The following is a 114,429-nucleotide window of genomic DNA, read 5'->3' on the forward strand; positions in this document are numbered from 1 at the left end:
CCCCCCCCCCCCCCCCCCGGCCGCCGAGCGGCGTCCGCGTCTGGCCGACTGAGCAACCGGCCAGTCGAGAAAATCCCGCCGCCGTCGGGGGATCTGTTCTGGTTGCGGGACGAGGCCCGGGCGCGGCGCCCGTCGCCCGACCCGGCGACCGACGCCGCGGACCCGGCCCCATTCCCCCAGGAGGAGACGAGCAATGGGACGACTGACGGGCAAGGTCGCGCTGGTGACCGGCGCCGCACGGGGCCAGGGACGGGCGCACGCGCTGCGCCTCGCGGAGGAGGGGGCCGACGTGATCGCGACCGACCTCTGCGGCCAGGTCGACACGGTGCCCTACGCGATGGGCACGCAGGCGGACCTCGACGAGACCGCGGAGCAGGTGGAGGCGGTGGACCGCCGGATCGTCACCGCGGCGGCCGACGTCCGCGACCTCGCCGCGATGCAGGCCGCGGTGGAGCGCGGCGTCGACGAGCTGGGCCCGATCGACATCGTCGTCGCCAACGCGGGCATCTTCAGTCCCGCCATGGTGATCGACATGGAGGCCCGCCAGTGGCAGGACATGATCGACATCAACCTGACGGGCGTGTTCAACACCGTGCGCGCCACCGCGCCGGGGATGGTCGGCCGCGACGCCGGGGGCTCGATCGTCCTGATCAGCTCGACCGCCGGCATCAAGGGGTTCCCGATGCTCGCCCACTACACCGCGGCGAAGCACGGCGTCGTCGGGCTGATGAAGGCGCTGGCCGGGGAGCTGGGCCCCCACCGCATCCGGGTCAACTCGATCCACCCCTCGTCGGTGAACACCGACATGATCCACAACAGCGCGATGTACGGGATGTTCATGCCGGAGAACGAGCACCCCACGCCGGAGGACTTCGGCGAGCTGTTCCGGACGACGCACCTGCTGCCCGAGCCGTGGGTGCAGCCGCGGGACATCTCCGACGCGGTGCTGTTCCTGGCGTCCGACGAGGCGAAGTTCATCACCGGCCAGCAGCTCAAGGTCGACCTCGGGTACTGCGAGAAATGACGGGCACCACCTCCGGCGGGACGGACACGCGGAACGGCGCCCTGCCGGACCGGGCGGCACGACGGGCGGCGATCGCCGCGGGGGTCGTCGGCCGAGGTCGCGAGCTCGACCTCGTGCTCGCCGCCGTCTCCGCCGGGCGCGACGTCCTGCTGGAGGGCCCACCCGGCACGGGCAAGTCGACCCTGTTGCGGGCGATCACGAAGAACTGGGGCGTCCCGTTCGTGCTCGTCGAGGGCAACGCGGAGCTCACGGCCTCGCGGCTCGTCGGCCACCACGACCCGGCGCGCGTCCTGCGGGAGGGCTACACCGCCGAGAACTTCGTTCCGGGTCCCCTGGTCGCGGCGATGGAGCAGGGCGGGTTCCTCTACATCGAGGAGTTCAACCGCGCGCCCGAGGACACGATCAACGTCCTGCTGGCCGCGATGGCCGAGCGCGAGGTCGTCGTCCCGCGGTTCCGGACGGTCGCGGCCGCGCCGACGTTCCGCGTCGTGGCGTCGATGAACCCGTTCGACGCCGTCGGGACCGCCCGGATCTCCGAGTCCGTCTACGACCGTTGGTGCCGGCTCGTCGTCGGCTTCCAGGACGCCGCCGAGGAGGAGGCGATCGTCGCCGCCCGCACCGGGTGCACCGACGCAGGGCTCGTCCAGGACGCCGTGGCGATCACCCGGGCCAGCCGGTCGCACCGGGAGCTGCGCCGCGGGGCGTCGGTCCGCGGCGCGATCGACCTGACCGCCGTCGCCGTCGAGCTCGCCGCCATGGACGACGGCCGCGAGCTGCGCGACCGCGTGCTGGACGCCGCGATGCTCGCGCTGTCGGCCCGGATCTTCCTCGACGAGGCGAGCGAGCGGACACCCGAGGACGTCATCCGGGACCTCTGGGAGGCCCACTATTTTCCGCCGCCCGGCAGGGACCGGGCGCGTTCCTGAACGACGACGACGCGCTCGCCGAGGCCGGTGACGGTGGTCCGCGGCGCGAGCTCGATCCGCTGCGCCGGAAGCCGAAGACGCTGACCGCGCCGCCGACGCTCCACGGCGGCGGCACCCCGATCGTGGTCGACCTCGGGCCGCCGCCCGACGGCGACGACGGGCCGGCCGGCGGTCAGGGGCGGCTCGTCACCGCGCAGGACGGGACCGGGCGCGGGCTCGAGGAGCTCCTCGGCGACCGCGTGCCCGACCCCGAGGCCGCCCGCATGGTCCGCCGGATCTCCCGCGGCCTGGCGCTCCACGCGGGCTGGCGGGACGCCGACCTCGTGCCGGGCGGCGGGCGCGCCGCGCCGTCCCCGTACCGCTACCGGTCCGACGACATCGACCTCGACCGGACGCTCGAGCACCTGGTCGAGCGCCCGGTGCCCGAGGAGACCGACGTGATCGTCCGCGAGCCGCTGCGCCCGAGCGTCGACGTCGTCCTGATGGTCGACGTGTCGGGCTCGATGCGGGGCGAGAAGGTGCGTGTGGCGGCCGCGACCGTCGCCGCGCTCGCCGGCGCGCTGGGTGGCCCGGGCGGGCGCCACCGGCTCGCGGTCGTCGGGTTCTGGTCCGACGCCGCGGTGCTGGAGCCGCTCGGCGGCGGGGCCTCCCCCGTCGTGCTGCTCGACCGGCTGCTCCGGGTCCCGGCGCGCGGGCTGACGAACGTGCAGTTCGGGCTCGCGACCGGCGACGCGGTGCTCCGCGGGTCGGCGGCGCGCCGGAGGGTCGGGGTCCTCCTCACCGACGCCGTGCACAACGCCGGGCCGGACCCGCGGGAGGTCGCCCGGCGGTTCGGCGAGCTGCACGTCCTGCTCGAGGTCGACGGGGAGCACGACGAGCCGCTCGGCCGCGACATCGCGCGTCTGGGGCACGGGCGGACGGCCGTCGTCCGCTCGCACCGGGACGTCGGCCCGGCCCTGAGCCGCGTGCTCGGCCGGGCCTGAGCGGCCGGACGCTCAGCCGAGCTGCATCGAGCGGCCGATGATCTCCTTCATGATCTCGGTCGTCCCGCCGTAGATCCGGCTGATCCGCGCGTCCTGGTACGACCGGGCGATCGGGTACTCCGTCATGTACCCGTAGCCGCCGAACAGCTGGAGGCAGCGGTCGAGGACCCGGCCCTGCATCTCGGTGCACCACCACTTCGCCTTCGCGGCGTCCTCGGCCGACAGGGTGCCCTCGGAGAGCTCCTCGACGCAGCGGTCCACGAACGCCTGGGCGACGTCGACCTCGGTCCGGAGCTCGGCGAGCACGAAGCGCGTGTTCTGCAGCGCACCGATCGGCTTGCCGAACGCCGTGCGCTCGCGGACGTGCTCGACCGTCCAGGCGATCGCGGCGTCGGCGGCGGCGACGCCCTGGACGGCGATCGACATGCGCTCCTGCGCGAGGTTCGCCGACAGGTAGCGGAAGCCCTGGCCCTCCTCGCCGAGCAGGTTCTCGGCCGGGACGCGCGCGTCGGTGAAGAACAGCTCGGCGGTGTCCTGCGCCGGCAGGCCGATCTTGTCGAGCTTGCGCCCCCGCTCGAAGCCGGGCGTGTCGCCCTCGATGATCAGCAGGCTGAGCCCCCGGTGACGCTCGGCCGGGTCGGTCTTGACCGCCGCGATCACGAGGTTCGTGTTGATGCCGCTGGAGATGAACGTCTTGGCGCCGTCCACCCGGTAGTCGCCGTCGTCGGCCTTCAGCGCCTTCGTGGCGATGCCGGCGAGGTCCGACCCGGTGCCGGGCTCGGTCATGGCGATCGACGGCAGCAGGTCGCCGGAGACGACGCCCGGCAGCCAACGCTGCTTCTGCTCCTCCGTCGTGTACTCGAGGAGGTACGGCAGGCAGAGGTCGTTGTGGAGGCCGAGGCCCATCCCGAAGCCCATCAGCCCGAGGCGCTGGATCTCCTCGCCCTGGACCGCGTTGAAGCGGAAGTCGTCGATGCCGGCGCCGCCGTACTCCTCGGGCACCGCCATCCCCAGGAAGCCGGCGGCGCCGGCCGCCCGGAACGCGTCGTGGGGGACGAGGCGGGCGGTGTCCCACTCCTCGCGGTGCGGGGCGATCTCCCGCTCCAGGAAGCGCCGGAACGATTCCCGGAACTCCTCGTGCTCGTCGCCGTAGATCGTGCGCTTCATCGCCCCTCACCGTACTCGCGGGGGTCCGGCGGGAGGGGCGGATCCGGTGACGCGCGAGGGGCGGGGCCGAGGGTCGGCGTCCCACCGGGCGCTGAGCACCCCGGTGGTCGCCACGACGGCGGCCCTACGGGCGGCCGGGACCGCCCGGACCCCCGGGGCCGCCCGGGCCGCCGGGACCGAAGCCGCCGGGACCGCCGAAGCCGCGACCGCCCGGTCCACCGGGACCGGTCGGCCGGGCGTCCTGCAGCGCCTTGGTCACCTTCGCCTCGTCGATGCCGAGCTCCTTGGCCAGCGCCGCCGTGAGCTCCTTCGCGCGGTCGGCGGGATCGGGCCGGGAGCCCTCCAGCGCCTTCCGGACGTCCGCCTCGGACTTGCCGGTCTTCTTCGCCAGCGCCGCGACGAGGTCGTCGCCCCGGCCGGGGCCACGCCGGGCGTCGCGCTGCGCGTCGAGGACGGACTGCACGTCGGCCGCGTCGACCCCGAGGGCCTTCGCGATCGTCGCCGCCAGCTCCTTGGCGTGGTCGCCCTTCGCCGGCCGGACCTTCTCGAACGCCGCCTGCAGCTTCGCCTCGGTCACGCCCAGCGCCTTGGCCAGCGCGGCGCCGTCGACGCCGCGTCCCGGGCCGCCGGGTCCACCGTGGCCGCGACCGCCGAAGCCACGGCCCGGGCCGCCCTCGTGCGTGTCGGTGACCTTGAAGTCCTTGTCGAGCGTGACGCCGACCTCGGTGCCGTCGGCCTTGCGCACCCGGGCCTCGAACGTGCCGTCGGGCCGGCTCTGCACCCCGACGAGCGAGCCGCCCGGGACCTTCGCCAGCGCGGCCTCGGAGACCTTGCCGAACGTGTCGGTGCTCAGCGGCGTGGGCGACCCCGAGCCGGCGGTCGCGGCGTAGGCGCCGCCGGCGACCGCGAGGACGGCGACCGTCGCCATCGCGGCGGTCTTCTTCTTGAAGGAGCGGATCATGGTCGGCCAGCTTCCCGCGCGCGCCTGAGAATCGATGAAGAGTGTCCTGGGAATCGACTGGGAATCGCGACGGCGCGGACGGCTCACCTACGATCGTCCCGTGACCGGCGACGGACCACGGGGCCTGATCGCCACCGACGTGTGGCTCGCCCGCGGCGGTCGCGACGTCCTCCGTGGCGCGACGCTCGCCGTCCCGCCCGGCGCGGTGACGGCGCTGATCGCCCCGTCGGGCGCCGGCAAGAGCACGCTCCTGCGGTGCCTGAACCGCCTGCTCGAGCCCGACCGCGGGACGATCACCCTCGACGGCGTGGACGTCCGGGAGCTGCCGCCACGGGAGCTGCGCCACCGCGTCGGACTCGTCGGGCAGGCACCCGTGATGCTCGACGGCAGCGTGCGCGACAACCTCGCCTACGGCCTGCGGTCGCCGCTGACGGACGACGCCGCGGCCGCGGCGCTGACGGCGGCGGGTCTCGACGACACGTTCGCGGCGCGCTCCGCCCAGGAGCTCTCGGGCGGGGAGCGCGCACGGGTCGCGCTGGCCCGCGCCGTCGTGCGCCGGCCGGCCGCCCTCGTGCTCGACGAGCCGACCGCGGCGCTGGACGCCGACGTCGCCCGCCAGGTCGGGGCGACCCTCCGGTCGCTCGCCGCCGAGGGCCTCGCCGTCTGCCTGGCGATCCACGACGTGCCGTTCGCGCGTGCGGTCGCCGACCGCGTGGTGGGCCTCGACGGCCTGCCGGTGCCCTCGTGAGCCAGGCCGTCGTCCAGGTCCTCGCGGCCGTCGCCTTCGCGGGGTTCGCCGCGCTGCTCGCCCGGCGGCTCCGGCTCGGCCTCGAGCGGGAGATCGTGTGGGCCGCCGCCCGCGCGCTGCTGCAGCTCGCGGTCGTCGGGGCGCTGATCGCCGCGATCTTCCGGGTCCCCGCGCTCGCGGTCCTGTTCGTCGCGGCGATGGTGCTCGCCGCGGCCCTCACCTCCGGGGGCCGGCTGCGGGCCGTCGCGGGCTCGCGGCGTCACGCGGCCGTCGCGATCGGCGTGCCCGCGCTGTCGGCGACGGGGCTCCTGCTGCTCGTGGGCGCGTTCGACACCACCCCGCGGGCGATCATCCCGACGGTCGGGATCCTGATCGGCGGCGCGATGGCCGCCACGACGCTGACCGGGCGCCGGCTCCTCGAGGGGCTGCGGGAGCAGTTCGACGCGGTCGAGACGCGGCTGTCGCTCGGGGACGACGTCCGCACGGCGGTGCGTCCCGTCGTGCGCGGCGCGATGGTCACGGGCCTCGTCCCGGCGATCGACCAGACCCGCAGCGTCGGGCTCGTGACGCTGCCGGGGACGTTCGTCGGCCTCGTCCTCGGCGGGGCGAGTCCCGCGACCGCGGCGCGCACCCAGCTCGTGGTGCTCCTGGCGCTGCTCGCCGTCGAGCTGCTCGCGGCGCTCCTGATCTCCACGGCGATCGTCGCGCGCCTGACCGCCCCGGGCGAGCGGGTCGTGCTGCCCGACCCCGCTCCGGACGAGACCGGCGATCGCCGGCCGTGGCCGTTCCCGTGGCGGCGCCGCGGCGGCCCGTCCGGCTAGAGCTCGCCCTCCAGCGCCGCCAGCGCGCGCTCGGCGAGCTCCGGGACCTGCTCCAGCGGCGGTGCCTCCTCGGGCCGCATCCGCAGGTCGCGCTCGCGGACGCCCTCCATGATGCAGGCCGTCTTCCAGTACGCGAGCGCGACGTGGAAGCCGATGTCCGAGACGTCGAAGCCCGTGCGCGCCGCGTAGCGGTCGAGGACCTGGCGGCGGTCCGGCACCCCCGGCGCGCTCGTGGGTCCCGACCCGACCGGGTGCGCCTGCGCGTCGTCGGCGGTGACCCACCACGCGAGCGTGTAGCCGAGGTCCGCCAGCGGGTCGCCGAGCGTGCAGAGCTCCCAGTCGAGGACCGCCCGCAGGTCGCCGGCGGGCCCGACGACGACGTTCCCCAGGCGGTAGTCGCCGTGGACGATCGACGCGCGCTGCTGCGCGGGGATCCTCGCGGCGAGGCGGTCGTGCACCTCGTCGACGAGCGGGACCTCGCGCAGGCGCGACGCCCGCCACTGGCGGTCCCAGCGGCGGAGCTGCCGCTCGACGTAGCCCTCGCGGCGGCCGAGGTCGCCCAGCCCGCTCTCGTCGATGTCGAGCGCGTGCAGACGCACCAGCCCGTCGACGATGCTCTCCGCGACGTGCCCGCGGTCCGCCTCGGCGAACGTGCCGCGCATCGTCGCCTCGTCGTGGAGGACGACCCCGTCGACGAGGTCCATGACGTAGAACGGCGCGCCGGTGACGTCCGGCGACTCGCAGACCCCGAGGACCTCCGGCACCGGGACGCCGCTGCCCGCGAGCGCGCCGACGATGCGGGCCTCCCGGACGACGTCGTGGGCGGTCTGGAGCACGGCGCCGGCGGGTGGGCGGCGCAGGACCGCGTCGCGCCCGTGTGCGTCGCGGACGCGGTAGGTCAGGTTCGACCGGCCGCCCGCGATCAGGTGGTACTGCAGCGGGCCGGCGTCGGCACGGACGTTCGCCCCCCACCACGACTCGATCGCCGCCACGTCGATCCCCGGCAGGGGGTCGGGGGCCACCGCGGTGCCGGTGGGGTGCGTCAGGTCCATGCGGCGATGATTCCGCGCCCGCCCGCACCAGGACGGTCGGAGATCCGCCCGGCTTGTGCGATCGGCCAAGTCGGGTGCCGCGGAGGACGCCGTCCACGTCCCCGGCCGGACCACGCTCCTCACGGTTCCCTCATGCGCGGTGAGAGGGGGGTGAGAGGCACCACACGGCCGGGCCGCCAGGCCGCATGGTGGATGCAGAGCAGTCCACCCGTCTCCCACAAGGACCACCGCCATGCCCCGCACCCTCACGAAGTCCGCCGCGTTCTCCGTCGCCGCCCTGGCCCTCCTGCCGGCCGGCGCGATGGCCGCCGCGCCGACGATCAACGCGGCGCCCGAGACGACGACCAGCGGCGACGCCGTCGTGATCTACGGCAACGCGAAGCCGGGTGCGAAGGTCGTCCTGTTCCACCGCGTCAACCCGGCGAAGCGCTTCTCGGTGATCCAGCGCACCACCGCCAACGCGGCGGGGCAGTATCAGTTCACCCGCAAGGCCGGCGTCGTCACGTCGAACCGCAACTGGTACGTCAACGCGGGCGGCGAGCGCTCCCGGGTCGTCAACCACAAGGTCTCGGCGAGCATCAGCGTCACCGGGCCTTCGACGCTGCACCTGCTGACGAAGGAGCGCTACGTCTTCAAGGGCGTCGTCGCCCCGAACCACGCCGGCGACACCGCGCTGCTGCAGCGCCAGGTCGGCACGGGCACCTCCGAGCGGTGGAAGACCATCGACAGCGACCGCATCGGTCGCGGCGGCGGCTACCGGATCACCCACGCCTTCGGTACCCCGGGCGACGCGAACCTCCGCGTCCACTTCGCCGGCGACCGCCGCAACATCGCCAGCAGCTCGGAGACCCTGAGCTACGACGTCAGCGGCCGCCAGACGAAGGCGCTCTCGATCGCGACGACGAACAACCCGCTGAAGGTCGGAGAGTCGACGACGATCAGCGGCAAGCTGCAGGGCGTCAAGGCCCCCACGACCGTCACGCTCTTCGGCCGGGTCGCCGGCCGCGCGTTCCAGCCGGTCGCCACGGTCCAGACCGACGCGAGCGGCGCCTACGCGTTCGCCGGCCAGGCCCCGATCGCGAACACCTTCTACCAGGTGCGCGGCCTCGGGAAGTCCAGCGCGATCCTCTTCGAGGGCGTCCGCAGCGTCGTCACCGCGTCCGTCGACCAGACCTCGGTGACCGCCGGAGCGACCCTGACGTTCAGCGGCTCGGTGTCGCCGGACAAGACCGGCCGCAGCATCGTGCTGGAGCGTCAGAGCCCGAACGGCAAGTCCTGGAACGCCGTCGCCGTCGGCAAGATCGGCGCGGGCTCGACGTTCTCGCTGCAGAAGCGCGTCCCGGACTCCGGCACCAAGGTCTTCCGGGTGTCGATCCCGGGCGGCGCGGTGAACCAGGCCGGCGCGTCGCAGCCGTTCACGATCAACGTCGCCCCGAACGCGAAGCCGATCTCCTGAACGTCCGCCGCACCGGGGACGGACCGCGCGTCCGTCCCCGCCCCTGAACGACCACGACCCCGCCTGAGCGGGGTCGTCGTCGTTCCCGGGGCGCTACCGCGCCCGTCCGGTCCGCTCAGCGCGAGACGCGGATCGTCGTGCAGTTCGACGAGTACCGGTTGCGCGCCGCGTACTTGCGGGTGACGCGGACGACGTCCCGGCGCGAGCCGCACTTCACGACCGACGGGGCGGTCGCCTTGCGCAGGTCGATGACGGACCGCGCCTTTGCGCCGGGCTGCGGCTTGCCGTTGACGACGAGCGCGCGGCCGGTGCCCCCGATGATCCGGTTCGTGTTGAACCCGCCGGAGAGCCGATCGCGGCCCGCGCCACCGTCGACGGTGTCGCGACCGTCGTTGCCGTACAGGCGGTCGTTGCCGGCCGCGCCCGAGAGCCGGTCGGCGCCGTCGTTGCCGCGCAGCAGGTCGTTGCCGGCCTGCCCGTAGAGCCGGTCGTTGCCGCGGTCGGCGTAGATCCGGTCGTTGCCGGTCGAGCCGTACAGGCGGTCGTTGCCGGAGTCGCCGTACAGGCGGTCGTTGCCGCTGCCACCGTCGACGCAATCACCCGCGTTGCGGCCGTGGACCTTGTCGGCGCCGCCGAGGCTGATCAGCCGGTCGCGGAACTTCGTGCCGTAGATCGTGTTGGCCTTCGAGTCACCGAGGACCACGTAGTTCAGGCCCGGGCTCGACAGGCAGAGCGACTTCGGGATCTGGCCGGCGGCCGCCAGGCGGCGGGCCTCCGGGAGCGGCACGACGCGGCCACCGGTCGGAACCTGGTCGGTGCCGAGCGCACCGATGATGATCGTGCCATAGCGGTCGGTCCCGGGGATCTGGCAGACCGCGGGCGACGTCCCGACCGCGACCGAGCCGACCGGGCAGACCGTCGCGGGGCCACCTTCGCCGCCGCCGTCGTCAGCAGGCGGGTTGCACGCGTTGCCGCGCTGGGCGACCTTCGTCTCGCCGATCGTCAGGTCGAGCACGCCGCCGGGCGACCCGGCGCCGGAGAGGACCTGGACCCGCAGCGGGGTGACGACGACGCCGTCGGCCGTCTTCGTCACCTGGTTCAGCGCCGTGATCTTCACGACCGCCGAGAGGCCGGAGCTGTCGAGCAGCTGCTGCAGCCCGGAGAGCAGGCCGTCCAGCGGGATCGGCATGCCGAGGAGCTTCACGTCGGTGACCTGCGAGGTGCCGGTGAACTCGGCCTTGCCGTTCACGCACTTCGCCGTGGCGGACGCCTGGACCGCGCCGACCTGCAGCAGCTTGCTGGGCGTCGAGCCGAGCCGCACGTCGAGGTCGGTGATCTGCGTCGTGGCCGTCGCGGTCTGCGCCTTCGACGAGCCGGTCTCGGGGACGAGCGTCGTCTTGACCTTCGCGGCGGTCAGGCCTGCGAGGCCCTGCAGCCCGACGGAGTTCGTCGTGTCGCCGGCGCCCTGCTCGTCGTTGCTGCACGCGGCCTTGTCGAACGTCCGGCCGGGCACGGAGCCCTTGACGCCGTTGGCCACGAGCGGCTCGACGTACGGCTGCTCGGAGATCGAGGCCGCCAGCGCGCTGGCGCGGCACTGGAAGCTCGGAGCCTCGGCGGCCTGGGCGCCGGAGCTCATCGCGAGGGTCGCCGCCGCGGTCGCGAGACCGAGCGCCAATGGACCGCGGATGCGGGTGCTGCTCATCGATACCACCTCGGGGGTTGCGCGGATCCCCCGTGAACGGCGGTCCGGCGAAGGGTTCTGGCCCGAGCAGCATACGCCGAAAAGCGGAAACCCCCGACCGAGCACGCATCCGTTCACCGGACTCGTACGTACGACCTAGGTTCGGGCTCCGACGGCGGGCCTCTGCGGTCCCCCGAACGTCCGGTCGGCGCCGTCGCCGCACGCCCGCGACCGCGGTCCCTGGGCGCCGCCGCGTCGGCCCGGCCGCTACCGTGCCCGCGGTGCCCTCCGCCCCCGCGCCCCGCACGCGTCCGGCCGTCGTGGTCGCGGTGGTCGCGCTCGTGCTCGTCGTCGCGGGCGCGGCGTTCGCCCTGACCCGCGACGACGGTCCCGACGCCGGGAGCCGCCTGACCGCGGTGTGCGCCGCACTTGGAGGCCGCGTGACGGGCTCCGGCCGCGCGGGCGGGACCTGCGACGTGCCCCGCGACCGGCGGACGGTCGACACCGTGGCGCTCCGCCCCGACGGCACGGCGGATCCCGCGGACCGCGCCCGACGCCGGGCCGCCTGCCGGACCGCCGCGACCGCCGCCGTCGACCGCGCCGTGGCCCTCGCGCGGCGCCGGACCGTCACGTCCTACGCGTCCGTCGCCTGGGTCGCGCCCGGCCTCTGCCGGGCCCGTACCGTCCGGGCGTCGGGCGCCGTGGCCGTCCGGCTCCGACAGGCCCGGCTGCTGGCGCTGGCCCGCGAGGCGACCGCCGACGGTCGCGCCGAGGACGCGGTGGCCGACGCCGAGCGCGCCGACGCGCAGGGCAGCACGGCGGAGACGCGGGCGGCGGTCGGTGCGGCACGCGCCGCGCTCCGGCGCACGACCCCGCGGGCGCCCGACGCCACCCAGGTCGTCTCCCCGAACGAGTACCTGGGTCTCTCCTGCGCGGCGATCGGCCACGCGTTCCGGGTCGCCCCGGGCTCCGATCCGGCGCACGACCCGGACGGCGACGGCCGCGCCTGCGAGGGCTGAGCGGCCGCGACCGCCCGCCCGGGGGCCGACCCGCCCGCGGCCTCAGGGCACGAGCACGATCTTGCCCCGGCGGCCGCGCGTCGCCGCCCGGCGGTGCGCCTCGGCGGCCTCGGCCAGCGGGAGCGTCCCGGCGACGCGGGTGCGCAGGGCACCGGAGGCCAGGGCACCCACGAGCTCGGCGAGGACCGGCCGGTCGACGCCGACGAGGACCATCCGCTGGCTGAAGGGCGCGTCGTCGGGCGGCGCGGGCGACCCACCGGTCTCGACGATCGTGCCGCCCGCCGCGACGGCCGCCCGCACCGGATCGCCGAGCGGCACCGCGTCGAGGACGTGGCGGAACGGCCCGGCGTCGCCGAGCGCCTCCTCCGGTCCCAGGACGACCTCGGCGCCCAGGTCACGGACCCACGCCTCGTCCCCGGCGCTCGCCGTCGCGGTGACGCGCACACCCGCGGCGTGCGCGAGCTGGACGGCGAAGCCACCGACCGCGCCGGACGCGCCGGTCACGAGCAGGTCCCCGCCCGTGGGCACGCCCAGCATCGCGAGCGCCTGGTGCGCCGTCAGCGCGTTCAGCGGCACCGTCGCCGCGGCGACCGGGTCGAGGCCGTCGGGACGGCGGACGAGCCACGACGCCTCGACGAGGACGAGGTCGGCGTAGGCGCCGTACCGCCCACCGGCCGCGTGCCACGGGAGCATCGCGACGATCGGGTCGCCGGGGGCGATCCCCTCGACGTCCGGACCGACCGCGACGACCTCGCCGGCGAGATCCCAGCCCGGGACGTACGGCGGGTCCCGGATGTCGAATCCCGGCGGGTGCCAGCCGGTGCGGGCCGCCAGGTCGATCGGGTTGACCGCCGCGGCCTGCATGCGGACGACCGCCTGCCCGGCCGCCGGCTCGGGGTCGGGGCGGTCGACGAGGTGCAGGACCTCGGGACCGCCGGGCTCGGACACGACGACGGTGCTCATCGGAGGCTCCTCGGGGCGGGGTGCGACGGACGGGGGCCGGGGGACGCGACGCGCGGTGCCGCGGACGACCGGGTGCGGGACGACGGGGACGGTCCGGTGCCCGACCGCCCGGCTCCCCGCGCGAGGACCGGCGGGCGCCCCGGCGAAGGACGCACCATGGAGCCCGTCCGAACGCCCGCCGCATGACCGCTGCCGACGGGAGCGGGCCGGTCGCGCGGCGCATCCGCCTGGACCCGGACCCGACGGCCGCGGCGCACTACTCGCCGGGCTTCCGGATCGGCGACCTCGTGATCGTCTCCGGGCAGGCCGCGCTCGACGAGCACGGGAACACGGTCGGCGCCGGGGACTTCGACGCGCAGGCGGCGCAGGTCTTCGCGAACCTGCGGCGGGTGCTGGAGGCCGCGGGGTCGGGCCTCGAGCAGGTCGTGAAGGTGACGATCTACCTCACCGACATGGCGCGCTTCCCGGAGATCGTCGCGCTCCGGGCCCGGCACTTCACGGAGCCGTGGCCCGCGGACACGATCGTCGAGGTCCGCGCCCTCGCCCGCCCCGAGCTGCTGCTCGAGATCGAGGCGATCGCGCTGGCCGGCGGGACGCTCGTCGGCTGACGGGCCGGGATCTGCGGCAGGTCCCCGGTCCGCACGCCGGGGCCGGACGGCGCATCCCGCGGCGCCGGCGCTCACGCCGCCGCGACCGTCCGCAGCCGCGGCAGGACCCCTTCGCCGATCGCGCGCAGCGTCGGCCACGGGTCGGGCATCGTCAGCGGTGCGATCACCTCGGTGATCCCGTGGTCGCCCAGCGCGGCGATCCGCGTGGCGACGTCCTCCGCGGTCCCGGCGATCGCGAAGTGCTCGACGATCACGTCCGGGATCAGCTGCGCGTACTCGGGGCTGTGCAGCCACTCGACGTAGCTCTGGCGCGCGCGGGCCTCCGACGACACGCGCTCGAGCTCGGCGATCGTCGCCCCCAGCTCCTCGGGCAGGTCCTCCGCGGGGATCGCCCGGACGGCGGCGCGGGCGATCGCGGCCGCGAACCCGCGGACCTCGTCCCGGGCCTTCGCGGCGTCCTCGTCGACCGCGACGGGCAGCATGGCCTGCACGTGGAAGCCGTCGAGGCCGAAGCCCCGCTCGGCCCGGCCGGCGGCGACGCAGCCGAGCGCGTAGCGCAGCACCCCGGGATGGATCCCGAGCTTCAGGTAGACCCCGTCGGCGGAGCGGCCGGCGGCCGTCAGCGACCTCGGTCCGCTCGACGCGAAGACCACCGGCACGGGCGGCGACGGCCAGTCGAGCCGCAGTTCGGCGTCCTCGTACGTCACGGTCTCCCCGGCGTGCAGCGCGCGGATCACGCGCGCCGTCTCCTCCATCCGCCGGATCGTCGCGCGCTTGCGGCCGATCGACTCGACGGCGGTCTCGCCGGTGCCGATCCCGAGCCGGACCTCGCGGCCGGCGGCGTGCTCGGCGATCGAGCCGATCGCACCGGCGATCACCGTCGGGTGCCGGGTGACGGGGTTCGTCACGCCGGTGCCCAGGCGGATCGTCGACGTGCGGTCGGCGACGAGCGTCAGCGCGGCGTAGACGTCGCGGAACAGGCTCTGCGAGTCGGCGACCCAGACGCCCGGGAAGCCGAGGCGCTCGGCCTCGACGGCGAGGTCGGCGACCTCGCCGATCGGGCGGTCGGGGTGCAGGCCGATCGAGAAGTCCGGGGCGCTCATCCGACCGGTACCTGCGCGAGCACGCCACCGTCGACGAGCAGCGACGCGCCCGTGACGAACGAGGCATCGTCGGACGCGAGGAAGGCGATCGCGGCGGCGATCTCGTCCGGCCGCCCCATGCGCCCCAGCGGGGCGGCGGCCCCGGCCGACGCGGCGGCGGCCGCGGGGTCGTCCTGCCCGTCGAAGTAGCCGCGCAGGTTCGGCGTGTCGATGTACCCGGGGCAGACCGCGTTGACGCGGATCCCGTCGGCGGCGCCGTCGAGCGCCATCGCCTTGGTCAGCGCGAGGACCGCGCCCTTGGACGCCACGTACGCGGCGTCCTGCGGGAACGCGGCGTGCGACGCGGTCGAGGCGACCGTCACCACCGAGCCGCCGCCGTGCTCCACCATCGCCGGCCACGTCGCGCGCGTCAGCAGGTGGATGCTGCGCAGGTTGACGTCCATCTGCCGGTCCCAGTCCTCGTCGCTCAGGTCGTGGAGCGCGCCGAGGACCGTCTGCCCGGCGGCGTGGACGACGACGTCCGGCGTGCCGTGCGCGGCCAGCGCCTCCGGGATCCGCGCGGCGACGTCCCCGCTGGAGGCGACGTCCAGCGGCAGCACCGCGGCGTGGCCCCCGAGCCGCACCGCGGTCTCCTCCAGCGCGAGCCCGCGACGCCCGACGAGGACGACGAACGCCCCCTCGTCGGCCAGCCGCTCGGCGACCGCGGCCCCGATCCCCGACCCCGCGCCCGTGACGAGCGCGACCTTCCCTGCGAACCGACCACTCATGCGTGCTCCTCCTCGACGACGTTCCGTGGACCCGCGGCTCACATCGGCAGGGCGGGCTCGCCCGCCGTCCAGCCGCCGTCGACCGGCAGCACCACGCCGGTGATCGCCGACGCGTCGCCCGAGGCGAGGAACGCGATCGACGCGGCGATCTCCTCCGGCTCGAAGATCCGGCCCAGCGGCACGCGGCGCGACACGGCGGCCTCGAGCTCCGGGGTCATCTGGCCCGTCGCCATCGGCGTGCGGGTGAAGCCCGGGCAGACCGCGTTGACCCGCACGCCTTCGGCAGCCCAGTCGATCGCGAGCGAGCGGGTGAGCGCGGCGACCGCGCCCTTGATCGCCGAGTACGCCGACTGGTGCGGCAGGCAGACGAGCGCCGCCTGCGACGCGACGTTGACGATCGCGCCGGAGCGCTCGGCGAGCATGTCGTGCAGCTCGCGCGTCGTGTGGACGACGCCCATCAGGTTCACGTCGAAGTTCCGCTGGTAGTCGCCGGGGTCGACGTCCTGGGCGGGGAGGTTCGGGGTGATGACGCCGGCGCAGTTGACCAGCACGTCCACACCGCCCCAGCGGTTGCCCGCGGCCGCGGCGGCCTCGCCCACGGCCTCCGCGGACGACACGTCGACCTGGCGCCGGACGACGCCCTCGTCCTCGGACGGCGCTCCGGCGTCGCGGTCCCACGCCTCGACGGAGGCGCCCTCGGCGCGGAAGCGCTCGACGCACGCGCGGCCGATGCCCGACCCCGCGCCGGTCACGACCACGATCTTGTCCTCGAACTTCATCGGTCCGTCTCCTCGACGTCGCGGAGCAGGCCCAGGGTGCTCTGGAGGGCCGACTCCATGTGGATGGTCATCGCCGCCGCTGCGGCGTGGGGGTCGCGGGCCGCGATGGCCTCGACGACCCGCTCGTGCTCGTCCAGGGCCTGCGGCGCGCGGACGGCCTGGAAGCCGGACCGGGCGCGCACGAGCTTCAGCTCCTGGTTGACGAGCTGGAGGTAGCGCTGCAGCGCGGCGTTGCGGCTGCAGAGCACGATCTGCTCGTGGAGGTCCAGGCGCTCCGGGTAGTGCGGGACCACCTCGGCCTCGACGACGCCGCGCGAGTCCACGAGCAGCGCCCGCAGCGTCGCGACCTCGTCGGTCCCGGCCCGCTCGGCGGCGAGCGCGGCGGCCCGGCACTCCAGCGCGACGCGGACCTCGAAGAGGGCCCGCACCTCGCCGGCGTCGAGCGACCGGACGAACGCGCCGCGGTGCGACTCGAGCCGCACGAGGCCGTCGCGCGCCAGGCGCTGCATCGCCTCGCGCACCGGCCCGCGGCTGACCGCGAGCTCGGCCGCGATCTCGACCTCGTTCAGGCGCGACCCCGGGACGCGCTCGCCGCTGATGATCTGCGTGCGGAGCGCGGCCTCGACCTTGTCGCTCAGCGTGTGGCCGACGCGGTCGATCGCGTCCGGGCCCGTGGGCGTGCGGGAGCTCATGCGCCCGCGGGCGACCGGACGGGCCTGCGGGCCCGCCGGCGCTTCGTGGTGTCGGACATGGCCGGGTCGGTCAGTCGCCGACCTTGATGCAGACGGTCTTCGTCTCGGTGTAGTCGTCGAGCACGACGCCGCCCATCTCCCGGCCCCAGCCGGACTCCTTGAAGCCGCCGTACGGCATCGCGGCGTCGAAGACGCCGTAGCAGTTGACCCACACCGTGCCCGCCTGCAGGGCCTCGGCTATGCGGTGCGCGGTGCCGACGTTCTCGGTCCAGACGCCGGCGGTCAGGCCGTAGGGCGTGGCGTTCGCGCGGCGGATGACCTCGTCCGTGTCGTCGAACGGCAGGACGTTCACGACCGGCCCGAAGATCTCCTCCTGCACGACCTTCGACTCGTCGCCCATGTCGGTCAGGACCGTCGGCTTGACGAACCACCCGCCCTCGCTCGAGTACGTGCCGCCCGCGGCGACCGTGCCCTGCTCGCGGCCCAGGTCGAGGTAGCCCGCGACCTTCTCGTGGTGCGCCTTGCTGACCAGCGGGCCGATGAACGACTCGGGGTCGAAGCCGTCGCCGACCTTGATCGCCTCTGCGGCCTTCGAGATGCCCTCGACGACCCGGTCGTAGACGCTGCGGTGCGCGAACAGGCGCGACGCGGCGGCGCACGCCTCGCCCTGGTTGTAGAAGACGCCGTCCGAGGAGCCGGCGATCGCGGCCTCGACGTCGGCGTCGGCCATGATGATGTTCGGCGCCTTGCCGCCGAGCTCCAGCGTGACCTTCTTCAGGTTGCCGACGGCACCGCGCACGATCGCGCGGCCCGTGGCGGTCGAGCCAGTGAACGACACCTTGGCGACGTCGGGGTGCTCGGTGAGCGCGGCGCCGGCGTCCGCGCCGAGGCCCGGGACGACGTTCAGGACGCCGGGCGGGATGCCGGCCTCGAGCGCGAGCTCGCCGAGCCGCAGGGCGGTCAGCGGCGTGACCTCGGACGGCTTCAGGACGATCGTGTTGCCGGCGGCGAGCGCCGGCGCGCACTTCCAGGCGGCGATCGTCAGCGGGAAGTTCCACGGCACGATCAGACCGACGACGCCGAGCGCCTCGCGCCGGGTGTACGTGTGGAAGCGGCCCGGGAACGAGATCGGGATCGTCGAGCCCTCGATCTTCGTCGCCCACCCCGACATGTAGTGGAAGAGGCCGGCCGCGGCCACGACGTCGCCGCCCTTGGCCTGCAGGAACGGCTTGCCGTTGTCGAGCGTCTCGAGGCCGCCGAGCTCGGCGTCGTGCTCGAGCAGCAGGTCGCCGAGCCGCCAGATCGCCTTCGCGCGCTCCGCCGGCTTCATGTCGTGCCACGGCCCCCACTCGAAGGCGCGCTTCGCGGCCTTGACGGCGCGGTCGATGTCCTCCTTGCGCCCCTCGGCGACCTGCGCCAGGACGGCGCCGGTCGACGGGTTGTAGATGTCGAACGTCGCGCCCTCGGCGGCGTCGACGCGCTCGCCGTCGATGAGGAGGCGGGTGTCGCCGATCGCCGGGGCGTCGGGGTGGGAGGAGACGACGGGGGTGCTCATGGTGCTCCTAGGCGGCGGCGTGGTCGTGGACGAGGACGCCACGGATGTTCTTGCCGGACTTCATGTCGACGAAGCCCTGGTTGATGTCGTCGAGCGCGTAGCGCGTGGTGACGAGCTCGTCGAGCTTCAGCTTCCCGGCCTTGTACTGCGCCAGGAGGCTCGGGATGTCGGCGATCGGGTTGCAGTCGCCGAACATCACGCCCTTGAGGCTGCGGGACATCGTCTGCAGCTCCTGCGGGTGGATCGGGATGATCTCGGTGTCCGGTCCGAGCGCGACGAGCACGCAGGAGCCGGACTTCGCGACGGTGCGGAACGCCTCGGCGATGATGTCGCCCATCGCGCGGTCGACGGTGATGATCGTCGCGTCGGTGCCCTGCCACTCCGTGCGCTCGTGGATGTACGGGAGCGCCTCGGCGACCGTGGCGAACGTCGCGGTGGCGCCGAACTGGCCGGCGCGCTCGCGCTTGGACTCGACGGGGTCGACGACGACGACGTGCGCCGCGCCGGCCGCGGCCGCGCCCTGCACGGCGTTGACGCCGACGCCGCCCATGCCGACGATCAGGACGACGTCGCCCGGCTTCACCTCGGCGACGTTGACCGCCGCGCCGAAGCCGGTCGCCACGCCGCAGGAGACGAGGCAGGCGACGTCGAGCGGGATGTCGTCGTCGATCTTGATCGCCTGCTGCTCGGAGCAGACGATGTGGTCGGCGAACGTGCCCAGGCGGCACAGGGCGCCGAGGCCCTCGCCGCCGTACGAGAAGCGGTAGGTCCCGTCCATCGACTTGCCCTGCTCCATCAGGTAGCCGTTCTTGCACAGGTTGGAGCGCCCGGTGGTGCACCACTTGCAGACGCCGCAGACGGGGATGAACGACGTGCAGACGTGGTCGCCGACGGCGACGCGGGTGACCTGCGCGCCGACCTTCCTGACGATGCCGGCGCCCTCGTGCCCGCCGACGAACGGCAGCTCGACCTGGAGGTCGCCGTCGGTCAGGTGGGCGTCGGAGTGGCAGAGGCCCGAGGCGTGGACCTCGATCAGCACCTCGTGGTCGTTCGGCTCGCCGAGCTCGAGGTCGACGACCTCCCAGTCCTGTCCGACGGCCTTGATGATGGCGCCACGAGTCTTCATGCGTTGCCCTTCGTGTTCGTGTTCGCGTCCGCCACGGCGGCGGCGAGCGCGGCCTGGCGGGCGTCGTTCTGCAGGCGGCGGTCGTTCCGCTGGCGCAGGATCTTGGAGAGGATCACGGCGATGATGAGCGCCGCGCCGTAGAACAGCTGCTGGACGTAGTTCTGCGCGCCGAGCAGCTGCAGGCCGGTCGTGCCGGTGACGATGAAGTAGAGCGCGATGAACGTGCCCCACGGGTTGAAGCGCCCGATCTTCAGCGTCGTCGACCCGAGGAAGCACGCGGCGAACGCGGGCAGCAGGAACGACTGGCTGGAGTTCGGGTCCGCCGAGCCGGTGGTGCCGGCCAGGATGACGCCCGCCAGCGCCGCGATCGTGCCGGAGGCGACGAGCGCCAGGAAGCGCGTGCGGCCGACGGCGATGCCGTTCAGCCGCGCCATGTCCTTGCTCTGCCCGACGAACAGCAGGCGCTGGCCGAAGGGCGTGAAGTCGAAGACGTACCAGATGACCGCGCAGAGGACGACGGCGTACCAGAAGTCCACCGGGATGCTGGCGACCGTGCTCTGGAGCACCGCGTCGGACAGTCCCGGATCGATGCCGGAGATCGTCGCCGAGTCGGACATCCAGAACAGCACGCCCTGGAGGAGCGTCGACATGCCGAGCGTCACGATGAACGGATCGATCTCGAACCGGACGACGATCGCGCCGTTGATCGCCCCGATCACCGCGCCGGCAAGGATCGCCACGATGCACGCGGGGACGATCCCCCACCCGTGGTTGACGTTCAGGAGCGCGACGAGCATCGCGGAGATGCCGAGCGTCGAGGCCACCGACAGGTCGTAGTCGCCGACCCGCAGCGGGATCAGCAGGCCGAGCGCGAGGACCAGCAGCACGGTCTGCGACCCGAGCATGCTCGAGATGTTCCCGGTGGTCAGGAAGCGGTCCGTCGTCAGTGCGAAGACGACGATGACGATCGCCCACACGCCGATCAGCGCGAACCGCTCGGGCTCGCGGCGGGTCTTGAGCTTCACGGGCTCCGGCGCCGCGGGACCCGCCTGGGGCCCCGCCGGCGCGGGCCGCGTCGTGGTCGTGGTCATGCTGCGGCTCCTGCGTAGATCGAGGTGGTGAGGGCGTCCTTCGTGATCTGGTCGCCCGAGAGCTCGTCGCGGACGCGGCCCTCGTCGAAGATCAGGACGCGGTCGGCGAGCTGCACGAGCTGCTCGTAGTCCGAGGTCGCGCAGAGCACGGAGGCCCCGGCGGCGACGGCCTCGCGGACGAGGCGGAAGATCTCCCGGCGGGCGCCGACGTCGACGCCCTGGGTGGGCTCGGCGAGCAGCATCACGGCGGGCTTCGTGTCGAGCCACTTGCCGAGCAGCGCCTTCTGCTGGTTGCCGCCCGAGAGGCTCGAGAAGAGCGCGGCCGGGTCGGCCGGCTTGACGTGGAGGCGGACGCAGGTGTCCTGCGACTGCTGCCGGAGCGCCTTCCAGTGCAGGCGGCCGCCGCGGAACTCGGTGGCGAAGAACGGCAGCGCCATGTTCTCCAGCACGGTCAGGCGCGGCGCGGCGCCGAGCGCCTTGCGGTCGGCGGGCAGGAGCACGACGTCGTGCCGGAGCATCGTCGCGGGCGACGGCCGGTCGACGGTGTCGCCCGCCACGCGGATCGTGCCCGCGGTCGCGGACTTCACGCCGTAGAGGAGGTCGGTGAGCTCCTCGATGCCGGAGCCGGCCAGCCCGGTCACGCCGACGACCTCGCCGGGGTGCAGGTCGAGGTCGACCTCGCGGACGCGCTCGCCGGACAGCCCGCGCGTCGAGAGCGCGACCTCGGGGCTGCGCCGCGTGTCGTCGGTCGGGCGCGTGACGCCGCCGATCTGCACGCCGAGGATGAGCTCGACGAGCTCATCGCGGCCGAGGCCCTGCACGTCGCGCGTGCCGACGTTCTTCCCGTCGCGCAGCACGGTGACGCGGTCGCAGATCTCGAGGACCTCGTCGAGGTCGTGCGAGACGAGCATCACGGCGTCGCCGGCCTGGCGCAGGCGGTCGATCAGCCGGAAGAGGATCTGGACGTCCGCGCTGGGCAGGAAGACCGTCGGCTCGTCGAGGATGAGGAGCTGCGGGCGCCGCTCGCCGTCGCCGGCGAGCTGCTCCTGCGACGCGACGGCGCGGACGATCGCGACCATCGCGCGCTGCACCGGGGTGAGCTGGTCGATGCGGGTGTCGGGGTCGACGGCGACCTCGAACCGGGCGAGCAGCGCCGCGGTGCGCTCGCGCTCCGCGGACCACGGGATCCGGCGCATCGACCCGCGCGCCGCGATGTGGTCCAGGGCGAAGTGCTCGAGGACGGTCGCCGGGTCCGACAGCCCGAGGTCCTGGTGCACGAAGGAGAGGCCGCGGTCCCGCAGGCCGTCCGCGCCGAAGGGCATCGGCACGTCCTGCCCGAGGATCGCGACGGTGCCCTCGTCGGCGTCGTGGACGCCGGCGAGGGTCTTGATGAGCGTGGACTTGCCACACCCGTTGGCGCCGAGGAGCCCGTGGACCTCGCCGGCGGCCACCGCGAGGTCGACGCCGCCGAGCGCGGGGACGCCGCTGAACCGCTTGACGAGTCCCGTGACGCGGAGGACGTCCGTGCCGCGGACGCGCTGGGCGTCCGCGGTCGGTGCGTGGCGGGTGGTGCTCACTTCAGGCCCCAGAGCGCGTCGTAGCCCTGATCGGCGGAATCGCCGAAGCCCTTGCCCGAGACGGGCGGCGTGCCGGCCTCGGCGACGTTCTCCGGCGTGAAGACGCGCAGCGGCGCGGCCGGCTTGTCGAGCGGCTGCTTGCCGAGCATCAGGCGGAAGGCCTGGTCCATCGTCAGCTGACCGATCCAGGTCGGGCTCTCGCCGACGTTGGCCTTCAGGTTGCTGCCGCCCTTCTGCATGAGGGCGTTGATCGACGGCGTGCCGTTGAACGAGTAGACGTTCACCGTGCGGCCGCGCGCGGCCTGGCGGATCGCCGGGTCCGTGTACTGCGCCATCGAGTCGTAGATGGGCAGGATCGTGTTGATGTCGCCGTCGCGGTTGAGCTCCGACTGGACCTGCGGCTGGATCTTCGTGGCCCAGTCCGCGACCGGGATGTTCGTCACCGTGAGCTTGCACTTGTCGCCGCAGTGCTTGGCGAGCTCGTCCTTCATCGCGGCGACCATGCCCTTGGACGGGCGCGTCTCGTCGGAGGAGATCGCCAGCGCGTTGACCGGCTTGCCGTTCTGGTCGGCGATGGCCTTGTCGACCATCAGCCGGGCGGCGTCGTAGAACTCGCCTGCCGCGACGGCGTCGACGCCGGCCGGGGTCGGGGACGTCGGGTCCTCCTCGTGCGCGGCGATGACCTTCACGCCGGCGGCCTTGGCGGCGCGCAGCTGCGGCGCGAGCGTGTCGGGCAGCGGGCCGTTCAGGATGATGACCGACGCCTTCGCGTTGATCGCATCGGAGAAGCCCTGCTGGAAGTCGGAGACCTTGCCCTGGGCCGGGAACGTCACGTACTTGACGCCGGCCTTCTTCGCGGCGGCGGACATCGCGGCCTCGCCGTCCTTGTAGAACGGGATCGACGTCGTGATCGGGATCGAGTAGACGGTCTTGCCCTTGAGGCTGGAGACGTCGAGCTGCTCGCCCTCGGGCTTGAAGGTCGGTACCGCGCTGTACTTCGCGAGCTGGTCCTTGGCGTACTGGACGTTCTCCGCCGTGACGTCGCTGCCCGCCGATCCGCCGGAGGACGAGCCGGAGCCGGAGTCCGAGCTCGAGCCGCAGCCCGTGAGCGCGGCCATGCCGACGACGGCCAGACAGCCGAAGGTGCTGATTGTGCGCATCTGTTCCCCTTGTTGGTTGTTCGGGCCTAGCGGTCCCTCAGCGAGGGATCCGTCTCCAGGTCGTCGAAGATCTGCTCGATCGATCGACGCTGGAAGTGCTCCACCAGGTCGTCCGGATAGCCGGGGTCTCCCCCGACCCCGGCGTGGATCAGGTCCTCGAACCTGATCCGGTCGCTGCAGTCCTCGCGGGTGTCCCCGCGGTCCCGAGCGTCGGCCACGCGGCCGACGATCTCCCGCCCCAGGTCCCGGTGGCGGTCCAGCAGCTCGCGGCCGCCGGGATCGCCGTGTCCGGGGACCAGGTGCTCGAAGTCGAGGGCCCGGGCCTGCTCGATCGCGTCGAAGAAGCGCTCGACGGTCGCGTCGAGGAAGGCCGGGAGCCCGAGGTTGCACACGTCGTCGCCCGTGAACAGGACGCCCTCGTCGGGGACGTGCACGAGGATCGTGTTGGCGGTGTGGCCGGGCGCGTGGTGAAGCTCCAGCCGGCGGTCGCCCACGAAGAGCTCCATCCGCTCGTCGAACGTGACGTCCGCGAGGCGCACCTCGTAGTCGTCGACGAGCGCCACCGCGGCGGGGTCGATGACCGCGAAGAGGTCGCGGAGGTACGCGCGGGTCGGGGCGGCGTCGACGAGGCGGCTCCGCGTCAGGCGGTGCGCGACGACGGTGCCCGGCAGCCAGCGGTTGCCGATCGTGTGGTCCGGGTGGTGGTCGGTGTTGACCAGGAACTCCGGCGTGCCGAGGCCCGCGACGGTCGCCGCCCACGCGATCGCGTCGGTCGGGCGGTGCGGCGCGTCGACCAGCGCGAGCCGGCCGTCGCCGCCGGAGACGATCCCGTTGTTGGAGCCGAGGTGCTCGGTCTCCACCCACACGCGGTCCGTGAGCTGCCGGAGCGCCATCAGGCGTCCTCGCCGGCGGCGGCCGGGGGCAGCGACGGGGCGCCGAGCGCGCCGATCAGGTTCTCGATCCGCAGCGGCGCGAAGACCTCGATGTAGACGGCCTCGCCCTCGATCGAGCGACCGGAGTGCGGCGTGCCCTTCGGGACGACGGCGACGTCGCCCTCACGCAGGATCATCGTCTGCCCGCCGATCGTGACCTCGATCGACCCCTGGATCACGACGTTGGCCTGCTCGTGGTCGGGGTGGCTGTGCTCCGGCAGCACCGTGGGGTGGACCCAGCGGATGCGGTTCAGCCCCATCTGCGAGCCGGCGACGGCCACGCGGAAGTTGTTCGGGAGACCCTCGACCTCGGGCTGCTCGTCCCAGGACGTCGCGTAGGTCATCGGGCGGCCTCGCCGATCTCGCGGACCTGCGCGACGACCTCGTCGGTCGACGACACGTCGGCGTACTTCTGGCCGAGGTCGAAGAGGTTCGCCTGGTGCACCGTCGGCGAGCGGTCGTAGACCGCGTCGTGCGGCACGACGCACTTGAAGTTGTAGGAGAACCCGTCGACGACGGTGCCGCGCACGCAGCCCGAGGTCGTGGCGCCGGTCGTGACGATCGTGTCGGCGCCCAGGCCGATCAGGTAGCTCGCCAGCGGCGTCGCGAAGAACGCCGAGGGGTGCTTCTTCGGCAGCAGCAGGTCGCCGGGCCGCGGCGCGACGGCGTCGGGGAAGCGGTACCCGTGGTCGGGCACGTCCATGATCCCCGGGACCTTCGCCCCGAGCACGCCGGAGCGGTCGGCGTCGGTCTTCGGCGCGACGTGCGGGTAGAGCACCGGCAGGTCGAACTCGCGGAAGACCGCCAGGAGCTTCGCGATCTGCTCGACGGCGGCCCAGCCCACGTCGCCGCAGGACGTCGTGTAGTCCTCGAGCGACGCGAAGAACGGCTTCGGGCTGTTGCCGATCGTGCGGTGCTGGACGTCGATGATGACCAGCGCGGGGCGCTTCCCGAAGCCGGACGGGCGGCCGAAGCCGGCGGCCTCGTAGCGGCGCTCGTCGTCCTCGGTGATGACGTCGGACCAGGGGCTCTTCGGGCGGGTCATGCGCGGTCTCCGGTGGTCCGGAGGACGCCGCTCTTGTGCCGCGGCAGGTACCGGCCGGCGGCCTCGCCGACGATCTCGCCGTCGGCGAAGACGGTGCGTCCGCGGACGATCGTGCGCTCTACGCGGACCCCGACCTCGACGCCCTCCCAGGGCGTGAAGCCGGCGCTCGCGAGCTCGGTCTCCGCGGCGATCGTGTTCGGCGCGTCGAGGTCGACGACCACGAGGTCGGCGTCGGCGCCGGGGCGGATCGCGCCCTTGCGGTCGCCCAGGCCGAAGATCTGCGCCGGGCGGGTCGAGACGAGGTCGACGAGGCGCTCGAGCGCGATGCCGCGCTTCAGGTGCCCCTCGGTGAGGACCAGCGGGAGCAGCTGCTGCATGCCGGGGAACCCGGGCGAGGCCTTCGCGAGGCCGCCCTCCTTGAACCGGCCGTGCCGCGGCACGTGGTCGGAGCCGATCGTGTCGATCGTGCCGTCCTCGATGGCGGCCCACAGGGCCTCGCGGTCCGTGGCCGGGCGCAGCGGCGGGTTGACCTTGCCGTGCACGCCGATCTCGGCGTCCGTGTCGAGCGTGAGGTAGTGCGTGCAGGTCTCGATCGAGATCTTCGGCTGGTGCGCGCGGACGTCGCGCAGCACGTGCAGCGACATCTCGTTCGTCACGTGCACCGCGTGGACGTCGGCCTTCGCGAGCATCGAGAGGAAGCCGATCCGCTCGAGCGCCTCGGCCTCGACGTAGTCCGGTCGGCTCGCGTTCCAGCGCTGCAGGTCGTTGCCGGGGGACTCCAGGGCGCCGCGGCGGGCGAGCAGCTTGATGAGGTCGGCGTTCTCGGCGTGCGGGTTGACGACCGCCCCGTTGGCCGCCGCGGTCTCCAGGAGCTCGAGGAGGAAGCCGTCGTCGTTGCCGGGCAGGCCGAGCCGGTGGCCCTCGTCGGTCCGGAAGTTCATGAAGAACTTGAAGGAGCTGACGCCGAGGTCCTCGACGTAGTGCGGGATCGCGGCGAGCTGCTCCGGCGTGCCGATGCAGCAGTGGAAGCCGAAGTCGACGAGCGCGTCCGCCTCCATCGCCGCGCGGGCGGGCGGCAGGACCTCGTCGTACGGGTCCGCGGACATGAGGTACGCGATCAGCGACGTGACGCCACCGGCGGCCGCGGCCGCGGTCTCGGGCCGCACGTCCTCGGGCGTCCGGGGCGTCGTGATGTCCGCGCCGAGGTGGACGTGCGCGTCGACGACGCCGGGCAGCACGTGGCGGCCCGTGACGTCGAGCGTCTCGGTCGCCGCGGCCGGCGCGTCGTACGCGACGATCCCCGCGATCCGGCCGTCCGCCACGAGGACGTCGGCCGGCTGCGCCCCGGTGCCGGGCAGCACGACGGTGCCGCCGTGCAGGCGCAGGTCGAAGGTGGGCGGGGTCGTGCTCACGAGGCGTACCGGGCCTCGAGCTCGTCGTAGTGGGGCTTGCCCACGGCCTGCTGTCGTTCGTCCCATGTCGCCATGGTGGCGAGCAGGTTGGTGCTGATGCCGGAGGTCTTCAGCTCGGCGTAGGCGAGCGTCACCGCCCGCAGCGCCGAACGGAGGGCCGCGTTGGCGTAGAGGACGACGGAGTAGCCGAGCTCGCCGAGCTCGTCCAGCGGCACGATCGGGGTCGATCCGCCCTCGACCATGTTGGCGACGAGCGGGGCGTCGACCTGCTCCGCGACGAGCCGCAGCTCGTCGATCGACCGGGGCGCCTCGACGAAGACGACGTCGGCGCCGAGCTCGCGGAAGCGGTTGGCCCGCTCGATCGCGGCCTCGATGCCGTCGGTGGCCCGGGCGTCGGTGCGGGCGATGATCAGCGTGTCGGCGGAGCGGCGGCTGTCGAGCGCGGCCTGGATCTTCCCGGCCATCTCCTCGAGCGGGATCACGGCCTTGCCGGCGAAGTGGCCGCACTTCTTCGGGAAGACCTGGTCCTCGAACTGGATGGCGTTCGCGCCGGCCCGCTCGAGCTTCCGCACGACGTGCGTGACGTTCACGGCGTTGCCGAACCCGGTGTCGCCGTCGACGACGAGCGGCACCTCGACGACGTCGCTGATCGCGGCGACGTGGTCGGCGAGCTGGTCGACGCTCGTCAGGCCGATGTCCGGGACGCCGAGCCGCGAGTTCGCGAGGCCGGCGCCGGTGACGTAGATCGACTCGAAGCCGGCGGCCGCCGCGAGGCGGGCGCTCAGGGCGTCGTAGACCCCGGGCAGGAGCAGCGGTCGGGCGGTCTCCCGGGCCGTCCCGATCTGGTCCTGCAGTGGTGCGATGCCGACTTGTCCGTGAGCCACGGCACAGACTGAACCACACGACACTGTCGATTGTCAACAGTTGATCGTCAACGTTGGACCGCGGGACAAACGGGACGGCGTACGACCCGGACGACGGGGACCAGCCGGGGCGGCGGGGTCCACACCGTCCACCGCTCGCGCTCCGGCGGGGCGAGACCGTAGGCTCCCCGCATGTCACCCCGGCCACGATCCGCCCGCTCGCACCGGACATCGCGCCGCCGGGAGCCGTCGGCGTGAGCAGCACGGAGCGGACGCCGATCGCCCGGTCGGGCAACTCGTTCAGCGACCAGGTCGAGCGGGCGCTGCGCCAGCAGATCCTCCGCGGGCGCCACGAACCCGGCGCGCGGCTCAACGAGGTCGAGATCGCCACCGAGCTCGGCGTCAGCCGCGGGCCGGTCCGCGAGGCGATGCAGCGCCTGGCCCGCGACGGGCTCGTCGAGCTGCAGGCCCACCGGGGCGCGTTCGTCCGGCGCCTCGGCCCGGGCGAGGTCCGTGACCTGTTCGAGGTCCGGGTCGCCCTCGAGCGCACCGTCGCCGGGCTCGCCGCCGAGCGCGCCACCCCGGAGCAGCGCCGGCAACTCGCCGAGCTGCGCGGCACGACGACCGCGATCGGCGATCCCGCCCCGCCGGACGTCCGCTTCCAGGGCCCGCGCGACGTCCACGCCCTGCTGGCCACGGCCGCCGGCAACGCCGCGCTCGCCTCCCACGTCGTGCTCGTGAACCAGGAGCTGCAGCTCCTGCGCGCCCAGTCGGGGCAGATCCCCGACCGCGCCGAGCACGCGATCCACGAACACGACGACCTGATCGACGCCGTGCTCGCCGGCGACGCGCCGCGGGCGGCAGCGGCGATGGAGCTCCACCTCGGCCAGGCGCTCGAGCACGCGCTGCGGTCGATGGAGCCCGCGGACTGAGCCGCCGCGGGCCGTCGGGGCCCGCACCCTGAACAGTCGATTGTTGACAGTTGGCGGTCCGCTGCCCTAGCGTGCCCCCGGACACGGAACGGTGCGCCGTCTGCGCACCGACGCCTCCGAGCGACGGACCATGCCCCGATGACCTCCAGCACGCCCTCCGCCCCGGTCGCGGCACCCACCGACGCCGCGACCGCCGGCGCCGGCCTCGACGCCCTCGTCCGCTGGGCGACCACGGTCCGCGCCTCCGACCTCCCGGACGACGTCCGCGAGCGGGCGCTGCTCGTCCTCGCCGACGACCTCGCCGCGATGATCGCCGTCCGCGACGACCCGCAGGTCCTCGCGGTCCGCGACTCGCTCGTCCACGACGGCCAGCCCGCGGAGGCCACGGTCTTCGGGACCGGCCGGCGCCGCGGGGAGCGGGCAGCGGTCGCCGGCGCCAACGGCGCGGCCGGCGACTGGGCGGAGATGGACGAGGGCTACCGGCCCGCCACCTGCCACGCCGGGCTGTACGTCCTGCCCGCCCTGCTCGCCGAGATCGAGCACGGCGACCGCACGGGCGAGGAGCTCGTCACCGCGCTGGTCTCCGGCTACGAGGTCGTCACCCGGGTCGCCCGCACGTGGCGGCACGCGGAGATGGTCATCCACCCGCACGCGCTGCTCGGGCCGATCGGCGCGGCCGCCGGCGCCGCGCTCGGATCCGGCCTGTCGCCCGACCACGCCGTCGCCGCCGTCTCCGCCGGCGCGGGCGCCGCGATGCTCGGGCCGTTCGACCACGCGCTCACGGGCGCGCTGGCGCGCAACGTGTGGCCGGGGATCGCGGCCTGGACCGGCGTGCAGGTCGCCCGCTGGGCCGTCGCCGGCATCGGCGGCGACCCGACCGCCCCGCACTCCGCGTTCTCCGGGGCGATGGGCGCGACCGCGGAGCTCGGGCTCCTGACCGCCGACCTCGGCACCACCTGGGCGATCCGCGACGGGTACCACAAGCGCTTCGCGTGCTGCCAGTACGCGCACTCGACCGTCGAGGCCCTCCTGGACGCCCGGGACGAGATCGGCTCGGACCGCGTCGACGGGATCACGTCGATCGTCGTCCGCACCCACCCGCTGGCGCTGAAGCTCCACGACGCCCGGCCCGCCACGAGCCTCGCGGCGAAGTTCTCCGTGCCGCACGCCGCGGCCGCCGCGCTCGTCCTGGGTGCCGTCGACGCCGACGCCTGCGGGCCCGCCGCGCTCGCCGACCCGCGGATCGCCGCGCTGCGCGACCGGATCGTGCTGGAGCCGTTCCTCCCCGCGCCGGCCCCGCCCCACGACCGCCCCGCGACCGTCGTCGTGACGCTGCAGGACGGCACCGTGATCGAGCGGACGTGCATGAGCGCGATCGGCTCGCCCGACCGTCCGCTGAGCCGCGAGGCGCTCATCGACGACAAGATCCTCGGCGCCGTCGGCGCCGCCCATCCCGGATTCGTGCCCACCGTCCGGCGCCTGCTCGAGCAGCCCGACCTGCTCCGGCGCCCGTGGCGCGCGATCCTCGACGACCTCCTGGAAGGCTGACCATGCCGCAGAAGAACAGCACCGGCGACTTCGACACCGAGGTCGACGTCCTCGTCGTGGGGGCCGGCGGCGCCGGCCTCGTCGCCGCGCTCGCCGCCCACGAGGCCGGCGCGACCGTCGCCGTCGTCGAGAAGCAGGATCGCGCCGGCGGCAACACCGCGCTCTCGACCGGGTCCGTCCCGGGCGGCGGCACCCGGTACCAGGCGGAGGCCGGCATCGAGGACTCGCCGGAGCGCATGGCCGAGGACCTCCTCCGCCAGAGCGGTCCGCACGACGCCGAGTGGCTGACCCGGCAGCTCGCCGTGCAGTCGGCGCCGATGGTCGAGTGGCTGCGCGAGGACGTCGGCATCGAGCTCGAGCTCATCACCGACTACAAGCACGTTGGCCACTCCGTCCCGCGCCTGCACGCGCCCAAGAGCCGCAAGGGGCAAGACCTCGTCGACGACCTCGTCCGCGCGCTCGAGGAGCGCGAGATCCCGCTCGTCCTCGGCCACCCCGTCGAGGACCTGCTGCTCGACGACGCGGGCGAGGTCTCCGGCCTGCTCGTCCGCGGCGACCGCGTCCGCGAGACCCGCCTCGGCGCGCCGAACGTCGTGCTCGCCGCCAACGGCTTCGCCGGCAACCGCGAGATGGTCCGGGAGTACTGCCCCGAGGTCGCCGACGCCGAGTACTTCGGCGCGCACGGCTCCACCGGCGAGGCCGTCGCGTGGGTCCGCGACCTCGGCGCACGGCTGCAGAACATCGGCGCCTACCAGGGCTACGCCGCGGTCGCCTACCCTCACGGGTCGATCACGAGCTGGACGACCGTCGAGATGGGCGCCGTCCTCGTGAACCCCGAGGGCCGGCGCTTCGGCGACGAGACCATCGGCTACTCCGGCTTCGCGGCCGACGTCGTGAACCACGGCGGTGCCGCGTGGGTGCTCTTCGACGAGCGGATCCGCGACTACGTCGCCGGCAACGAGCTCGAGTTCCGCGAGCTCGTCGAGCACGGCGGCGTCCGCACCGCCGAGGACCCGGCCGAGCTCGCGCGGCACTTCGAGCTCCCCGTCGACGCGCTGGTGGCGACGGTCGCCGAGGCCGCCCGCGACGCCGCGGCCGGTGGGCCCGACCGCTTCGGCCGCTCCGACTTCGGCTTCGGGCCCCTCACGGCGCCCTACGCGATGTGCCGCACGACGCCCGGCCTGTTCCACACGCAGGGCGGCGCGGCGATCGACGCGCAGGCGCGCCCGCTCCGCGCCGACGGCACCCCGATCCCGCGGATCTTCGCCACCGGTGGCGTCGCGGTCGGGATCAGCGGCCGCACCGGCGGGCGGGGCTACAGCTCGGGCAACGGCCTGCTGACGGCGATGGGTCTCGGACGCGTGGCCGGCGCCGCCGCCGCGAACGTCCCGCTGCCCCGATGAGCGCCGGCCGGCCGCTCGCGGCGGAGCTCGCCGAGCGCGCGCTCGCGCTGCGGGACGCCCCGCTGCCCGAGCCCGTCGTCCGGGCCGTCCGCGAGCACCTGCTCGACGCGATCGGCGTCGGGCTCGCCGGCTCGGCGATGGCGTCGTCGCCGCTCGGCCCGGAGCTCGGCGCGCTGGGCACCGGCGACGGGACGGTGCTCGGCCGCGCCGGGCGCCTGGCGCCCGCCGTGGCCGCCCTGGCCAACGGGACGTTCGTGCACTCCATGGAGTTCGACGACACCCACGTGCCGTCGGTCGTCCACGGCAGCGCCGTGATCGTACCCGCCGCGCTCGCGGTCGCCGAGCGCGAGGGGGCGGACGGCGACGCACTGCTCCGCGCGATCGCCGCCGGCTGGGAGACCCTCGTGCTGCTCGGCCTCGCGAGCCCTGGCGGGTTCCAGGAGGCCGGGTTCCAGACCGTCGCGGTCGCCGGCCCGTTCGGCGCCGCCGTGACCGCCGCCCTGCTCACCGCGACCGACCACGCGACGCTCGTCCGCGCGCTCGGGATCTGCGGCAGCCAGGCGTCCGGCACCTTCGCGTTCCTCTCCGACGCGTCGACCGTGAAGGCGATGCACGCCGGATGGGCGGCCCACGCCGGCGTGCTGGCCGTCGACCTCGCCCGCGCGGGCGTCACCGGTCCGGCGGCGGTCTTCGAGGACCGCTTCGGGTTCTTCGCCTCCTACACGCGGGACGCCGGCGCCGCCGGGCGGTTCGCCGGGCTCCTCCCGCGGCTGGGGGAGCGGTGGGCGCTGCCCGAGGCCGCGTTCAAGCGCTACCCGTGCTGCCACTACGTGCACCCGTTCCTCGAGGCCGCGGAGGAGCTGCGCGCCGCGGGCCTCACGGCCGACCGCATCGCCTCGGTCGTCTGCCACGTGCCGGCGGGTGCCGCCCCGATCGTGTGCGAGCCGTGGGACCAGAAGCTCGCGCCGATGAGCGACCACGAGGCGCGCTGGAGCCTGCCGGTCTGTCTCGCGCAGGTCCTGCTGCGCGGGCGGCTGTCGCCGGCGGACGTCACCGGGATCGCGACCGACGCGGACGTCCTCGCCCTCGCCGCCCGGATCCGCTGGGAGCCGTGGCCCGACGCCGGGTTCCCCGAGCGCTTCGCCGCGCGCATCGAGGTGGAGGAGACCGGCGGCGCCCGCCATGACCTGACGATCGACGACGTCCGCGGCAGCGCGTCCCGCCCGCTCCCGACCGCCGACGTCCACGCGAAGTTCCGCGCGAACGCCGAGCCGGTCGTGGGGCGCGAGCGCGCCGAGCGGATCCTGACGCTCGTCGAGGACCTCCCGGCCCTGGCCGACAGCCGCGACCTGACCGCCCTGCTCGGCGCCCCGCGCTGAGCGGGCCGGCCGGCCCGCGCCGGCCGCACAGCACCGCTCCCACCCGCCACCGAGGACGACCCACCCATGTCCGTGACCTCCCACTTCGACCTCCGGGTCGTCCCCGACCGCCTCGACGACGCGCTCGCCGTGCTCCGCCGGATCCTGTCCGACACGCGCGCGTTCCCCGGCAACCGCGGCGTCACGCTCGCGCAGGCCGACGGCGACCCGACGCACGTGATCGTCATCGCCGCGTGGGACCGGCTCGCCGACCACGACGCCTACCTCGCGTGGCGGTCGGGCGCCGGGGCCGTCCCCGAGCTCCCGGAGCTCCTGGCCGGCGACCCCGGCGGCGAGCGCTTCGTCACCGCGTCGTCCTGGTAGGCGGCACCGGAGCGCCGTGCCCGGCACGGGGCCCGGCGTGCGGCGCCCGATCACGCACGCACCGCACGGATCCCGGGCTCCGCCGCCCCGCCGAGAAAAAATCGGCAGCGCAGATTGTTTGCGCTATCCTGGGTTCGGTCACCAAACCTACGGGCGTCGGAACGGCGTCCGGATCGGAGCTTCCGCGATGAGCAACCGCACGTTCGTGATCGGCGTCGGCATGACGACGTTCGACAAGCCCGGGACCAAGGAGGGCGGCTACCCGGAGTGGGCGAAGGAGGCCGGCGAGAAGGCGCTCGCCGACGCCGGCGTCGCCTACGACGCGGTGCAGCAGGCGTTCGTCGGCTACGTCTACGGCGACTCCACCTCGGGCCAGCGCGCGATCTACACGCTCGGCCTGACGGGCATCCCGGTCGTCAACGTGAACAACAACTGCTCGACCGGGTCCTCCGCGCTGTTCCTCGCGCGCCAGGCGGTCAAGCACGGCGTGGCGGACTGTGCGATGGCGCTGGGCTTCGAGCAGATGGAGCGCGGCTCCCTGTCGATGAAGTTCCCCGACCACGCGAACCCGATGGGTCCGCACATGGAGCGCATGGCCGGCCTGCGCGCGCCGGAGGAGTCGCCGTTCGCGCCGCAGATGTTCGGCAACGCCGGACGCGACCACATGGAGCGCTACGGCTCGACGGCCGAGCACTTCGCGTGGATCGGCTGGAAGAACCACAAGCACTCCGTCAACAACCCGTACGCGCAGTTCCAGCAGGAGTACTCGCTGGACGAGGTCAAGGGCGCGCGGATGATCCACGAGCCGCTGACGAAGCTCCAGTGCTCGCCGACCTCCGACGGCGCGGCCTGCGCGATCGTCGCGTCCGAGCGCTTCGTCGACGAGCACGACCTGTGGTCCCACGCCGTCGAGATCGCCGGCCAGGCGATGACGACCGACTACGCGTCGTCCTTCGCGGACGAGACCGACTGCATGCGGATCGTCGGGTTCGACATGAGCAAGGCCGCCGCGGACCAGGCCTACGCCGAGGCCGGCATCGAGGCGTCGCAGGTCGACGTCGTCGAGCTCCACGACTGCTTCTCCGCCAACGAGCTGATCACGTACGAGGCGCTCGGCTTCGCGGAGATCGGGCACGGGCACGAGCTCGTCGAGGCGCAGGCGACGACGTACGGCGGCGCCGGTCCGCTCGTCAACCCGTCGGGCGGCCTGATCTCGAAGGGTCACCCGCTCGGCGCCACCGGGCTGGCGCAGTGCTCCGAGCTCTGCTGGCAGCTGCGCGGCCAGGCCGACGCCCGGCAGCTCGACGGGGCGAAGGTCGCGCTGCAGCACAACATCGGGCTCGGCGGCGCGGCGGTCGTGACCGTGTACCGTCCGGCCACCTGAGCGCCGAGGATCCCCCGAAGCCCAAGCAGGAGCGGAGCCTCCGTACCCGCGCAGCGCTCCTCGACGCCGCCGTCGAGGAGCTGCTCGCGCGCGGCTACGCGGACCTCTCGACCGCCGGCGTCGCCCGCCGCGCCGGCGTCTCCCGCGGGGCTCAGCAGCACCACTTCGCGTCGAAGGACGAGCTCCTGATCGAGGCGGTCCGGGAGCTCGCCGACCGCCGGATGAGCGAGCTGCGGGACGGTCTCGCGGGCGACGCGTCGCCGGAGGACCGCGTGCGACGCACCCTCGACCTCGCCGTCGAGCAGTACGCCGGGCCGCTGTTCGCCGCGACCCTGGAGCTCGGCCTCGCGGCCCGCGACAACGCCGACCTGCAGGCGGCGGTCGCCGACGGCGAGCGCACCGTCGGCCCGCAGATCCAGGCGATGGGCCGCGAGCTCCTCGCCCGGTCCGGACGAGACGCCGCGGAGCTCGACGCGCGCTGGACGATGGCGGTCTCGACCGCGCGCGGCTACGCGTCGCTGCTCCTCCTCGGCCACCCGCGGGACCGCGTGCTCGGCCAGTGGGCGTTCGCCCGCGAGCAGCTCGTGACGCTGCTGCTCGCGGGCTGACACCTCGGCGGCCGCGGAGCGCGCGCCCGGGTCGGGGACCCGGGTCCACCGGTCAGCGCTTCAGCGTCACGGTGCCGCGGAGCTTCCCCGCCTTCAGGGTGAGCTTCACGGTGCGCTTCTTCGCGAGGGTCCGCTTCGCCTTCGCGGTGAACCGCAACGTGACCGCGACCTTGCCGGTCTTCCCGACCTTCGCCTTTCGGGACGCGACGGTCCTGCCGCCGGTGGTCGCGACGACCTTCACGGTGCCGGCCTTCGCGCCCGACAGCCGCACGGTGAGACCCTTCCTGAGGGCGGTCCGCAGGCCGACCTTCTTCTTCAGGGTGATCGCCGCGCCGTCCGGGGTCGTCGTGGTGTTCTTCGTGGGCTTCGGCTTCGTGGTCTCGTCGACGGGCTTCGTGACGGTGTCCTTCGGCGGGTTCGGGCGCGCCGGCGGGACGTCGGCGGGACCCCAGTCCGGGTTCGTCGCGCCCGGGATCAGGAGCTTCTGGACGTGCGCGTCGGTCGGGGTGCCGCAGTCGGTCGCGAACGACGGCAGCGGCAGGACGTGGATCCCCTGCTCGTCTCCGTAGGCGAGCCTCGTGCCGTCGGGCGACCACGACGGGGAGTTCACGCGGCCGACCGCGTCGTTGATCCGGTAGCAGTTCTCCGGCACGTACGGGTATCCGCCCTTCGCCCGGTAGAGCCACAGCTCCTTGTGCGCGGCGCCCGTCACGTACGCGAGCTTCTCCTTGTCCCGGCTCATCTCGCCGTCGGCCATGCCGTTCGCCGACGGGTCCTTGAACCAGCGGAGGATGGAGCCGGAGATGCCGTTGAGGTCGTCGCCGGGCGTGTGCTGGACGACGTCCTCGTTGCCGACCTGGATCGGGTCGGAGATCAGGGTCGCGCCGCCGTCGCCGACCCACGAGGGGCCGACCCAGCCGGTCTGCTCCTGCCAGCCGGGCTTGTCGAACGGGCTCTTCCCGTCGGGCGAGATGTAGTTCGTGCCCTGCCGGCCGTAGACCGTCTGGCAGCCGTTGGACGGGTTGCAGTTCGGGGTCTCGCCGAGCTGCGTGTAGTACCAGGAGTACGCGATCTTCAGGCCGTCGGGCGAGATCGCCGGGTCGAACGGCCCGCGGAACTGCGTGCCGGGGTGCGTGTAGGAGTGCGGGGTCTTGATCTCGTAGCGCTTCGTGCCGTCGACGTTCACCGCGCGGTCCTGCGGGTCGAGGGTGACGATCCTGTCGTCGCGGAGCGCGACGATCTTGCCCGTGTCCGACTGCGACGCGGTCGAGTAGCCGCCGTCGAACGTCACCTGGTACTGGCGGGTGCCGTCGCTCGTCGACAGCCACACCTCACCGCCCTTGACGTAGGCGATCGAGTCGGCCGAGGCGGCGCCGGCGCCCAGGGCGAGGACGGCCGCGGAGGCCGCGAGGGTGGCGCCGAGGCGCCGGGGAAGACGTCGTTGAGTGCTCATGCAGCCATCCTGCGATCCGGGGCCCGCGCGCACGACGGGGGACCACCCCCATCCCCACCCCAGGGTTTCGGATCGGGGTGGGGGCGCCGCTCGGGGTCACCCCGCACCGGCGACGACCGCCGACGCGCCAGATCGTCCGTAGAATCCCGCGCCGTGCCACACGGTCCGCTGCTGCAACGCGACGCCGAGATCTCCGCGCTGCGGACCGTCGTGCTGGACGCCGCCGAGGGCCGCGGCGGCGTGCTGCTCTTCGAGGGGCCGGCGGGGATCGGCAAGACCGCGCTCGTGGACGCCGTGGTCCCGGTCGCGCAGGAGCACGGCGCGGCGGTGCTCGGCGCCCGGGCGTCCGAGCTCGACCGCGGGTTCGCGTTCGGTCTCGTCCACCAGCTGCTCGAGCCCGTCCTCGGGGCCCTCGACGACGACGCGCGCGGGCGAGCCTTCGCGGGTGCGGCCGGCCGCGCGGCGGGCGTGTTCGCCCCGGAGGCCGCCGCCGAGGCGGGCGACCCCGGCTACGGCGTGCTCAGCGGGCTCTACTGGCTGCTCGCGAACCTCGCCGCGGAGCGCCCCCTCGTGCTGCGGGTCGACGACCTCCACTGGGCGGACGTCGCGTCCGTCCGCTTCCTCGAGTTCGTCGGCCGCCGGATCGACGACCTGCCCGTCGCGGTCGTCGCCAGCCTGCGGCCGAACGAGCCGGGCGCCCCGGAGGCCATGCTGCTCGAGCTCGCGCACGGCCCGACCGCCCGGACGCTCCGCCCCGCGCCCCTCGGACCCGACGCGGTCGCGACGCTGCTCCAGGGCAGCCTCGCCGACGCGCCCGACGCGGCCTTCAGCGACGCTGCCGCCACCGCGACGGGGCGGCAACCCGCTGCTCGTCTCCGTGCTCGCCCGCGAGGCCGCGGCCGCCGGGCTGGCGGGCCGCGCCGAGGAGTCCGGCAGGCTCGCCGACCTCGGGAGCGACGAGGTCGGGACGATCGTCCAGCGCCGGCTCCGGGGCCTCGGCGAGCAGGCCGCGGCGGTCGCCCGGGCCGCGGCCGTCGCCGGGGAGCGCGCGGGCCCCGACGACCTGGTCGCCCTCTCCGGGCTGGGCGAGCAGGAGACCCGGACCGCCGTCGCGCTCCTCATCGACGCCGGCGTGCTCGAGCAGGGCGGCCGGTCGTTCGTGCACCCGCTCGTACGCGCGGCCGTGACCGCGACGATCCCGCGCGGCGAGCGCGCGCGGCTGCACGGCCTGACCGCCGAGCGCCTCCGGGCGCGCGGGGCCCGGGCGACGGAGGTCGCCGCCCACCGCCTGCTCGCCGAGCCCGCGGGCGATCCGGAGGCGGTCGCGGACCTGCGGGAGGCCGCCGGGGTCGCCGCGGGGGAGGGCGCGGTCGAGACCGCCGTCGAGCTGCTGCGTCGCGCCGTGCAAGAGCCGCCCGCCGCGGACGACCGCGCGGACGTCGAGATCGAGCTGGGGGAGCTCGAGCTGCGGGCCGAGCTGCCCGACGGGGTCCCGCGCCTGCGCCGGGCGCTGGAGGACGGCCCGACCGGCGACCGTGCCGCGCGGGCGCGGGCGGCGCTCGCGTTCGTGCTCGTCCACACCGATCCGCGGGCCGCGCTCGACGAGGCCGAGCGGGCCCGTGCGGAGACCACCGACCGCGGGCTGCGGCTCCGCCTGGAGGCCCTGGAGCTCGAGGCCCTGACGTTCGTCGACGCGCTGGACACCGACCGCGTGGCGCGCATGCGGGCCGGGGCGGAGGACGCGTCGCCGTCGTCGGTGATGCTCTCCTACCTGGCGCTCGAGTCCTCGTGCGCCGGCCGGACGCCGGAGGAGACGATCGGGCTCGTCGGCCGGGCGACCGCCGACGGGACGCTCGACGCGGACGTCGGTCCCGCGAGCTCGACCTGGAACCTCCTGACCCACGCGCTCCGGTTCGCCGAGGACGCGGAGGGGTGCCGCCGGCTGCTCGAGGACGGCGAGGCCCGGATGCGCCGCGACGGCCTCCGTCTCGCCGGCCTGTTCGTGAACCAGTCGTGGGGGTACTGGCACCGCGACTTCGGGTCCGTCGCGACCGGGGCCGCCCGCGCGCAGCTCGGCCTCGACGCGGTCCGGGGCCTCGGGCTCGACGTCACCGCACCGGCGCTCGCGGCGATCACGGCCGAGAACCTCGTCCTGCTCGACCGTACCGAGGACGCGGCGTCGACCGTCGACGTGCCGCTCGGCGCCGCGGAGGGCACGTACGTCGAGCCGTACGTCCTGAGCGCCCGCGCGCTCGTGCGCGCGCACCTGCGCCGCACCGCCGACGCCGAGGCCGACCTGCGCCGCGTGATCGCCGCCGGCGACGTCCGCGGCTGGACCTCGCCGCTGACGACCCGCGGGCGGCTGCGCCTGGCGGAGCTGCTCGCCACGCACGGGGACCGCGACGAGGCGCGCGAGCTCGCCGAGCACGACGTCGCCGTCGCCCGTGCGGCCGGCACCCCGGGCGCACTCGGCGCCGCGCTCCGCGTCCGCGCGCGGACCCTCGAGGGCGACGAGCGGGTCGAGGCCCTGCGCGAGTCCGTCGACGTCCTCGCGCCGGGGCCGATGGCGATGGAGCACGGCTGGGCGCTCCTCGACCTCGGGGGCGCGCTGCGCCGCCGCGGCTCCCGCTCCGACGCCCGCGACGTCCTCCGCGTCGCCCTGGACCGCGCCGCCGGCGCCGAGTCCGTGCTGCTCGCCCGCCTCGTCCGCGAGGAGCTCGAGGCCGCAGGCGCGCGTCCCCGGCGCGAACGGCTCAGCGGCGTCGAGTCGCTGACCCCGAGCGAGCGCCGGGTCGCGGAGCTCGCCGCCGAGGGCCTCAGCAACCGCGAGATCGCGGAGACCCTGTGGGTCACCCGCAAGACCGTCGAGCACCACCTGGGCCACGCCTACGGCAAGCTCGGGATCAGCTCCCGGACTGGCCTGCCGGCGGCGCTGGGACTCGTCGCGACGGGGTAGTCGCGGGGGCCGCAGCGGCGCCGCGGTCGCGGACCCCGAGGCCGTTCAGTCCCCGGTCCTGCGCCGCCACAGCGTCGTCACCGCGAAGGCGATGCAGGTCGCCGCGACCGCGAGGCCGCCGATCTGCAGCACCTCGACGTCCGCGACGATCCCGATCAGCCCGACGACGGCCGCGACGCCGAACACGAACTCGAGGGCGCGCCGCCTCGGGGGCTGCGACGCGTCGGCGGCCGCGAGGAACGCGCTGACGGCGGCGAGGAGGATGAGGACGACGGAGGTGACGTCGATGCCCCCGAGGGGGACCCCCGACGGATCCACGGCCCATGCACGCATGACGCCAGCGTACGAGCTCCCCGACCCGTCCGTGGCGGTCGGCGTTGGGGCGGCGCACAGCACCGCGGTGATCGTCGCCTCCGCTCGGACCCGCTCCCGGCGAGGATCGGACGACCGACCGCCGCGCCCGACGAGGACCCGCACCCATGAGCATCGACGTCACGACCCTGCACGGCCGCCGCGCCACCGACCGCTGGAACCGGATGGTGATCGCCGACGTGCTGGAGCGCGTCACGTGGAGCCGGCCGGACAAGGACGCGCTCGTCGGGTGGCCGGGCGCCTACGCGACCCCGGAGTTCGCGCGGGTCACGTACTCCGAGGCCGACCGCGCCTGCAACCGGATCGCGCAGGCGCTCGCGGCGGAGGGGCTGGAGCGCAGCGACCGCGTGCTCCTCTACTGCGAGAACTCGATCGAGGCGATCCTCAGCCTCATCGGGATCGCGAAGGCCGGGCTCGTCGCGGTGCCGATCAACCCGCTGCTCGCGCCCGACGTGCTCGCGTGGGTCGTCGAGCACGTCGAGCCGCGCTTCGCGATCGTCGACGGCGCGCACCGCGAGAAGGCCGACGCGGTCCTCGTGCCCGCGGGCGTCGCGTCGTCGGTGACGATCCCGATCGGCGGCGACGCGACCCCCGACGCCCCGGCGTTCGCGGACTGGATCGCGGACCGGCCGGAGGACGAGGTCGTCGTCGAGCCCGCGCTGCACGCCGACGACGTGTGGAGCCTGCTCTTCACGTCGGGCACGACGGCGATGCCGAAGGCCGTGATGGCGACGAACACCTACTCGTACGCGGCGTCCTACCCCTACACGCTGTCCCTGACCCGCGGCCTGCGGTTCGAGGACGAGCTCCGCCACCTCTGCTTCCTGCCGGTGATCTACCACTGCGGGCACCACGCGACGCTGTTCGCGTCGTGCCTGGCGGGCGGGACGATGGTGATCGGCCGGAAGCCCGTGGCGACCGAGATCGCGCAGGCGATCACGGCCGAGCGGGCGACGTCGGTCTGGGCGGGCGCGCCGCAGTTCGTGCAGGGCATCGCGGACGCCGCGCTGGCGGACCCGGACGGGATCGACATCTCGAGCCTGACCGTCGCGATGTTCTCCTGGGGCGCGATGCGGCAGGACATGAGCGAGACCGTCGCCCGCGCGGCCGGCGGCGGGCACGTCGAGCTGCTGGAGGTCTTCGGCCAGACGGAGGCGATGTCGTGCTTCCGCTTCTGGCCCGACCGGGAGCCGGAGAAGCTCGCCGAGGCTGTCCGCGGGACGAACCACGTGGGTGTCCCGACGCCGATCCTCGCCGCGACGATCATGGACGCCGAGGGCCGGCTCCTGCGCGGCGAGCCGGGCGTCGCCGGCGAGGCGGTCTACCGCTCGCCGGCCGTGACGGCGGGCTACTACAAGAACCCGGAGGCCACGGAGGAGGCGTTCGCCGGCGGCTGGTTCCACTCCGGCGACAGCTGCCGCTACGAGCCCGACGGCACCCAGGTCATGGTCGACCGCTACAAGGACATCGTGAAGTCGGGTGGCGAGAACGTCTCGAGCATCCGCGTGGAGGCCGTCGCCCAGCAGCACCCGGCCGTCGCCCGCGTCGCCGTGGTCGGCCTGCCGGACGAGAAGTGGGGCGAGGTCGTCACCGCCGTCGTCGAGGTCACGCCCGGCGCCGAGCTCGACCCGGCCGAGCTGATCGCGTTCTGCCGCGAGCGCCTCGCGGGCCACGAGAGCCCGAAGCGGGTCGAGGTCGTCGACGAGCTGCCCCTCACCGTCGGCGGCAAGGTCCTGAAGTACCGCCTGCGGCAGCGGTTCGCGGACGCGCCGGCGTAGGCGGCCGCACGGGGTCGGGACGGCACGACCGCGACCGCGGCGCACCGACCGCGACCGGTCGCGTCAGACCGCCGTGCAGGTCGCCGTGCCGATCGCGCACGGCTTGCCGTCGGCGCGCAGGACCTGGGCGCCGACCACTGCGGCGGTGCGGCCGCGGTAGCTCGTCGCCGTCCGGACGTGGACCGCGCCGTCGACCGGTCCCGGCCGCACGTAGGTCATGTGCAGCGACGCGACGCGGAGCGGGGCGACGGCCGCGGCGACCGCCTCGACGGCGAGCGCGAACTGGATCCCGCCGTGCATCGTGCCGCCAGGGTTCGCGAGTCCCGGGACGGCCTCGAGCACGACCTCCGCCTCGCCGTCGACGCCGATCACCCCGCGGGCGCCGAGCATCGTGAGCAGGTCCCCGTCGTCCGGGCCGTCCCGCGCGGGCGCGGGGACGGGCGGCAGCGGATCGCCCGGCACGAACCGCACCCGCTGGGTCGCGACCGCCAGGGTCTGCCCGCCCGCGCCCTCCACGGTGCCGGTCGCGACGGCCGCGGACGCATCGCGGTGACCCGTGGTCGCCCGCGCCGTCAGCACCCCACCGTCGCCGGGCAGCGCCGCGCAGAACGTCGCGTACAGATCGATCGTCACGCCCCAGTGACGCTCGGGACGGTGTGCCACGGCGGTGCCGCCGAGGACGACGTCGAGCAGCACCCCGAGCGCCGCGTGGCTCGGCGTCCCGTCGGCACCGAGGATCCACGGCCCCGTGCGCATCGTGCCGACGCAGTCGTACGCGTCGCCGCCGACGTCCACCACCCGGAAGGCGTGCTCGGGCCCGCTCGGGACGTACGGGACGGGTGGGCCGGGGGAGCCGGGGCCCGCGGCGTGCGCGTGGTCCATGCACCCATCCTCCCGCGCGGCGGGCCCGGGCGGGGGTCCGATCGTCGCGGACGTCGGGGTGACGGACAACGGCCCGGCGCGTCGGCCATGATGCCGCCATGCTCGCCGACACCGGTTCCTACGCCCAGTCCGTCGACGCCGCCGCGGCCGGTGCCGCGGACGCCGAGGCCCGCGGGTTCGACGGGTGGCACGCGATCGAGACGCAGTGCGACCCGTTCCTCTCGTGCGCGGTCGCCGCCGAGCGGACGGAGCGGATCGAGCTCATGACCGGCATCGCGGTCGCCTTCGCCCGCAACCCGATGAGCGTCGCGGTCCAGGCGAACGACCTGCAGGCGCTGTCGGGCGGGCGGTTCCTGCTCGGACTCGGGTCGCAGATCCGGCCGCACATCACGAAGCGCTACTCGATGCCGTGGGGCAAGCCCGCCGCGCGGATGCGGGAGTTCGTGCTGGCGATCCGCGCGATCTGGGAGGCCTGGGAGACCGGCGGCGAGCTGAACTTCCGCGGCGAGTTCTACAAGCACACGCTGATGACCCCGTTCTTCGACCCGGGCCCCAACCCGCACGGGAACCCGCCGATCCTGCTGGCGGCCGTCGGTCCCCTGATGACCCGGACCGCGGGCGAGGTCGCCGACGGGATGCTCTGCCACCACTTCTCGACCGAGCGCTACGTCCGCGAGGCGACGATCCCGAAGCTCCTCGAGGGCCGCGAGCTGGCGGGGAAGCACGACCTCGACGGGTTCCAGGTCACGGCGCCCGCGATGATCGCGGTCGGCGACACCGAGGAGGAGCTGACGAAGGCCATCGCCTCGGTGAAGGAGCGCCTCGCGTTCTACGGCTCGACCCCGGCGTACCGGCCGCCGCTGGAGCTCCACGGCTGGGGCGACCTCCAGGACGACCTCAACCTCCTCAGCAAGCGCGGCGCGTGGGACGAGATGACGGCCCTGATCAGTGACGAGGTGCTCCACGAGTTCGCGGCCGTCGGGACGCCCGAGGAGGCGATCGACGAGGTCCTCCGCCGCTACGGCGACACGTGCAGCCGGATCACCGTCCCCGTCCCCGAGGGTGCGGACCCCGAGCGTTGGCGGGGCCTGTTCGAACGGCTGCGGCAGGGGTAACGTCCCGCGTGCCGGCGGCACCGCCGCGGCGCCTTGGAGGGGGCGCCCCGGACGACCGTCGGCGCCCCGACGACCACCCGCCGCCCGCCCCGGGCGGCCCGCACCGAGGACCACCGAGATGGCCGACCGACCGCCCCTCCCCCCGTTCACCGCCGAGACCGCCGCGAAGAAGGTGCAGGCGGCCGAGGACGGCTGGAACACCCGCGATCCGCAGAAGGTCGCGCTCGCGTACACCGAGGACTCCGTCTGGCGCAACCGCGACACGTTCCTCCAGGGCCGCGCCCAGATCGTCGCCTTCCTCACCGACAAGTGGGAGCGCGAGCAGGACTACGCGCTGCGCAAGGCGCTCTGGTCGTTCACGGACGACCGGATCGCCGTGCGCTTCCAGTACGAGTGGCACGACGCCGACGGGCGGTTCTTCCGCAGCTACGGCAACGAGCTCTGGGAGTTCGACGCCCACGGCCTGATGGCGCGCCGCGAGGCCAGCATCAACGACGTTCCGATCGCGGAGTCCGACCGCAGGATCCTCGGCCCGCGCCCCGAGAGCGAGCACGGCCTCGAGCTGCCGCTGGGCTGAGCCCGGGACGTCATCCCTTCTCCGTCGCCGGTTCCTCCCTTGGGATGATGACCCCCGGGACCGGCGTCCCTACGGTGGTACCGCGACGCGCCACGGCCGCGCGTCCGCCCGTACCCCGAGGGAGCATCGATGAGAGACGCACAACCGGTCACCCGGCCACTGAACGAGACCGCCCAGGACTTCTTCACCTACGGCAGCTGGATCATCGCGATCGCGGTGCTGGCGTTCACGCTGGTGCTGTGGCGCCGGCACAAGACGCCGTTCTACTTCCTCATCGTCGCCGCATCGATGGTCGCCGCCTTCGGCGAGCCGCTGTACGACGAGATGATGAAGCTCTACTTCTACACCGTGAACCACGACGGTCAGAGCGTCATCCAGTCGCACTTCACGGCGTTCGACGTCCCCCAGCCGGTCTGGACGCACAGCGGGTACGCGATCCTCTACGGCCTGCCCGCCGTCTACATCGTGCGGATGATCCACGCCGGCACGATGACGAAGAAGAAGCTCTACATCGTCGCCTGCTTCTCGCTGCTCGAGTCCTGCGCGTTCGAGATCATCGGCACCAGCTCCGGCGCCTACACGTACTGGGGCCCGCACGTCTTCCGCATCGCGGAGTACCCGCTGGTCATCGGCATGCTCGAGATGGCCCAGGTCATGCTCTTCGCCGTCCTCGCCGCGGAGCTCTACAAGCGGATCCGCGAGCCGTGGCAGATGCTCGGCGTCTTCCTGCTGTTCCCGATCACGTTCGTCGGCGCCAACTACGGCGGCGGCATGGCGATGATCGTCGGCATCCACGCCGAGAACACGAACGAGTTCATCCGCTACACCACGACACTGCTGAGCATGGGCTGCGCCGTCCTGATCGTCCGGATGGTCGCCTCGTTCCTGCCCGACGCGGCCACGAAGACCGCCGAGTCGCCCAGCGTCGCCACCGTCGCCGGCCGGCAGCGCGAGGCCGTCGCCGCCGACTGACGTCGCCCGGCCGGTGGCCCCTCGGGGTCATCGGCCGTTCGCGCCAACCGGGCCGCCGTATAGTGCGGCCAGGATGGACGCCGAAGGCCATGCGGCCGCCACGGGCGACCGCCACGGGACCGTCGCCGGCGAGCTCGATGCGCTGCGCGGGGTCCTCGACGACGTCGAACGGACGCTCGCCGTCGCGCCGACGGACGACGCCACCGGCTACGCCTCGCTCGCGCCGTCCCTGGACGACGTCGACGCCCGCGCACGCCGGACCCTCCTCGCCGCGTCCGACCGGCCGCCCGCGGACGTCGCGGTGGCCGCCGCGGCGCTCTCCCGGAGCACCCGGCTCCGCGGCGTGCTCACCCGGCGCGAGACCGACGCCCGGCTCGCCGCGCTGCGCCGCGTGCACGACGCGCTCGGTCGCCTGGAGGACGCGGGGTCCGTCGACGAGCTGCTCCCCCGTGCCGCCGCAGAGCTCGCGACCGCCTGCGGGTTCGACCGCACCGTGATCTCGCGGCGCCGGGGCGCGACGTGGCGGGCCGAGGCCGTGTGGTTCTCGCCCGACCTCGACGCGGAGACGTCCGCCGCGACCGAGCGCTACCTCCGCGAGACCTGGATCCCGATCGGGCCGAAGGCGCTCGAGGCCGACCTCGTCCGCCGCCGCGCCCCCGACCTCGTGATGGCGGGTGATCCACGGACGACCCCGGAACTCATGAGCGTCTCCGGCAGCCCCGGCTACGTCGCAGCCCCGGTGATGCCGACCGGCACGGTCATCGGGTTCCTCCAGGCCGACCGGCTGGACCGCACGGTCACCGCGCTGGACCGCGACGTGCTGTGGACGTTCGCCGAGGGCTTCGGGTTCGTCTTCGAGCGCGTCGCGCTCGGCGAGCGGCTCGACACGCAGCTCGCCCGCGTCCGGACGGCGTTCCGCACCGCCGAGCAGGGCCTGATGGCGCTGTCGGCCGCGGAGCGCGACGTGTTCCGCCGTGCCCGGCCCCCGGCGGACAACCCGCCCGACCTCGCCGGCGCACCGCTGACCGGACGGGAGCGCGAGATCCTCGACCTGATGGTCACGGGCGCCACCAACGCCGAGATCGCAGAGCGCCTCGTCGTCGGCGAGACGACCGTGAAGTCCCACGTGCACGTCGTCCTGCGCAAGCTGGGCGCCGCGAGCCGGGCGGACGCGGTCGCCCGGCACCTGCGGACGCCCCGGACCCCGCCGGCGCCCCGGTGACGCGCTCCCTGGAACGGCGGGCGGAGGAGCTGCTCGGCCCGGACCCCGCCGGACCCGGGGCGACGGGTACCGCCTCGGCCCGGGCCGACCGGCTCGTGGCCCGGATCGCCGACGCCCTGCACGAGCGTCGCGACGTCACCGCGCTGGCCCGCCTCGCGCTCGACGCCCACGACCACGCGCTCGACGCGCACGCGCGGGAGGCCGCCACCGCGCGGGCACGCGTGGCGGCGTGCGAGCGCGGCCTGTCGCGCATGCGGACCATCGCCACGGCCGCGGAGCTCCTCGACGCGGTCTGCGACGAGGTCGCCGACGCCTGCGGGTTCGCGCGCGTGCTGCTCTCCCGTGTCGACGACGACACCTGGTCGCCCTGGATGGTGAACGCCGCGGTCCGCGACGTCGCGTGGTGGCGGGCATGGGACCAGCGTCCGATCCCGGTCGCCGAGGTGCCGTTCGAGGCCGGCCTCGTCGCCGAGCACCGTCCCGGCCTCGTCACCGACACGTCCGACGCCCGTGCGCACCGCTTCTTCCACGAGGGGCGCTCCCCCTCCTACGTCGCGGCACCGATCGCGGCGTCGGGCACCGTCGTCGGCTTCCTCCACGCCGACCACGGCACGGACGTCCTGTGCGACGCCACCGACCGCGACCTCCTGTGGATGTTCGCCGAGGGCTTCGCCCATCTGTTCGAGCGCGCGGCCCTGACGGAGAGCATGCGCCACCAGCGGGAGGAGGTCCGGGAGATCCTGGCCGTCGTCGACGCCGCGATGGCGTCCATGACGGAGACGGAGCTCCGGCTCGCCCGCCCCGGGGCGACGGACGACGAGCCCGCGGACGCCGCCCCCCCGGCGCACGACCGGGCGGACCGGCTCGCGACGCTGACGCCCCGCGAGCACGAGGTGCTCGCGATGATCGTGTCAGGCGCCCGCAACGCCGACATCGGCCGCGAGCTCGCGATCTCGGACGCGACCGTCAAGACGCACGTCCGGCGGGTGCTCGCGAAGCTCGGCGTCCGGAACCGCACGCAGGCGATCTCCTGGGCGATGCGCGGCTGAGGCAGACTGGGCGCATGCCCAAGCTCCTGCCCGCCGACGAGGCGTTCCTGACCACCGCGCCGGCCATCTACGCCGAGACGTTCGACATCGCCCTCCCGGCGTCGGAGGTCTGGGCGCAGATCACGGCGGACGATCCGCTCGCGTGGTGCAGCCTGCTGAAGGGCCGGTGGACGTCGGAGCGCCCGTTCGGCGTCGGCACCACCCGACAGATGCGGGTCGCGGGCCTCGCGAAGGTGCAGGAGCACTTCTTCGTGTGGGAGGAGGGCCGTCGGAAGGCGTTCTACCTGACCTCCGCGAACGTCCCGGTCTTCGAGCGCCTCGCGGAGGACTACGTCGTCGAGCCCGCCGGCGACGACCGCTGCACGTTCACGTGGACGATCGCGGTCGAGCCGTCGGCGATCGGGAAGGCCGGCGGTCCGCTGAACAGCTTCCTCTTCGGCCGTTGCTTCAAGGACACGCGGAAGCACTTCCCGAAGCCCTAGCGCCCCCGGACGCAGCGACGCCCGGGACGTCTCGTCCCGGGCGCAGATCCGCCGTGCGTCCTTGCCCGCCGGCGACGGTGCGCGAACGGCCCGTCACATCGGCCGGAACGGGCGCCCTACTTCACGACCTCGTTGGGCGAGTCGTCCCGCTTGACCTCCTTGTAGCCGCTGGCGGTGTTGCTCGGATCCACGAGACCACCCGGCTTGCGGTAGATGTTCTGCGTCTCCTTCGTGATCTTCGCCAGCGGGCTGTTCTCGCCGTTGAGCAGCGGCCTGAGGATGTCGGACGCACCCGTGGGCAAGGCCGTCAAGGCCGTCTGGAGGTCGAACACGCAGTTGCAGCGCGCGGTCTTCCCCAGCTTGTCGAACGTGTAGGCGGAGCTCCAGTTCTCGACGAAGCTGATGACCTCGCGATCGTACGGCTTCGCGAAGCCCGTCATCGGGCCCAGCTCGCGGAGGAAACCCTCGGCCTTGGGGACCGTCGCCGTGCCGGTGTCCGCGAACGTCGGCAGCGTGGTGAGCGCCGGATTGACGTTCTTGAACAGCGCCGGCAGCGAGTCCGTCAGGCGCCGCGCACGCGCGGCGGTCGGGCGGAGCTTCGTCAGGACCGGCTTGAGGTCCTGCAACGCGACCTTCAGGTCGGTGACCGTCGGGGTGGACTTGTTCGCGAACGTCTGCAGGTTGGACACCGTCGAGCGCGCCTGACGGAGCGTCGGCGGGATCGCGGAGAACGCCTCGTACGCCGCCTGGTCCCGTGCGGCGACGGCGTTCACGGTGGTCCGCAGGCTGCTGGCCAGCGTCCGCAGGTCGCCGGTGCGGTTGGCGATGGCACCCATGACGACGCCGGTGTTGCCGACGAGCCGGGCGATCTGGCCGCGCTGCTTGTTCAGCACGTCCAGCAGGGCGGAGCCGTCCTCGGACAGCGGGGCGACGCGGTCGAACAGCTCGTTGATGTCCTGACCTCGACCCTTGGTCGAGTCGCCGAGCGCCTGGAAGTTCTTCGACACGTTCCGCCGGGTCTTCGGGTTCAGCGTGTTGAGGACCTTGTCGATCGGCACCGACTCCTTCTGTGCCGCGACCGTCAGCGTGCCACCGTCGGCGATCTGCGACGACTTCGCCGTACCGGGCGTGAGGTCGATGTAGTTCTCGCCGACGAGGGTCTTCTGGCGGACCAGGATCTTCGCGTCGCGGTAGATCGGCGCGTACTTCTTCTTGATCTCGAGGACCATCTTCACCCGGTTGTCGGGCGTGTTCTCGATGTCACCGACCTCGCCGATCTGCACCCCCGCCGCGCGGACGTCGGCGTGCTTGAGCACCTGCTGCGAGTCCGTGAGGATCGCGGTCACCTTGTACGGCTTCTCCTCGAGCGGCAGCTTGCCGCCGGCCGTCTTGTAGAAGTAGCCGAGGATCGCGAGACCGCCGACCAGGATCAGCAGCAGCACGAACGACTTCGCCGCCAGGTTCGGGGTCTTCATTACTTCTGCTCCTGACTCACCGCATCGCTACGCGACGGGATCGGGGTGAACGTGCCGTAGTTGGCCGTCGTGATCTGCTCGGGGTTGGAGAAGCACGGCTGCACGATCCCGAACTTGTCGAAGCCGGTCTTCTCCTGACCGTTGCCGACCGTCCCGCCGAGATCCACCGTCGCCAGGGCCCGGGCGTCGGCCGAGAGGCTGCCGTTCGGATCCTGCGCCCCGCCGTTGCCCGAGTACTTGAGCAGCGACGGGTAGCGCTCGGTGATCATCCCCACGGCGGGGAGGCACGGCTTGAGCAGGTCGGTGCCGTGATTGAGCTGCTTGAACTGTCCGACGAGCGGCGTCAACGCGGCTTGGCCGTTGGACGAGGTCCTGCGCAGCTCGCGGGCGAGCGGCCGCAGGGCCGTGACCGAGGGCCGCAACGAGCGGACCGGGGGCGTGGCCTCGGTGGAGAACGCCGACAGGCTGTCGAGGCCCGAGGGCAGCTGCTTTGCGACCGGCTTCAGCGACGTCAGCGCCTTGTCCAGCGGGTCCGTCGTCGCCCGGAGGTTCGCGAACGTCGCCTGCGCGTTCTGCAACGTGCCCGGCAGCTGGGCGATGGTGGAGTTCAGCGTCGAGCTGTGCTGGGCCAGCTCGCCGAGGATCTTGCCACCGTTGGTCACGAAGCCGGAGATCTGCTGGTTGCGCGTCGCCAGGGTCGTTGTCAGGTCACCGAGATTGCTGATCAGGCGGGCGGTGTTCTTCTTGCGCTCCTGCAGGGCGTCACCCAGGTTGGCGGCGGCCCGCAGGAACGGGGCGAGCTCCTCGAAGCCCTCGCGCAACTTCTGGCCGCGATCGCGGGTGCCGGCACCGAGCTGCGTCAGCAGCTGCGAGAACCGCGCCCGCGTGTCGTCGTCCAGCACGTTCAGCACGCGGCCGGTCTCGACCTGCGACTTGGTGTTGGCCTGCGACAGGATCTGGTCCTTGCCCAGCTCCGGCTTGTCCTTGCTGCCACGGGAGAGGATGTCGACGTACTCGTCCTCGAGGGCCGTGACCGGCCGGATGACGATCTTCGCGTCCGTGTGGAGCGGGGCGTACTTCTTCTCGAGGTTGATGGTCATGACGGCGCGGCCGTCCTTGAGCTCGGTGTCCTTCACCGACCCGGCCTTCACGCCGGCGATCCGCAGCTCGACGCGGCCCGGGGTGATCCCCTTCACGCTCTCGAACCCGACCTTGTACGGCTTGTAGGAGACCCACGGCTTGTCGCCGGCCAGGTTCGTGACGACCTGGACCGCCGCGAAGATGCCCGCGAAGATCAGGAGGACGAAGAGGAGCGTCGGACCTGCAGCTCGCTTGAGCTCCAGGATGATCCGGTCGCGTCCGGCACTGCTGCTCCGGTCGGTCATCGCCCGGCCTCCGTCTTGGACTTCGCGTTCTTCTCACTCGTCTTGACGACGCTCTTCAGGAGCGAGTCGAGGTCGCCGGCGTTCTTCACGAACGCCTTCGACTTCGACTGCGCGACCGTCGGATTCTCGATGGAGACGTCCGTCGGGGCCACACCCGTGAGCAGGCCGGCGAAGATGCGCGTCAACCCGTCGCACTGGATCTTCTTGTCGAGCGGGACCGTCGGATCGGTCAGCAGCGTCGTGCACGGCGAGATGGCGGGGATCGAGCCGTCACCTGCGCCGGCCTCGAAGTTCGCCGTCGTCGTGATCGTGTCGGCCTTGCCGACCGCGCTGTTGATCGAGGCAAGCGCCGGCCCGATCATCGTGTAGTTCCTCCTGCCCGAGTCGACGCCCTTGGTCCGCAGCCACGGCAGGATCGGGTAGACGGCGTCATCGAGCACCGGGTTGGCGGTCGCCATCAGGTTGTTCCCGGAGGTGGTCAGCTTCAGCAGGTCCTGGACCGCGGGCTTCAGGGCACGAACCGTCGGCTTGGCGTCTGCCAGGAGCGGGGTCGCTGCCGTCAGGAGCGTGCGGGCGTTGTCCGCGGTGCCCGGGAGCTTCCGAACGCCGGGACGCAGTTGCTGGGCGACCGGGTCGAGCGTGTCGAGCGTCTGCCGCAGGCGCGCCATCGTCAGTCGTGTCTCGGACAGGGCGCCCGGGGCGGTGCTGAGCGTGGACTGGAGGTCCTGCGATCGCGCGGCCGTCACGCCGAGCGCGACGTTCCCGTTGTCGATCAGGTTGCCGAGCTCGACCTCGCTCTTCGCCAAGGCGCCGAAGACACGGCTGGTGCCGACGATCATCTTCTGGAGGTCGCCGTCCTGCTGTCCGCGCAGGGAGTTCAGTCCGGCGCCGAGCTTGTTGACCGCGGGACCGAGGTTCTTGACGGTCTCCTTGTAGGCCTTGGCAGAGCCGAAGCCCTTGTCGAACTCGGTGATGATCGTCTTGACGGCCTTCTGTCCGTCGGCGTCGAGCGGGTCGAGCGCCTGGTCGAGCTCGGTCTGCGTCGTGGTGCGCGACGTCGGGATGGGGTCGGACTCGGCGAGCTTCGGCGCGCTGTTCGAGCCGGGCTGGAGGTCGACGTAGAGGTTGCGTCCGAGGACCGTCCGCCAGCGGAAGTCCGCCCGGGCGTCCTGGTGGACCGTGACGCCCTTGCCCTTCTCGACGAGCATCGTCACCTTCACGCCGCGCCCGTCGGGGCCGCGCTCGATCTTCGTGACGCTCCCGACGTCGACGCCCTTCACCCGGACCGGCGTCGTGCCCTTGCGGATGTTGATGCCGTTGGTCACGTAGGCCGTGATCTTCTGCCCGGACTTGCCGAAGCCCTGGTAGGCGGGCCGCGCGTAGAGGACGACCAGCAGGATCACGACCAGCACCACGAAGATCGCGCCGTTGCGGATGTTCTTCGGCTTGTGCTGACCGGGCCGGATCTCGAACATGCCGCGTCCGCCGCGGCGCTTGTTTCCACGAGAGCTCATCGGACGAACGGGAAGGTCGGGGAGTAGGTCAGGCCCGCGGCGGACTCGGCGACCCGTGCGCCGGCCGGACCGGCCTCACCGTGCCCGTCCACGCAGGGACCGGGGTACGGGATCGAGCTGGCGCCACCGGTACGCGGCACGCCGTCGTTCGAGGCGCCGGCGATCAGGTCGAGCGGGTTCTCCGTGACGGTGAACCGCACCGTATTGGACGCGCCGTCGCGGTACTTCAGCCACTCCGACCATCCGTTGAAGGTCGCCGGGATCGCACAGGCGTGCTGTGCGAGCCTGTTGAGGATCGGCCGGACGTCGTCGATCGGCTTGTTGATCCGGGGCAGCTGGGGCTGGACCGTCTGGAGCAACGACACCGTCGGGTCGACCGCGCCCTTGGCGAGGTTCAGGGTGGTCTTGGCCTGCCGGAGCGCCGGTCGGGCGCCCTTGGCGAGACGGGTGGTCTCGCGCAGCGCGGCCGGGGCCTGCTGCAGCGCCGGCCGGCCGTCGCGGGCCAGGCCGTCGACCGCCGCGACGAGGCGGTCGATCTGCGGCAGTTGGTTGCGCAGCTGGTTCATCGTGGCCGGGGTCTCCTGGAGCGTCTCTTTGATGCCGGTGTCACCGAACGGCTTCAGCGCCTTCTGCGCGGGCTCCGCCAGGGCGGCGATGTCCTTGCTCGCCCCGTCGAAGGCCCCGACGCCACCCGCGGTGTTGCGGATGAACCTGGCGGTGATGCCCGCCCGGTCGTTCAGCGGCTTGGCCAGCGTCTGCACGTCCTTGAGGAGCGGCGTCAGCTTGCGGAGGGCGAGGTTGATGCTGTCGCCATTGCCGTCGGCGCCCTCGCCCAACTCGTTCAGGAAGGTCTGCGCCTTCGTGCGCGTCGTCGGGTCGAGCGTGCCGAGGACCTGGTCCAGCGCCACGTTCGGCGTCTGGTTGGTGGTCTTCAGGAGCCCGCCGTCGGGGAGGTCGGTGCCCTTCGTCCCCGGGATGATCTCGAGGTAGCGGACACCGACGGCGGAGCGCAGGCGGACCTGGAGCTTGGAGTCGCTCTTCAGCGGCCCGAACTTCTTGTCGATCCGGATGTCGACGAGCGCCTTGCCGTCCTTCACGCGCGGCTTGAGGATCTGGCCGGCGCGCAGGCCGCCGATCCTGACCTCGTAGTGGTTCGACAGGTTGTCGGCCTGGGTGAACTCGGCCTTCAGGTTGTAGTACTGCCGACCCGGGACGGTCTCCGCCGCCCGATAGCCGATCGCCGACGCGACCGCCAGGATCACGATCGCGATCCCGCCGATCAGCAGCGTGCTGCCGCGCCCGCGGCGCCGACCGGCGGCGCGGCGGCCCGGGGTTCTCACCGTACGAGGGCTCATGGCTTCAGGAGGTTGTTGAGGAGACCCGAGACGCCACCGGCGCCCGGCTGATCTTTCGTCCCGGCGTTGCCGCCGAGCAGACCCGAGACCCCGTCGACGAGACCGCCGAGGAGACCCTTGTCCTGGGTGGACGTGGCGGGACTACTCCCCGTCGTCGTCGGGTTCGATGTCGTCGGGGGCGGCGTCGCAGCCCGTTGCTGCGGAGCCGGGGTCTTCGTCGTCGGCGCCGACTTCGTCTGGGTCTTGCCGGACTTCGGGGTCGTGTTGTCCGTCTGCGTCCCGCCGATGTCGGGGCGGTTCAGGAGCGACTGGAAGATCGACTTGACGGTCGAGGAGTTGATCGCGAGCGCCACCTTCGCCTGACGGCCGAGACGATCGCCGGTCTTCAGCCACAACCCGAGCTGCTGCACCATCCAGAGCGCGTCCTCGAAGGACCGCTCGTCGAACTTGTCGAGCGTCGGCTTGAGGTCCGACGAGAACTGCTTGACGTTCGCCAGGGTCGGCGTCAGCGCCTGGAGCGGCGGGGTCGCCTTCTTCCCGAGCTTCGTCAGCGACGGAGCGGCGGACTTGGCGGCCTTCAGGCTCTGGCGGGCCGACTCCTCGAAGCCTGGGAGGGCCTCGAGCGTGTCCTTCAGCGGACCGGCGGTCCGCTGCAGGTCGACCGACGCCGGGCGCAGGTCCGTGGAGGCGATGCGCAGCCTGCTGAGCGTCGTGTTCAGTGCCGCGAGGCCGGCCGGCGCGGAATCCAGCGTGGCGCCGAGCTCCTCGCGACGGGTCGCGAGGCTGCCAAGGGTGTCCTGGGCCTGCGTGATGAGGTCGGCCAGCTGGTCCCGCTTCGGGCTCACGGTCGCGGTGAGCGAGTCGCCGCGGGCCAGGAGGGTCTTGAGCGACGCGTCCTCCGTGTTGATCTCGGACACGAGCTGCCGCGCGTCGTCCAGCGACGCGGGCATGGCGTCCAGCAGCTTCGCGAGGTCCTTGCCCTGGTCGCCCAGCGCGATGCCGAACTCGTTGACCAGCACCTTGATGCGGGTCCGCGTGTCGCCGTCGAACGTGTTGATCACGTCGTCGAGCTCGACCGGCAGCTTGACCTTCGACTCCGCGATCTGGAAGCCCTTGGGCGCCGGATCCTTGAGGTTGCCGACCTCGAGGGCGACGTAGCGCTCACCGAGGAGGTCGGTCGGCCGGATCTTGATCGACGCGTCCTTCCCGATCGGCCAGGCGTCCTTGTCGAGCTTCATCTTCACGATCGCGGTGTCGCGACCCGTGATCTTCAGGTCCTCGACGCTCCCGCCCGGGACGCCGCCGATCTTCACCGACGAGTGCTTGCGCAGACCGCCGGCGTTCGGCATCTCCGCGGTGATCGTCCGGTCGTCGTTGCCCTTGGTGAGCAGCAGGAACGCTGCGATCACCACGACCGCCACCAGGGCGCCCGTCACCACCTTGCGGGGGTTCACTTGATCACCTCAGAATCCTTCGACGGGTCCAGGACGTCTGGAGTGATCCCGCACTGGGGCTGCCAGATCGGCTTGCCGACGCCGTAGCCGGCGGGGCGCGGGTAGGCGTACTTCTTGCCCGTGAGAGCCACGAACGCGCCCGGATCGACCGGGTTGGAGTGCAACGAGAACGCGGACGCGTTGACGCGGGCGCGGATGCCGTGCTGACGCCAGAACCCGTTCTCGTCCTTCCGCCCGTGGTACGGGTACGGCCCGCCGACGGCCTTCGCGTCCGCGTCGTCGTTCGGGTCCACGCGGATGTACGACGATGCCCAGCTGCCGAAGCCGCCGAGTGCGCTGATGATGTCCGGGGTGTACGGCCGCACGCAGTCGAGCATCGGTGTGGCCTCCTTCGTCACGCGGCCCACCTTGTTCAGGAACGGCGTGCCATTGGTGAGGAGAGTGTTGAGCTCGGGCGCGACCTTGGTCGTCGTCCGCACGGTCGAGAGCGCCGCGGGGACGATCGAGGACAGGTTCTGCAGCGCGGGCGTCGCGGCCTTGGCGAGCGGGCGGATCTTCTTCGCGCCCGGCTTCAGGTCGTCGACGAGCTGCTGGAGGCCGCCGAGGCTGCCGTCCACGCGCCGGAGGGTCGTGCGGGTCTCGCCGAGCGCCGACGGGATGCCGTCGAGCGTCTGCTGGACCTGCGTCGACCGGGCGGCGAACGCCTGGAAGGTGCGGGAGGACACGGTGACGAGGTCCTGGACCTGCCCCGAGCGGGCGGCGAGGATCTTCGTCAGGCGGTCGGCGTTCGTGATCAGGCCGGACAGCGCGACGCTGTCGCCGCCGAGGTCCTTGAGGAACCCGTCGATCTGCTTGAGGCCCTCGGGCGTGGAGGCGAGCGAGTCGTTGGTGTCCTGCTCGGACCCCGACAGCGCCCGGTCCATCTTCTGCGTCAGGTCCGTGACGGACTGCCGCGTCTTGCCGTTGAGCGTGTTGAGCACCGCGTCGATGTCGACCGCGGGACGCGTGTCCTTCGTGGCGATGATGCCGCCCTCGGGGAGGTCCTTGCCGCCCTTCGGCCCGAGCTGCAGGTCGACGCGCCTGGTACCGGAACCGATCGTGGTGCCGTACCGGGAGGTCGCCGTCGTGCCCTGCGGGATCGGCCAGTAGTCGTCCGAGATGCCCATCTCGACGACCGCGCGGCCGTCCTTGTACTCGACGTCGGAGATCTTGCCGGCGTCACGGCCGTCGATCGCGACGTCCTGACCCGGGCGGAGGTTGAAGGCGGTCGGGAACGCCGCCTTGATGTGGTGCGGCTCTGACCGGGTCCCGATGACCCAGATCACGAACCACACGAGGACGGCAGCGCCGATGATGGACCACGGGTGGCCGACGAGCCACCGGCCGCCTCGCACCGCGGGATTTGGGCCGCGCCGGCCCGACGCCTGGGCTCGAACCTTGGTGCGGTTCGGGCCCAGCTTGCGCAGGGGCGTACGCGTGTTGTCCTGATCAGACACGACTGTTCAGCCTCCGACGGGCAGCTTGGAATCGGCGCCCCAGAAGAGGATCGTGAAGCCCTCGTTGAGCACCATCGTCAGGATCAGCGCGACGACCATCGATCTCGCGGTCGCCTCACCGACCCCCACGGGACCGCCCTTGGCGTTGATCCCGTAATACATCGCCGCGATCACGATCGCGACCCACATCACCAACGTCTTCAGATAACTGAAGATCACGCTCGGTGCGTCAGTGAACGCCCAGTGCACCGATTCCCATGCTCCTCGGGAGATCTCGCCGATCTGGAACAAGATGACGAACACCTCACCGAGGTAGAACAGCACCAGACCACTGATGAAGATCGGCAGCGACACGAGGATGTTCGCCAAGAGGCGGGTGCCGACGAGGTAGCGCATCGGGTTGATCCCCAGCGACTCCATCGCGTCGATCTCCTCGTTGATCCGCATCGATCCCAGCTCGGCGACGTAGCCGCAACCGATCTTCGCGCCGATCATGTACGCGAACATGAACGGTGTCGCCTCACGCACCGGACAGATCGCCGAGAACACCCCGGCATACGACGAGGCGCCGTAGCCGCGGAGGACGTAGACGGCTTCGTTGCCGCACGTCAGTCCGAACGTGAACTGCATCGCCCACAACACCATCGCGGACCCGGTGATGAGCAGCGCGACCTGCCGCATCATCTCCGCGGAGTACCGCAGCGTGCCGCGCAGCTCCAGGAACGACCGGCCCGCGAACGCACCGATCTGGCCGGCCTCCACGAGGATGTTGCGGACCGGATCGACGAACCCGCCGGCGAAGCGCTCCAGACCGGTCGGGGTGCCCTTGCGGCCCGCCCCTGCGGGCTGGTACGGCGCGGGAGAGTTTCCAGCTTCCATAGCTCTCAGCCCCTAACGGAGTGTCGCGGTCTCCGGGAACGCACCAAGAAGCAGCGAGTTCAGGAGATAGTTGTAGATGTAGATCGCCGAGAACGAGATCACGACGGCCTGGTTGACGGCCTTGCCGACACCAGCCGCGCCACCCTTGGCGTTCATGCCCTTGTAACAGCAGACCACGGCGATGATGAACCCGAACGTCAGGACCTTCAGCGTGTTGAACACGACCTCAGCGATCGTGAAGTTCGACGCGAACGTCGACGTGTACCCCGCGACCGTCTCGTCCCACACCAGGATGTTCGCCAACAGCTGCCCGATGATCGAAACAGCCGTGTTCCAGTAGTTGAACATCACCGTCATCACCCCGAGGGCGATGAACCGCGGGACGAGCAGGACCTTCACGAGGTCGGTACCGAGCACCGCGAGGGCGTCGAGCTCGTCACGAACCTTGCGGGCACCGAGGTCCGCGCAGATCGCCGTGCCGGCGACACCCGCGACGACCATCCCGTTGATCCACGTCGCCAGCTCACGCACCGACGCCATCACCGAGAACGCACCCAGACGATCCGTCGTCGCAAGCGTCGACAACAGCGAACCACCCGAGATACCAGGCGCGCCATACGCGAACACCAGCGTGCAGAACAAGCACGGCAAGAACGCCTTCTTCGTCACCAACCACGACTGCTCGATGAACTCGCCACCCCAGTTGTACGGCGGCGAGATCGCAGACTTCATCACCTGCAACGTCAACAACGTCATCCCGGTGAGCTGCTCCACCCAGCCAAGCGGGCCAGGCAGACCCTTCGGCGGCTTCGGCGCCTCACGCAGGCCACCTGGGAGGGTGCCGCGCTCGCGCGTCGTTCCGGGACCGATTCCGGTCGTCGTCGACATCAGATGGTCCCTCCGTTCAAGATCGTCATGCGCAGGTGAGTCCTCGTGTTCTGAAACGGGTCGTGTGACCGGTTTCGCACTGAGGGATGACCGTACGGGGACGTCCAGGGGGAAGCCATCCTCCCGAGGACCAGTCTCTCTCCTCCTCGATGCCTGGACATTCAGGAACGGCTTATGGCCGGAATTGGCCACATCGACAAAGGCAATCCCCCGACGGATATGTGTTTGTCCTCCTTCCTGCCTGAGTTTGGCCGTCTTGCTCGGAGGTCGTGTCCAGCGGCTTCGCGCTGCCTCGGCGTCCAGGAGGCCCGCCGCCTCTCCCCGTGGGACCCCCTCCTCCCCCCCTTCGACGGATCCCGTTCGCGGGACCGCGGGGGGCCCTGGGACCCGTTCCGGGACGTCCGCCCGGCCCGGACGTCGTCGGTCTCCGCCGCGCGCCGCGGGTGTCGCGACGCCGGCCGTGGCCCAGGCGACGGCCCGGACCATCGAGCACCCCGCCGCCCACCGAACTCGACGCCATCAGGCACCCTCGATCCCACCCGATCTACCCGAACGTCGACCTGAGGTTGATGGTTCTGGTGGTGGGGGGACGGAGACCGGGCGCCGCTGCACCGTGGCCCCGATCGCCGGTCACGTGTCGTCCCGCTCGAGATACCGACCGATCGCCTCGGCGCGGTTGACGGCACCCACCGCGCGGAGGATCGCGCTGACGTGACTCTTCACCGTCGGCACACCGACGACGAGGCGCTCGGCGATCTGCGCGTTCGACATGCCGAGGAGCATGAGGTCGAGCGTCTGCCGCTGGCGCGGGGTGAGCTCTGCCGGCGCCCGGGCATCCGTCCCGCTCGCGGATCTGCTCCGCACGACACCACCGCCGGCGGGCCGACCGAACGAGGCCTGCGCCGTGGACCGCTCGTCGTCGGGCCCGCGTTCGCCGACGGTCTCGCGCAGGCGTTCGACCGTGCGGTCGACGCTCAGCAGTCGCTCGTGCATCTCGAGCATCTCGAAGGCGTGCCCCAGCGCGCGGCCCATCCGCTCGACCGCCGCCACGTCCTCCGGCGTCGGCGCGGCCCCGTCGAACTCGGCGCGGAACAGCCCGCGGGCCCGTCCCCCGATGAACGTCGGGGCGATCACGCTCGCGGGGCGTGCCGCTCGGCCCTCCGCGGCCGCGATCGCCTCCACGACCGTCGGGCTGGCGGTGATGAACGCGGTCCGCTCGGCGGTGAGCTCGGCGAGGGCCGTCGGCAGGACGTCCGGCGCCGTCCGTCCGTCCCCCGACCCGCGGTCGGCCTCCCGGATCGGGGTCCACGTCCCGTCGTCGACGATGCCGACGGAGACCCGCGCCGCGCCGCACGCGTCGCACATGATCGGCGCGAGACGGTCCATGAGCTCTGCCACGCTCGCGCAGGCCCGGAGCTCCAGCAACCCGCGCTCGAACCCGTCGCGCCGGGCGACCGCCGCATCGCGGCCGGCCGCCCTGACCCGGTCGTCGAGGGCATCGGTGCGCGCCAGCAGGGACGACAGGGCGGCCCGGTCCGCCGGCGGGAGCTCCCCGCCCAGGGCCGCGGCGAGCCGCCCTCCCGCCGCGAGGAGCGCCGGCCCGCCGGACGCCGTGGCGACGTCCGGGGCGGGCAGCTCCCCCGGCTCCCCGGGGACGGCGGCCTCGACCTCGGCGAGCAGCCGGGCGACGGCCGCCCCGAGCCCGGTCGGCGCCGGGTCAGGCACCCTGCATCCCCTCCAGCCTGAGGAACCGCGCGACGGCCGCGCTCCGGCTCGTGACGTGCAGCTTGCGCAGGATGGTGCGCATGTGGCTCTTGACCGTCTCCTCGGAGACGGTCAGGCGCTGCGCGACGCCCGCGTTCGTCGCCCCGTGCGCCACGAGCTCCAGGATCTCGCGCTCGCGGGGGGTCAGCAGCGAGTCCCGCCGGGGCGCCACGGCGTTCCTCCGCGCGCCGCCGGGGTCGACGACCTCGAGCGCGACGTCGAACGCCGGGGCGCGCGTCCGGACGATCGCGGCGCGAGCGGCGTCCAGCTCGGCCTCGATGCGCCCCGTGCGGAGCGCGAGGGTCTCCTCGCTCGTCGCCCGGTCCAGGAGCCAGGCGAACAGCGTCGAGAACTCCGCGACGACCGCGCGGTCGTCGTCGTTCGCGCCCCGGCGCTGACCGATGCGGTCCGCGTGCAGGAGCCCGATCGCCTCGTTGCCGGGCACGATCGCCGCGCAGACGTACCCGGACGAGCCCGTGGCCTCGAGGATCGGCCGGAAGGTGCGCTTCTCGAGCGTCGCCCCCTCGACCAGCGCCGACGACCGCCGGCGCACCACCTCGGTCTCGGCCAGGGTGTTGCCGAGCGGGATCTCGTCGCCCTCGTCGAGGTACGCCTCGAGCCGCTGGGGGTCGGGGGCGACCGCGGGATCGGTGTGCAGGACGAGCGGGATCCATCGCGACCCGCGGACGGCCGAGGCGAGGACCCGGCTGAACCCCCCGACGACGCAGAGGAGCTCGACCGCCGCCGACACGAGGGCCGACGCCGGGCTCGTGGCGCGCAGCGTCTCCGTCGCGTCGCGCATCGCGTCGCGGACCACCGCGCGGACCTCGACGTCGGTCGCGTCCGCCGCGACGCGCTCGTCGAGCAGCCGCCCGTGGCGCGCGGACCACCGGTCCGGCCGGTCGGACGTCGCCAGCCCGGCCCGGCAGGCGGCCAGTGCCGCGTCCAGCTCCACCCGGTGCGTCGCGGGGAGGGTCCTGCGCACGGCGATGGCGTCCGCGCGCTCGCGGCGGCTCCGCACGAGCAGGTCGTCGACGGTGCGCGGGGTGTGCGCCGCGTGCGGGTCTGACGCGTCCGGGCCGGGATCCGTGGTGTCGCTGGGGGTGGTCATGCGGTGGTCCGGGCGCGGCGGGCGCTCGGCCGCCGCTCGCGGGACCGGACGTCCGCACGGTAGTCGGACGGCCGACCACCGCCGTCACCCGGCGGAGAGATCCGCCCCGCCCATGGGGGGTCAGGATGGCAGGCCGCCCGAGTGCCCGGGACGGCCTGCGGACCCGAGCCGCGTCCGGACGACACCACCCGCTCCTGCGGGAGGAGGCCCCTCCCCCCTGCAGGGCATCGATCTCCTCCCTTCGGGGGCTGCCGCAGCATCGAACCGCATGTCGCGGCGCCACGCAGCACGCGCTCCCGACCTCCGTCTCGACGCTCAGCGCGCGTGAAACTCCTGCACAACGTCGTACACTCGGCCGACGCGACGCCCCGCGCCGGCCGGAGCACAGGGAGGAGCCCGTCGCACCCCCCCTCCCCCCTGCCGATCGGCAGGCATGACTACCAAAGGGGGGTGCACACCCCTCCCCGGTCGGACGTCACGGACGCCGTGCGCCCCTAGGTTCGTGCTGACGGCACCCCGCGCCCAGGTTCGGGGGCCGCCGTGTGTGAGATCGCAACCCCTCGCGACGACCTCCGGGATCCACCTTGACCACGACCACGAAGCCCGCCTCCCTCACCGCAGGCGCCACGAAGGACCGGCAATTCGCCGTCGCGCTCCGGCAGGCGGCCGAGGACCTCCTCCGAGCCGACACCGCGGACCAGGACGCCGACCAGGCCCGGCGCCTGATCGACGCGATGGACGCCACGCTCGATCGTCTGGGGACGACGCTCCTCTCGGTCCCGCTCGCGCCGCGCGCGTCGGCCGACCTCGCCGAGGAGATGATGGCGACCGGCGAGCTCCAGTCCCGGCTGCGCCGCCACGTCTCCGACCTCCGCCTGCACGTCCTGCGCCGCACGTACGAGTCGCTCGCGCGGATCAGGTCCGCGTCGTCGGTCGCCGAGCTCACGCGGATCGTCCCCGTCGAGCTGTGCTCCGCCTGCGGGTTCGACCGCGGGGTGATCTCGAGCGTCAACGGCTCCACGTGGGTGCCGTCGTCGCTCCACATCGCGGCGGGCGGGCACACCGACGCCGCCCGTCGCCTGCAGGAGCGGATCGGCCGCCTCCAGATCCCGCTCCGGCCGCCGCTGATCGAGGCCGAGCTCGTGCGCCGCGGGACCGCGGTCCTCGTCGACGACATCGACTCCGGCGAGCGGACCTACGAGCCGCTGATGGAGCTCGCGGACACGCAGGCCTACGTCGTCGCACCGATGACGATCGGCGGCCGGGTCGTGGGGTTCCTGCACGCCGACGCCAACTGGACCCGCCGCCCCCTGACCGAGGCCGACGTCGACAACATCCGCACGTTCGCGGCCGGCGTCGCGCTGGCGATCGAGCGGGCCGTGCTCCGCGAGCGCCTGGCCACGCAGCGCCGCAGGGTCACCGAGTCCTTCGACTCGACCACCGCCTCGATCGCGGACCTCTCCGAGGCCGACATCCGGCTCACCCGCCGCCTCGAGCGGCGCGAGCCCGACTCCGCGTCCGCCGCCGGCGGCATGGCGCGGATCGCCACGATCGACGCGGACGTCGCCCGCGACTCCCAGATCCACGGCATGCTCACCCCAAGGGAGCGCGACGTCCTCGAGCGTCTCGCCCGGGGGGCGACGAACGGCCAGATCGCCGACGAGCTCGTCGTCTGCGTCAGCACCGTCAAGTCGCACGTCAAGCACATCCTGCGCAAGCTGAAGGCGACGAACCGCGCCGAGGCGGTGTCCCGGTACATGCGCCTCGCCGACGACCAGCGGGTGGCGTCGTGAGCACCGTCGCGACGACGTCCCGCAGCACCCCGGCGCCGACGAGCGCCGTCGGCTGGCGCCGGCGGGAGGTCGAGCTCGCCGCCCGCGCGACCGAGCTCCACGGCGCCGCCGTCGAGATCCTCGGCGCCGACGCCGACGGGATGCCGGCCCTCGACGAGGCGCGGCCGTGGCGGACCGCGAGCGTGGTCACCGGCATGCTGCGGAGCTGCATCGAGGCGATGCGCAGCGCGCCGCAGCCGGACGAGCCCGAGGTCCACGCCGTCTGCCTCGTCGTCCCGGACCTCCAGCGCCTGGCCTCGGAGATCATCGAGCACAACGTCCACCTCCGCGGCCGCCGCCTGGCCGAGTGCGAGGACGGGCTCTCCCGCCTGCAGTCGCTGCCGTCCTCGGGCGACCTGATCGACCAGACGTGCGAGGTCCTCGCGCGGCGCTGCGGGTTCGGCCGGGCGATGCTCTCCCGCGTCGAGGGCGACAGCTGGCGCCCCTGGACGGGCCACTTCGCCGCCGACGGGTCGGTGCCGCCGTGGTTCCACGACTGGGTCAACCGGAAGATCCCGCTGGGGACCGACTCGATCGAGTCGCAGACCGTGCGGGAGCGGACGCCCGCCATCGCGCACGCCACGGTGTCGGGCTCGGTGCTCGGCTCGCTCCTGATCGACGCGAGCGGCGCGCGGTCGTACGTGGTCGCCCCGATCCTCGAGGGCGACGAGGTCGTCGGACTGCTGCACGCCGACCACCACCCGACGGACCGCCCGGTCGACGAGACCGACCGCAGCGTGCTCGAGCGCTACGCCGAGGGGTTCGCCCAGGTGTACGAGCGCGCCGTGCTCGCCGAGCGGCTCGACGACCAGCGCGACCGCGTCCGCGAGGCCCTCACCGCGACCAAGCGGATGATGGACGAGCTCAGCGCGTCGCCGATCACCCTCGGCGCGCCCGGTCAGGACCTCGCGACCCGCCCGATCGGTCCCGGGGCGCCCGCCGCGCCCGACCCGGCCTCGTTCGACGGGCTCACGCCGCGTGAGCGGGACGTGCTCGACCTGATGCTCACCGGTGCCGGCAACCACGCGATCGCGGAGCAGCTGGTGATCGCGCCGGGGACCGTGAAGTTCCACGTGCAGAACATCCTGCGCAAGCTCGGCGCCGTGAACCGCGCGCAGGCGATCGCGTCCTGCCTGAACCTCCACCCCGCACAGCAGGGCTGAGCGGGTCGGGCCGTGAACGGGTCCCGGGACCTGCGCACCGTGCTCGACGCCAGGCACCGGTGCGTGTCGGAGACGCTCTTCGGGGAGTCCGGGGGTCCGGCCGCCGGGGACCTCCACGAGCTCGGCAGCACACTGGCCCCGGTCGTCACGGGCTCGTTCCGCGGTCAGTGGTGGTGCGCGTGCCCGCCGCCCGCGAGCGCCGCGGTCGGCAGCCGCCCGACGAGGACCGCCGCCAGCGCCGTCGACAGCGGGACCGAGAGGACGAGCGCCGCGCTGCCGACCAGGGTCGAGACGATCGGCTCGGCCAGGCTCGCGTCGTTGATCGCGTCGCCGAACGACACGCCGTTGGCGGACGCCACGAGCAGCAGCGGGAGGGTCGCCCCGGCGTACGCGAGGACGAGGGTGTGGATCGTGGCGGCCAGGTGGTCGCGGCCGACGACGAACGCCTCGCGGTAGAGGGCCCGGGGCTGCAGCGCCGCGTTCGCGCGGTGCAGCGCGGCGACCGTCGACACCTGCGAGACGACGGTGTCGGTGAGCACGCCGAGCGCGCCGATCACCATGCCGGCGAGCAGGATCCCCTGGAGCGGCAGCTGCCCGCCGTTCTGCAGCGCGAAGCCGCCGAGGTCGCCTTCCTTGCCGTCGAGCCCCGCGAGGTCCGACCAGAGCGTCCCGAGGAGCCCCGCGGCGAGCAGCGACACGCCGATGCCCGTCACCGCCGCCAGGCTCTGCGCGGTCACCCCGTAGGTCAGCCCGGTGGTCACGAACATCACCGCCAGCGCGCCGACCGTCGCCACCAGGAGCGGCGGGTGCCCGTGGAGGATCGCCGGGACGAGCCAGAGGATCACGAGCGACAGGCTGAGCGCGGTGCCGACGAGCGCCAGCAGCCCGCGACCGCGCGCGACCACCGCCCCGAGGACGCCGAAGAGGATCGCGAGCCAGAGGAGCGGCGTCCGGCGGTCGACCCCGGAGAACGCGTAGACGGGCTCGCGGGCGCCGGACGAGGCGGACGTCCCGGGATCGTCCGCCGCGGTCGTGCCGGCGTCCCCGGCGTCACCCGGCGCCCCGGACGGGGCCCGCGTCGCCGGCGCCGTCTGGTCCGCCATCCGCACCCGTTGCCCACGGTCGAGCTCCGGACTGACCTCCGCGGGGCCGAGGACGACGTCGACGACCAGCCCGTCGTCCCGGCCCTCGTCGATCCGGACCTTCGCCGTCCGGCACCGCTGGTCGGTCGGCCCGCCGCAGGAGGCGGTGGCGACGGACTCGACCGTTCCGGCGACCGTCCGGACGCCGGCGCCCTGGACCGTCGGCCGCTCCCCGGACGGCCGCAGCGCCACCAGACCGACGACGGTGAGGAGCGCGACGAGGACGACGACGCCGACGAGGACCCGGCCCGGACGCGTGGAGACGATGGTGCGGAGCGCGGCGGCGCGCGGGCGGTCGGGCATCCCCGCTGGCTACGACGCCCGCGGTCGCGACCCTTCCGAGAATGGTTCTCATTCAGTCGACTGCAGCACCGCGTCGAGGCGCAGGGCGACGAGCAGCTCGGTCCGCCGGTGCGCCAGGACCGCGGGCAGCACGGACTCGGCGCGCCGGACGTGCTGCCGGACCGTGTTCTCGTGGACCCCGAGCGCCGCGGCCGCCGCGGCCTGGCTGCCGCAGGAGAGCCACGCGAGCAGCGAGCGCCGGACGCGGACGTCGTGCGGGTCCTCGCCTGCCAGGGGGCCGAGCTCCTCCGCGACGAAGTTCCGGGCCTGCCCCTCGTCGCGCAGCAGCAGGGCCTCGAGCCGCACGTCGGCGTACCAGCACGTGCAGGTGTCCCCGGTGGCCTCGACGACGACGCGGCGGACCCGCCGCGCCAGCAGCGCCTGGACCCGCGACCGCCGGAAGCCGTCGACGCCGCCGCCCGGCTCGCCGACCGCGACCGAGCCGGCGATCGTCGCGAGGTGCGCCCGGAGGCGGCCCATCGGCTCGTCCGCGAACCCGTCCGGGCGGCCGAGCCAGAGGACCCACGCACCGTCCTCCTCGTCGCGGACCGTCGTGGCGGTGGCGCCGGCGGCCTCGGCGATGCGGGCCGCAAGAGTCTCCCGGGGCACGCGGCCCTCCGGCTCGACCAGGACGGCGAGGTGCTCGGCGCCCAGCCGGTAGCCGAGCGTGGTGTCCCACCGCGGGTCGGCGGGGCCGTCGTCGGCGAGGAGCTCGTCGAGGACCGCCCGGCGCAGGTCGTCGACGCGACGCACCATGCTCGCCCGCGTCGCCTCGTAGCACGGGACGACGACCCCGAGCACGCGGTCGACGTACGCGAACAGCAGCCGTCCGGGCTCGCCGACGAGCGCCTGGAGGTCCTCCGGCCCCGGCGCCGCGACGGTGACCTCCTCGACCCAGGCGTCCCACAGCCGTCCCGCGCCGAGCCAGTAGGTGCGCTCCAGCGCGCTCAGCGGGATCCGGGCCTCCGCGGTCGCCCGCGCGAAGCCGAGCGCGTGGTCGGGCGAGACGTCCTCCAGCGTCGTCCGGCCGGCCCAGAGGTCGAGGATGGCCTCCACGTTCTCGCGGACGCACGACTGCAGGAGCGACCGGAACGCCGGGTCCTCCCCGCGCTCGGGGTAGACCTCGCGGGCGATCCCGGCGGCGATGGCGGCCGCGAGCGTCGCGGGCCGCATGGCGACGGTGACGGTCGCGGCGGAGGTGCTCGCGGACGGGGCGCGATCCAGGAGGTCCGTTCGCGCGTGCACGAGCAGACGCTACGCCCTCGGGACCCCCCGGGGCGATCTCTGATTCCACCAACGGGCCGCCGAACCGTTCTCCGCATCCGCCAACGGCGTGGGAATCCGACATCCGGAGGCGCCCCGAACCCGGCGATCCGACACGCGGATGTCGCTGTCCGCCTGGGACGGTCGCGGCAGTCCGGAGCCCCGCGCCGCCTTCTCGCGGCCGGGTCGTCCCGGAGGAGACCGAGCCCCGGGAGGGTCCGAGCGCCGACCGCGCGGAGGCCCACCCCCACCGAGGAGGAGACCATCATGGCCAAGCACCCCGTCGTCGTCTACGGCGCCAGCGGCTACACCGGCAGGCTGATCTGCGAGTACCTGCGCGAGCTGCGGATCCCGTTCACGGCCGCCGGCCGCAACGAGGAGCGCACCAAGAACGTCGTCGACCACATCCCGGGCGTGGCCGACACCGGCGTCTACGACGTCGTCGCCGTCGAGCACACCGTCGCGGGGCTCTCCGAGCTGTTCGAGGGCTCGAAGGTCGTCCTGAACACGGTCGGCCCCTTCGCCGACCTGGGCCACGAGGTCGTCGAGGCGTGCATCGCCACCGGCTGCCACTACCTCGACACCACCGGCGAGCAGAACTGGATGCTCTCGTCGCAGGAGCGCCACGCGGCGGCGATGGAGGAGAAGGGCCTCCTGCTCGCCCCCGGCATCGCGCAGATGTACACGACGGGCGAGATCGCGGCCGAGATCGCCCTCGAGGAGCCGGGCTACGAGACGCTCGACACCGTCATCCTCTGGAAGGGCGCGCCGACGACCGCCTCCACGGAGACGATCTTCTCCAACCTGCTCTCGACGGCGTACAAGCTCGAGGGTGGCGAGTACGTGGCGTGGGACAGCACGCCGCAGCTCCACGAGGTCAGCTTCCCCGGCCAGCACGAGACCGCGCTCGCGCTCCCGTGGGGCGGCACCTCGCTGCCGGTCTGGTTCAAGGACGACCCGCGCGTCAACGACGTCACGTCGCTCGGCGGCGTCTACAACCGCGAGCTGATGAAGGTCGTGCTCTCCATCGCCGAGGCCGTCGAGCAGGCGATCCGCCCGCTGCCGGAGGCCGAGCAGCGCGCGAAGCTCGACGAGATGGCCGCCGCGAACGCCGCACCCATGCCGCCGCGCGAGATGGCCGCCTACAACCGCTCGATGGACTCGGTGCACGCCACCGGACCCCTCAAGCACGCGCACGTCGTCCTCCGCGGCAACTCGAACTACAAGCAGACCGCCCTGCTCCAGGCCTACGGCGCCCTGCACCTGCTGCGCCAGAAGCCGAACCGCGTCGGCTTCGCGTCGGGCTGCCAGGCCTTCGGCCACCGCCGCCTGCTCGACGTCCTGCAGCAGTACGGCCTGACCGGCGAGCCGATCGTCGTGCGCGACTGATGCGCCCGGCCACGTACATCGTCAGGAGGATCCCGTGATCTCCAGCCTGGAGGGCAAGCGCGCCCTCATCACCGGCGCGGCCGCCGGGCTCGGCAAGGCCACCGCCGAGCTGTTCATCGAGCAGGGCGCGAGCGTCGTCGTCACCGACGTCGACGGCGCGGGAGCCGAGGCCGTCGCCTCGGCGCTGGGCGACAGGGCCGTCGCCGCCACGCACGACGTCACCGTCGAGGCCGAGTGGGAGACCGCCGTCGGCGCCGCCCGCGACGCCTTCGGCGGCCTCGACGTCCTCGTCAACAACGCCGGCATCGAGATCGGCAAGCCGCTGACCGAGACCGGGCTCGACGAGTTCGAGCGGCTGATGAAGATCAACGTCTCCGGGACGTTCCTCGGCATCAAGGCCGCGGTCCCTGCGCTGGTCGAGGCCGGCGGCGGATCGATCGTGAACATGGCGTCGGTCGCCGGCCTGGGCGGCGCACCGCTGCTCGGCGCGTACTGCGCGTCGAAGGGCGCGGTCGTCCGGCTGACGGAGGTCGCGGCGATCGAGCTGCGCGCCGCCGGCATCCGCGTCAATGCGGTCTGCCCGGCGTTCATCGGCACCGCGATGGTCGACCGCCTGGTCAAGCCGTTCGAGGCCGCGGTCGGCCTGCCGTTCGGTGACGTCGTGAAGATCAAGCAGGGTCGTCTCGGGACGGCCGAGGAGGTCGCCGAGATGGTGGCCTTCCTGGCCTCCGACGACGCGAAGTGGACCACGGGCACGGCCAACGTGCTCGACGGCGGACTGGTGGAGGGACTCCTGTGAGTGGTGAGCTGGAGGGCCGTGTCGCCCTCGTGACCGGGGCCGGCCAGGGGGTCGGCGCCGCCATCTCCGACGCGCTGGAGCGCGAGGGTGCGACCGTCGTGCGCACCGACATCAAGGGCACCGACGTGACCCTCGACGTCCGCGACGAGGACGCGGTCGGCCGCGTCGTGGCGGACATCGTCGCCGAGCACGGCAAGCTCGACATCGCCGTGCCGAACGCCGGGGTGGCGTTCGTCAAGCCGCTCGTCGAGGTCTCCCTCGCCGAGTGGCGCGAGCTCATGGCCGTGAACCTCGACGGCGTCTTCGTGACGGCACGCGAGGCCGCGAAGGTCATGGCGCCGGCCGGGAAGGGCGCGATCGTCAACGTCGCCTCCGTCACCGGCCTGCGCAGCGCGCCGCTGATCGGGGCCTACGGGGCCTCGAAGCACGGCGTCGTCGGCCTGACGAAGACCCTCGGCGCCGAGCTGCGGGACGTCGGGGTGCGCGTCAACTGCGTGTGCCCGGGCTTCGCGGACACCGAGATGGTCTCCTCGCACGCGCAGGAGCTGACCGACGCGATCGGCGCGCCGGTCCACGACGTCATCAACGCCCGCCAGGGCCGGCTGGGCACCGTCGAGGAGATCGCGAACACGGTCCTCTTCCTCGTCTCGGACCGCGCGAGCTTCAGCACGTCGAACGCGTACGTGATGGACGGCGGCCTGTACGGGGCGCTGGTCTAGGAGGTCGCGTGGGGCCGCCCCGGCCCGATGGGGCGGGGCGGCCCCGCACAGCGGGACCGCGACCGGCCCGCCCCGGACACAGGCGGCGACCGGCCGCCGGTGGACTACCGTCCCGGCAGTGCCCTTCGCGACGACACGCACGCCGTGGGTCCAGGCGCTCGCGTGCACGATCGTCGCCCTCGCCGTGAACGGATGTGGGACCGGGACCTCCGGCACCGGCGGTGGCGCGCCGCCCGGCGGCGCGGGAGCGGACGGGGCGCCGGTCCGGGACGGCGGCCGCGTGACCCGGGTCGTCGACGGCGACACGGTCCACGTCCGGATCCGGGGCGGCGGGGACGAGACCGTCCGGCTGGCGCTCGTCGATGCACCCGAGTCGTCGACCACCCGCTACGGCCGGACCGAGTGCGGCGGCGTCGAGGCTACGACGTTCCTCCGGCGGCTCGTCGACGGCCGCGAGGTCGCGCTGCGCCGGCCGGGCGGCGAGGACCGCGACCGTTTCGGACGCACCGTCGCCGAACTGATGGCCGATGGCCGGAGCGTCGACGAGCAGGTCGTCGCGGCCGGATGGGCGAAGCCGTTCCGCGTCCCGTCGACCGCGGGCGGGTCCGCCGCGAACCGCCGGATCCGGACGGCCGCCGACGACGCGCGGACCGACCGCGTGGGCGTGTGGCGGCTCTGCGGCGGATTCGAGCGGCGGTAGCGCGGGGCGGCGCCACGTGCTCCGGGCACGGCGGCCCCCTGGAGGTGCCGGAGCGGGGGTCAGCGGGCGGCGGCGAAGACCGGCGCGTGGGCGCGGGGTCAGCGGGCGGCGGCGAAGACCGGCGTGTGGACCGCTTCGACGGCGGCGCGGTCGACGGCCTTCTGGCCGCGCTGGTTCGCCACGGCCACGGCACCGAGGAGCGTCACGTTGACGACGAGCCAGGCGGCGAGGAGGACCAGGACGATGAGCATGGACCTGATGATGCGCCCACCGCCCATCGACTCCCGGTCTCCGACCCATCAGATCCGTATCGCCGTACGAACCCGTACCCGACCGCATAGGCGGACGCCACCACCCCGCTCCGCGACCGACCGACCGACCGACCGACCGACCGCGATGGTCCCCCGGCCGTGCCCCGCGCAGGGGCGATCCGCGCCGGGTCCCCTCAGGCCGTCGCCTCGGCGTACTGCCGGCGCAGCGCCGGCTTGTCGTGCTTGCCGACCGCGGTCAGCGGGATCGCGTCGACGCGATCGACGGACTTCGGCGTCATCACGGAGCCCTTACGCTCCTTGACCCAGAGCATCAGCTCCTTGGGGTCGACCTCGCCGTCGGTGACGACGATCGCCTTGACGGCCTCGCCCCACTTCTCGTCCGGCACGCCGATCACGCAGACGTCGCGGACCTTCGGGTGCTGGAAGAGGCAGGACTCGACCTCCTTCGGGTACACGTTGAACCCGCCGGAGATCAGCATGTCCTTCTTGCGGTCCACGATCCGCAGGAAGCCGCGCGCGTCGACCGTCGCGATGTCGCCGGTGTGGAGCCAGCCGTCGATCAGGGTCTCGGCCGTCTGCTCGGGCTTGTTCCAGTACTCGAGCATCACGTGGGGCCCGCGGCAGACGATCTCGCCGCGCTCGCCGACCGGGACCTCGTTGCCCTCGTCGTCGACGACGCGCACGTCGGCGATCGTCACCGGCTTGCCGCACGACGACAGCACGTCGAGGTCGCCGCGCTCGATCGCGTCGGCGTGGTCCGCGGCGGTGAGCGCGCAGATCTGGTTCGGGGCCTCGGTCTGGCCGTAGAGCTGCACGAAGATCGGCCCGAGCCGGTCGATCGCCTGCAGGAGCCGCTCGCGGCCCATCGGCGCGGCGCCGTAGATCACGGTCTGCAGCGACGAGAGGTCGCGCGTCGCGAAGTCCGGGTGGTCGAGCAGCACGTAGAGCATCGTCGGGACGACGAGCATCGACGTGATGCGGTCCCGCTCGATCGCCGCGAGCATCTGCGCCGGGTCGAACCCGCCGAGGATCACGTTCGTGCCCCCGCGCATCCAGACGGGGATGCAGAACATGCCGCTCGAGTGGGTCAGCGGCGCGGCGTGCGCGAACACCGTGCGGTCGTAGAGGCCCATCTCGAGCGCCTCGGAGAGGAACGACGTCACGAGGCTCTGCTGGGTGTGCGCGACGCCCTTCGGCCGGCCGGTCGTCCCGCCGGTGTAGAAGATCGCCGCCAGGTCGGCGGGCTCCGGGGCACCGGCGCGCCCCTCGGCGGGCTGCGCGGCCAGGAGCGCCTGGAAGCCGTCGGGGCCGTCGTCGTCGAGGGACACCAGCCGGACACCCGTCTCGGTCGCGATCCGGCCGGCGCGCTCGGCGAACGCGCCGTCGTGGACGAGGACCTTCGCCCCGGAGTCGCCGACGATGAACACGTGGTCCTCCTCGGACATGCGCGCGTTCAGCGGCGAGACCGCGAAGCCCGCCGCGATCGTGCCGTAGAACGCGACGAGGAGGTCGGTGCGGTCGGCCGAGAGGATCGACACGCGGTCGCCCGGCTCCAGCCCGAGGGCGCGGAAGGCGTGGCCCGCGCGGCGGACGGCCTCCCCGAACGCGCCGAAGGTCAGGCGCGACTCGCCCTCGACGATCGCGTCGCGGTCGACGTACGCCCGGGTGGCCCGGTCGAGCAGGTCGCCGACGGTCTGGTGGAGCAGCGCGGAGGACACGGGCGCGAGCCTACGTCCGGACGCGCGTGTCGGCCAATGACGTCCCCCGGATCCCGGAGCCGCTCGCGTTCACGACATCCGTGAACGGCCGGCCGCCACCGGCCGGACCACCGTCCCTCGGGGCCCATGTGACACGAGCACATGCGCCCGCCCGCGTGCGCCGCCTAGGTTCGGGACGGAGGTCGGACGCGCGCGGGCGCGGGCGGTGACCTCCGGACCCCGCGGGAGCACGCGGGACCCGACCGACGAGGAGCGAGATGAGCGGGACGGCGACGACGGAGGCCCCTGACGCGGTGCGGGACGCGGCAGCGGGACTGGACCTCGACCACCTGACGCAGGAGGTGTCCGGGTCCCTCATGCGCGACGTCTTCGGCGGACGGCGGGCCGACCCGGAGTTCACGGCGCTCGTCGCGCACAGCACCCACGGCAACCTGGCCAACATCCAGGGGGTGTTCTCGGGCCGGCTGCGGGTCCGCGACACCCGGGCGAGCGACGGTGCCCTCGAGCTCGCGGGCGCGGCCGCCGAGCTGCGGCTGCCGCAGACGATGCTCGAGCGGGCGTACCGGTCGGGCCAGAACCGCTTCTGGGCCGCGTGGTTCCGCACCGCGAGCGGGCATGCACGCGCGAGCGGCACGCCGCTGGAGACGTACCTCGGGGATCCGAGCGAGCAGCTCTTCGACTACATCGGCCACGTGCTGGAGCCCGTCGGCGCCCAGTACCAGGCCGTCGCCGCCGAGCAGACGGGCGGCGGCGAGCTGCTGCGCGAGACCGTCCTGCGACGGATCGCCACCACCTGCGAGGACGTGCCGGCGGACGAGGTCGAGCGCGTCCTCGGATACCCCGTCCTCGGCCATCACGCCTACGTGATCGCCCGCATCGCCGGTCCCGCGGTGCCCGACGCGCTCCAGGCCGACCTCCGGCGCGCGGCCGGCGCCGTGGCCGTCCTGCCGTTCCGCGAGAGCCTGGGGAGCTGGGGCGTCTGGCTCGCGCTGCGCGACCCCGCCGGCCCCGCGGTCTCCGCCCGGGTGCGGCGCGCGCTCGAGGCCTCCGGCATCATCGCCGCCGTCGCGGCCGGCGGGGACGGCGTCCAGGGGATGCGGGCCGCCCGCACCGCCACCGACCGCGTCGCCCGCGTCCAGCGCGCGCTCGGCGACGTCCCCCGCGTGGTCTGCGACCAGGACGTCCGGCTCGAGACGCTGCTGCTCGACGACCCGGAGCGCGCCGACGGCTTCGTCCGGGCCGAGCTCGGTCCCCTGGCCGTGCACGACGAGCGCGCCGAGCGCCTGCGGAGCACCCTGCTGACGTGGCTCTCCACCGGGTCCCACGTCTCCGCCGCCGCGACCCTCGGGGTGCACGAGCACACCATCCGCAACCGCATCCGCGAGATCGAGGCGCTGCTGGGCCTCCCCGTGTCCGGCCGCCGCGCGGAGCTCCAGGTGGCGCTCCGGCTCCACCGCGTGTCGCCGGCGCCGGCGGGCCCCGGATCCCCCGAGGCCCCGACGGCCGCGGGCGGCTGATGGCGACCCCCGGCCCCATCGCCCACCGCCCTGCGACCGGCGCCGCGTCGTCCCCGACCGTCGTGCAGGAGCTGCTCGCCGCCCTGACGTCCGGTGGCGTCGAGCACGGGCGCCTGATGGCCACCACGGTCCACGAGCGGATCCCCGAGCTCGGGAACGTCCCCGAGCAGCGGGCGATGTTCGCCGAGACGGAGGCGAGCTGCCGGGCGAACGTCACCGAGATCCTGCGGCTCCTGGAGTCCGGGCTGCCGGTCTCCGACGTCGACGTGCCCGACGCCGCCCGCGACTACGCGGTCTCGCTCGTGCACCGGCGGATCCCGCTGGCGGTCCTGCTCCGGGCCTACCGCGTGGGTCAGAACCACCTGTGGACGACCTTCGCCGAGCGCCTGCGGACGGTCCGTGGCGACGACCCCGCCACGGTGGGGGCGATGGAGGCGATCGCCGCGCTCCTGTTCGAGTACGTCGACCGGGTCTCCGACGAGCTCGCCGAGATCTACCAGCAGGAGCGCGACCAGTGGATCCGCAGCGCCTCGGCGGTCCGCGTCGAGACCGTCCGCGAGCTCCTCGCCGGCCGGCCGGTGGACGTCGACGTCGCCTCGCAGCGCCTGGGCCACGAGCTCCGCGGACGACACCTCGCGATGATCGTGTCCGCCGCGCCGTCGCAGGACGCGCTGCCCGCCCCCGGTGCCCTCGAGCGTGCCGCGACGGCCGCGGCGCTCGCGGCCGGGTGCACGGAGCCGCTGCTCGTGCCGGCCGGCACCTCCGTCCTGTGGGCCTGGGCGACGCCGGGGGAGCTGCCCGATCCGGACGTCCTCGCGCGGCTCGAGGCGCACGGCCCGGGCGACGGCCTGCGCCTGGCGATCGGCCGGCCGGGCGTCGGGGCCGCGGGGTTCCGGGTGTCGCACGAGGAGGCCCGGCACGCGGCCGAGCTCTGCGCCGACGTCGGCCGCGCCACGGCGTCGTACCGGTCCCTCGAGCTCCTGTCGCTGCTGACCGCCGACTTCGAGCGCAGCCGCCGGTTCGTGCTGCGCGAACTGGGGCCGCTCGCCGGGGAGGACGACGCGACGGCCCGGCTGCGCGAGACCGCCCTGGCGTTCCTCGACCACAGCGGCAGCCACCTCGCCGCCGCGCGGGCGCTCCACCTGCACAAGAACACGGTCTACACGCGGGTCCGCCGGGCCGAGCGGGCCCTCGGGTCGCCGGTCGTCCCCGGCCGCGTGGCCCTGCACGCCGCGCTGGCCCTCGCGGTGGCGATGCCCGACCGGGTGATCCGCGCGGCGCCCGGCGAGGCGTGACCGCGACCCGGTGTCCTGCCGCGCCCCGGAGTCCTAGCGCGGCCCGGGGAGCAGCCGGTCCGGGAGCGCCACGGCGAGCCGCAGGGCGTCCTGCAGCGCCGCGTCGCCGACCACGACGGGCCGGCCGAGCAGCCGCTCCGCGCGTCGCACGCGGGTGTAGACGGTGTTCTTGTGGAGGTGCTTCGCACGGGCGGCGGCGGTGTGGCTGCCCCCGTGCTCGAGGAACGCGAGCGTCGTCTCGCGCAGGCCGGCGGTGCCCGCCCCCGGGTCGGCCAGCGGCCCGAGCTGGCGGAGCACGAACCGGCGGCTGCGCTCCAGGTCGGCGATCAGCAGCGAGAGGAGCTCGATCGTGCGGTAGGACGCGACCTTCCGGCACGACGGGTCCTCCACGGCGACGAGGTCGGCGGTCAGCCGGGCCTCCTCGTGCCCGGAGCGGAAGCCGTCCAGGCCGACGCCGGGATGCCCGGCGCAGAGCCGCACGCCTGCGGGCGGCACGTGGGCCTCCGCGCGCTCGAGGGCCTCGTCGTCCGTCCACTCGCCGAGGCCGATCCAGGCCCACAGCGTCGTGCGGCCGACGGGCACGAGCAGCGTGTCGCCGGCGCCGAGCGCCCCGACCAGCCCGAGCACCGCCGACGCGAGCACCTGCCCGTCGTCCGGGGTGTCCAGCGTCGCCACGACCGCGAGGTGCCGGCCGCGCAGCTCGTAGCCTGCGCGGCGCGACGCGACGCCGACGTCGACGTCCTCGCCGGCGAGGATCTCGAGCACGGTGTCGCGACGGACCGACGCCGGGCTGCGGACCCAGCGCTCGAGCTCGTCCTGGTAGATCGTGACGAGCTGGTCGCTCAGGTGGTCGACGTACTCGAAGAGCAGGTTCTCGATCGTCGCCAGCGCGACCGTCGCGGACGGGTCGTCGCCGGCCGCGTCGCGGAGCAGCACCGCGAACTCCCGCCACAGGTGATTCTGGCCCACCCGGTAGCCGCGCAGCAGCACCGCGAGCGGGAGCCGGCGGTGGACGAGGCTGAGCACGTAGTCGCGAGCGGGGTCGGAGACCTCGACGGACTCGACCGGCAGCCGGCCCGTGAGGACGCGCACGATCTCCGTGACGTTCGCGGTGCAGCTCGCCGCGGTCTCGGGCAGCAGGTCCGGCGCGGCCATGAGCTCGGGGATCCGCTGGTGCAGGGCCTCCGCCATGCGGGTGCCGTGCCCGGCGGCGTCCCCGGACGCGAGGACGGCGAGGAGCCGCGGCGGGATCGGCTCGGCCGCCGCCCCGGTCGCGTCCCGCGCGCCGACGGCGGCCAGGGGCGCCGCCGGCTCCACCGGGACGTGACGGGCGGCGGGCCTCACGACGCCGGCGCGCCGATCCGCCGCAGCGCCGACCGCGCCGCGTTGAAGCCGCACATCCCGTGCGCGCCGGCCCCGGGCGGGGTCGCCGCGGAGCAGATGAAGAGGCCGGGCGCGCCGAGCGCGTAGGGGTCGAGCGCCGCGCGTGGCCGGAAGACCATCTGGAGCGGATCGTTCGAGCCGGTGATCGTGTCGCCGCCCACGAAGTTCGCGTTGTAGTCGACGGTCTGCGCGACCGTGCGCACGGCGCGCCCCACGATGCGGTCGCGGAAGCCTGGGGCGAAGCGCTCGATCTGTGCCTCGATCGCGGCCGTCGCGTCGCCGGTCCAGCCGGAGGGCACGTGAGCGTAGCTGTAGATCGGGTGGACGTCGCCCTGGGACCGCGTCGGGTCCGCCAGGTACTGCTGGCAGAGCAGGACGAACGGCCGGTCGGGCATCCGGCCGCGGTGGAGGTCCCGCTCGGTCGCCGCGATCTCCTGCAGGTCGCCGCCGACGTGGACCGTGCCCGCGCGGCGCGTCGGCTCGTACGTCCACGGGACGCCGCCCTCCACGGCGAACTCGACCTTGAACGTGCCGGGGCCGTGCCGGTACTTCCGCAGGGCGCGCGCGACGCGGGGAGGGATCCGGGTGCCGGCGATGTCCGCCGCCGCGGCCGGCGCGACGTCGAGCATCACGATCTCCGGCCCACCGAGCTCGTCGAGCGAGCCGACGCGGACGCCGGTCTCGAACGTCGCGCCGTGGGACCGCGCGAGGGAGATCATCGCGTCGGTGATCGCCCGCGACCCGCCCTCGGCGACCGGCCAGCCGTAGCGGTGCGCGGCCGTGCCGAGCGCGACGCCGATCGCGGCGGACAGGGGGCTCGAGAGCGGGCGCAGCGCATGGGCCGCCACGCCGGCGAACAGCGCCCGGGCCTCCGGCGTCGACCAGCGGCGCGCGAGCACCGCGGCCGGCAGCCCGGAGTACGCGCCGAAGCGCGCCATCTTGATCGGGTGCGACGGCATCCGGACCATCGGCTGCGTGAAGTCCTCGACGATGTCGTCGAAGCGCTCGGTCAGGCGGCCGAAGACCTTGTCCCACGCCTTGCCGTCCTTCCCGAGCCCGGCCGCGGTCTCCGCGACCGAGCGGTACGCCGCGGCGCCGCCGCCCCCGTCCAGCGGGTGCGCGTACTCGACGTCCGCCCACTTCCACGTCAGCCCGTGGGCGCCGAGGTCGAACGCCTGCGAGAAGGCGTTGTCGACCGCCAACGGGTGCGCGGCGGAGCACTCGTCGTGGAGCACCCCCGGCACCGTGAGCTCGCTCGTGCGGGTGCCGCCCCCGAGGCGGTCGGACGCCTCGAGGACCGTGACCTCGACGCCGGCGGCGGCGAGGGTGACGGCTGCGGCGAGCCCGTTGGGCCCGCTGCCGACCACCGTCGCGCGGGTCATGCGGTGACGGGCTCCCCGCCGGCCGCCGCGCCGCCCTGTGGCGTGCTCGCCCCGGCCTGCACCTGCCCGTTCTGCGACTGGCCGGCCTCGGCCCGCCGGCGCTCGACGGCCTCGCCCGATCCGCCGCGGCCGCCGGGGTGGCTGACGCGCTCGTAGCCGTCCATCTTCCAGTCGACCTGCGTCGGGATCGGGCCGTCGGGCAGCCACGGCTGCGCCTCGACGCAGTCCTTCACCGACCAGCTGCCGCGCTCGACGACGCCGACGGCCGCGTCGATCACGCGGTACTGCTGGCGCCCGTTGCCGTACGGCTCGGACTCCACCCAGACGACGATGAACTCGCCCGGCGCGAAGTTGCAGCGCCGCTGCAACGCGGCGATCAGGCGCTCGTCGTGCAGGTGGCCCTCGCCGAAGTTCCAGCCGATGCAGGCGTTCGTGGCGAACTCGGCCTCGCGCAGGTCGTACCGGTCGATGTCGTCACCGAGGGTGTTGATCATCACCGAGTTCATGCCGCGGCCCTGGCTGTGCAGGGAGCGCCAGCCGAGCAGCTGCTGCAGGACGACGGTGCCCTCGTCCTTGCCGTACTCGGCCTCGAGCTGGTCCTGCTGCATGAGCGACGCCTTCTTGACGTGGTCGTTCAGCTTCTGCTCGGCGCCCGGCGCCAGCGCCCACATGCCCGACGCCCAGTTGCCGGCGTACTGCCGCAGCGCGGGGAGGAACGAGATCTGGTCCGGGCGGATGTTGCCCCAGATCGGGAAGAGCACCATGCCGACGACCGTGAGGATGAGGAGGCCGGTGTCCATGTCCGCCAGGCCGTATCCGACGTCGGACCCGTGCTCGAGGAACAGGTAGCCGATCAGGAACATGAACATGATGTTCCACTCGATCGGCGTCGCCAGCGGGAAGCAGCTGATGATGAAGACGCAGTAGCCGAGCATGATGATCGCCGCGATCACGGTGATCGTCTTGTTCGTCGAGAACAGCAGGATCAGCGGGACGATGATCTCGAACGCGGTGCCCGGGATCTCCGCCATGAACTTCGCCTGCTTCGAGGGCCGCAGGTCGTTCGGGAAGTCGGCGTACTGCGCGCGCTTGAACGCTCGCGAGGGGAGCCACGGCGTGTTCGAGACCATCGGCGGGATGACGAGCGGGAAGTGCTTCGTGAGCTTCGAGAAGCCCGCGCCGACCCAGACGGCGACGATGAGGATCTTGGCGGCGACGACCATGTCGACGAACGGGAAGAACGCGAAGAAGATCAGGGCCGGCAGGTACTGCTCGGAGCGCGCGGCGAGGAAGACGATCTTGTCGCGGAGGCCCATCAGGACGAGGAGGACGATGATCGGGATCACCGACGCCATCGCCATCAGGCCCTCGTTGTCCGAGCCGACCATGCGGGAGAGCTCGTCGTCGTACTGGCCGGGGATCGCGATCGCCGCGATGTAGCTGACGATCAGCAGCGTGTAGAGCCCGACGTCGACGATCGTGCGCTCGTCGCCCTTCGTGAACGGCACCCTGTCCTCCCACGGCGGGAGGCGGATCGTGCCCAGGCGGAAGTAGTGCCGGAAGCCCGCGGTGAACGGCTTGAAGTGCCCGGAGAGCGGGCCCCAGGAGCCGCCCATGCCGAGCGACTCGATGAGCAGCATCCAGACGATGAGCTTCTGCCAGACGATCGCCTGGTCGAACCACTCCGACGGCTTGAACGGGTTGAGGTCCGACGTCAGCGTCGCCGCGAGGATGCCGCACCCGACGGTGAACAGGATCATCCGGAACAGGTAGATGAACATGACCATCTTGGGCGCGCCGAAGCCGTACTCCGCCCAGTGCCGCGAGAGGACCTTCAGCCGTTCGCGGTACGGCATGTGCAGGAACGTCGGCGGATCGACGGGTGGGAAGTTCCCGGTGGTCAGGGGCATGGCGGGTGAGTCCTTGGATCGATTCGGGGAAGTCCGCGGGCCGGGGCGTGGGCCCGGCCGCGATGGCTCGCTCGGTGTGCCCAACCTCCCACCGGGCGGGGAGCCCATGCGGGTGCATCCGCCCCCTGATGCCGAACGAAGCGGTGCAGACGCCTACCGCGGCGCCCGGATCTCGGCTACCATCGCGCCGTGACCGCCCCGTTGCGCTGGGAGCCGCCGTCCCCCGAGGCCGCCCGGGAGATCGGGGCCGTGGCCCGTCGCATGCGCGCCGGGTTCGACGAGCTCGTCGACCACATGTGCGCCGCGATCCTCGAGGCGTCCCCGGTCCTCGCGGCGGATCCCGTCCTGGCCGCGTCGACCCGGGCCAGCACCGGCGCCAACATGCGCCGCTGGATCGGTTCCACGATGGCGCGACCGGACGCTCCCGTCGGGGCGGACGTGCCGCCCGAGGCGCTCGACCTCGCCCGCGAGATGACGCGGCGCGGCATCGACCGCGATAGCCTCCTGACCGCCTACCGGCAGGGGCAGAACGTCGCCTGGCGGACCTGGATGCGGTGCGCCCAGGACGAGGGCCTCGACGGCGACGCGCTCGTCGCGACGCTCGACTACGGATCGCGGTCGCTGTTCGGGTTCGTCGACGGGGTCCTGAGCGCGCTCGCCGAGCAGATGGACGCGGAGCGCGAGGAGCTGAACGGCGGGGTCCTGTCCCGCCGGCGCGAGGCCGTGCTCCTGATCCTCGACGGCGCGCCGATCAGCGAGGCGCGCGCCGGCGCACGCCTGGGCTACGAGCTCGGCGGGGACCACACCGCGCTCGTCCTCTGGGCGACCGACGGCGGCGTGGTCGCCGGGGAGCTCGAGCGGGCCGCGGGCGTCGTCTGCCACGCCATCGGCGGCGGGCGCCCGTTCACGGTCTCCGCCGGCTCGGCGCTCTGGGCGTGGACCTCGAGCGCGGCGCCAGAGCCGGAGCTCGTCCGGTCGACCGCGTCCGAGCTGCCGCCCGGGATCGCGGTGGCGGTGGGCACGTCGTCGGCCGGGATGAACGGGTTTCGCGACAGCCACCGCGAGGCCGTCGCGACCCAGCGCCTGCTGATGCGCACGCCGGGCGGCCCGAGCACGATGACCTACGCGGAGGTCCAGGTCGCGTCGCTGGCGCTGCAGGACGAGGACCGTGCGCGGGCCTTCGTCGCCGGGACGCTCGGGGCGCTGGCGACCGCGGACCCGGAGCTCCGGGAGACCGTCCGCGTCTACCTGCGCGAGGACTCGAGCGCCCCGCGCGCGGCCACGCTCCTCCACACGCACCGCAACACGGTCCTCAAGCGCCTGACCCGCGCGGACGCGCTCCTGCCCCTGCCGCTCGCGGGGCGGGGGCTGGAGGTCCGCCTGGCGCTCGAGCTCGAGCGCTGGCTGAGGCCGGCCGGGACGCTCGCCGTGGTCGCCTGAGGTCAGGACCGCGGCAGGTCCCCCGACCGCTGGGCGTGTGCGTGACGCGCGATCGCGGCCTGCTCCGCCTCGGCCGCGCGCTCGACGTCGGCGGTCGTGGTCGGGTCCTCGCCCGAGCGCCACCGGTCGACGACGTCCTGCAGCTGCTCCGCGGCGGTGAGGATCGCCTCCGGCTCGGCGGCGATCCGGACGTCCACGGACCCGACCCGTGTCGCGGCGAGACCGCTGAGCTCCTCCGCGAGCAGGTCGCCCGCAGCATCCAGTGCCGCGAGGGCGGAGCGGACGCGGCCGTGGTTGGCCTCGCGGACCGCGAAGGCCACGAGCTCCTCGCCCTCCAGCAGCGGGAGCCCGCCGGTCAGGGCCAGGCCCACGGTCTCACCCGGCTGGGCGCGTTGCGACGACGTCATCCGGCCGCGGCTCCGGGGCAGCGCGCTCAGCTGCTCCCCGGCGCCGCCGACGGCCAGGACATCCGCCGCGGCGCACCCGACGGCGGCCCAGACGACGTCGTCGAGCGTGACCTCCACGGCGTACGGGTCGCGATGGACGAGTCGCTGCGCACGGATGGCGCGGTTGACCGCGGCGAGCGCGGCACCCACCCACCGCTGGGCCTCGGCCTCGTCGCGGCGCCACCCCTCCAGCACGCTCGCGCCGGCCGACGCGTCGAGCGGCTCGCTGGCCCGCACGAGCGTGACGACGAAGCGGGTCCCGGCCGGGTCGGGGGCCCGACGCCGTCGCTTCGGCGCCGTCCGCGACACCTTCTCGGGTTCGGGCACCTCGAGGTCGAGGACGTCGGCCCCGCCCTGGTCCCGTGCCACCCCGGTCACGCGGTCGCCGCGCGCTCCGGACGGCCCTGCGGCGATGACATTCCTGCCCGGGGGGATCGGCAGCGCGCGGTCCAGCCCCAGCCGGACGTACGCGAGCGTCACGTCCCGGCCACCGTCACCGTCGCGCCGGCTCACTTCGGCCCCAGCGCGGTCGGGTCGGCGGTCAGGCGCGGCGGGGCCTTCGTCCCGGGCTTGGGCGACGTGCGGTCGCCCGGCGACGGGTAGGCGTTGTACTGCACGCCACGCGTCTTGTCGACGGCACCGGCGTTGGCCAGTGCGTCGATCGCGTCGTAGACCTCCTTCGGCAGCCCGCTCAGCGTCTCCTGGTCGACGAGCGCGTGGACCCGACCGAGGTTGCTCGAGACGTCGCGCGTGTCGGTCGCCGACCCGATGTTCGCGAACACCGTGCCGAGGTCCGTGGCGTGCGGCATGAAGTACCGCAGCATCGGGTTCGTCTCGCTCAGGAACCGGTCGACCGACGGGACGGCGTCCGTCGTCGCGCCGCTGAACGTCTTCAGCCGGCTGAGCATCGGCTCCGCCTGCTTCGACACCGACGGCAGGATGCGGAACAGCTGGCGACCCGCTTCGGTCGAGGTCTGCAGGCGCTTCGTCACCGCGGGCAACGCCGTCATGGCGACCCGCAGATCCGCGGCGACCGGTGTGCTGCGGCGCGACACCCGGCCGAGCTTGGCCGAGGTCGTGCGCAGCTGCCGGAGCGTGTCCGGGAGCGCCGCCAGCGTCGCGGCGAGCTGCTTGTCGCGCGAGGCCGCCGCCGCCGCCGTGCGCTGGGACTGGACCGACAGGTTCCGGACGTCCGCCGTCCGGTTCGCGAACGCCTGGAGCGTCTTGCCGGTCTGGTCGATCATCGACGCGAGCTGCGGCCGCTGGTCCTTCAGGAGGTCGCTGAGCTGTGCGACGCCCTTGAGGGTCCCGGGCGTGACCGCGAACAGGCGGCTGAGCTCGGGCCCGCGGTCGCCGAACCCGCCGCCGAACGCGTCGAGGTTCCGCTGGACGGCGGCGCGGGTCCTCGCGTCGAGCCCGGAGAGGATCTCGTCGAGCTGGACGGCCTCGCCGGCCTGGGCCAGCGGGATGACGCCGTCGTCGCCCAGCGGGCCGGCCTTCGGCGTGCCCGGGTCGAGGTCGACGTAGTTCTCGCCGACCAGGGTCTTCGTGCGGATCCGGACGGTGGCGTCCTTGTAGAGCGGGCCCTTGTCCTGGTCGACGTTGAACTCGACGAGGCCGAAGTCGCCGCGGTTCTTCACGTCGCGGACGTGGCCGATCGTGACGCCGGCGCGCCGGACGTCGGCGTTCTGCACGAGCTGGAAGGCCGTGGGCACGAGGGCCCGCGCCTTCAGCGGCTTCTGCCCACCGGGCAGGTCACCGCCGGCCTTGACGAAGAGCCACCCGAAGATGCCCACGCACGCCGCGATGAAGAGGGCGATCGTGAGCAGCTTGCCCACGCGGTGCTCGATCCTCATTTGGGCTTCCCCCCCTGGGTGCAGGACCAGCCTCGTCGGAGGACCGGGTCCTTGACGGTGCCGAGCGAGAACGCGGGCGCGCCGAGCACGAGCTCGCCACGCGGCCACGCGCCGTTGTCGTCGTAGAACTTGAACACGGAGAGCGTCCACTGGAAGAACTTCGTCGTGCTCAGGCGGCACGGCACGAGGTCCTGGGTGACGCGGTCCAGGCGCGGTGCGGTCGGCGCGAGCTTCGTGAACGCGTCCTTCAGCGCCGTGGACGTCGGCGACAGCGAGGTCGCCAGCGGCCGGAGGTCCTTCGCCGCCGGGCTGAGCGCCTTCAGCGACGGGGTCGCGTCGTCGCTCAGGCCCTCGAGCGACTTCAGGCCGCTCTCGAGCTTCGCGGCGACCGGGCGCAGCGACGCCAGGGCCGGATCGACCTCGGTCTCCGCGTCGCGCAGCGTGGCGAACGACGACCGCATCTGCGACATCGTCCGCGGCAGCTCGCTCAGCGTCGCGGCCAGGGTCTGGTCGTGCGCCGCCAGCTCCGCGACGGTCGTGTGCCCGTCGCGGACCAGGGCCGTGAGCTGCTTGTCGCGGGTGTTGACCGCGGCGGTCAGGCGCCCGAGGTTGTCGACGACCCGCGCGATCTCGCGCCGGCGGTCGGTCATCGCTCCGGCGAGCCGGTCCGCGGTCCGCAGGAACGGGGCCAGCGACGCGAACGCCTGCCGGAGCTCCTCGCCGTGCCCGCCGACGCCCTTGCCGAAGTCGTCGGTCAGCTGCGCCAGGCGCGAGCGGGTGTCGGTGTCGAAGGTGTTGAGGACCCGCGAGATGTCCACCGGCGAGTCGGTGCGCTGCATCCCGAGGATCTCGGACTTCCCGAGCTCGCCCGCGGACGGCGTGCCGCGCGAGTCGATCGACACGTACATGTCCTGCAACGGGGTCACCGGCCGCAGGCGCATCCGTGCGTTCTTGTAGAGCTTGCCGTACTTGTCGTCCAGCGAGAGCGTGAGGACGGCGGTCTTGCCGCTGACCTTCGCCTTGGAGATCAGGCCGACCTTCACGCCGGCGATGCGCACCTGCTGCTGCCCGGGGCGCACGCCCTTCACGTCCTGGAAGGCGACCTGGTACTTCCTCGTGGCCTGCCAGGGCCACTGGGCCTCCTGCTTGTGGAAGACGTACCAGGCCGCGACGACGGCGAAGGCCACGAGCACCAACAGGATGCCGAACGGACGCCGAGCGCGCTTGAGCTCGAGCGCGAGGCGGTCGGTGTTGATCCTCATCGGTCGCTCCTCTTGATGCTCTTGCTGTCGGGCCTCGGCGGATCTGCCGGGAAGTCGCCCGACGGCGGCAGCGGCGAGCCGCTGAGCCCGCGGACGATGTCCCCGAGCGCGTCGCAGTTGATCTTGTTCTCCGGGCTCGCGCTCGGGTCCGTCAGACGCAGGGTGCACGGGAACGACTGGAAGGTCCGCTCGTCCGGCGCCGTCTGGAAGTTCTGCATGAACCCGTTGGCGTCGAACGGCGAGGCCGACGAGTCCAGCGCCGCGAAGAACGGTCCGATGGCCTCCGACAGCTTCAGGTTCGTGCCGGGGTCCTTCGAGTTCAGCCACGGGAGCAGCGTGCTGTTCGTGCGGTCGACCGTCGGCTTCAGCGCGTTCAGCGTCGTGATGCCGGGGTTCACCGTCGTCGCCAGGCGGTTGACGGCCGGCCGCAGCGACCGGATCGTCGGCTCGGCGTCGTCGAGCACCGTGTCGAGCTGCGCGAGCGCCGGGCGGGCCGCGTCCGCGGAGCCGGGCAGCGCCCGCGCACCGGGGAGGAGGTCCTTGGCGGTCGGGTCGAGCTCGTCGAGCGTCCCGCGGAGCCGCGCCAGCGTCAGGCGCGTGTCGTCCATGGTCTGGGGCGCCTGGTCGAGCATCGATCCGAGGTCGTCGCGGCGGGCGGCCGCGACGCCGAGCGCCACACGCCCGTCGTCGACGAGCCCGGCGAGGTCCTCGTCGGACGCCGACAGCGCGCCCATCGTCCGGCTCGTCTGCCGCACGAGGTCGGTGAGCGACCCGGCGTGCGTGCCGCGGAGCGAGACGACGCCGCTGCGGATCTTCTTCAGCGCGGGGCCGGCGGCGTCGAGGGTCGCCTGGATCTCCTTCGGTGCCTTCGTCCCCTCGTCGAACGCCTCGATCGACCTCTGGATCGACTTTCGCTGGGTCGTGCCGAGCGGCTGCAGCGCTTGGTCGGCCTCGGTCTGGACCTGGGTGTGGGCGAGCGGGATCTCCTGCCCACCGATGTCCCCGCGGCCCGGGGTGCCCGGGTCGAGGTCGATGTACATGTTGCGGCCCAGGACGGTGCGCCAGAGGATCGCGGCGCGGGCGTCCGACTGGACGTCGACGCCCTTGCCGTCGTCGATGTTCATCGTGATCAGCGCGCCGCGCCGGCCGCGCTGGCGCTCGACCTTCTTGACCTTGCCGACGTCGACGCCGGCGACGCGGACGACGGTGCCGCTCTGCACCTGGGTGGCGTTCGAGAACCGCGCCTGGACCTCCGTGCCGCCCTCGGGCAGGAACGGGATGTGGCGCGTGTAGCCGGCCCACAGCAGGAGGAGGACGAGGCCGAGCAGGATCAGGCCGTTGCGCAGCGGCTTCGGCCGGTGCATGCCCGGCGCGTAGGAGAAGCGGTCGGAGAAGCGGCTCATCGGTGGGTCCTTGCGTCCTGCGTGACGGTGCACGGCGCCGGATAGGGGTTGTCGACGACCAGCGGTGAGCGGACGCGCGCACCGGTGATGCTCTCCTCGCTGCTCAGGACGTTGAGCCGGAGGCTGTTGATCGTCCCGATGTCGGGGTCGCCGCCCGGGACGCCCTGGCCCATCATGCTGCTCCAGTTCTTCGCGAACAGCGCGAAGTCGCACCCGTGGGCGCCGAGCCGGTCGACGACCGGGAGGCTCGACGCCAGGCCCTTGCGGAAGGCCGGCAGCACCGGGTCCACCTTCGCCAGGAGCCCCAGCGTCGGGTCGACGGCGTCGTCGAGCTTGCCGAGGGTCGTGCGGGCGCTCTTGAGACCCGCGGGCGAGTCCTGGATCAGGCGGCTCGTCGAGCGCAGACCCGCGGGCGCGGGCTGCAGTGCGGGCAGCGACACGCGCGAGAGCGCCCGGATCTCCCGGAGGAGCGGCTCGGCGTCGGCGAGGCCCGCACGTGCCGTCGAGAGCGAGGACGGGGCCTCGTCGAGCGAGGACGCGAGGTCGTCGCCGGAGGCCGCGATCGCGGCTAGGGCGTCGGAGCCGTCGCCGAACCCGCGACGGATGGTGTCGCGGACCGGGTCCGCGGCGGTCGACGCCCCGTCGGCGCCACGGACGAACCCGCGGACGGCGTCGGTGCGGTCGTTGATCGGCTTCGCGATCCGCTGCAGCCCGCGGAGGCCGTCGGGCCCGTCGTCGAGCAGCGTCTGGATGTCGGTGCCGCGCCCGAGGACGCCGGTGCCGAGGCCGTTCGCCAGCTCCTGCGCCTTCTTGCGGCGCCGGGCGTCGAACGTGCTGAGCGTGGTGTCCAGCTCGGTCGAGGCCGACGTCTGGTCGGTGGCGATCACGTCACCGTCGCGGAGCGGCCGACCCTTCGATCCGGGCGAGAGCTCGACGAAGCGCACGCCGATCGGCGACCGCGGCCGGACGCGGAGCGTGGAGTCCGACAGGAGCGGCTCGACCTCCGGGTTCAGCTGCAGGTCGACCACGGCCTTGCCGTTCTCGACGCGCGGGTCGAGCACCTGGCCGACGTTCCGGCCGGCGATCCGCACCTGGTAGTGGGCGGTGAGGTTGTCGGCGTTGTCGAACGCGGCCTTGACCGTCAGGTACTGCCGTCCCGGGATCGAGTTCGGTGCGTTGTACCCGACCAGGAACATCAGGACGACCGCTCCGATGCCCGCGAGGCCGATGCCCCACAGGACCGGGCGCGGGAGGCTCCGGCTCGCTGCGCGGCCGGCGAATCTGCTGCGACTGCGGCGCCTCATCGGCCCGTCACCAATCCCTTGAGTCCGTCGAGGAGCCCCGAGACGAGCCCCTCGGGCTTCGTCAGGTCGACGGCGGGCGGGGCCGTCGTGGTGGTCGGGGTCGTGGCCGTCGTGCTCGGGGCGGTGGACGCCCCGGGCGACGCGACCTTCGGCTTCGCCTTCAGCTCGCTGCCGTCGGCTCCGGGCGAGGGCCCGGTGTCCTGCGGCCGCACGGCCTTGGCCCCGTTGTTCTCGATCTTCGAGGTCAGGACCCCGAGGAGCTGCTTGTCGACGACGGCCTCCGTCCGGAACATGTGGCCGGCGTTGTCGCGGGTCTGGATGGTCCTCGTCCAGCCCTCGAGCACGCGGAGGAGCGGGTTCGTCTGCTGGTCGAGCACGCGGCTCAGCGGGTCGAAGACCGTCGAGAAGCGCTCCAGCTCGCGGGCGGGCAGGCGGAGTCGCGCGACGACCGGCGAGCCCTTCTTCCCGAGGCGCGAGAGGTCCGGCGAGACGGCCTTCACCTTGGCGAGGGTCGGCTTGGCGTTCTTCTCGAGGTCCGGCAGGCGGTCGAGCGTGTCGGTCAGCGGCGGGGCGGTGCGCTGGATCTCCGCGGCCGCGGGCTTCAGCCGCCGGCTCGCCGAGTCGAGCGTGACGAGCGTCGCCTGGAGCTGGCGCAGCGTGCTCGGCGCCTGGTCGACGGTCTGCCCGAGCTGCTGGCGCTTCGTCGCCGTCAGCGCGAGCACCTTGTGCGCGTTGTCGACGAGGTCGGCGAGCTTGTCGCGGCCGGCGGTGAACGAGCCGAGGACGCGGTCGCCGGTGGAGGCGAGGTGCTTCAGCTGCTCGGTGTCGGCGGCGAAGTCGGCCATCAGCTCCTGCCCCTCCTTCAGGGACGGGGGCATGCGGTCGAGCAGCGCGTTGAAGTCGGTGCCCCGGCCGCGGAGGCCGATGCCGGCCTCGTTGATCAGGACGCGCAGGCGACCGCGGGTCGTGGGGTCCAGCGTGTCGATGACCTGGTCGAGCTCGACCGGCGCGGACGTGCGGGCCAGCGGGATCTGGGCGCCCGAGGACGCCGGGCGCTTGACGTCGCCGATCCGCAGGTCGACGTACTTCTCGCCGAGCAGGTTGACCGGGCGGGCCTCGGCGGAGGCGCCGGTCCCGATCGGGACGGCCCCGCCCTCGAGCTTCATCGTGACCTGGGCGGTGTCGCGCGAGGTCAGGTCGATCTTCGTGATGTGCCCTGCGGGAACGCCGCCGATCTTGACGTCGGAGTTCTTGCGCAGGCCGGCCGAGTCCTTGAACTCGGCCTTCACCGTGTAGCCGTCGTCCCCGCCCGTGAGGGAGAGGACGGCGACGATGACGGCGACCAGGGCGACCGCCGCGATCGCGAGGATGCGCGGGGTCGAGTGACGGACCGTCCGATTCATGGCTTCTCCGGGTCCTTCGACGCGTCGAGGGCGTCCTTCGTGATGCCGCACTGTGGGTCGAACCACGGCGAGCCGGCGTTCAGTCCCGGAGGACGCGGCATCGCGTAGCGGTTGTCGGTGCCCGGGAGCTTGTTGATGAACTCGGAGCTCGGGAACACGCCGTTGGCGGACGTGACCCCCTCCTTGAGCTTGATCCGGGCGTAGTGCGACGTGTTGTCGTAGTTCTTGGACCACCCGCCCCAGGTCCCGGCCCAGCCGGCGATCTCGGGGGCGTAGTTCCGCACGCAGCGCACGACCGGCGAGAGGCCGTCGAGCGCGGAGCTCGCGGGCTTCATGAACGGCGTCGCGACGTCCAGCAGCGACGAGACGCGCGGCGAGACGGTGCGGACGGTCTTCAGCGTCCGCACGGCCACCGGTGCGACGTCCTGCAGGCGGACGAGCGCGGGGCCGGCGGTCTTCGCGAGCGCCGGCAGCTTCTGGGCCCCCGGCTGGACCGTCTGCATCAGCGTGTCCATCCGGTCGAGGCTCCCGTCGGCGCGGCCGAGCGTCGAGTCGACGTCCTTCAGCATCGGCGCGAAGCGGTCCAGCGACTGCTGGATCCGCTCCGTGCGCCGGCCGAACGCGTCGAACGTGCCGCTCGCGGCGGTCACGAGGTCGGAGACGACCTCCTGACGCTGCGCGAGCGTCGTGGTGACGCGGTCGCCGTTGCGCACGAGCGCCTTCAGCGCGGTCCCGTCGGCGAGCAGGTCGGCGACGACGTTCTGGGTGCCCTCGAGCGCGCCGGGGGCGTTCTTCAGCGCCTCGCGGATCTGCGCGTCGCGCTTGTCCGTCGACGCCGCCGCGCCCTGGAGCGCCTGGCGCAGTCGGGTGCGCGTCTTCGCGTCGAGGGTGTCGAAGGCCTGGTCGAACTCGACCGGGGTCGTGGTGTCCTTGCGGGCGATGATCCCGTCCTCCGGGATCGCCGGCGCGCTCTCCGGACCGGGCGTCAGCGCGACGGAGCGCGTGCCGTTGCCGATCGTGGTGCCGAAGCGGATCTCGGCCTTGGTGCCCTGACGCAGCGGCCAGGCGTCCTCGTCGGAGATCCCGAGGTCGACCAGCGCCTGGCCGTCCTCGTAACGGACCTTCTGGACCTTGCCCACGTCGACGCCGTCGATCTGGACGTCCAGACCGGGGACGACGCTGACGGCTGAGGAGAAGGCGGCCCGGACCGTGTGGTCCTGTGAGCGGCTCTGGACGGCCCAGACCCCGAACGCCACCACCAACGCGGTGACGATCAGGGCCCAGGGCCGGTCGAGGAACAGGCGCCTCACATCAGCCTCCGACCGGGGACGCGGGGTTCAGACCCCAGAACACCATCGTCAGGACCGATCCGATGACGTGGATCAGGACGAGGTTGAGGATCATCGACCGCGCGGTCGCCGATCCGACGCCGACCGGTCCACCCTTGGCGGTGTAGCCGTAGTACATCGCCACCAGGACGATCGCCATGCCCATCGCCATGATCTTGATCTCGGAGTACAGGACGTCGACGGGCCGGATGAAGGCCCAGTGGACCCCTTCCCAGCCGCCCTTGGAGACCTCGCCGATCTGGTCGACGATGATCACCTGGTTGGCGACCATGTGGAACGCCAGGCCGACGAGGTAGATCATCGGGAACGCGATGATGCAGGCCATCAGGCGCGTCGCGACGACGTAGCGCATCGGGTTGATGCCGAGCGACTCCATCGCGGAGAACTCGTTGTTGATGCGCATCGACCCGAGCTCGGCGACGAGGCCGCAGCCGACCTTCGCGGCGATGATGTAGCCCCACATGTAGGGCCCCATCTCGCGGATGCCGCACCAGGCGGTGAACACGCCGGAGTACGCCGAGGCGCCGTACCCGCGGAGCACGTAGTTCGCCTCCGTCGCGCACTGCATGCCGATGACGAACTGCATGAGGGCCACGACCACGAGCGACCCGGTGACGAGGATGCCGACCTGCCGCAGGATCTCGGCCGAGTAGCGGAAGACGCCACGGAGCTCGAGCACGGCGCGGCCCGAGAACTGCGCGAGCTCCCCGGCCTCCTTCAGGACGCCGCGGACGGGCCCGGTCAGGCCCTCGCGCAGACGAGCGGGGGCGGTGGGCCGGCGGACGACGGGGTCGCCGGCGAGCGAGGGAGCCGACATCAGTGGAGGTTCCCGGTCTCGGGGAAGGCGGCGAGCATCGTCGTCGTGAAGACGAAGTTGAACGCCCAGATGCCGACGAACGACAGGACGACGGCCTGGTTGACGGCGCGACCGACGCCCTCGGCCCCGCCCTTGACCGTCATGCCCTTGTAACAGCAGACGACCGCGACGATGAAGCCGAAGAGGCTGGTCTTGATCACGCTGCCCAGGAGGTCCGGCAACGTGAAGTTCGAGGAGAAGGTGGCGAGGTAGCCGGCCGACGTGTCGCCGAAGACGGGGACCGCGGCGATCCAGCCGCCGACGAGGCCGAAGACGATCGCGACGAGGTTCATCAGCGCGGTCACGAGGCCGAGGGCGAGGAAGCGCGGGACGACGATCGTGCGCACCGGGTCCATGCCGAGGACGGCGAGCGCGTCGAGCTCCTGGCGGACCTTGCGGGCGCCGAGGTCGGCGCAGATCGCCGTGCCGCCGACGCCGGCGATCACCATGCCGTTGATCCATGGCGCGAACTCGCGCACGGACGCCATCACGAAGAACGCGCCGAGCCGGTCGACCGTCCCGAAGATGTACGTGATGTTGCCGCCCTGGATGCCGGGGGCACCGAGGCCGAAGAACGTCGTCGAGATCACGACCGGGATGAAGCACCGGCGGATGATCAGGAACGTCTGCTCGATGAACTCGTCGCGCCAGACGAACGGGCGCGTCACCGACGCCCGCGCGGCCTGGCCGACGAGCAGGAGCATCGCGGCGATCTCTTCGAGCACGGCGGCGAGGCCGCTGCTCGACTTCTTGTCCGGCGGCGGCGTGGACGGCTCGGTGGGCGTCTGCGGCAGCGTCGGGGGTGCGAGGGTCGCGGCTTCCATCAGCCCGCCCTCCTCTCGGATCGGGGGCTATTCCATGCCAAGGGGACCACCTGGGTTTCCGGCGAGGAACTGTCGGACGAAGGGGTTGGGCGAGTCGAACATGTCGTCCCGGTCGCCCGACTGCACGATGCGGCCCTTCCACAGCACGGCGATGTACTCGCCGATGCGCCGGGCCGACGCGATGTCGTGGGTGATGACCACGTAGGTGCCGCCGTTCTCGGCGTGGACCTTCTCGATCAGCTGGCAGAGCAGCGCCGTGCGGACGGGGTCCAGACCGGAGTCGGGCTCGTCGAACAGGACGATCTGCGGCTCGAGCACGAGCGCGCGGGCGAAGCCGGCGCGCTTCTTCATGCCGCCGGAGAGCTCGGCCGGCGACCGCGTCTCGGCGCCGTTGGCGAGGCCGACCTCGTCGAGGCGGCGCATGACGACGTCCTTGATCTGCTCCTCGGACATGTCGGTGTGCTGGCGCAGCGGGAACGCGACGTTGTCGTACACGTTCATGGACCCGAAGAGGGCGCCGTCCTGGAAGAGGATCCCGAACTTGCGGCGCATCTCCAGGAGGCGCGCCTGCTTCATGCGGGGGACCGACTCGCCGTGCACGAGGATGTCGCCCTTGTCGGGGAACATCAGGCCGATCAGGTGCGACAGCAGCACCGACTTGCCGGTGCCGGACGGCCCGAGGATGACGGTGATCATGCCCTCGGGGATGCCGACGTTCAGGCCGTTCATCACCCGGTTGGAGCCGAACGACTTGTAGAGGTCGATGCACTCGATCGACCAGAAGTCGCCCGGGTTCGTCTGCGGGACCGTCATCGGCCCCTGGTGGTAGTCGTAGCCCGAGGCGCGATCCAGCAGCGCGGCGGTCTTGGCGTCGGCGGCGGTCATGCGATCTCCTCGACGAGCTCGTCGTCGGTGTTGGTGCCCATGGCCACGGGCGGGTTGACCATCGCCTGCACCAGCGGCAGGACCCGGAGGAACTGGCGGACGGGGCCGGCGTAGGTGGCACGGCCGTCCGCGATCGCCATCGCCGTGCGGAGCTTCCCGACGGCGAGCTTCTCGATCTCCGGCGTGCGCAGCGCGAGCTCGATCGTCGGCTGCTCCGACGCCCCGTCGCGGTCGACGACCTCGAGTCGACCGCCCCGACAGACGAGCAGCACGCCGGACCCGTCGAGGTCGAGGGAGCGCAGCAGGACGACCTGCTCGATCCGGCCGATCGGCTCGGCGATCCGCGGCTCGTCGCCGGCCTGCTCGAAGACGTCGATCAGGGTCTCCCACGCCTCGCGGTGGTCGGCGCGCGGCGCGGCATCCTCTGCGACCGCACCCCGGGCTCCGTGGGCGTCGACGGGGAGGCGGGTGGCGGGGTCTGGGTTCTCGGAGGAGGTGGTCACGGGAGTCGTCGGCCTCGTCGGCGGGGGCGAACCGCACGTCGTGCGGTCGTCGTCCAACAAAACCAACGGATGTGTGACCGGCGCCATACTCCGGAAGGGGCATCCTCCTACCCCCGGCCAGGTTTTCTCCACCAACGGGGATGTGACCCGTACACAGGCTGTCGCGCACGGCCCGGCCGCACGGAGGAGAGGGGGCTGGCCGCGGCGGGGGCTATCCGACGTCGTCGCCGTCGTCCACGCCGCCCAGGAACCGCGACACCGCCTCGGCGCGGTTGCCGACCTCGAGCTTTCGCAGGATGTTCTTGACGTGCGTCTTCGCGGTGCCCTCGGCGATGACCAGGGTGGCCGCGATCGCGGCGTTGGTCGCCCCGGTGGCCATCAGGCGCAGGACCTCCGCCTCACGCGCCGTGAGCAGTCCCTCGACCTCGGGTCGAGGCTGACCTTGGGCTCGCGGGGCCCGCACGGCGCCGGGGTCGAACGCGGCCTCGATCGACCGCACCGCCCGACGGACCTGGTCGCGGGCCTCTCGGCTGCGGTGCTCGGCGGCGAGGCGCTCGAAGGTCGCGCCTGCGGCGTCGGCCAGGACGCCGAGCAGGTCGGCCTCGCGTGGCCCGACCGGCGCGACCCCGCGGTCGGCATGGACGAACCCCACCACGCGGTCCCGCAGCGTCACGGGTGCCGCGACGTACGACGTCCAGCCGGTGGCGCGCGCCAGGCCCGGGTGTCCCCGCGGGTCGCCCTGGGCGTCGGCCACGACGATCGGCTGGCGGGACCGCACGAGGTCGGTCTCACGCAGCCCGCGGTCCAGGAGGACCGGTGGTTCGCTCCCCGCCCGGACGATCGCGTCCTCGCGATCGGGGTGGTCGAGATCGAGGCAGTGCTCCGTGACGAAGACGCCGTTTCGTGCGGCCGACAGGACCGCCCGCCGGAACCCGAGCCCCACGACGGCCGACGGCGCCACGTCGAGGAGCTCGTCGAGGGTGCCGACCCGGCGGACCGCCGTCACCGCGACCGCGAGGCGACCGAGGATCCCGGCCCTGCGGTCCGTGGCCTCGACCTCCACCCGCTCGGCGACGACGCGCACGTCGAGCAGCAGGTCGACGAGCTGGTCGCGGGTGGCCGTCCAGCGGCCGTCGCCCGGAGGACGACGCAGGCGCTCGGCCAGCCGGACCACCCGCACCGCGAGCTCCGCACGCGCGACCTCGGCGTCGACCAGCGCGTCGGCCGCGCCCCGATCCGTCGACGGGGTCTCGAGGGCGCGGTCGACCCGACCGACGACGTCGACCACGGCTCCGCGGAGGACCGGATCCCGGATCGGGTCGGCCGAGACGTCGCTGCGACCGCGCACCTGGGGCCGCGTCAGCACGGACGCGGCCGCGTCGTACGTGGGCCGGGGAGCGTCGTGGGAGTCATGGTCCGGGGGCGCGGGGGAGTCCGCGTTCTGGGTCCCGCTCGCCGGACGACCGGCAGGGTCGTTCGGTCGGGAGACAGCAACGTCGCACGTCGTACCCCGGGTGTCGATGGGGCCGGAACACCATCCGGGCGGCGCCGGGAGTGCCCCGGCACCCGTCGTCTCCCGGGACCGCGGATCCGCGCCGACTCCCGCGCCGCGAGTGGCATGCTGGTGGTCCGGGCCTCCACGAGGCCCCTCCGCACCGGCACCATGCCCGCCCCCAGATCCCCCGACGACCTCCAGACGCACGGCGCCCGCCCGCCGGCCGGGCCCCCGGTGGGCCACGGCTGGGTGGCGCCGGACGTCGCCGAGGAGCACCCGGGCCTCGAGCTCCTGACCTGGACCGTCGCGACCGACTGGCCACGCCGGACGCCCCCGGCCGTCCGGGACCTGCTCGCCCGTGCCTCCACGCGCGTCGACGGGCCGGCCGTCCTCCGGGCGCACGAGGACGACGCGCCCGCCGCGCACCGGCGGTTCCACCACCGGATCGGCCGCCGCGGCGACGACCTGCGCTCGCCGATCGAGCTCGCGTACCACGCGCGCATCGCCCACGGCGGCTTCGCGATCCGCGGGACGCCGCACGACGTCCTCCTCGCGGTCCTGCTGGAGACCGGCGTCCCGATCTGGGCGCTCGACGCCTCCACCTCGAGCGGGGACCTCGGGATCCGGCGGAGCCTCCTGGGCGAGCTGCGCCGTCCCGAGGACGACCCCCGGACCCCCGAGCCCGGCCCCGAGCCGGCGGTCGTCGACGCCGGCGGCCTCGTGGCACGGCTCGGCCGGGAGCCCGGCGAGCCGCGCCGCGCGACGCGCAGGACCCGCCGGACGACGTTCTTCTGCGCCCGGGTCCCGGGGCTGCCGGACCTGCGCGTCGACGAGGCCGTGTGGCTCTGCCGCTCGCTCGCGGAGTGCGGCACCACGGGGTGACGCCGACCGGGACGCGCCGTGGGCGGCGGGCGGAGCGGCGCGCCCGTGGGACGCGGCGGCCCTACCGGCCGAGCACCGGCGGCCCGGCCTGCCGTTCCCGGCCGTCGACCAGGAACGGCACGAGGTACCGCCGTGCGTAGTCCTCGGCGCCCCCGGGCTCGTCGAGCGCGAACACCTTCGACGGCGACAGCACGAGCGTGTGGATCGCCCGCACGAGGTGCTCGGCGACCTCCGCCCGGGGAGCGCGCAGCGGCAGGTCGGCGGGGAGCATCGCGAGGACGAACTCCCTCCCGGCGTCGATCGCCGTGCTCTCGCCCCACACGTACGGGAGGAGCCACTCGGGGTTCAGCGTCAGGACCGCGCGCAGCACCCGGTGGTCGCGGAGCTTGCGGTACGCCACCGCGAACAGCCGGACGAGCAGGTCCTCGGGCGTCTCGTCGACGCCGGCGAGCGCGCGGATCTCGCCGAAGAGGACGTCGAGCTCGGACTGCAGCGCGGCGTCCATCAGCGCCCGACGCCCGCGGTAGTGCGTGTACAGGGTGGCTCGGCCGATCCCGGCCCGCCGGGCGACTGCGTCCATCGAGAGCTTCCGGAGTCCGGTCTCCTCCGCGCATCCCAGGGCGGCGTCGAGGATCCTCTCGCGGGTGGCGGCTCCGGCCGGTGGTGGGTGGTGCGGCACGGCCGCAGCCTAACGCTGGACAGTTCACCCGGATATGTCTGGACACGTCCGCGGCCAGCATCTATACAACTCCTGTATGAGCTGTGCAGCCGATCACACGCCCAGGGGGCTCCCCCGAGCGGCCCGCGGTCCCCGTCCGCGTGCCGGGCGTCACGAGTCGACGGGCGCCACGTACGGCCGGACGGTGCGCTCGTGAGCGAGGAGGCGGCGGACCCCAAGGCGAACGAGAAGAACCGCTCGCGCGCCCTGAAGGACATGGAGCGCCGCGAGCGCGAGCTCCAGCGCGCACGCGACGAGGCCCCCACCACGTTCCTCGACCGGGTCCGCAAGGTCCCGGGCCTCAGCTCGATCCCGGGCGGCGACGCCCCGCTGCGGAGCGTGGCGGAGGAGGAGGCCGCGATCCGCAAGCTCGCGGTCGAGGCCGGGACCGACATCCCGGAGTGGGAGGAGGACCACTTCAGCTTCAGCGACTTCATGACGCGGGTCGTCGCGCTGTCGCTGACCACCATCGCCGCCCTGATCTTCCTCGTCGGCTCGTACTTCTGGACCGACGTCATGGTCGGCAACATCGGCCCGCTCGGGTTCGGCATGACGCCGATCGGCATGTACGGGATCCTGATCGCGTTGATCCCGGTGATGGGCATCATCCACGCGCTGTGGACGAGCAGCGACGTGAAGCGCCGGAAGGCCCAGGTCCTCGCCGCCGCACGCGACAAGCTCCGGGTCTCCCTGCTGTCCGGGCCGGAGGGCGTGCGGAACGTGCGCGCCGCCCCGATGCCCGCCAGCATGCTCTTCGGCGAGAGCGAGGAGGACCTCGTCCGCCGTCGCCGCGAGCAGCACCAGCGCCGCGGCGAGTAGGGCGGCGCGGGCGCGGCGACGCCCACGCCCGCCGTCGCCGACCACCCGCTCCGCCGCTCTCTTGCGGTGCGTCCGTCCGACGTTGCCCCCGAAGAGCGGCAACGCGCCAACTTCGGCGGAAGTGGCCCTGCGTCACGGTGCGGCGCCCCGAACTTCCACGCGCACGCGCACGTCGCGCGTAGGTTCTGGGGACGGTCGGTGACCCCGGGCTCCGGGGTCCGGCCGACGGAGCGAGGGAGGGACGGCATGAGCGCGCACACGATCGACCCCTGGGCCGCGACCGACGCGGCCGGCGATCCCGTCCGCCATGCCCTGCGCCTGGCCCGGCTGAACGAGTCCGCCCGCGGCGGTCGGCGGATGGGCACCGAGGTCCGGTCCGTGGTCGACCGCTCGTGGCAGCGCTCCGCGGCCGCCGGCGTCGACCCCGAGCTCGACCGGCCCGTGGCACCGCTCGCGGCGGAGATCCTCGAGCTGCGTCGCCGCGAGCACCCCCTCGCCGTCGTGCGGCCGACGCTCGCCCGCGTCCTCACCGACCTGACCGCGAGCGCCCCGCACGTCTTCGCGCTCAGCGACGCCCGGGGCGTCCTGCTCTGGGTCGACGGCGCCGAGGAGGTCGTCGAGCGGGCCGGCGGCGAGATGGCCTTCGAGGCCGGGGCCGACTGGTCCGAGCGGGCGGCCGGGACCAACGCGGTCGGCACCGCGCTGGTCGAGGAGCACGCCGTCCAGATCTTCTCCGCCGAGCACTTCCGTCCGGCGGTCCACGGCTGGACGTGCTCCGCCTCACCGATCCGGTGCCCGGAGACCGGTGAGATCCTCGGCGTCCTCGACGCGACCGCCGACCTGCGCACCGTCGACCCGCGGACGCTGCCGTACCTCGTCGGCGCCACCCGCGCGGCCGAACGGATGCTGCGCGGCCAGGCCGAGCGACGCACCAGCGGCTCCGCGCCCTCGTCCGCCAGCGGCCGGCCGGGGCCCCGCGCCCGGAGCTCGCGCTCAGCCCGCTCGGGCGCGTCGTCGCCATGGACCACGCCTCGCGCAGCGGGGAGGACGGCGACCCCGATCGCCGCTGGCGCCTGCCGCGGCCCGCCGCCGAGGGCGGCCCGATCCGCCTGCCGGACGGTCGGATGGGTCACGCCGAGCCCGCCGGGGACGACGGCTTCCTCGTCTATGCCGACCACGCGGTCTCCCGCCCGCGCTCCACCGTCTCGCTCGAGCTCCTGGGCACCCACAGCCCGCTGGCCCGCAAGCGCGACGGCGCGCAGCCGCTCTCGCGCGGCCACGCCGAGATCCTGGCGCTCCTGGCGCACACGCCCGCCGGGCTGACGGCCGAGCGCCTCGCCGTCCTGCTCCACGGCGACCGCGCGAACGCCGGCACCGCGCGCGCCGCGTGCTCCCGGCTGCGCACCCGGCTCCCGGGCGTCGTCTCGACCCGCCCGTACCGGCTCGCCGACGGGGTCGACAGCGATCTGCGCGAGGTCCGGCGCCACCTGCGCGCCGGCGACCTCGCCGCCGCCGTCGAGGCCTACCGCGGACCGCTCCTGCCCGACAGCCCCGCCCCCGGGATCCGCGAGATCGCGGACGACCTGCACGCCGAGCTGCGCGGCGCCCTGCTCGAGGCCGGCGACGCCGAGGCCCTCGCGTCGTGGTGCGCCACGCCGCACGGGTCCGAGGACCTGCGGGCCGCGGAGGCCCTGGTCAAGGCCCTCCCGCACGGCGACCCGCGACGCGGTGCCGCGGCCGGGCGGATCGCGTCCCTCCGCCGCCGGCTCGGCATCGGCTGGTCGCCCGCGACCGCCGAGGGCCGTCGCCCGGGTCGCTGAGCGTCGCCCCGGCGTTCGCCGCACCCCGGTCGCCCCCGGACCGCCACGTCGACCGACGGCCCGAGGAGCCGGTGCCGAGGGCCGGGGCCGAGGGCCGGTCCGGCGCGGGGCGCCGAGTCGCGTCCCGTGTGACACCGGGCGCGGTCCGGCAGGGCGCGCGGTCGTCCGCGTCCGTGGGCGTGGCGCTGCGCACACCGTCCGCGAAGTTGGCGCGCAGACGCTCTCCCGGTGTCACCCGGTTGCAACCGGGCGCTGCGTAGGTTCGTGCCTCCCCACCGGCACGCCCGTCGTGCCGCCCGCCCCGGACCGCGTACCGGGGCGGCGCGGGTGGGTCGACGGTCGGAGGAGGTTCGGGTGCGAAATCCGTGATTGGGGATCGATTGCCATGAGGACCGCGTCGGGCGCGCCCGATCGCTCGTCGCCGCCCACGAGCAGGCACTCGCGGGCGAGGATCCGGACTCCGACGTCCGCCAGGTCGTCGCGGCGTCGTGGCGCCGCGCGCAGGAGGCCGGCGTCGATCCGGAGCGTCACCACGCTCCGGTCACGCACGCGAGCGACGAGGCCGCGGAGCGCTGGCGCGAGCACCCCCTCGGTCGCTTCGGTCCGCTGATCCGCCGCACCCTCGGCGACTTCTCGCACGACGCGCAGCGCATCGTGGTGGTCGCCGACGCCGACGGCTGCATCCTCTGGTCGGCGGGCAGCAAGGGCGTGCTCGCCGCCGCGTCGGCGATCGAGTTCGAGCCCGGCCACTCCTGGGACGAGGCCACGGTCGGCACCAACGGGGTCGGCACCGCGCTGGCGGTCGGACACCCCGTGCAGATCTTCTCGGCGGAGCACTTCCGCCGCCGCGTGCACCCGTGGGTCTGCTCCGGCGCCCCGGTCCGGGACCCCGAGACGCACGACATCCTCGGCGTGATCGACGTCTCGTGCGGCATCCGCGCCGCGCACCCCGACTCGCTGTCCCTCGCGATGACGACCGCCAGCCTCGTCGAGGCGTCCCTGCGGTCGGACCTCGCCGAGCGGCGCGAACGCGCCCGGTCGCAGTTCTTCGAGCACCTCCAGCACCGCCCGTCGTCCCGGACCGCCCTGGTCGACCGTCGCGGCCGGATCCTCGCCGCCCACCCGCGCAGCTGGGTCTTCGGGCCGCTCGTGCGCGCCCCCGGCGACGGCTGGGTCTCGCCCGGCGGCGACGACGTCCTCGAGGGGCGTCCCCTCGGCGACGGCATGTGGATCGTGGAGGCCTCGGGCGCCGCCGTGCCCCGGCCGCGGGTCCGCGTGGAGGCCCTGGGCCGCACCCGCGCGCAGGTGTCGATCAACGGCGCGACCGTCGAGCTGTCGCCGCGGCGCAGCGAGATCGTGGCGCTCCTCTGCATGACGCCCGAGGGCCTCGGCGCCGGCGACATCGCGGAGGAGGTCTACGGCAGCGACGAGCGCCGCGTGACCGTGCGCGCCGAGATGTCGCGCCTGCGCCGACAGATGGCAGGCGTCCTCGCGACCCAGCCGTACCGCCTGCTCGCCGACGTCAGCGCCGATTTCCTCGACCTCGCCGCGCGGGTGCGCGGCCACGGCGACCTGACCGCCGACCTCGCCCCCGGGCCGCTGCTCCCGGAGGCCACGAGCCCGCGCCTCGTCGCCCTGCGCGAGGAGCTCCTCGCGGGGCACCGCGGCGGCGCCCCGCTGGCCGGCGTGTCCTGAGGCCGGCGGGGCGGCCCGCCGGCGCGTCCGCGCGTCGGCGGAGGCGGGACGTGGTCGGCCTTCGGCCGCTGGGAGCGCACAAGTCGCGACCACGTCCCGACGGCCGGGGGCGTGGTCGACGTTCGGCCCCTGGCAGCGCTCGGATCGCGACCACGTGCCGACGGCCGGCGACGTGGTCGACCTTCGGCCGCTGGGAGCGCACAAGTCGCGACCACGTCCGGGTGGCCGAGGACGTGGTCGACGTTCGGCCCCTGGCAGCGCCCGAACCGCGACCACGTCCCGACGGCCGACGCCGCCCTCGTCAGTCCTTGCGGTCGAGCACCAGCCAGCCGCCGCGCATCGTCGCCGTGCGGGCGTGCCAGCCGCGGAGCCCGCGCGCGAGCGCGAGGAGCCCGTCGGCGTCGAACGCCTGACGGTGGCCGTAGGCCGGGTCGGGCGTGCGCTCCAGCGGGACCGCGACGACCACCCGCCGGGCGGCCAGGCGGGTGAGCTCGTGGAGCACCAGGCGGTTCATGCGGGCGGGGAGGTGCTCGAGGACGTGCAGCATCGTGACCGTGTCGAACGCTCCGGCCCGGTGCGGGGTGCGGGTCGTGATGTCGAGCGGCTCGAAGCGCACCGACGAGCCGCGGTCCGCCGCCATGCGCGAGGCGAGCGCCGCCGTCCCCGGGAGCAGGTCGCTGCCCGTCACGCGGAGCGACGGATCACGCCCGAGCAGCAGCGGGAAGAAGCCGAAGCAGCTGCCGACGTCGAGGACGCGGTGGCCGACGACGAGGCCCGCCGCGAGCCGGTAGATCGGCGCGAACGTCGCGACCGCCCCCGTGCCCTGCCGGGTCGGCGGTCGCAGCAGCGCACGGATCGTGTTCGCGTAGAACGCGCGCCACGCGACCGCCGGGTCCTCGTGCAGGGACGCCACCACGCCGACGAACACGGCCTCGAACGCTGTGCACGGGTCGCCGGGCAGGAGGCCGGGACGGATCAGGTCGTGCGCGATCGCGTCGCCGAGGTCGTCGTCGACCTCCGTGACCCGGAACGTGTGGAGGACGACGGTCCGGCCGCCCTCGCGCCGGAGCAGGAACCGGCCGGCGTGCTGTTCGTGGGCCCCGTACGACCGGGCCGAGGCGGGGAGCCTGCGGACGACGATCTGCGCGGCGGTATCGGGGATCGGGACGCCGGCCGATCCGACCGCCCGGCGACCGCCGACAGTGCGGGTCGCCGACCTCGGGGCGAGGCCGCCCGCACCGTCGACATCTGACGACGCGTCACGGCCCTCGCCGGGGATCCCCGTCCCGCCGAGGTCGAGGTCGAGGAACTCCGGCAGCGCCCACGCGGGGCCCGCGTCCTGTCGTGTCACGGTGCTCATCCGACGAACGCCTCCCGGGCGCGCTCCTCGAGCTGGTCGAGGTCGCGCACCTGCTCGACCACGTCGCAGACGGGGGTGTAGAGGTCCATGTCGCACGAGCCGAGGCGACGGTTGCGCTCGGCCTCGGGCGTCAGCCACGTCAGCCGACGGCAGCGGCTCCCGATCTCCTCGAGCGCCTCGACGTTCGGCGGCCGGCCGTTGCCGCGCCCGTCGCCGAGGACGAGGACGATCGTGCGGCGGTCGACGGAGCGGAGGTGGTCGGTCGTGAACGTCCCGAGCGCGCGGCCGTAGTCCGACGAGGCGTCGAGGTCGAGGCCGGAGCGGGTCATCATCTGGGCCAGGGCGACGTCGGGGTCGGGGTCGCGGAGCTGCTCGGAGATGTCGACGAGCTCGTCGACGAACGCGAACGTGCGGACGCGGTCGAAGCGCTGCTGGACCCCGTGGACGAGGTGCAGGGCGAACCGCGCGGTGTTGCGGACCGACAGGCTCAGGTCGACGAGGACCACCAGGCGCGGCCGGTCGGGCTTCCTGGCGACGGTCGCCGGGCGGACCGGGACGCCGTCGTGGCGGAGCGCCGAGCGCATCGTCCGCGCGGCGTGGATCCGGCCGTGCTCGGCGGGCTGCCTGCGCGGGGACGCGGCGCCGCGCAGCTGACGGGAGAGGCGGCCGAGCAGCTCGTCCATCCGCACGCGCTCGACGTGCGTGAGGTCCAGCCGGAGGCCCATCGGCAGCTCGTCCTCCGGCGACTCCTCGGCCTCGAAGCCCTCCAGGTGCTTCCGGAGGAGCTCGGCGAGGTTGTCGATCTCGCCGCCGCGGACCTGCGCCATCCCCTTGCGCTCCTCCTCCTCGCCGTCCTGCAGCAGCGACGGGAGGACGCCGGCGGCGAGGTCGAAGCCGCCCTCGAGCGGGTCGCCGTCGTCGTCGGCCAGCCCGCCGGCCTCGCCGGCGTCGGAGACCCGGTCGAGGTTCAGGACCTGACCGAGCCCGGACGCGTCGCCCTCGAGCGCGCCGCCGAGGGTCAGCTCGTCGTCCTCGGAGGACAGGTCGAAGCCGTCGTCCTCCTTGTCGAGCCGCTCGGTCCGGACGTCGGGGTCGCTCTCGACGTCGAAGAGGTCGCCGAGCTGCGCGCCCGCGGAGCCGTCGTCCTCGACCTGCTCCTCGTCGGGGTCGGCGAGGCCCGTGATGTGCCCCTGCCGGAGGGCAGCGTCGTCCTCCGGGTCGACCGACCACGGCAGGAAGAAGCGCGCGAACAGCTCGTCGAAGACGTCCTCGTCGCGCCCCCGCTTGACCAGGGTCGTGCGCAGCGCGGCGCGCACCCCGTCGCGGCGGTCGAGCGAGACGGCGCGGACCGCCCGCAGTGCGTCGAGGGTCTCGGACGGCGAGACCCGGAGGCCGGCGGACCGCAGCGCCGTCGCGAACGCGAGCAGCACGCCGTCGAAGTCGTCGGCCGGCCGGGCGCCGTCGACGCCCGGGACGATCGTCCTGGGGCGCGCCGCCGCGCGGGCGGCGGGCGTCACCGCGGTGCCGACGCGGCCGTGCCCGTCGCGGCGGGTCTGCCAGGTCATCGCTCAGCCCGTCGACTTCACGGAGCCGTAGTACCCGCCCGACCGCGTCGCGCGGTGGTTCGCCGCGTCCTCGGGTGCGACGCGGTCGCCGGCGTACCGCGAGGAGCGGCCCTCGGCGCCGTCGAGCACCTCGCGGATCGAGCGCCGCACCGTGTCGACGTCGCGGTCGTACTTCACGAGCAGCGTCAGGGTGTCCTCGAGGATCCGGCGGTCGAGCGTGCGGGCGCCGAGGACGACGAGCGCGCGGGCCCAGTCGATGGCCTCGCTGATCGACGGCGCCTTGCGGAGCTCCAGCTCGCGGATCGCGCGGACGGCGCGGACCGCCTGGGTGCGCAGCTCGTCGTCGATGCCGGGGACGCGCAGGCGCACGATCTCGAGCTCGCGGGCCTCGTCGGGGTAGCCGAGCGAGAGGTGCAGGCAGCGGCGCTTGAAGGCCTCCGACACGTCGCGGGTCGCGTTGGACGTCGCGATCACGATCGGGGCCGTCCGGGCCGTCAGGGTGCCGATCTCGGGGACCGTCACCTGCATCTCGGCGAGGACCTCGAGCATCAGGGCCTCGAGCTGCTCGTCGGCGCGGTCGATCTCGTCGATCAGGAGCACGCAGGGCTCGGGCGAGCGGATCGCCTGGAGCAGCGGGCGCTCGACGAGGAAGCGCTCGGAGAAGAAGATCTCGCCGTGCTCGTGGAGGCGGTCGGCGGCCTCCTCGATGGTCGAGGTGTCCTCCAGCAGGCCGTCGATGCGGGACTTCAGGAGCTGCGTGTAGAGCAGCTGCTTGCCGTAGTCCCACTCGTACAGGGCCTTCGTGTCGTCCTGGCCCTCGTAGCACTGCAGGCGCACGAGCCGGCGGCCCGTGACGGTCGCCAGGGTCTTCGCGAGCTCGGTCTTGCCGACGCCGGCGGGGCCCTCGATGAGCACCGGGCGCTGCAGGCGCTCGGCGAGGAAGACGGTCGTCTCGGTCTGGCTGGTGGAGACGTAGTCGTGGTCGCGCAGGCGTTCCCGGACGTCCTCGACGGACGAGAAGCCGGCGACCCGGTCGGTCGTCGGGGCAGCCGGCTGGTCGGGCATCCGGGGGACCACCTGGTCGGTCGTGCGGTCGTGCATCGGGAAGCACCGGGACGCGTCCGCGCGCCGCTCCGGGGAGCAGCGCGCGGACGCGTCGTGCGGCGTCGCTCAGCGGCTGCCCGAGAGGGCGGCGCGGACGACCGGCTTCATGCGCTCGTACGTGACCTCCATCGGGTTGCCCGGGGTGCAGGAGTCGCCGAGGATGTGCTTCGAGATCCGCTCCACGTCGTTCTCGTCGCCCTTGATCTGGCGGCCCTTGCCCTCGTAGACGCCCTCGTTCATCCGGTTCTTGGAGTACTCGCCGACCTCCTTGAAGTTCTTCGGGATGCCGACGTCGTCCGCCAGGCGGATCGCTGCCTCGACGGCGGCCTCCGCGCGCTGGACGGTGGAGAGGCCCTTCGTCTCGACGCCCATCGCCTTGGCCAGGTGGGCGTAGCGCTCGTAGCGGGCGGAGAGGTTGTACTCCCACACGTGCGGCAGCGCGATCGCGTTGTTCAGGCCGTGGTGGCTGTCGTAGAACGCCGACACCGCGTGCGAGATCGAGTGGACGATGCCGAGGCCGCCGGAGTTGAACGCCTGCGCGGCGATGTAATGGGCCCACATGAGGCCGGTGCGGGCCTCGTAGTTGTGCGGCTCGGCGACGGCCTTGCGCAGCCACTTGTTCGTCCACTCGACGGCCGTGTAGGCCTGGCCGAGGGACGGCGGGAAGTCGAGACGCGACACGTACGGCTCGGAGCCGTGCGCGAGGATGTCGAAGCCGCAGAACGCCGTCAGGTCGGTCGGCAGGTCGTAGTAGAGGATCGGGTCGCAGATCGCGAGCGTCGCGATCGAGCGGTCGTCGAACGCGACGTACTTGTGCGGGTTCTCCGGGTCGGACGTGTCGGTGATGACGTACGCCCAGGAGGTCTCCGAGCCGGTGCCGGCCGTGGTGGAGATCGCGATGTGCGGCGGGTTGACCGGGTTCGTGGACTGGTTGAAGCCCTCGAACTCGTTGATGTTGCGGCCGTCGTGCGCCGCGACGATGCGGGCGCCCTTGCAGGCGTCGTGGGTCGAGCCGCCACCCACGGAGACGAAGCTGTCGAGCCCCTCGTCCTTGTACACCTGGTAGGCGTCCATGACGTTGTAGTCCTTGGGGTTGGACTCGACCTTGTCGAAGACGACGACGTCGATCCCCTGGTGCCGGAGCTTGCCGGCGATGTCGTCGACGATGTCCGTGCCCCGGAGACCCGAGGTCATGAGCAGCGTCTTCTTGAAGCCGAGGTTCTTGGCCTCGACCCCGACGAGCTCGTACGCACCGGCGCCGATCAGGCCTCGCGGAACGTTGTGGAACTCCTTGATGGGGAACTCGTGCAGACGATCGAACTGCATGGTGGGTGCTCTCCTCGCGCGGTCCTGGGGGGACCCGGTCGTGTTCGACCGCGGGCCATCCGGCGACCGCGGTTCCTCGACCGTCCGGTCGAGGTGGTCGCCAGTGAACCGGCCGTCTCCGGGTTGCAGAGAGGTTGCAGTTGCACCCGGTGTCGAATCGATGAGGCACCGGGTGTCGAAAACCCCCGTTCCGACGCGGGACGCGGCCGGTGTGCGGCCGCGGCGGGTCAGCCCGCGGCGGGCGGCGCGAGGCCGAGGGCCTCGTCGGAGAAGCCGGCGCCCAGGAGGTCGAGCGCCCGCTCGAGGTGCGTCAGGAGCTCCCCGCCGTGGGAGACCCAGTACCGGTAGCTGGCCATCGCGGTGCCCAGCGCGGTCGACGCGATCGTCTCCGGCAGGAGGTCGTCCGGCCCGACACCCAGCCGCTCGCCGACGTGGTCCTGGACGACGCGGCACCAGTCGGCGTAGCGGATCGCCGAGTGGGCCTGGAGCGCCGGGACGGAGGTGATGAGCTCCATCCGCGCCCGGATCGACTCGTCCCCGTCGGCCGGCCAGCTGTTGAAGGCGACGATCGCCCGGCGCACCCCGGCGAACAGCGGCTCGTCCGCCGGGGACTTCCGCAGCTCGGCCGCGAACCGCTCGAGCTCGCGGTCGAACTCGCCCCACACGATGTCGTTCTTCGACGCGAAGTAGCGGAAGAGCGTGCGGCGGGTGACGCCGACCGCGGCGGCGATGTCGTCGACCGTCGTCTCCTCGAAGCCGTCGCGGACGAAGAGCGCGAGCGCGACGTCCTGCACCTGGTCGCGGGACGTCGACCGCGGCCGGCCGGTCGGTGCGGGACCGCTCACGGTGCAACCCCCATGCAACTCGACGGATGTTTTGACACTGAGGGGCGAAAGTGTCCTAGGATGCGGTCCGTCACACGAGGCAACCTAGAGCAGAACGGAGCCAGGACCATGAACAACGATCCCCAGATCGAGACCGCCGAGGCCACGGAGACCGAGGTCGAGACGACCGCGACCACCGAGCTGATCGACGAGCAGCTGCTCGTCGAGGACGTGTCCATCGACGGCATGTGCGGCGTCTACTAGGCCATGTCGACGCCGACCACCGCGCCCGCCCCGGCGGACGCCACCACACAGGCGGGCGCGGCGGACTGGGCGGGTGGGCACGAATTCTCGCTCGACGCCGCCTGGACCCTGAACCCGCAGGTCGCCCTGCGCCCCGAGCGCTTCGGCGCCCTCGCCTACCACTTCGGCACGCGCCGGCTCTCGTTCCTGAAGAGCCCGCACCTGCTCACCGTCGTCGAGCGGCTCGCCGACCACCCCACCGCCCGCGCCGCGTGCCTGGACGCCGGCCTCGACGCCGCCCAGACCGCCACGTTCGGCAAGGCGCTGGCCACCCTGGCCCGCACCGACATGATCGTCCCGAGGAACCCCGCATGAGCACCGTCCTTCCCCGCGCCGGGGTGCCCGGCCCGACCGCCGCGTCCGCGACGTCCACCCGCACGCCGATGGACGACCTGCTCGCCACGAGCGCCGCCGCCTCCGCGCACGCCACCGGCCACGCGACCACCGCCGCCCCGACCGGCGCGCAGATGCGCCCCGTCGGCAGCCTCGTCGACGAGTTCCAGTCCGGCCTCGACGCCCCGATCTGCCTGACGTGGGAGCTCACGTACGCCTGCAACCTGGCCTGCGTCCACTGCCTCTCCTCGTCCGGCCGCCGCGACCCGCGCGAGCTCTCGACCGCCGAGTGCAAGGGCGTCATCGACGAGCTGCAGCGGATGCAGGTCTTCTACGTGAACATCGGCGGCGGCGAGCCGACGGTGCGCAAGGACTTCTGGGAGCTCGTCGACTACGCGACCGCCCACCAGGTCGGCGTGAAGTTCTCGACCAACGGCTCGCGCATCGACGCCGCCGTCGCGGAGAAGCTCGCCGCCTCGGACTACGTCGACGTGCAGATCTCGCTCGACGGCGCGACCGCGGAGGTCAACGACTACGTCCGCGGGCCCGGCTCGTACGACACCGCCATGACGGCGATGGGCCACCTGAAGGACGCCGGCTTCTCGGGCTTCAAGCTTTCCGTCGTCTGCACCCGCCAGAACATCGGGCAGCTCGACGAGTTCAAGGCGATCGCCGACCACTACGGCGCGCAGCTGCGCCTGACCCGCCTGCGCCCGTCGGGCCGCGGCGCGGACACGTGGGACGAGCTGCACCCGCTCCCGGAGCAGCAGAAGGAGCTCTACGACTGGCTCGTGGCGCACGGCGAGGACGTCCTCACGGGCGACTCGTTCTTCCACCTCGCCGCGTACGGCGACGCCCTGCCGGGCCTGAACCTCTGCGGCGCCGGGCGCGTCGTCTGCCTGATCGACCCGATCGGCGACGTCTACGCCTGCCCGTTCGCGATCCACGACGAGTTCCTCGCCGGCAACGTCCGCTCCGAGGGTGGGTTCCAGGGCGTGTGGCAGACGTCCGAGCTCTTCCTCGAGCTGCGCGAGCCCCAGTCCGCCGGCGCGTGCAACTCCTGCGACTTCTTCGACAAGTGCCGCGGCGGCTGCATGGCCGCGAAGTTCTTCACCGGCCTGCCGATGGACGGCCCGGACCCCGAGTGCGTGCTCGGCCACGGCGAGGAGCTCCTGAAGCAGCGCGGCGACGCGTTCATCCCGAAGCCGTCGATGGACCACTCCAAGAACCTGTCCAAGCGCCAGCGCCTGGAGAAGGCCGCCGCCGAGCGCGGCATCACGCTGCCGCCCGAGGGCCAGCCGCTGCCGGTCCGCCAGAACGGCGCGGGGATCCCGGACAAGGCGTGCGACGAGAACCCGCTCGCGGGCTTCGGCACCGCCGAGGTCGTCGACCGCGGCGCGAGCCCGTCCGTCGACCGCCTCGCCGGCCTCGGCTTCCCCAGTCGGCTCGAGGGCTGAGCCGTGGCGAGCACGAAGGAGTGGTTCGAGTCGGTCGCCGAGGCCCAGCGGCGCGCGAAGAAGCGCCTGCCGGCCTCGGTCTACGGCGCCCTGATCGCGGGCGCCGAGTCCGGTGCCACCGTCGACGACAACACCGCCGCGTTCCGTGAGCTCGGCTTCTTCCCGCGCATCGCGACGGGCCTGAACCAGCCGCGCGAGCTCGGCACGACGGTCCTCGGCCAGGAGCTGTCGCTGCCGGTCCTCGTCTCCCCGACGGGCGTGCAGGCCGTGCACCCGGAGGGAGAGCTCGCCGTCGCGCGCGCCACGAAGGCCGCCGGCACGGGGATGGGCCTCAGCTCGTTCGCGTCGAAGGCCGTCGAGGACGTCGTCGAGCAGAACCCGACGACCTTCTTCCAGGTCTACTGGATGGGCGGACGCGACCGGATCGTGCAGATCCTCGACCGGGCGCGGGCCGCGGGGGCGAAGGGCATCATCCTGACGCTCGACTGGACGTTCGCGCACCGTCGCGACTGGGGCTCCCCGGAGATCCCGGAGCACCTCGACCTGCGCGCGATGGCGAAGCTCTCGCCCGAGGTCCTCCGCCGGCCGAAGTGGCTCGCGGCGTTCCTGAAGGCGGGCGCGCTGCCGGACCTCACGGCGCCGAACATGACCCATCCGGGCGGTGAGGCGCCGACGTTCTTCGGCGCCTACGGCGAGTGGATGATGACCGAGAAGCCCTCCTGGGACGACATCGCGTGGATGCGCGAGCAGTGGGACGGGCCGTTCCTGATCAAGGGCATCACGCACCCCGAGGACGCCCTGAACGCCATCGAGGCCGGGGCGAGCGCGATCTCCGTCTCCAACCACGGCGGCAACAACCTCGACGGCACCCCGGCGACGATCCGCGCGCTGCCGGCCATCGTCGAGGCCGTCGACGGCCGGCTCGAGGTCCTGCTCGACGGCGGCATCCGCCGGGGCTCCGACGTCGTCAAGGCGCTCGCCCTGGGCGCCGACGCCGTGCTGATCGGCCGCGCCTCCCTGTGGGGCCTGGCCGCGAACGGCGAGGCCGGCGTGAACAACGTCCTCGAGATCCTCCGCGCGGGGATCGACGAGACGCTGCTCGGGCTCGGTCTGACGTCGGTGCATCAGCTCGACGCCGACCACGTCGTCGTGCCGGACGGCTTCACCCGCCGACCGGTCCACCAGACGACCTGAGCGGGCCCGCGTGTCCGTCGACGGTCCCGAGGTGCCGGCGCGCCATGGTGCGCGCCGTCGTCGGGACGCGTCGGCGGACCGCCCCGCGGGGTCGGGCGACGTGCGCGGCGTGCCGGCCGACGGCGTCCCGCGGCCGGCCCCGGACGGCTCCGGCGGCGTCGCCGCCTCGCGGGAGCACCTCTCAACGCGGACGTGGCCCGACCTCGAGGCCGCGCGCGGGCGGACGCTCGTCGTCCCCGTCGGCGCCACGGAGCAGCACGGCCCGCACCTGCCGCTGACGGTCGACACCGACATCGCGGTGGCGGTCGCCGCCCGGCTCGCGGAGGGCCGCGACGACGTCCTCGTCGCCCCGCCCGTCCACTACGGCGCCAGCGGCGAGCACCAGGCCTTCCCCGGGACGCTCTCGATCGGCCTGGAGGTCACGGAGCTCGTCCTCGTCGAGCTCGGCCGCTCGGCGACCCACACCGTCGACCGCGTGGTGTTCCTCTCGACCCACGGCGGCAACGCGTCCGCCGTCGCCCGCGCCGCCGCCCGCCTCCGCGACGAGGGCCGCGACGCCCGCGGCTGGTCCCCCCGCTGGGGCGGCGACGCGCACGCCGGCCGCGCCGAGACGTCGCTGATGCTCGCGATCGCCCCGGACCGCGTCCGGACCGCCGACGCCCGGCCCGGGAACACCGGGGCCCTGGTCGACCTCCTGCCGGCGATGCGCGAGGGCGGCGTCGTCGCGGTCAGCGACAACGGGATCCTCGGCGACCCGACCGGCGCGACCGCCGCGGAGGGCGAGGCCCTGCTGTCCCGCGCCGCCGCCGAGCTCGGGGCGGTCCTCGACGCGTGGGTGCCGCGCGGAAGCAGGACCGCCGGGGAGGGCACGTGACCTCGGCCGCGGCGCGCGACGCCGGTGGGCCGCGCGATCCCGGAGCGCCGTCGTCCACTCCGCGGGCGGCCGGCCTCGACGTCCCGGTGGCGCTCTCGGCCGGCACCCGGAGGAGCGGCGGCGGACGGGTGCTCGCCGGCGGCATGCCGCGGCGGATCCTCCGGCTCTCCGCGGCCGGCGCGACGACCCTGGACGCCCTGCTCGAGGGCTGGCCCGTCGGCCCCGCGGGCGCCGGGCTCGCGCGCAGCCTCGTCGACGCGGGCGCGCTCGACCCCGTGCCGGTCGCCGGAGCCCCCCGCCCCGCCGTCACCGTCGTGATCCCCGTCCGCGACCGCGCGGAGGAGCTCGACCGCTGCCTGACCGCCCTGGGCACCGCCGACCCGGTGGTCGTCGTCGACGACGGCTCGACCGACCCGGCCTGGCTCGCGGCGGTCGCCGGTGCGCACGGAGCGCGCCTGCTGCGCCGGGACGAGAACGGCGGTCCCGCCGCCGCCCGCAACGACGGCCTCCGCCTCGTCGAGACCCCCGTCGTCGCCTTCCTCGACAGCGACTGCGTCGTCCCGACCGGGTGGCTCGACGCCCTCGGCGGCCACTTCGCCGACCCGCTGGTGGCGGCCGTCGCGCCACGGGTGGCGTCGGCGGGAGGCGGGGACGCGGGTGGCCGGACCGGGCCCGTCGCCGCCCACCGCGGGGCCGCCTCCGACGACGTGGACGTCGCCCACCCCCCGTCGGGACTCGAGTCGACGGGCCGTGGAGCACCGCCGAGCGCGGTCCGCACCCTGACCGGTGGCCGCCGGCCGACGCGCACCACGCTGGCGCGCTTCACCGCCGTCCGCTCGCCCCTCGACCTGGGGCCGCGGGCAGCGTCGGTCCGGCCCGGCGGCCCCGTCCCGTACGTGCCGACCGCCGCGCTGCTCGTCCGTCGCGATGCCCTCGGCGCCGGCTTCGACCCGGCCCTCCGGTTCGGGGAGGACGTCGATCTCGTCTGGCGCCTCCACGACGCGGGCCGCCGGATCCGGTACGACCCGCGGGTCGTCGTCCGCCACGCCGAGCCCGGATCGTGGCGCGCGCTCCTGCACCGCCGCTACCGGTACGGCACCTCCGCGGCCCCGCTGGCCGCGCGCCACGAGGGGCGGCTCACCCCGCTGGTGCTCCGGCCCTGGCCGACGGCCGCGGTCGCCCTCGCCCTCGCCGGTCGACCGCGCGCAGCCGGGGTCGTGGCCCTCGCCCAGACCGTCGTGCTCGGCCGGACGGTCCGCGCCGCCGGAGGACCGGCCGCGATCGCCGTCCCCTGGGGCGGTGAGGCCCTCCTGATGACCGCCGAGGCCTCCGGGCGCGCAGCGATCCAGCTCGCCGGGCCCGCCCTGGCCGCGGGCCTCCTCCGCCGTCGCACCCGTCGCGCCGCCGCGACGCTCGTCCTCGCCGCATCCGCCCGCGGGGCCTGGCGCGCCCGCGCCCACATCGACCCGATCCGCTGGACCCTGGCCTCCGCCGCCGACGAGGCCGCGTACGGCCTGGGCGTGTGGCGCGGCGCCTGGCGCCACCGCACCTGGGCCCCGGTCCGCCCGTCGACCAGGTCGCCGGGGGACGCGGCGCGCACGGCGAGGGGTTCCCGCCGGGAACCGTAGGGTCGCTGCGGACGGGTCCCCCGAGTCGTCTGGCGACGGGGACGACGATCAGCCGGTGGCGCGGAGCCCTCCGGTCGCTGGGGCAGCCCGAGATGGCGGGCGGTCGGGTGCTATTCGTCAAGCCCTGCCGCACGACGGACCATCGGCTCTGCCACGGCGGGCGGTCAGGTGCGATTCGTCAAGCCCTGCCGCACGACGGACCATCGGCCGTACGCCACGCATCGGTCGTGAGACGCGCGTCGACCCCCGGAACCTGCCCGTGTCGCCCCGCGAGCGCGGAACGGCCGAGTCGCTCACCCGCCCGGCTTCCACCCGCGGTGGATGGCGGCGCCGACGAGATCGCGGCCGACGCGGATCGGGTCCGTCAGCACCTGCGTCCGCGTGAAGCGCATCGGCAGCCAACCGGCCGCACCGAGGTCCGCGTCCCGTCGGCGGTCCTCGGCGAACGCCGCGGCCCGTTCGTGGGCCGAGCGCCCATCCGCCTCGACCGCGATCCGCAGGTCGGGCCACACGAAGTCGATGCGGTACCGCCGCCCCGAAGCACCTGGGACCCAGTACTGCCGGGCAGGATCCGGGAGCGGAAGTGTCGCGATCACGGCCTCGAGGTCGTCCTCGAGCGGCGTCTGCCCGAGCGCCGACTCGACCGTGAAGGGATCGACCCGCCGGACCCGACCGGCACCCGGGTGCAACGGCCGTCCCGCGACGCAGGCCGCCATCGCGCCGGCCGGGAGCAGCCCGAGGTACTCGCCCTCCCGGATCATCCTGAGCACCTGGTCGTCCGACCGCACGGCCGCCATGTCCAGCACCGTCCTCGCGGGACTCGTGATCCGCAGCCCTTGCACGACGACGACGTCGTCGGAGCGGAGGGTCGTCGACCGGTGGACCGTGACTCCCGCGACCCGGCGGCGCCCGGTTCCCGGGACCGTGACGTGGTGCGCACCCGGTCGCCGACGCTCGAGCCGGTGGAACATCGATGCCGACCCGTGGCTCAGCACCGCTCGTGCGGGGTCGGAGGCGAGCACGGCGGCCCAACGCCATCCGGCCTCGGTGATGTGCGGACTCGGCGTGTACACCCCGCGCAGGGGGCGGAACAGGCGCGCGGTTCGGACCCGGTGGTGGGCTCCGGCGCGCGTGAACCCGCACGCCACGATCTGCGTGATCGTCGCCATCCCGCACTGCCCGGCGAAGATCGCCGCGAGGGCCCGCTCGTCCATGACCGGATCGTGTCCGGTCCGGTGTTGTGCAGGGTGGGTCGATTGCGCCGATTCCGTGCCGATCGTCATCGGGCTCCGTGTGATCGAGGACCACTGGCCTGCCCGCCCGCATGGTGCGGTCAGGTCCGGCTCCTCTCGCATGACCTGACGATGA

100 protein-coding genes and 2 pseudogenes are annotated in these 114,429 nt (G+C 73.6%); 44 read left to right on the top strand and 58 right to left on the bottom strand.

The genetic code is table 11. The features are described 5' to 3' along the window. Positions 1-193: 193 nt before the first annotated feature. The 3 genes from PATMI_RS0103170 to PATMI_RS27015 all read left to right on the top strand — a co-directional run bounded on the left by PATMI_RS0103170 (position 194) and on the right by PATMI_RS27015 (position 2,933). Positions 194-1,024 carry a mycofactocin-coupled SDR family oxidoreductase gene (locus tag PATMI_RS0103170; protein WP_026909819.1) on the top strand — a complete coding sequence of 277 codons (831 nt, stop codon included), beginning with the start codon at positions 194-196 and terminating at the stop codon, positions 1,022-1,024. Next, a complete protein-coding gene (locus PATMI_RS27010) occupies positions 1,021-1,950 on the top strand; it encodes an AAA family ATPase (RefSeq protein ID WP_051470987.1) in 930 nt (309 codons plus the stop codon). Before PATMI_RS0103170 ends, PATMI_RS27010 begins: the two co-directional genes overlap by 4 nt. 122 nt (positions 1,951-2,072) lie before the next feature. Next, complete coding sequence (locus PATMI_RS27015; protein WP_211241687.1) at positions 2,073-2,933, top strand: vWA domain-containing protein; 861 nt, start codon at positions 2,073-2,075, stop codon at positions 2,931-2,933. 12 nt (positions 2,934-2,945) lie between these two features. On the opposite strand, the gene PATMI_RS0103185 is transcribed toward PATMI_RS27015, so the two are convergent. Continuing rightward, a complete protein-coding gene (locus PATMI_RS0103185) occupies positions 2,946-4,100 on the bottom strand; it encodes an acyl-CoA dehydrogenase family protein (protein WP_026909820.1) in 1,155 nt (384 codons plus the stop codon). Between the two features lie 124 nt (positions 4,101-4,224). Continuing rightward, positions 4,225-5,061, bottom strand: a complete 837-nt coding sequence (locus PATMI_RS0103190) for a Clp protease N-terminal domain-containing protein (RefSeq protein ID WP_026909821.1) — start codon at positions 5,059-5,061, stop codon at positions 4,225-4,227. A 100-nt stretch (positions 5,062-5,161) separates the two neighbouring features. Between PATMI_RS0103190 and PATMI_RS0103195 the strand changes: the two genes are divergently transcribed. Then, positions 5,162-5,809 (top strand): ABC transporter ATP-binding protein, encoded by a 648-nt coding sequence (locus tag PATMI_RS0103195; RefSeq protein ID WP_051470988.1) that lies wholly within the window; start codon positions 5,162-5,164, stop codon positions 5,807-5,809. After that, positions 5,806-6,630: an ABC transporter permease gene (locus tag PATMI_RS37175; protein WP_051470989.1), complete on the top strand. Its 825-nt coding sequence runs from the start codon at positions 5,806-5,808 to the stop codon at positions 6,628-6,630. Before PATMI_RS0103195 ends, PATMI_RS37175 begins: the two co-directional genes overlap by 4 nt. Here PATMI_RS37175 and PATMI_RS0103205 read toward each other — a convergent pair. Further along, on the bottom strand, positions 6,627-7,682 hold the full coding sequence (locus tag PATMI_RS0103205) for a phosphotransferase family protein (protein ID WP_051470990.1): 1,056 nt from the start codon (positions 7,680-7,682) through the stop codon (positions 6,627-6,629). The genes PATMI_RS37175 and PATMI_RS0103205 overlap by 4 nt on opposite strands. Positions 7,683-7,914: 232 nt before the next feature. Between PATMI_RS0103205 and PATMI_RS0103210 the strand changes: the two genes are divergently transcribed. Then, complete coding sequence (locus PATMI_RS0103210; RefSeq protein ID WP_026909824.1) at positions 7,915-9,138, top strand: hypothetical protein; 1,224 nt, start codon at positions 7,915-7,917, stop codon at positions 9,136-9,138. 115 nt (positions 9,139-9,253) lie between these two features. Here PATMI_RS0103210 and PATMI_RS33785 read toward each other — a convergent pair whose 3' ends face one another. Continuing rightward, positions 9,254-10,840, bottom strand: a complete 1,587-nt coding sequence (locus PATMI_RS33785) for a calcium-binding protein (RefSeq protein ID WP_084269585.1) — start codon at positions 10,838-10,840, stop codon at positions 9,254-9,256. A 260-nt stretch (positions 10,841-11,100) separates the two neighbouring features. On the opposite strand from PATMI_RS33785, the gene PATMI_RS0103220 reads away from it, so the two are divergent. Then, positions 11,101-11,838 carry a hypothetical protein gene (locus PATMI_RS0103220; RefSeq protein ID WP_026909825.1) on the top strand — a complete coding sequence of 246 codons (738 nt, stop codon included), beginning with the start codon at positions 11,101-11,103 and terminating at the stop codon, positions 11,836-11,838. 42 nt (positions 11,839-11,880) lie between these two features. Here the strand turns inward: PATMI_RS0103220 and PATMI_RS0103225 are convergent, their stop codons facing one another. Next, the gene (locus tag PATMI_RS0103225; RefSeq protein ID WP_026909826.1) at positions 11,881-12,801 is read right to left on the bottom strand and encodes an NADP-dependent oxidoreductase; all 921 of its coding nucleotides are present in this window, start codon (positions 12,799-12,801) and stop codon (positions 11,881-11,883) included. Positions 12,802-12,983: 182 nt separating this feature from the next. Here PATMI_RS0103225 and PATMI_RS0103230 point away from each other — a divergent pair, with 182 nt between their 5' ends. Next, on the top strand, positions 12,984-13,409 hold the full coding sequence (locus PATMI_RS0103230; RefSeq protein ID WP_051470992.1) for a RidA family protein: 426 nt from the start codon (positions 12,984-12,986) through the stop codon (positions 13,407-13,409). Between the two features lie 71 nt (positions 13,410-13,480). Here the strand turns inward: PATMI_RS0103230 and PATMI_RS0103235 are convergent, their stop codons facing one another. The 14 genes from PATMI_RS0103235 to PATMI_RS0103300 form a co-directional block, all read right to left on the bottom strand. Continuing rightward, a complete protein-coding gene (locus PATMI_RS0103235; protein WP_026909828.1) occupies positions 13,481-14,512 on the bottom strand; it encodes an LLM class flavin-dependent oxidoreductase in 1,032 nt (343 codons plus the stop codon). Then, on the bottom strand, positions 14,509-15,279 hold the full coding sequence (locus PATMI_RS0103240) for an SDR family NAD(P)-dependent oxidoreductase (protein ID WP_026909829.1): 771 nt from the start codon (positions 15,277-15,279) through the stop codon (positions 14,509-14,511). The genes PATMI_RS0103235 and PATMI_RS0103240 overlap by 4 nt, the downstream gene beginning before the upstream one ends. 38 nt (positions 15,280-15,317) lie before the next feature. After that, positions 15,318-16,058: an SDR family NAD(P)-dependent oxidoreductase gene (locus tag PATMI_RS0103245; protein WP_026909830.1), complete on the bottom strand. Its 741-nt coding sequence runs from the start codon at positions 16,056-16,058 to the stop codon at positions 15,318-15,320. Next, complete coding sequence (locus PATMI_RS0103250) at positions 16,055-16,750, bottom strand: GntR family transcriptional regulator (RefSeq protein ID WP_051470993.1); 696 nt, start codon at positions 16,748-16,750, stop codon at positions 16,055-16,057. The genes PATMI_RS0103245 and PATMI_RS0103250 overlap by 4 nt, the downstream gene beginning before the upstream one ends. Positions 16,751-16,820: 70 nt before the next feature. Further along, complete coding sequence (locus PATMI_RS0103255) at positions 16,821-18,305, bottom strand: aldehyde dehydrogenase family protein (RefSeq protein ID WP_036725168.1); 1,485 nt, start codon at positions 18,303-18,305, stop codon at positions 16,821-16,823. Between the two features lie 7 nt (positions 18,306-18,312). After that, positions 18,313-19,431 carry an NDMA-dependent alcohol dehydrogenase gene (locus PATMI_RS0103260; RefSeq protein ID WP_026909833.1) on the bottom strand — a complete coding sequence of 373 codons (1,119 nt, stop codon included), beginning with the start codon at positions 19,429-19,431 and terminating at the stop codon, positions 18,313-18,315. Beyond that, positions 19,428-20,522: an ABC transporter permease gene (locus PATMI_RS27030; protein ID WP_084269588.1), complete on the bottom strand. Its 1,095-nt coding sequence runs from the start codon at positions 20,520-20,522 to the stop codon at positions 19,428-19,430. The genes PATMI_RS0103260 and PATMI_RS27030 overlap by 4 nt, the downstream gene beginning before the upstream one ends. After that, positions 20,519-22,099 (bottom strand): sugar ABC transporter ATP-binding protein, encoded by a 1,581-nt coding sequence (locus PATMI_RS0103270; RefSeq protein WP_026909834.1) that lies wholly within the window; start codon positions 22,097-22,099, stop codon positions 20,519-20,521. The genes PATMI_RS27030 and PATMI_RS0103270 overlap by 4 nt, the downstream gene beginning before the upstream one ends. After that, positions 22,096-23,259, bottom strand: coding sequence for a sugar ABC transporter substrate-binding protein (locus tag PATMI_RS0103275; RefSeq protein ID WP_084269591.1), 1,164 nt, complete (start codon positions 23,257-23,259; stop codon positions 22,096-22,098). Before PATMI_RS0103275 ends, PATMI_RS0103270 begins: the two co-directional genes overlap by 4 nt. 26 nt (positions 23,260-23,285) lie before the next feature. Continuing rightward, positions 23,286-24,152 carry an MBL fold metallo-hydrolase gene (locus PATMI_RS33790; protein WP_051470994.1) on the bottom strand — a complete coding sequence of 289 codons (867 nt, stop codon included), beginning with the start codon at positions 24,150-24,152 and terminating at the stop codon, positions 23,286-23,288. Then, complete coding sequence (locus PATMI_RS33795) at positions 24,152-24,535, bottom strand: cupin domain-containing protein (RefSeq protein ID WP_051470995.1); 384 nt, start codon at positions 24,533-24,535, stop codon at positions 24,152-24,154. Before PATMI_RS33795 ends, PATMI_RS33790 begins: the two co-directional genes overlap by 1 nt. After that, positions 24,532-25,236 carry an isochorismatase family protein gene (locus tag PATMI_RS0103290; protein ID WP_026909836.1) on the bottom strand — a complete coding sequence of 235 codons (705 nt, stop codon included), beginning with the start codon at positions 25,234-25,236 and terminating at the stop codon, positions 24,532-24,534. The genes PATMI_RS33795 and PATMI_RS0103290 overlap by 4 nt, the downstream gene beginning before the upstream one ends. Continuing rightward, entirely contained in the window at positions 25,233-26,648 is a 1,416-nt protein-coding gene (locus tag PATMI_RS0103295; protein WP_051470996.1) for a dihydroorotase, read from the bottom strand. The genes PATMI_RS0103290 and PATMI_RS0103295 overlap by 4 nt, the downstream gene beginning before the upstream one ends. Continuing rightward, positions 26,645-27,511 carry an isocitrate lyase/phosphoenolpyruvate mutase family protein gene (locus PATMI_RS0103300; protein ID WP_051472309.1) on the bottom strand — a complete coding sequence of 289 codons (867 nt, stop codon included), beginning with the start codon at positions 27,509-27,511 and terminating at the stop codon, positions 26,645-26,647. Before PATMI_RS0103300 ends, PATMI_RS0103295 begins: the two co-directional genes overlap by 4 nt. 254 nt (positions 27,512-27,765) lie before the next feature. Between PATMI_RS0103300 and PATMI_RS33800 the strand changes: the two genes are divergently transcribed. The 8 genes and pseudogenes from PATMI_RS33800 (at position 27,766) to PATMI_RS37180 (ending at position 35,128) form a co-directional block, all read left to right on the top strand. Then, a complete protein-coding gene (locus PATMI_RS33800) occupies positions 27,766-28,443 on the top strand; it encodes a GntR family transcriptional regulator (RefSeq protein WP_051470997.1) in 678 nt (225 codons plus the stop codon). A 138-nt stretch (positions 28,444-28,581) separates the two neighbouring features. Then, positions 28,582-29,991, top strand: coding sequence for an MmgE/PrpD family protein (locus PATMI_RS27050; protein ID WP_051470998.1), 1,410 nt, complete (start codon positions 28,582-28,584; stop codon positions 29,989-29,991). Between the two features lie 2 nt (positions 29,992-29,993). Beyond that, a complete protein-coding gene (locus PATMI_RS0103315; RefSeq protein ID WP_026909839.1) occupies positions 29,994-31,394 on the top strand; it encodes an FAD-dependent oxidoreductase in 1,401 nt (466 codons plus the stop codon). Beyond that, positions 31,391-32,773, top strand: coding sequence for an MmgE/PrpD family protein (locus PATMI_RS27055; protein ID WP_036725170.1), 1,383 nt, complete (start codon positions 31,391-31,393; stop codon positions 32,771-32,773). The genes PATMI_RS0103315 and PATMI_RS27055 overlap by 4 nt, the downstream gene beginning before the upstream one ends. Before the next feature lie 66 nt (positions 32,774-32,839). Then, a complete protein-coding gene (locus tag PATMI_RS27060) occupies positions 32,840-33,136 on the top strand; it encodes a putative quinol monooxygenase (RefSeq protein ID WP_051470999.1) in 297 nt (98 codons plus the stop codon). Positions 33,137-33,323: 187 nt separating this feature from the next. Next, positions 33,324-34,520 carry a lipid-transfer protein gene (locus PATMI_RS0103330; RefSeq protein WP_026909840.1) on the top strand — a complete coding sequence of 399 codons (1,197 nt, stop codon included), beginning with the start codon at positions 33,324-33,326 and terminating at the stop codon, positions 34,518-34,520. Further along, positions 34,517-34,702, top strand: a pseudogene (locus tag PATMI_RS38755) (TetR family transcriptional regulator); the annotation flags it as partial. The gene PATMI_RS0103330 and the pseudogene PATMI_RS38755, both read left to right, overlap by 4 nt. A gap of 39 nt (positions 34,703-34,741) precedes the next feature. Beyond that, the gene (locus PATMI_RS37180; RefSeq protein WP_051471000.1) at positions 34,742-35,128 is read left to right on the top strand and encodes a hypothetical protein; all 387 of its coding nucleotides are present in this window, start codon (positions 34,742-34,744) and stop codon (positions 35,126-35,128) included. A 52-nt stretch (positions 35,129-35,180) separates the two neighbouring features. Here the strand turns inward: PATMI_RS37180 and PATMI_RS36390 are convergent, their stop codons facing one another. After that, complete coding sequence (locus PATMI_RS36390; protein ID WP_026909842.1) at positions 35,181-36,581, bottom strand: TolB-like translocation protein; 1,401 nt, start codon at positions 36,579-36,581, stop codon at positions 35,181-35,183. Between the two features lie 210 nt (positions 36,582-36,791). Between PATMI_RS36390 and PATMI_RS38760 the strand changes: the two are divergent. Together PATMI_RS38760 and PATMI_RS38105 are read left to right on the top strand one after the other, a co-directional pair. After that, a pseudogene (locus tag PATMI_RS38760) lies at positions 36,792-37,190 on the top strand (AAA family ATPase); the annotation flags it as partial. A gap of 268 nt (positions 37,191-37,458) precedes the next feature. Next, on the top strand, positions 37,459-39,537 hold the full coding sequence (locus PATMI_RS38105; RefSeq protein WP_026909844.1) for a helix-turn-helix transcriptional regulator: 2,079 nt from the start codon (positions 37,459-37,461) through the stop codon (positions 39,535-39,537). A gap of 45 nt (positions 39,538-39,582) precedes the next feature. On the opposite strand, the gene PATMI_RS0103355 is transcribed toward PATMI_RS38105, so the two are convergent. After that, entirely contained in the window at positions 39,583-39,870 is a 288-nt protein-coding gene (locus PATMI_RS0103355; RefSeq protein WP_157260593.1) for a hypothetical protein, read from the bottom strand. 146 nt (positions 39,871-40,016) lie between these two features. On the opposite strand from PATMI_RS0103355, the gene PATMI_RS0103360 reads away from it, so the two are divergent. Beyond that, positions 40,017-41,687, top strand: coding sequence for a class I adenylate-forming enzyme family protein (locus PATMI_RS0103360; RefSeq protein ID WP_026909846.1), 1,671 nt, complete (start codon positions 40,017-40,019; stop codon positions 41,685-41,687). 63 nt (positions 41,688-41,750) lie between these two features. Here the strand turns inward: PATMI_RS0103360 and PATMI_RS0103365 are convergent, their stop codons facing one another. Beyond that, entirely contained in the window at positions 41,751-42,569 is an 819-nt protein-coding gene (locus PATMI_RS0103365) for a PaaI family thioesterase (RefSeq protein ID WP_026909847.1), read from the bottom strand. Positions 42,570-42,667: 98 nt separating this feature from the next. Between PATMI_RS0103365 and PATMI_RS0103370 the strand changes: the two genes are divergently transcribed. From PATMI_RS0103370 to PATMI_RS0103395, 6 genes are all read left to right on the top strand, one after another. Next, positions 42,668-43,684, top strand: a complete 1,017-nt coding sequence (locus PATMI_RS0103370; protein ID WP_026909848.1) for a TIGR03617 family F420-dependent LLM class oxidoreductase — start codon at positions 42,668-42,670, stop codon at positions 43,682-43,684. 118 nt (positions 43,685-43,802) lie between these two features. Further along, positions 43,803-44,261: a nuclear transport factor 2 family protein gene (locus PATMI_RS0103375; protein WP_026909849.1), complete on the top strand. Its 459-nt coding sequence runs from the start codon at positions 43,803-43,805 to the stop codon at positions 44,259-44,261. A 129-nt stretch (positions 44,262-44,390) separates the two neighbouring features. Continuing rightward, complete coding sequence (locus PATMI_RS0103380) at positions 44,391-45,233, top strand: hypothetical protein (RefSeq protein ID WP_026909850.1); 843 nt, start codon at positions 44,391-44,393, stop codon at positions 45,231-45,233. 73 nt (positions 45,234-45,306) lie between these two features. Beyond that, positions 45,307-46,455 carry a helix-turn-helix transcriptional regulator gene (locus PATMI_RS38110; protein WP_051471001.1) on the top strand — a complete coding sequence of 383 codons (1,149 nt, stop codon included), beginning with the start codon at positions 45,307-45,309 and terminating at the stop codon, positions 46,453-46,455. Further along, complete coding sequence (locus tag PATMI_RS38115) at positions 46,452-47,504, top strand: helix-turn-helix transcriptional regulator (protein WP_051471002.1); 1,053 nt, start codon at positions 46,452-46,454, stop codon at positions 47,502-47,504. Before PATMI_RS38110 ends, PATMI_RS38115 begins: the two co-directional genes overlap by 4 nt. Before the next feature lie 14 nt (positions 47,505-47,518). After that, positions 47,519-47,986, top strand: coding sequence for an SRPBCC family protein (locus tag PATMI_RS0103395; RefSeq protein WP_026909851.1), 468 nt, complete (start codon positions 47,519-47,521; stop codon positions 47,984-47,986). A gap of 116 nt (positions 47,987-48,102) precedes the next feature. Here PATMI_RS0103395 and PATMI_RS0103400 read toward each other — a convergent pair whose 3' ends face one another. The 10 genes from PATMI_RS0103400 to PATMI_RS27080 form a co-directional block, all read right to left on the bottom strand. Continuing rightward, positions 48,103-49,461: an MlaD family protein gene (locus tag PATMI_RS0103400; protein WP_026909852.1), complete on the bottom strand. Its 1,359-nt coding sequence runs from the start codon at positions 49,459-49,461 to the stop codon at positions 48,103-48,105. Then, positions 49,461-50,846, bottom strand: coding sequence for an MlaD family protein (locus PATMI_RS0103405; protein WP_026909853.1), 1,386 nt, complete (start codon positions 50,844-50,846; stop codon positions 49,461-49,463). Before PATMI_RS0103405 ends, PATMI_RS0103400 begins: the two co-directional genes overlap by 1 nt. After that, positions 50,843-52,360: an MlaD family protein gene (locus PATMI_RS0103410; RefSeq protein WP_084269599.1), complete on the bottom strand. Its 1,518-nt coding sequence runs from the start codon at positions 52,358-52,360 to the stop codon at positions 50,843-50,845. The genes PATMI_RS0103405 and PATMI_RS0103410 overlap by 4 nt, the downstream gene beginning before the upstream one ends. Further along, the gene (locus PATMI_RS0103415) at positions 52,357-53,715 is read right to left on the bottom strand and encodes an MlaD family protein (protein ID WP_084269601.1); all 1,359 of its coding nucleotides are present in this window, start codon (positions 53,713-53,715) and stop codon (positions 52,357-52,359) included. Before PATMI_RS0103415 ends, PATMI_RS0103410 begins: the two co-directional genes overlap by 4 nt. Next, positions 53,712-55,169 (bottom strand): MlaD family protein, encoded by a 1,458-nt coding sequence (locus tag PATMI_RS0103420; protein ID WP_026909856.1) that lies wholly within the window; start codon positions 55,167-55,169, stop codon positions 53,712-53,714. The genes PATMI_RS0103415 and PATMI_RS0103420 overlap by 4 nt, the downstream gene beginning before the upstream one ends. Then, positions 55,166-56,665 (bottom strand): MlaD family protein, encoded by a 1,500-nt coding sequence (locus PATMI_RS0103425; RefSeq protein ID WP_157260594.1) that lies wholly within the window; start codon positions 56,663-56,665, stop codon positions 55,166-55,168. The genes PATMI_RS0103420 and PATMI_RS0103425 overlap by 4 nt, the downstream gene beginning before the upstream one ends. Positions 56,666-56,671: 6 nt before the next feature. After that, entirely contained in the window at positions 56,672-57,544 is an 873-nt protein-coding gene (locus tag PATMI_RS0103430) for an MlaE family ABC transporter permease (RefSeq protein WP_026909858.1), read from the bottom strand. A gap of 12 nt (positions 57,545-57,556) precedes the next feature. Beyond that, positions 57,557-58,318: an MlaE family ABC transporter permease gene (locus PATMI_RS0103435; protein ID WP_245604070.1), complete on the bottom strand. Its 762-nt coding sequence runs from the start codon at positions 58,316-58,318 to the stop codon at positions 57,557-57,559. A 744-nt stretch (positions 58,319-59,062) separates the two neighbouring features. Further along, positions 59,063-60,157, bottom strand: coding sequence for a helix-turn-helix transcriptional regulator (locus PATMI_RS33810; protein ID WP_026909860.1), 1,095 nt, complete (start codon positions 60,155-60,157; stop codon positions 59,063-59,065). Then, positions 60,150-61,307 (bottom strand): helix-turn-helix transcriptional regulator, encoded by a 1,158-nt coding sequence (locus PATMI_RS27080; protein WP_051471003.1) that lies wholly within the window; start codon positions 61,305-61,307, stop codon positions 60,150-60,152. Before PATMI_RS27080 ends, PATMI_RS33810 begins: the two co-directional genes overlap by 8 nt. Before the next feature lie 584 nt (positions 61,308-61,891). Between PATMI_RS27080 and PATMI_RS27085 the strand changes: the two genes are divergently transcribed. Together PATMI_RS27085 and PATMI_RS0103455 are read left to right on the top strand one after the other, a co-directional pair. Then, on the top strand, positions 61,892-63,100 hold the full coding sequence (locus tag PATMI_RS27085) for a LuxR C-terminal-related transcriptional regulator (RefSeq protein WP_051471004.1): 1,209 nt from the start codon (positions 61,892-61,894) through the stop codon (positions 63,098-63,100). Continuing rightward, positions 63,097-64,302, top strand: coding sequence for a LuxR C-terminal-related transcriptional regulator (locus tag PATMI_RS0103455; protein WP_026909861.1), 1,206 nt, complete (start codon positions 63,097-63,099; stop codon positions 64,300-64,302). Before PATMI_RS27085 ends, PATMI_RS0103455 begins: the two co-directional genes overlap by 4 nt. Positions 64,303-64,466: 164 nt before the next feature. On the opposite strand, the gene PATMI_RS33815 is transcribed toward PATMI_RS0103455, so the two are convergent. Together PATMI_RS33815 and PATMI_RS0103465 are read right to left on the bottom strand one after the other, a co-directional pair. Next, the gene (locus tag PATMI_RS33815) at positions 64,467-65,747 is read right to left on the bottom strand and encodes a YibE/F family protein (RefSeq protein WP_051471005.1); all 1,281 of its coding nucleotides are present in this window, start codon (positions 65,745-65,747) and stop codon (positions 64,467-64,469) included. 48 nt (positions 65,748-65,795) lie between these two features. Further along, the gene (locus PATMI_RS0103465; RefSeq protein ID WP_026909862.1) at positions 65,796-67,031 is read right to left on the bottom strand and encodes a PucR family transcriptional regulator; all 1,236 of its coding nucleotides are present in this window, start codon (positions 67,029-67,031) and stop codon (positions 65,796-65,798) included. A 285-nt stretch (positions 67,032-67,316) separates the two neighbouring features. Between PATMI_RS0103465 and PATMI_RS0103470 the strand changes: the two genes are divergently transcribed. From PATMI_RS0103470 to PATMI_RS27095, 4 genes are all read left to right on the top strand, one after another. Then, positions 67,317-68,438 (top strand): DUF5938 domain-containing protein, encoded by a 1,122-nt coding sequence (locus PATMI_RS0103470; RefSeq protein WP_026909863.1) that lies wholly within the window; start codon positions 67,317-67,319, stop codon positions 68,436-68,438. Between the two features lie 37 nt (positions 68,439-68,475). Continuing rightward, a complete protein-coding gene (locus tag PATMI_RS0103475; protein WP_026909864.1) occupies positions 68,476-69,237 on the top strand; it encodes a glucose 1-dehydrogenase in 762 nt (253 codons plus the stop codon). Further along, positions 69,234-69,956 (top strand): SDR family NAD(P)-dependent oxidoreductase, encoded by a 723-nt coding sequence (locus PATMI_RS0103480; protein WP_026909865.1) that lies wholly within the window; start codon positions 69,234-69,236, stop codon positions 69,954-69,956. Before PATMI_RS0103475 ends, PATMI_RS0103480 begins: the two co-directional genes overlap by 4 nt. Positions 69,957-70,074: 118 nt before the next feature. Next, positions 70,075-70,656 carry a thermonuclease family protein gene (locus tag PATMI_RS27095; protein WP_036725179.1) on the top strand — a complete coding sequence of 194 codons (582 nt, stop codon included), beginning with the start codon at positions 70,075-70,077 and terminating at the stop codon, positions 70,654-70,656. Positions 70,657-70,754: 98 nt separating this feature from the next. On the opposite strand, the gene PATMI_RS36405 is transcribed toward PATMI_RS27095, so the two are convergent. Further along, on the bottom strand, positions 70,755-70,907 hold the full coding sequence (locus PATMI_RS36405; RefSeq protein WP_157260596.1) for a hypothetical protein: 153 nt from the start codon (positions 70,905-70,907) through the stop codon (positions 70,755-70,757). 194 nt (positions 70,908-71,101) lie between these two features. Next, positions 71,102-72,646: an AMP-binding protein gene (locus tag PATMI_RS0103495; protein ID WP_026909866.1), complete on the bottom strand. Its 1,545-nt coding sequence runs from the start codon at positions 72,644-72,646 to the stop codon at positions 71,102-71,104. A 257-nt stretch (positions 72,647-72,903) separates the two neighbouring features. Here PATMI_RS0103495 and PATMI_RS27100 point away from each other — a divergent pair, with 257 nt between their 5' ends. Then, entirely contained in the window at positions 72,904-74,163 is a 1,260-nt protein-coding gene (locus PATMI_RS27100) for a PucR family transcriptional regulator (protein WP_036725182.1), read from the top strand. Further along, complete coding sequence (locus PATMI_RS27105) at positions 74,163-75,458, top strand: PucR family transcriptional regulator (protein ID WP_051471006.1); 1,296 nt, start codon at positions 74,163-74,165, stop codon at positions 75,456-75,458. Before PATMI_RS27100 ends, PATMI_RS27105 begins: the two co-directional genes overlap by 1 nt. Before the next feature lie 33 nt (positions 75,459-75,491). Here PATMI_RS27105 and PATMI_RS0103510 read toward each other — a convergent pair whose 3' ends face one another. From PATMI_RS0103510 to PATMI_RS27110, 3 genes are read right to left on the bottom strand one after another with little or no spacing between them, the layout of a single operon-like run. Then, entirely contained in the window at positions 75,492-76,802 is a 1,311-nt protein-coding gene (locus PATMI_RS0103510; protein WP_157260597.1) for a PucR family transcriptional regulator, read from the bottom strand. Then, the gene (locus PATMI_RS0103515) at positions 76,799-78,223 is read right to left on the bottom strand and encodes a phytoene desaturase family protein (protein WP_026909868.1); all 1,425 of its coding nucleotides are present in this window, start codon (positions 78,221-78,223) and stop codon (positions 76,799-76,801) included. The genes PATMI_RS0103510 and PATMI_RS0103515 overlap by 4 nt, the downstream gene beginning before the upstream one ends. Then, positions 78,220-80,133: a DUF3556 domain-containing protein gene (locus tag PATMI_RS27110; RefSeq protein ID WP_084269605.1), complete on the bottom strand. Its 1,914-nt coding sequence runs from the start codon at positions 80,131-80,133 to the stop codon at positions 78,220-78,222. The genes PATMI_RS0103515 and PATMI_RS27110 overlap by 4 nt, the downstream gene beginning before the upstream one ends. 189 nt (positions 80,134-80,322) lie before the next feature. Between PATMI_RS27110 and PATMI_RS27115 the strand changes: the two genes are divergently transcribed. Next, a complete protein-coding gene (locus PATMI_RS27115; RefSeq protein WP_051471007.1) occupies positions 80,323-81,573 on the top strand; it encodes a PucR family transcriptional regulator in 1,251 nt (416 codons plus the stop codon). Positions 81,574-81,575: 2 nt separating this feature from the next. On the opposite strand, the gene PATMI_RS0103530 is transcribed toward PATMI_RS27115, so the two are convergent. The 12 genes from PATMI_RS0103530 to PATMI_RS37190 form a co-directional block, all read right to left on the bottom strand. After that, the gene (locus PATMI_RS0103530; RefSeq protein ID WP_026909869.1) at positions 81,576-82,499 is read right to left on the bottom strand and encodes a hypothetical protein; all 924 of its coding nucleotides are present in this window, start codon (positions 82,497-82,499) and stop codon (positions 81,576-81,578) included. A gap of 29 nt (positions 82,500-82,528) precedes the next feature. Continuing rightward, entirely contained in the window at positions 82,529-83,857 is a 1,329-nt protein-coding gene (locus PATMI_RS0103535) for an MlaD family protein (protein ID WP_211241689.1), read from the bottom strand. Between the two features lie 14 nt (positions 83,858-83,871). Further along, a complete protein-coding gene (locus tag PATMI_RS0103540) occupies positions 83,872-85,137 on the bottom strand; it encodes an MlaD family protein (RefSeq protein WP_026909871.1) in 1,266 nt (421 codons plus the stop codon). After that, positions 85,134-86,540, bottom strand: a complete 1,407-nt coding sequence (locus tag PATMI_RS0103545; protein ID WP_026909872.1) for an MlaD family protein — start codon at positions 86,538-86,540, stop codon at positions 85,134-85,136. The genes PATMI_RS0103540 and PATMI_RS0103545 overlap by 4 nt, the downstream gene beginning before the upstream one ends. Then, positions 86,537-87,844: an MlaD family protein gene (locus tag PATMI_RS27120; protein ID WP_084269607.1), complete on the bottom strand. Its 1,308-nt coding sequence runs from the start codon at positions 87,842-87,844 to the stop codon at positions 86,537-86,539. The genes PATMI_RS0103545 and PATMI_RS27120 overlap by 4 nt, the downstream gene beginning before the upstream one ends. Continuing rightward, positions 87,841-89,247, bottom strand: coding sequence for an MlaD family protein (locus PATMI_RS0103555; RefSeq protein WP_026909873.1), 1,407 nt, complete (start codon positions 89,245-89,247; stop codon positions 87,841-87,843). Before PATMI_RS0103555 ends, PATMI_RS27120 begins: the two co-directional genes overlap by 4 nt. Next, entirely contained in the window at positions 89,244-90,557 is a 1,314-nt protein-coding gene (locus PATMI_RS0103560) for an MlaD family protein (RefSeq protein ID WP_026909874.1), read from the bottom strand. The genes PATMI_RS0103555 and PATMI_RS0103560 overlap by 4 nt, the downstream gene beginning before the upstream one ends. Position 90,558: 1 nt before the next feature. Next, entirely contained in the window at positions 90,559-91,413 is an 855-nt protein-coding gene (locus PATMI_RS0103565) for an ABC transporter permease (protein ID WP_084269609.1), read from the bottom strand. Beyond that, positions 91,413-92,276, bottom strand: coding sequence for an MlaE family ABC transporter permease (locus PATMI_RS0103570; RefSeq protein ID WP_245604071.1), 864 nt, complete (start codon positions 92,274-92,276; stop codon positions 91,413-91,415). Before PATMI_RS0103570 ends, PATMI_RS0103565 begins: the two co-directional genes overlap by 1 nt. A gap of 27 nt (positions 92,277-92,303) precedes the next feature. Continuing rightward, positions 92,304-93,161, bottom strand: coding sequence for an ABC transporter ATP-binding protein (locus PATMI_RS0103575; RefSeq protein ID WP_026909877.1), 858 nt, complete (start codon positions 93,159-93,161; stop codon positions 92,304-92,306). Continuing rightward, entirely contained in the window at positions 93,158-93,664 is a 507-nt protein-coding gene (locus tag PATMI_RS0103580) for a DUF402 domain-containing protein (protein ID WP_026909878.1), read from the bottom strand. Before PATMI_RS0103580 ends, PATMI_RS0103575 begins: the two co-directional genes overlap by 4 nt. 211 nt (positions 93,665-93,875) lie before the next feature. Further along, positions 93,876-95,030, bottom strand: coding sequence for a helix-turn-helix transcriptional regulator (locus PATMI_RS37190; protein ID WP_051471008.1), 1,155 nt, complete (start codon positions 95,028-95,030; stop codon positions 93,876-93,878). 297 nt (positions 95,031-95,327) lie between these two features. Between PATMI_RS37190 and PATMI_RS37195 the strand changes: the two genes are divergently transcribed. Beyond that, positions 95,328-96,041, top strand: a complete 714-nt coding sequence (locus PATMI_RS37195; protein WP_169738322.1) for a hypothetical protein — start codon at positions 95,328-95,330, stop codon at positions 96,039-96,041. A 61-nt stretch (positions 96,042-96,102) separates the two neighbouring features. Here PATMI_RS37195 and PATMI_RS0103595 read toward each other — a convergent pair whose 3' ends face one another. Then, the gene (locus tag PATMI_RS0103595; RefSeq protein ID WP_026909880.1) at positions 96,103-96,720 is read right to left on the bottom strand and encodes a TetR/AcrR family transcriptional regulator; all 618 of its coding nucleotides are present in this window, start codon (positions 96,718-96,720) and stop codon (positions 96,103-96,105) included. A 192-nt stretch (positions 96,721-96,912) separates the two neighbouring features. On the opposite strand from PATMI_RS0103595, the gene PATMI_RS0103600 reads away from it, so the two are divergent. From PATMI_RS0103600 to PATMI_RS27135, 3 genes are all read left to right on the top strand, one after another. Further along, complete coding sequence (locus PATMI_RS0103600) at positions 96,913-97,578, top strand: hypothetical protein (RefSeq protein ID WP_026909881.1); 666 nt, start codon at positions 96,913-96,915, stop codon at positions 97,576-97,578. Between the two features lie 1,019 nt (positions 97,579-98,597). Next, positions 98,598-99,398: a hypothetical protein gene (locus tag PATMI_RS36415; RefSeq protein ID WP_157260599.1), complete on the top strand. Its 801-nt coding sequence runs from the start codon at positions 98,598-98,600 to the stop codon at positions 99,396-99,398. A gap of 369 nt (positions 99,399-99,767) precedes the next feature. Further along, positions 99,768-101,093, top strand: coding sequence for a GAF domain-containing protein (locus PATMI_RS27135; protein ID WP_051471010.1), 1,326 nt, complete (start codon positions 99,768-99,770; stop codon positions 101,091-101,093). A 301-nt stretch (positions 101,094-101,394) separates the two neighbouring features. Here PATMI_RS27135 and mftM read toward each other — a convergent pair whose 3' ends face one another. From mftM to mftR, 5 genes are all read right to left on the bottom strand, one after another. After that, positions 101,395-102,453, bottom strand: coding sequence for a mycofactocin oligosaccharide methyltransferase MftM (gene mftM, locus PATMI_RS27140; protein ID WP_051471011.1), 1,059 nt, complete (start codon positions 102,451-102,453; stop codon positions 101,395-101,397). Beyond that, positions 102,450-104,018, bottom strand: a complete 1,569-nt coding sequence (locus tag PATMI_RS0103620) for a vWA domain-containing protein (RefSeq protein WP_051471012.1) — start codon at positions 104,016-104,018, stop codon at positions 102,450-102,452. The genes mftM and PATMI_RS0103620 overlap by 4 nt, the downstream gene beginning before the upstream one ends. Positions 104,019-104,021: 3 nt before the next feature. Beyond that, positions 104,022-105,119 carry an AAA family ATPase gene (locus PATMI_RS27145; protein ID WP_211241690.1) on the bottom strand — a complete coding sequence of 366 codons (1,098 nt, stop codon included), beginning with the start codon at positions 105,117-105,119 and terminating at the stop codon, positions 104,022-104,024. Positions 105,120-105,188: 69 nt separating this feature from the next. Further along, positions 105,189-106,448 carry an NDMA-dependent methanol dehydrogenase gene (mdo, locus tag PATMI_RS0103630; protein ID WP_026909883.1) on the bottom strand — a complete coding sequence of 420 codons (1,260 nt, stop codon included), beginning with the start codon at positions 106,446-106,448 and terminating at the stop codon, positions 105,189-105,191. 227 nt (positions 106,449-106,675) lie between these two features. After that, entirely contained in the window at positions 106,676-107,293 is a 618-nt protein-coding gene (gene mftR / locus PATMI_RS0103635) for a mycofactocin system transcriptional regulator (RefSeq protein WP_026909884.1), read from the bottom strand. 108 nt (positions 107,294-107,401) lie between these two features. Between mftR and mftA the strand changes: the two genes are divergently transcribed. The 6 genes from mftA (at position 107,402) to PATMI_RS27160 (ending at position 113,061) form a co-directional block, all read left to right on the top strand. Continuing rightward, positions 107,402-107,536 (top strand): mycofactocin precursor MftA, encoded by a 135-nt coding sequence (mftA, locus tag PATMI_RS36420; RefSeq protein ID WP_157260600.1) that lies wholly within the window; start codon positions 107,402-107,404, stop codon positions 107,534-107,536. A gap of 3 nt (positions 107,537-107,539) precedes the next feature. Further along, the gene (gene mftB, locus PATMI_RS0103645; protein WP_026909886.1) at positions 107,540-107,890 is read left to right on the top strand and encodes a mycofactocin biosynthesis chaperone MftB; all 351 of its coding nucleotides are present in this window, start codon (positions 107,540-107,542) and stop codon (positions 107,888-107,890) included. Positions 107,891-108,042: 152 nt separating this feature from the next. Further along, positions 108,043-109,365 carry a mycofactocin radical SAM maturase gene (mftC, locus tag PATMI_RS27150; protein ID WP_342673042.1) on the top strand — a complete coding sequence of 441 codons (1,323 nt, stop codon included), beginning with the start codon at positions 108,043-108,045 and terminating at the stop codon, positions 109,363-109,365. A gap of 3 nt (positions 109,366-109,368) precedes the next feature. Beyond that, entirely contained in the window at positions 109,369-110,559 is a 1,191-nt protein-coding gene (mftD, locus tag PATMI_RS0103655) for a pre-mycofactocin synthase MftD (protein WP_026909887.1), read from the top strand. Positions 110,560-110,668: 109 nt separating this feature from the next. Next, positions 110,669-111,433 carry a mycofactocin biosynthesis peptidyl-dipeptidase MftE gene (gene mftE / locus PATMI_RS27155; protein WP_051472311.1) on the top strand — a complete coding sequence of 255 codons (765 nt, stop codon included), beginning with the start codon at positions 110,669-110,671 and terminating at the stop codon, positions 111,431-111,433. Next, on the top strand, positions 111,430-113,061 hold the full coding sequence (locus PATMI_RS27160; RefSeq protein ID WP_157260601.1) for a glycosyltransferase: 1,632 nt from the start codon (positions 111,430-111,432) through the stop codon (positions 113,059-113,061). Before mftE ends, PATMI_RS27160 begins: the two co-directional genes overlap by 4 nt. A gap of 293 nt (positions 113,062-113,354) precedes the next feature. Here the strand turns inward: PATMI_RS27160 and PATMI_RS33820 are convergent, their stop codons facing one another. Next, complete coding sequence (locus tag PATMI_RS33820) at positions 113,355-114,275, bottom strand: DUF559 domain-containing protein (RefSeq protein WP_026909888.1); 921 nt, start codon at positions 114,273-114,275, stop codon at positions 113,355-113,357. Between the last annotated feature and the right edge of the window lie 154 nt (positions 114,276-114,429).

This window comes from Patulibacter minatonensis DSM 18081 (genome assembly GCF_000519325.1).
Classification (GTDB): domain Bacteria; phylum Actinomycetota; class Thermoleophilia; order Solirubrobacterales; family Solirubrobacteraceae; genus Patulibacter; species Patulibacter minatonensis.

Coding starts and splice junctions, on each gene's coding strand:
- PATMI_RS0103170 (WP_026909819.1), top strand. CDS start 194: ATGGGACGACTGACGGGCAAGGTCGCGCTGGTGACCGGCGCCGCACGG.
- PATMI_RS27010 (WP_051470987.1), top strand. CDS start 1,021: ATGACGGGCACCACCTCCGGCGGGACGGACACGCGGAACGGCGCCCTG.
- PATMI_RS0103185 (WP_026909820.1), bottom strand. CDS start 4,100: ATGAAGCGCACGATCTACGGCGACGAGCACGAGGAGTTCCGGGAATCG.
- PATMI_RS0103190 (WP_026909821.1), bottom strand. CDS start 5,061: ATGATCCGCTCCTTCAAGAAGAAGACCGCCGCGATGGCGACGGTCGCC.
- PATMI_RS0103205 (WP_051470990.1), bottom strand. CDS start 7,682: ATGGACCTGACGCACCCCACCGGCACCGCGGTGGCCCCCGACCCCCTG.
- PATMI_RS0103210 (WP_026909824.1), top strand. CDS start 7,915: ATGCCCCGCACCCTCACGAAGTCCGCCGCGTTCTCCGTCGCCGCCCTG.
- PATMI_RS33785 (WP_084269585.1), bottom strand. CDS start 10,840: ATGAGCAGCACCCGCATCCGCGGTCCATTGGCGCTCGGTCTCGCGACC.
- PATMI_RS0103225 (WP_026909826.1), bottom strand. CDS start 12,801: ATGAGCACCGTCGTCGTGTCCGAGCCCGGCGGTCCCGAGGTCCTGCAC.
- PATMI_RS0103230 (WP_051470992.1), top strand. CDS start 12,984: ATGACCGCTGCCGACGGGAGCGGGCCGGTCGCGCGGCGCATCCGCCTG.
- PATMI_RS0103235 (WP_026909828.1), bottom strand. CDS start 14,512: ATGAGCGCCCCGGACTTCTCGATCGGCCTGCACCCCGACCGCCCGATC.
- PATMI_RS0103240 (WP_026909829.1), bottom strand. CDS start 15,279: ATGAGTGGTCGGTTCGCAGGGAAGGTCGCGCTCGTCACGGGCGCGGGG.
- PATMI_RS0103245 (WP_026909830.1), bottom strand. CDS start 16,058: ATGAAGTTCGAGGACAAGATCGTGGTCGTGACCGGCGCGGGGTCGGGC.
- PATMI_RS0103250 (WP_051470993.1), bottom strand. CDS start 16,750: ATGAGCTCCCGCACGCCCACGGGCCCGGACGCGATCGACCGCGTCGGC.
- PATMI_RS0103255 (WP_036725168.1), bottom strand. CDS start 18,305: ATGAGCACCCCCGTCGTCTCCTCCCACCCCGACGCCCCGGCGATCGGC.
- PATMI_RS0103260 (WP_026909833.1), bottom strand. CDS start 19,431: ATGAAGACTCGTGGCGCCATCATCAAGGCCGTCGGACAGGACTGGGAG.
- PATMI_RS27030 (WP_084269588.1), bottom strand. CDS start 20,522: ATGACCACGACCACGACGCGGCCCGCGCCGGCGGGGCCCCAGGCGGGT.
- PATMI_RS0103275 (WP_084269591.1), bottom strand. CDS start 23,259: ATGCGCACAATCAGCACCTTCGGCTGTCTGGCCGTCGTCGGCATGGCC.
- PATMI_RS33790 (WP_051470994.1), bottom strand. CDS start 24,152: ATGGCGCTCCGGCAGCTCACGGACCGCGTGTGGGTGGAGACCGAGCAC.
- PATMI_RS33795 (WP_051470995.1), bottom strand. CDS start 24,535: ATGACCTACGCGACGTCCTGGGACGAGCAGCCCGAGGTCGAGGGTCTC.
- PATMI_RS0103290 (WP_026909836.1), bottom strand. CDS start 25,236: ATGACCCGCCCGAAGAGCCCCTGGTCCGACGTCATCACCGAGGACGAC.
- PATMI_RS27050 (WP_051470998.1), top strand. CDS start 28,582: ATGACCTCCAGCACGCCCTCCGCCCCGGTCGCGGCACCCACCGACGCC.
- PATMI_RS0103315 (WP_026909839.1), top strand. CDS start 29,994: ATGCCGCAGAAGAACAGCACCGGCGACTTCGACACCGAGGTCGACGTC.
- PATMI_RS27055 (WP_036725170.1), top strand. CDS start 31,391: ATGAGCGCCGGCCGGCCGCTCGCGGCGGAGCTCGCCGAGCGCGCGCTC.
- PATMI_RS27060 (WP_051470999.1), top strand. CDS start 32,840: ATGTCCGTGACCTCCCACTTCGACCTCCGGGTCGTCCCCGACCGCCTC.
- PATMI_RS0103330 (WP_026909840.1), top strand. CDS start 33,324: ATGAGCAACCGCACGTTCGTGATCGGCGTCGGCATGACGACGTTCGAC.
- PATMI_RS37180 (WP_051471000.1), top strand. CDS start 34,742: ATGAGCGAGCTGCGGGACGGTCTCGCGGGCGACGCGTCGCCGGAGGAC.
- PATMI_RS36390 (WP_026909842.1), bottom strand. CDS start 36,581: ATGAGCACTCAACGACGTCTTCCCCGGCGCCTCGGCGCCACCCTCGCG.
- PATMI_RS0103355 (WP_157260593.1), bottom strand. CDS start 39,870: ATGCGTGCATGGGCCGTGGATCCGTCGGGGGTCCCCCTCGGGGGCATC.
- PATMI_RS0103360 (WP_026909846.1), top strand. CDS start 40,017: ATGAGCATCGACGTCACGACCCTGCACGGCCGCCGCGCCACCGACCGC.
- PATMI_RS0103365 (WP_026909847.1), bottom strand. CDS start 42,569: ATGGACCACGCGCACGCCGCGGGCCCCGGCTCCCCCGGCCCACCCGTC.
- PATMI_RS0103370 (WP_026909848.1), top strand. CDS start 42,668: ATGCTCGCCGACACCGGTTCCTACGCCCAGTCCGTCGACGCCGCCGCG.
- PATMI_RS0103375 (WP_026909849.1), top strand. CDS start 43,803: ATGGCCGACCGACCGCCCCTCCCCCCGTTCACCGCCGAGACCGCCGCG.
- PATMI_RS0103380 (WP_026909850.1), top strand. CDS start 44,391: ATGAGAGACGCACAACCGGTCACCCGGCCACTGAACGAGACCGCCCAG.
- PATMI_RS38110 (WP_051471001.1), top strand. CDS start 45,307: ATGGACGCCGAAGGCCATGCGGCCGCCACGGGCGACCGCCACGGGACC.
- PATMI_RS0103395 (WP_026909851.1), top strand. CDS start 47,519: ATGCCCAAGCTCCTGCCCGCCGACGAGGCGTTCCTGACCACCGCGCCG.
- PATMI_RS0103400 (WP_026909852.1), bottom strand. CDS start 49,461: ATGAAGACCCCGAACCTGGCGGCGAAGTCGTTCGTGCTGCTGCTGATC.
- PATMI_RS0103405 (WP_026909853.1), bottom strand. CDS start 50,846: ATGACCGACCGGAGCAGCAGTGCCGGACGCGACCGGATCATCCTGGAG.
- PATMI_RS0103410 (WP_084269599.1), bottom strand. CDS start 52,360: ATGAGCTCTCGTGGAAACAAGCGCCGCGGCGGACGCGGCATGTTCGAG.
- PATMI_RS0103415 (WP_084269601.1), bottom strand. CDS start 53,715: ATGAGCCCTCGTACGGTGAGAACCCCGGGCCGCCGCGCCGCCGGTCGG.
- PATMI_RS0103430 (WP_026909858.1), bottom strand. CDS start 57,544: ATGGAAGCTGGAAACTCTCCCGCGCCGTACCAGCCCGCAGGGGCGGGC.
- PATMI_RS27080 (WP_051471003.1), bottom strand. CDS start 61,307: ATGACCACCCCCAGCGACACCACGGATCCCGGCCCGGACGCGTCAGAC.
- PATMI_RS33815 (WP_051471005.1), bottom strand. CDS start 65,747: ATGCCCGACCGCCCGCGCGCCGCCGCGCTCCGCACCATCGTCTCCACG.
- PATMI_RS0103470 (WP_026909863.1), top strand. CDS start 67,317: ATGGCCAAGCACCCCGTCGTCGTCTACGGCGCCAGCGGCTACACCGGC.
- PATMI_RS36405 (WP_157260596.1), bottom strand. CDS start 70,907: ATGCTCATCGTCCTGGTCCTCCTCGCCGCCTGGCTCGTCGTCAACGTG.
- PATMI_RS27100 (WP_036725182.1), top strand. CDS start 72,904: ATGAGCGGGACGGCGACGACGGAGGCCCCTGACGCGGTGCGGGACGCG.
- PATMI_RS27105 (WP_051471006.1), top strand. CDS start 74,163: ATGGCGACCCCCGGCCCCATCGCCCACCGCCCTGCGACCGGCGCCGCG.
- PATMI_RS0103515 (WP_026909868.1), bottom strand. CDS start 78,223: ATGACCCGCGCGACGGTGGTCGGCAGCGGGCCCAACGGGCTCGCCGCA.
- PATMI_RS27110 (WP_084269605.1), bottom strand. CDS start 80,133: ATGCCCCTGACCACCGGGAACTTCCCACCCGTCGATCCGCCGACGTTC.
- PATMI_RS0103540 (WP_026909871.1), bottom strand. CDS start 85,137: ATGAGGATCAACACCGACCGCCTCGCGCTCGAGCTCAAGCGCGCTCGG.
- PATMI_RS0103545 (WP_026909872.1), bottom strand. CDS start 86,540: ATGAGCCGCTTCTCCGACCGCTTCTCCTACGCGCCGGGCATGCACCGG.
- PATMI_RS27120 (WP_084269607.1), bottom strand. CDS start 87,844: ATGAGGCGCCGCAGTCGCAGCAGATTCGCCGGCCGCGCAGCGAGCCGG.
- PATMI_RS0103555 (WP_026909873.1), bottom strand. CDS start 89,247: ATGAATCGGACGGTCCGTCACTCGACCCCGCGCATCCTCGCGATCGCG.
- PATMI_RS0103565 (WP_084269609.1), bottom strand. CDS start 91,413: ATGTCGGCTCCCTCGCTCGCCGGCGACCCCGTCGTCCGCCGGCCCACC.
- PATMI_RS0103570 (WP_245604071.1), bottom strand. CDS start 92,276: ATGGAAGCCGCGACCCTCGCACCCCCGACGCTGCCGCAGACGCCCACC.
- PATMI_RS0103575 (WP_026909877.1), bottom strand. CDS start 93,161: ATGACCGCCGCCGACGCCAAGACCGCCGCGCTGCTGGATCGCGCCTCG.
- PATMI_RS37195 (WP_169738322.1), top strand. CDS start 95,328: ATGCCCGCCCCCAGATCCCCCGACGACCTCCAGACGCACGGCGCCCGC.
- PATMI_RS36415 (WP_157260599.1), top strand. CDS start 98,598: ATGGACCACGCCTCGCGCAGCGGGGAGGACGGCGACCCCGATCGCCGC.
- mftM (WP_051471011.1), bottom strand. CDS start 102,453: ATGAGCACCGTGACACGACAGGACGCGGGCCCCGCGTGGGCGCTGCCG.
- PATMI_RS0103620 (WP_051471012.1), bottom strand. CDS start 104,018: ATGACCTGGCAGACCCGCCGCGACGGGCACGGCCGCGTCGGCACCGCG.
- PATMI_RS27145 (WP_211241690.1), bottom strand. CDS start 105,119: ATGCACGACCGCACGACCGACCAGGTGGTCCCCCGGATGCCCGACCAG.
- mdo (WP_026909883.1), bottom strand. CDS start 106,448: ATGCAGTTCGATCGTCTGCACGAGTTCCCCATCAAGGAGTTCCACAAC.
- mftA (WP_157260600.1), top strand. CDS start 107,402: ATGAACAACGATCCCCAGATCGAGACCGCCGAGGCCACGGAGACCGAG.
- mftB (WP_026909886.1), top strand. CDS start 107,540: ATGTCGACGCCGACCACCGCGCCCGCCCCGGCGGACGCCACCACACAG.
- mftC (WP_342673042.1), top strand. CDS start 108,043: ATGCGCCCCGTCGGCAGCCTCGTCGACGAGTTCCAGTCCGGCCTCGAC.
- PATMI_RS33820 (WP_026909888.1), bottom strand. CDS start 114,275: ATGGACGAGCGGGCCCTCGCGGCGATCTTCGCCGGGCAGTGCGGGATG.